This is a genomic window from Lutimonas halocynthiae (genome assembly GCF_030409835.1).
Taxonomy (GTDB): Bacteria; Bacteroidota; Bacteroidia; order Flavobacteriales; family Flavobacteriaceae; genus Lutimonas; species Lutimonas halocynthiae.
Genome location: NZ_JAUFQO010000005.1, coordinates 1 through 115343, shown reverse-complemented (window position 1 = coordinate 115343; position 115343 = coordinate 1). Strand labels below are relative to the sequence as shown.

120 protein-coding genes (1 of these 120 running past the window's edge) are annotated in these 115343 nt (G+C 33.7%); 7 read left to right on the top strand and 113 right to left on the bottom strand.

The features are described from left to right. The 36 genes from QWY87_RS11155 to QWY87_RS10980 form a co-directional block, all read right to left on the bottom strand. Window positions 1–272: the 5' portion of a GNAT family N-acetyltransferase gene (locus QWY87_RS11155; RefSeq protein ID WP_290291172.1), read on the bottom strand. It extends 265 nt beyond the left edge of the window; 272 of the gene's 537 nt are visible here — the first part of the coding sequence; the start codon lies at window positions 270–272; the stop codon falls past the left edge of the window. A 57-nt stretch (window positions 273–329) separates the two neighbouring features. Further along, complete coding sequence (locus QWY87_RS11150; protein ID WP_290291170.1) at window positions 330–752, bottom strand: GNAT family N-acetyltransferase; 423 nt, start codon at window positions 750–752, stop codon at window positions 330–332. 25 nt (window positions 753–777) lie between these two features. Beyond that, window positions 778–1899 (bottom strand): serine hydrolase domain-containing protein, encoded by a 1122-nt coding sequence (locus tag QWY87_RS11145; protein WP_290291168.1) that lies wholly within the window; start codon window positions 1897–1899, stop codon window positions 778–780. Window positions 1900–2168: 269 nt separating this feature from the next. Beyond that, window positions 2169–3986 carry a long-chain-acyl-CoA synthetase gene (locus QWY87_RS11140; protein ID WP_290291167.1) on the bottom strand — a complete coding sequence of 606 codons (1818 nt, stop codon included), beginning with the start codon at window positions 3984–3986 and terminating at the stop codon, window positions 2169–2171. 79 nt (window positions 3987–4065) lie between these two features. Next, the gene (locus tag QWY87_RS11135; protein WP_290291166.1) at window positions 4066–4890 is read right to left on the bottom strand and encodes a cupin domain-containing protein; all 825 of its coding nucleotides are present in this window, start codon (window positions 4888–4890) and stop codon (window positions 4066–4068) included. 227 nt (window positions 4891–5117) lie between these two features. Then, on the bottom strand, window positions 5118–5945 hold the full coding sequence (locus QWY87_RS11130) for an alpha/beta hydrolase (protein ID WP_290291164.1): 828 nt from the start codon (window positions 5943–5945) through the stop codon (window positions 5118–5120). A gap of 47 nt (window positions 5946–5992) precedes the next feature. Beyond that, window positions 5993–7477 (bottom strand): serine hydrolase, encoded by a 1485-nt coding sequence (locus tag QWY87_RS11125; protein WP_290291163.1) that lies wholly within the window; start codon window positions 7475–7477, stop codon window positions 5993–5995. A 58-nt stretch (window positions 7478–7535) separates the two neighbouring features. Further along, window positions 7536–8717 carry a serine hydrolase domain-containing protein gene (locus tag QWY87_RS11120; protein ID WP_290291162.1) on the bottom strand — a complete coding sequence of 394 codons (1182 nt, stop codon included), beginning with the start codon at window positions 8715–8717 and terminating at the stop codon, window positions 7536–7538. A gap of 117 nt (window positions 8718–8834) precedes the next feature. Continuing rightward, the gene (locus QWY87_RS11115) at window positions 8835–9800 is read right to left on the bottom strand and encodes an NAD(P)-dependent alcohol dehydrogenase (RefSeq protein ID WP_290291160.1); all 966 of its coding nucleotides are present in this window, start codon (window positions 9798–9800) and stop codon (window positions 8835–8837) included. 120 nt (window positions 9801–9920) lie between these two features. Further along, window positions 9921–11867, bottom strand: coding sequence for a glycoside hydrolase family 3 protein (locus QWY87_RS11110; protein WP_290291159.1), 1947 nt, complete (start codon window positions 11865–11867; stop codon window positions 9921–9923). Window positions 11868–12061: 194 nt separating this feature from the next. Next, window positions 12062–12850 carry a PhzF family phenazine biosynthesis protein gene (locus QWY87_RS11105; RefSeq protein ID WP_290291158.1) on the bottom strand — a complete coding sequence of 263 codons (789 nt, stop codon included), beginning with the start codon at window positions 12848–12850 and terminating at the stop codon, window positions 12062–12064. Between the two features lie 44 nt (window positions 12851–12894). Beyond that, window positions 12895–13290, bottom strand: a complete 396-nt coding sequence (locus QWY87_RS11100; RefSeq protein ID WP_290291157.1) for a hypothetical protein — start codon at window positions 13288–13290, stop codon at window positions 12895–12897. Between the two features lie 90 nt (window positions 13291–13380). Continuing rightward, entirely contained in the window at window positions 13381–13827 is a 447-nt protein-coding gene (locus QWY87_RS11095; RefSeq protein WP_290291155.1) for a GNAT family N-acetyltransferase, read from the bottom strand. Window positions 13828–13847: 20 nt separating this feature from the next. Continuing rightward, entirely contained in the window at window positions 13848–14702 is an 855-nt protein-coding gene (locus QWY87_RS11090) for a CPBP family intramembrane glutamic endopeptidase (protein ID WP_290291152.1), read from the bottom strand. 148 nt (window positions 14703–14850) lie between these two features. After that, complete coding sequence (locus QWY87_RS11085) at window positions 14851–16059, bottom strand: threonine aldolase family protein (RefSeq protein ID WP_290291151.1); 1209 nt, start codon at window positions 16057–16059, stop codon at window positions 14851–14853. 102 nt (window positions 16060–16161) lie between these two features. After that, entirely contained in the window at window positions 16162–17685 is a 1524-nt protein-coding gene (locus tag QWY87_RS11080) for an ArnT family glycosyltransferase (RefSeq protein WP_290291150.1), read from the bottom strand. A 61-nt stretch (window positions 17686–17746) separates the two neighbouring features. Continuing rightward, a complete protein-coding gene (locus QWY87_RS11075) occupies window positions 17747–18178 on the bottom strand; it encodes a GNAT family N-acetyltransferase (protein ID WP_290291148.1) in 432 nt (143 codons plus the stop codon). A 36-nt stretch (window positions 18179–18214) separates the two neighbouring features. Next, complete coding sequence (locus tag QWY87_RS11070) at window positions 18215–18643, bottom strand: DoxX family protein (RefSeq protein ID WP_290291147.1); 429 nt, start codon at window positions 18641–18643, stop codon at window positions 18215–18217. A 40-nt stretch (window positions 18644–18683) separates the two neighbouring features. Continuing rightward, window positions 18684–20894 (bottom strand): S9 family peptidase, encoded by a 2211-nt coding sequence (locus QWY87_RS11065; protein WP_290291145.1) that lies wholly within the window; start codon window positions 20892–20894, stop codon window positions 18684–18686. 439 nt (window positions 20895–21333) lie between these two features. After that, window positions 21334–22053 (bottom strand): 3-ketoacyl-ACP reductase, encoded by a 720-nt coding sequence (locus QWY87_RS11060; RefSeq protein ID WP_290291143.1) that lies wholly within the window; start codon window positions 22051–22053, stop codon window positions 21334–21336. A gap of 99 nt (window positions 22054–22152) precedes the next feature. After that, a complete protein-coding gene (locus QWY87_RS11055) occupies window positions 22153–22530 on the bottom strand; it encodes a VOC family protein (protein WP_290291142.1) in 378 nt (125 codons plus the stop codon). Between the two features lie 38 nt (window positions 22531–22568). Further along, window positions 22569–23060 (bottom strand): nuclear transport factor 2 family protein, encoded by a 492-nt coding sequence (locus QWY87_RS11050; protein WP_290291140.1) that lies wholly within the window; start codon window positions 23058–23060, stop codon window positions 22569–22571. Continuing rightward, window positions 23057–24106 (bottom strand): proline iminopeptidase-family hydrolase, encoded by a 1050-nt coding sequence (locus QWY87_RS11045; protein WP_290291139.1) that lies wholly within the window; start codon window positions 24104–24106, stop codon window positions 23057–23059. Before QWY87_RS11045 ends, QWY87_RS11050 begins: the two co-directional genes overlap by 4 nt. A gap of 67 nt (window positions 24107–24173) precedes the next feature. Beyond that, on the bottom strand, window positions 24174–24701 hold the full coding sequence (locus tag QWY87_RS11040) for a hypothetical protein (protein WP_290291138.1): 528 nt from the start codon (window positions 24699–24701) through the stop codon (window positions 24174–24176). Next, a complete protein-coding gene (locus tag QWY87_RS11035; protein WP_290291137.1) occupies window positions 24698–25294 on the bottom strand; it encodes a DUF6624 domain-containing protein in 597 nt (198 codons plus the stop codon). Before QWY87_RS11035 ends, QWY87_RS11040 begins: the two co-directional genes overlap by 4 nt. 52 nt (window positions 25295–25346) lie before the next feature. Beyond that, window positions 25347–26102, bottom strand: coding sequence for a DUF6090 family protein (locus QWY87_RS11030; protein ID WP_290291135.1), 756 nt, complete (start codon window positions 26100–26102; stop codon window positions 25347–25349). Between the two features lie 93 nt (window positions 26103–26195). Beyond that, a complete protein-coding gene (locus QWY87_RS11025) occupies window positions 26196–26720 on the bottom strand; it encodes a GNAT family N-acetyltransferase (RefSeq protein ID WP_290291133.1) in 525 nt (174 codons plus the stop codon). A gap of 151 nt (window positions 26721–26871) precedes the next feature. Then, window positions 26872–28521: a hypothetical protein gene (locus tag QWY87_RS11020; RefSeq protein WP_290291132.1), complete on the bottom strand. Its 1650-nt coding sequence runs from the start codon at window positions 28519–28521 to the stop codon at window positions 26872–26874. 48 nt (window positions 28522–28569) lie between these two features. Continuing rightward, window positions 28570–29388, bottom strand: a complete 819-nt coding sequence (locus tag QWY87_RS11015; RefSeq protein ID WP_290291131.1) for a CDP-alcohol phosphatidyltransferase family protein — start codon at window positions 29386–29388, stop codon at window positions 28570–28572. A 113-nt stretch (window positions 29389–29501) separates the two neighbouring features. Then, window positions 29502–30026: a GNAT family N-acetyltransferase gene (locus QWY87_RS11010; RefSeq protein ID WP_290291130.1), complete on the bottom strand. Its 525-nt coding sequence runs from the start codon at window positions 30024–30026 to the stop codon at window positions 29502–29504. A gap of 54 nt (window positions 30027–30080) precedes the next feature. Beyond that, on the bottom strand, window positions 30081–31154 hold the full coding sequence (locus QWY87_RS11005) for an NADH:flavin oxidoreductase (RefSeq protein WP_290291129.1): 1074 nt from the start codon (window positions 31152–31154) through the stop codon (window positions 30081–30083). A 194-nt stretch (window positions 31155–31348) separates the two neighbouring features. Beyond that, window positions 31349–31711, bottom strand: coding sequence for a bleomycin resistance protein (locus tag QWY87_RS11000; protein WP_290291128.1), 363 nt, complete (start codon window positions 31709–31711; stop codon window positions 31349–31351). A 226-nt stretch (window positions 31712–31937) separates the two neighbouring features. Continuing rightward, the gene (locus tag QWY87_RS10995) at window positions 31938–32261 is read right to left on the bottom strand and encodes a DUF3817 domain-containing protein (protein ID WP_290291127.1); all 324 of its coding nucleotides are present in this window, start codon (window positions 32259–32261) and stop codon (window positions 31938–31940) included. 83 nt (window positions 32262–32344) lie between these two features. Next, on the bottom strand, window positions 32345–32875 hold the full coding sequence (locus tag QWY87_RS10990; protein ID WP_290291126.1) for a hypothetical protein: 531 nt from the start codon (window positions 32873–32875) through the stop codon (window positions 32345–32347). Window positions 32876–33038: 163 nt separating this feature from the next. Beyond that, on the bottom strand, window positions 33039–34355 hold the full coding sequence (locus QWY87_RS10985) for a hypothetical protein (protein WP_290291124.1): 1317 nt from the start codon (window positions 34353–34355) through the stop codon (window positions 33039–33041). 243 nt (window positions 34356–34598) lie between these two features. Beyond that, window positions 34599–34784: a hypothetical protein gene (locus QWY87_RS10980; RefSeq protein ID WP_290291122.1), complete on the bottom strand. Its 186-nt coding sequence runs from the start codon at window positions 34782–34784 to the stop codon at window positions 34599–34601. 331 nt (window positions 34785–35115) lie between these two features. Here QWY87_RS10980 and QWY87_RS10975 point away from each other — a divergent pair, with 331 nt between their 5' ends. Further along, the gene (locus QWY87_RS10975) at window positions 35116–35535 is read left to right on the top strand and encodes a VOC family protein (RefSeq protein ID WP_290291121.1); all 420 of its coding nucleotides are present in this window, start codon (window positions 35116–35118) and stop codon (window positions 35533–35535) included. Between the two features lie 37 nt (window positions 35536–35572). Here the strand turns inward: QWY87_RS10975 and QWY87_RS10970 are convergent, their stop codons facing one another. The 12 genes from QWY87_RS10970 to QWY87_RS10915 all read right to left on the bottom strand — a co-directional run bounded on the left by QWY87_RS10970 (window position 35573) and on the right by QWY87_RS10915 (window position 49375). Further along, window positions 35573–36430, bottom strand: a complete 858-nt coding sequence (locus QWY87_RS10970; RefSeq protein WP_290291120.1) for an alpha/beta hydrolase — start codon at window positions 36428–36430, stop codon at window positions 35573–35575. A 71-nt stretch (window positions 36431–36501) separates the two neighbouring features. Continuing rightward, window positions 36502–37932, bottom strand: coding sequence for a sulfatase family protein (locus QWY87_RS10965; RefSeq protein WP_290291118.1), 1431 nt, complete (start codon window positions 37930–37932; stop codon window positions 36502–36504). 84 nt (window positions 37933–38016) lie between these two features. Then, a complete protein-coding gene (locus tag QWY87_RS10960; RefSeq protein ID WP_290291117.1) occupies window positions 38017–38601 on the bottom strand; it encodes a DUF2268 domain-containing putative Zn-dependent protease in 585 nt (194 codons plus the stop codon). 521 nt (window positions 38602–39122) lie between these two features. Next, window positions 39123–39977 (bottom strand): glyoxalase III HchA, encoded by an 855-nt coding sequence (gene hchA, locus QWY87_RS10955; protein WP_290291115.1) that lies wholly within the window; start codon window positions 39975–39977, stop codon window positions 39123–39125. A 63-nt stretch (window positions 39978–40040) separates the two neighbouring features. Then, on the bottom strand, window positions 40041–41024 hold the full coding sequence (locus tag QWY87_RS10950; protein WP_290291113.1) for an NADP-dependent oxidoreductase: 984 nt from the start codon (window positions 41022–41024) through the stop codon (window positions 40041–40043). A gap of 84 nt (window positions 41025–41108) precedes the next feature. Further along, window positions 41109–41684: a Crp/Fnr family transcriptional regulator gene (locus QWY87_RS10945; RefSeq protein ID WP_290291111.1), complete on the bottom strand. Its 576-nt coding sequence runs from the start codon at window positions 41682–41684 to the stop codon at window positions 41109–41111. 367 nt (window positions 41685–42051) lie between these two features. Further along, complete coding sequence (locus QWY87_RS10940; RefSeq protein ID WP_290291109.1) at window positions 42052–42822, bottom strand: SDR family NAD(P)-dependent oxidoreductase; 771 nt, start codon at window positions 42820–42822, stop codon at window positions 42052–42054. A 233-nt stretch (window positions 42823–43055) separates the two neighbouring features. Next, complete coding sequence (locus QWY87_RS10935; RefSeq protein WP_290291107.1) at window positions 43056–44711, bottom strand: N-acyl-D-amino-acid deacylase family protein; 1656 nt, start codon at window positions 44709–44711, stop codon at window positions 43056–43058. A gap of 51 nt (window positions 44712–44762) precedes the next feature. After that, entirely contained in the window at window positions 44763–45494 is a 732-nt protein-coding gene (locus tag QWY87_RS10930) for a DUF3667 domain-containing protein (protein WP_290291105.1), read from the bottom strand. Window positions 45495–45553: 59 nt separating this feature from the next. After that, window positions 45554–47083, bottom strand: coding sequence for a prolyl oligopeptidase family serine peptidase (locus tag QWY87_RS10925; protein WP_290291104.1), 1530 nt, complete (start codon window positions 47081–47083; stop codon window positions 45554–45556). Window positions 47084–47506: 423 nt separating this feature from the next. Further along, on the bottom strand, window positions 47507–48187 hold the full coding sequence (locus QWY87_RS10920; protein WP_290291102.1) for a CPBP family intramembrane glutamic endopeptidase: 681 nt from the start codon (window positions 48185–48187) through the stop codon (window positions 47507–47509). Window positions 48188–48202: 15 nt separating this feature from the next. Further along, window positions 48203–49375 (bottom strand): metallophosphoesterase, encoded by a 1173-nt coding sequence (locus QWY87_RS10915; RefSeq protein WP_290291100.1) that lies wholly within the window; start codon window positions 49373–49375, stop codon window positions 48203–48205. Between the two features lie 209 nt (window positions 49376–49584). On the opposite strand from QWY87_RS10915, the gene QWY87_RS10910 reads away from it, so the two are divergent. Further along, on the top strand, window positions 49585–50406 hold the full coding sequence (locus tag QWY87_RS10910) for a sensor histidine kinase (RefSeq protein ID WP_290291098.1): 822 nt from the start codon (window positions 49585–49587) through the stop codon (window positions 50404–50406). Then, the gene (locus QWY87_RS10905) at window positions 50403–51098 is read left to right on the top strand and encodes a LytR/AlgR family response regulator transcription factor (RefSeq protein ID WP_290291096.1); all 696 of its coding nucleotides are present in this window, start codon (window positions 50403–50405) and stop codon (window positions 51096–51098) included. The genes QWY87_RS10910 and QWY87_RS10905 overlap by 4 nt, the downstream gene beginning before the upstream one ends. Window positions 51099–51288: 190 nt before the next feature. On the opposite strand, the gene QWY87_RS10900 is transcribed toward QWY87_RS10905, so the two are convergent. From QWY87_RS10900 to QWY87_RS10870, 7 genes are all read right to left on the bottom strand, one after another. Further along, the gene (locus QWY87_RS10900) at window positions 51289–52068 is read right to left on the bottom strand and encodes an alpha/beta fold hydrolase (protein WP_290291094.1); all 780 of its coding nucleotides are present in this window, start codon (window positions 52066–52068) and stop codon (window positions 51289–51291) included. Window positions 52069–52242: 174 nt separating this feature from the next. After that, window positions 52243–52398 carry a hypothetical protein gene (locus tag QWY87_RS10895; protein WP_290291093.1) on the bottom strand — a complete coding sequence of 52 codons (156 nt, stop codon included), beginning with the start codon at window positions 52396–52398 and terminating at the stop codon, window positions 52243–52245. Between the two features lie 42 nt (window positions 52399–52440). Then, complete coding sequence (locus tag QWY87_RS10890) at window positions 52441–53016, bottom strand: YdeI/OmpD-associated family protein (protein ID WP_290291091.1); 576 nt, start codon at window positions 53014–53016, stop codon at window positions 52441–52443. A 167-nt stretch (window positions 53017–53183) separates the two neighbouring features. After that, the gene (locus tag QWY87_RS10885) at window positions 53184–53408 is read right to left on the bottom strand and encodes a hypothetical protein (RefSeq protein WP_290291089.1); all 225 of its coding nucleotides are present in this window, start codon (window positions 53406–53408) and stop codon (window positions 53184–53186) included. Between the two features lie 115 nt (window positions 53409–53523). Next, window positions 53524–54498, bottom strand: coding sequence for a hypothetical protein (locus tag QWY87_RS10880; RefSeq protein WP_290291087.1), 975 nt, complete (start codon window positions 54496–54498; stop codon window positions 53524–53526). A 227-nt stretch (window positions 54499–54725) separates the two neighbouring features. Next, the gene (locus QWY87_RS10875; RefSeq protein ID WP_290291085.1) at window positions 54726–55205 is read right to left on the bottom strand and encodes a DUF2306 domain-containing protein; all 480 of its coding nucleotides are present in this window, start codon (window positions 55203–55205) and stop codon (window positions 54726–54728) included. A gap of 154 nt (window positions 55206–55359) precedes the next feature. Next, on the bottom strand, window positions 55360–55959 hold the full coding sequence (locus QWY87_RS10870; protein ID WP_290291083.1) for an SOUL family heme-binding protein: 600 nt from the start codon (window positions 55957–55959) through the stop codon (window positions 55360–55362). A 594-nt stretch (window positions 55960–56553) separates the two neighbouring features. Here QWY87_RS10870 and QWY87_RS10865 point away from each other — a divergent pair. After that, on the top strand, window positions 56554–57417 hold the full coding sequence (locus QWY87_RS10865) for a sigma-70 family RNA polymerase sigma factor (protein ID WP_290291081.1): 864 nt from the start codon (window positions 56554–56556) through the stop codon (window positions 57415–57417). Between the two features lie 360 nt (window positions 57418–57777). Here the strand turns inward: QWY87_RS10865 and QWY87_RS10860 are convergent, their stop codons facing one another. The 22 genes from QWY87_RS10860 to QWY87_RS10755 all read right to left on the bottom strand — a co-directional run bounded on the left by QWY87_RS10860 (window position 57778) and on the right by QWY87_RS10755 (window position 77535). Further along, a complete protein-coding gene (locus tag QWY87_RS10860; protein ID WP_290291080.1) occupies window positions 57778–58605 on the bottom strand; it encodes a 3'(2'),5'-bisphosphate nucleotidase CysQ family protein in 828 nt (275 codons plus the stop codon). 2 nt (window positions 58606–58607) lie between these two features. Beyond that, entirely contained in the window at window positions 58608–59555 is a 948-nt protein-coding gene (locus QWY87_RS10855) for a phosphotransferase (protein ID WP_290291078.1), read from the bottom strand. Window positions 59556–59730: 175 nt separating this feature from the next. Then, window positions 59731–60540 carry a class I SAM-dependent methyltransferase gene (locus QWY87_RS10850; RefSeq protein WP_290291077.1) on the bottom strand — a complete coding sequence of 270 codons (810 nt, stop codon included), beginning with the start codon at window positions 60538–60540 and terminating at the stop codon, window positions 59731–59733. A gap of 144 nt (window positions 60541–60684) precedes the next feature. Then, window positions 60685–61404, bottom strand: a complete 720-nt coding sequence (locus tag QWY87_RS10845; RefSeq protein WP_290291075.1) for a methyltransferase family protein — start codon at window positions 61402–61404, stop codon at window positions 60685–60687. Window positions 61405–61877: 473 nt separating this feature from the next. After that, complete coding sequence (locus tag QWY87_RS10840) at window positions 61878–62654, bottom strand: DUF1295 domain-containing protein (RefSeq protein ID WP_290291072.1); 777 nt, start codon at window positions 62652–62654, stop codon at window positions 61878–61880. Between the two features lie 175 nt (window positions 62655–62829). Beyond that, a complete protein-coding gene (locus tag QWY87_RS10835; RefSeq protein ID WP_290291070.1) occupies window positions 62830–63567 on the bottom strand; it encodes a DUF4369 domain-containing protein in 738 nt (245 codons plus the stop codon). Window positions 63568–63667: 100 nt separating this feature from the next. Then, on the bottom strand, window positions 63668–64606 hold the full coding sequence (locus tag QWY87_RS10830) for a TolB-like translocation protein (protein WP_290291068.1): 939 nt from the start codon (window positions 64604–64606) through the stop codon (window positions 63668–63670). Between the two features lie 54 nt (window positions 64607–64660). Continuing rightward, window positions 64661–65125 carry a GNAT family N-acetyltransferase gene (locus tag QWY87_RS10825; RefSeq protein ID WP_290291067.1) on the bottom strand — a complete coding sequence of 155 codons (465 nt, stop codon included), beginning with the start codon at window positions 65123–65125 and terminating at the stop codon, window positions 64661–64663. 223 nt (window positions 65126–65348) lie between these two features. Next, a complete protein-coding gene (locus QWY87_RS17900; RefSeq protein ID WP_290291065.1) occupies window positions 65349–66185 on the bottom strand; it encodes a hypothetical protein in 837 nt (278 codons plus the stop codon). 222 nt (window positions 66186–66407) lie between these two features. Beyond that, complete coding sequence (locus QWY87_RS10815) at window positions 66408–66785, bottom strand: DUF2200 domain-containing protein (protein WP_290291063.1); 378 nt, start codon at window positions 66783–66785, stop codon at window positions 66408–66410. Between the two features lie 736 nt (window positions 66786–67521). Further along, window positions 67522–68763: an alginate lyase family protein gene (locus QWY87_RS10810; protein WP_290291061.1), complete on the bottom strand. Its 1242-nt coding sequence runs from the start codon at window positions 68761–68763 to the stop codon at window positions 67522–67524. A gap of 126 nt (window positions 68764–68889) precedes the next feature. Next, window positions 68890–69372: a GNAT family N-acetyltransferase gene (locus QWY87_RS10805; protein WP_290291059.1), complete on the bottom strand. Its 483-nt coding sequence runs from the start codon at window positions 69370–69372 to the stop codon at window positions 68890–68892. Between the two features lie 182 nt (window positions 69373–69554). Beyond that, window positions 69555–70373, bottom strand: coding sequence for a formylglycine-generating enzyme family protein (locus QWY87_RS10800; protein ID WP_290291058.1), 819 nt, complete (start codon window positions 70371–70373; stop codon window positions 69555–69557). A 199-nt stretch (window positions 70374–70572) separates the two neighbouring features. Further along, on the bottom strand, window positions 70573–71304 hold the full coding sequence (locus QWY87_RS10795) for a DUF6090 family protein (RefSeq protein ID WP_290291056.1): 732 nt from the start codon (window positions 71302–71304) through the stop codon (window positions 70573–70575). A 311-nt stretch (window positions 71305–71615) separates the two neighbouring features. Beyond that, window positions 71616–72425, bottom strand: coding sequence for a tetratricopeptide repeat protein (locus QWY87_RS10790; RefSeq protein WP_290291055.1), 810 nt, complete (start codon window positions 72423–72425; stop codon window positions 71616–71618). Window positions 72426–72547: 122 nt separating this feature from the next. Continuing rightward, window positions 72548–73060 carry a hypothetical protein gene (locus QWY87_RS10785; RefSeq protein ID WP_290291054.1) on the bottom strand — a complete coding sequence of 171 codons (513 nt, stop codon included), beginning with the start codon at window positions 73058–73060 and terminating at the stop codon, window positions 72548–72550. A 160-nt stretch (window positions 73061–73220) separates the two neighbouring features. Then, entirely contained in the window at window positions 73221–73928 is a 708-nt protein-coding gene (locus tag QWY87_RS10780; RefSeq protein ID WP_290291051.1) for a hypothetical protein, read from the bottom strand. 152 nt (window positions 73929–74080) lie between these two features. Continuing rightward, complete coding sequence (locus tag QWY87_RS10775) at window positions 74081–74557, bottom strand: DinB family protein (protein ID WP_290291049.1); 477 nt, start codon at window positions 74555–74557, stop codon at window positions 74081–74083. A 146-nt stretch (window positions 74558–74703) separates the two neighbouring features. Next, on the bottom strand, window positions 74704–75300 hold the full coding sequence (locus QWY87_RS10770) for a mobile mystery protein B (protein WP_290291048.1): 597 nt from the start codon (window positions 75298–75300) through the stop codon (window positions 74704–74706). Further along, window positions 75291–75752, bottom strand: coding sequence for a mobile mystery protein A (locus QWY87_RS10765; protein ID WP_290291047.1), 462 nt, complete (start codon window positions 75750–75752; stop codon window positions 75291–75293). Before QWY87_RS10765 ends, QWY87_RS10770 begins: the two co-directional genes overlap by 10 nt. Window positions 75753–76031: 279 nt before the next feature. Further along, the gene (locus tag QWY87_RS10760) at window positions 76032–76829 is read right to left on the bottom strand and encodes a hypothetical protein (protein WP_290291045.1); all 798 of its coding nucleotides are present in this window, start codon (window positions 76827–76829) and stop codon (window positions 76032–76034) included. A gap of 4 nt (window positions 76830–76833) precedes the next feature. Further along, the gene (locus tag QWY87_RS10755; protein ID WP_290291043.1) at window positions 76834–77535 is read right to left on the bottom strand and encodes a hypothetical protein; all 702 of its coding nucleotides are present in this window, start codon (window positions 77533–77535) and stop codon (window positions 76834–76836) included. Between the two features lie 88 nt (window positions 77536–77623). Here QWY87_RS10755 and QWY87_RS10750 point away from each other — a divergent pair, with 88 nt between their 5' ends. After that, entirely contained in the window at window positions 77624–78043 is a 420-nt protein-coding gene (locus QWY87_RS10750) for a winged helix-turn-helix transcriptional regulator (protein WP_290291041.1), read from the top strand. A 148-nt stretch (window positions 78044–78191) separates the two neighbouring features. Here the strand turns inward: QWY87_RS10750 and QWY87_RS10745 are convergent, their stop codons facing one another. From QWY87_RS10745 to QWY87_RS10705, 9 genes are all read right to left on the bottom strand, one after another. Next, a complete protein-coding gene (locus QWY87_RS10745) occupies window positions 78192–78494 on the bottom strand; it encodes a type II toxin-antitoxin system RelE/ParE family toxin (protein WP_290291039.1) in 303 nt (100 codons plus the stop codon). Continuing rightward, on the bottom strand, window positions 78491–78733 hold the full coding sequence (locus QWY87_RS10740; RefSeq protein ID WP_290291037.1) for a type II toxin-antitoxin system ParD family antitoxin: 243 nt from the start codon (window positions 78731–78733) through the stop codon (window positions 78491–78493). The genes QWY87_RS10745 and QWY87_RS10740 overlap by 4 nt, the downstream gene beginning before the upstream one ends. A 122-nt stretch (window positions 78734–78855) precedes the next feature. Next, window positions 78856–79923 (bottom strand): ribosome small subunit-dependent GTPase A, encoded by a 1068-nt coding sequence (gene rsgA, locus QWY87_RS10735; RefSeq protein ID WP_290291035.1) that lies wholly within the window; start codon window positions 79921–79923, stop codon window positions 78856–78858. A 149-nt stretch (window positions 79924–80072) separates the two neighbouring features. Beyond that, window positions 80073–80363: a type II toxin-antitoxin system RelE/ParE family toxin gene (locus QWY87_RS10730; RefSeq protein ID WP_290291033.1), complete on the bottom strand. Its 291-nt coding sequence runs from the start codon at window positions 80361–80363 to the stop codon at window positions 80073–80075. Beyond that, a complete protein-coding gene (locus QWY87_RS10725) occupies window positions 80356–80595 on the bottom strand; it encodes a ribbon-helix-helix domain-containing protein (RefSeq protein WP_290291032.1) in 240 nt (79 codons plus the stop codon). The genes QWY87_RS10730 and QWY87_RS10725 overlap by 8 nt, the downstream gene beginning before the upstream one ends. A 227-nt stretch (window positions 80596–80822) precedes the next feature. Further along, window positions 80823–81719, bottom strand: coding sequence for a hypothetical protein (locus QWY87_RS10720; protein WP_290291030.1), 897 nt, complete (start codon window positions 81717–81719; stop codon window positions 80823–80825). 381 nt (window positions 81720–82100) lie between these two features. After that, window positions 82101–82691: an START domain-containing protein gene (locus tag QWY87_RS10715; RefSeq protein WP_290291028.1), complete on the bottom strand. Its 591-nt coding sequence runs from the start codon at window positions 82689–82691 to the stop codon at window positions 82101–82103. Window positions 82692–82846: 155 nt separating this feature from the next. Beyond that, window positions 82847–83800: a Fic family protein gene (locus QWY87_RS10710; protein WP_290291026.1), complete on the bottom strand. Its 954-nt coding sequence runs from the start codon at window positions 83798–83800 to the stop codon at window positions 82847–82849. Between the two features lie 299 nt (window positions 83801–84099). After that, a complete protein-coding gene (locus QWY87_RS10705; protein ID WP_290291025.1) occupies window positions 84100–86169 on the bottom strand; it encodes a serine hydrolase domain-containing protein in 2070 nt (689 codons plus the stop codon). Window positions 86170–86748: 579 nt separating this feature from the next. Here QWY87_RS10705 and QWY87_RS10700 point away from each other — a divergent pair. Further along, on the top strand, window positions 86749–86904 hold the full coding sequence (locus QWY87_RS10700) for a hypothetical protein (RefSeq protein ID WP_290291024.1): 156 nt from the start codon (window positions 86749–86751) through the stop codon (window positions 86902–86904). Window positions 86905–87182: 278 nt separating this feature from the next. Here QWY87_RS10700 and QWY87_RS10695 read toward each other — a convergent pair whose 3' ends face one another. The 6 genes from QWY87_RS10695 to QWY87_RS10670 all read right to left on the bottom strand — a co-directional run bounded on the left by QWY87_RS10695 (window position 87183) and on the right by QWY87_RS10670 (window position 92537). Next, window positions 87183–87920, bottom strand: coding sequence for a DUF6090 family protein (locus QWY87_RS10695; RefSeq protein WP_290291023.1), 738 nt, complete (start codon window positions 87918–87920; stop codon window positions 87183–87185). Window positions 87921–88075: 155 nt separating this feature from the next. Next, a complete protein-coding gene (locus QWY87_RS10690) occupies window positions 88076–88615 on the bottom strand; it encodes a DinB family protein (RefSeq protein ID WP_290291021.1) in 540 nt (179 codons plus the stop codon). Window positions 88616–88731: 116 nt separating this feature from the next. After that, entirely contained in the window at window positions 88732–89289 is a 558-nt protein-coding gene (locus QWY87_RS10685) for a hypothetical protein (RefSeq protein ID WP_290291019.1), read from the bottom strand. Window positions 89290–89419: 130 nt separating this feature from the next. Further along, window positions 89420–90538, bottom strand: coding sequence for an ATP-binding protein (locus QWY87_RS10680; RefSeq protein ID WP_290291018.1), 1119 nt, complete (start codon window positions 90536–90538; stop codon window positions 89420–89422). Window positions 90539–90831: 293 nt separating this feature from the next. Continuing rightward, window positions 90832–91311, bottom strand: a complete 480-nt coding sequence (locus tag QWY87_RS10675; protein ID WP_290291017.1) for a cupin domain-containing protein — start codon at window positions 91309–91311, stop codon at window positions 90832–90834. Window positions 91312–91541: 230 nt separating this feature from the next. Continuing rightward, complete coding sequence (locus tag QWY87_RS10670; RefSeq protein ID WP_290291015.1) at window positions 91542–92537, bottom strand: GlxA family transcriptional regulator; 996 nt, start codon at window positions 92535–92537, stop codon at window positions 91542–91544. A 147-nt stretch (window positions 92538–92684) separates the two neighbouring features. On the opposite strand from QWY87_RS10670, the gene QWY87_RS10665 reads away from it, so the two are divergent. Then, a complete protein-coding gene (locus tag QWY87_RS10665; RefSeq protein WP_290291013.1) occupies window positions 92685–93038 on the top strand; it encodes a hypothetical protein in 354 nt (117 codons plus the stop codon). Between the two features lie 232 nt (window positions 93039–93270). Here the strand turns inward: QWY87_RS10665 and QWY87_RS10660 are convergent, their stop codons facing one another. The 21 genes from QWY87_RS10660 to QWY87_RS10560 all read right to left on the bottom strand — a co-directional run bounded on the left by QWY87_RS10660 (window position 93271) and on the right by QWY87_RS10560 (window position 115230). Continuing rightward, complete coding sequence (locus QWY87_RS10660; protein ID WP_290291012.1) at window positions 93271–93570, bottom strand: type II toxin-antitoxin system RelE/ParE family toxin; 300 nt, start codon at window positions 93568–93570, stop codon at window positions 93271–93273. Continuing rightward, the gene (locus tag QWY87_RS10655) at window positions 93563–93811 is read right to left on the bottom strand and encodes a type II toxin-antitoxin system ParD family antitoxin (protein ID WP_290291010.1); all 249 of its coding nucleotides are present in this window, start codon (window positions 93809–93811) and stop codon (window positions 93563–93565) included. Before QWY87_RS10655 ends, QWY87_RS10660 begins: the two co-directional genes overlap by 8 nt. A gap of 224 nt (window positions 93812–94035) precedes the next feature. Then, the gene (locus tag QWY87_RS10650; protein ID WP_290291009.1) at window positions 94036–94632 is read right to left on the bottom strand and encodes a YhgN family NAAT transporter; all 597 of its coding nucleotides are present in this window, start codon (window positions 94630–94632) and stop codon (window positions 94036–94038) included. 226 nt (window positions 94633–94858) lie between these two features. Continuing rightward, window positions 94859–95845: a fumarylacetoacetate hydrolase family protein gene (locus QWY87_RS10645; protein WP_290291007.1), complete on the bottom strand. Its 987-nt coding sequence runs from the start codon at window positions 95843–95845 to the stop codon at window positions 94859–94861. A 142-nt stretch (window positions 95846–95987) separates the two neighbouring features. Further along, entirely contained in the window at window positions 95988–97064 is a 1077-nt protein-coding gene (locus tag QWY87_RS10640; protein ID WP_290291004.1) for a hypothetical protein, read from the bottom strand. Between the two features lie 174 nt (window positions 97065–97238). Then, window positions 97239–98027: a DUF6090 family protein gene (locus tag QWY87_RS10635; RefSeq protein WP_290291002.1), complete on the bottom strand. Its 789-nt coding sequence runs from the start codon at window positions 98025–98027 to the stop codon at window positions 97239–97241. 167 nt (window positions 98028–98194) lie between these two features. Then, on the bottom strand, window positions 98195–99346 hold the full coding sequence (locus tag QWY87_RS10630; RefSeq protein WP_290291000.1) for a hypothetical protein: 1152 nt from the start codon (window positions 99344–99346) through the stop codon (window positions 98195–98197). 241 nt (window positions 99347–99587) lie between these two features. Then, entirely contained in the window at window positions 99588–100076 is a 489-nt protein-coding gene (locus QWY87_RS10625) for a nuclear transport factor 2 family protein (RefSeq protein ID WP_290290999.1), read from the bottom strand. 258 nt (window positions 100077–100334) lie between these two features. Further along, window positions 100335–101087 carry a type 1 glutamine amidotransferase domain-containing protein gene (locus QWY87_RS10620; protein ID WP_290290998.1) on the bottom strand — a complete coding sequence of 251 codons (753 nt, stop codon included), beginning with the start codon at window positions 101085–101087 and terminating at the stop codon, window positions 100335–100337. A gap of 298 nt (window positions 101088–101385) precedes the next feature. Further along, a complete protein-coding gene (locus QWY87_RS10615) occupies window positions 101386–103029 on the bottom strand; it encodes an AMP-binding protein (RefSeq protein WP_290290997.1) in 1644 nt (547 codons plus the stop codon). Between the two features lie 342 nt (window positions 103030–103371). Continuing rightward, the gene (locus QWY87_RS10610) at window positions 103372–104478 is read right to left on the bottom strand and encodes a serine hydrolase domain-containing protein (protein ID WP_290290995.1); all 1107 of its coding nucleotides are present in this window, start codon (window positions 104476–104478) and stop codon (window positions 103372–103374) included. Between the two features lie 45 nt (window positions 104479–104523). Then, complete coding sequence (locus QWY87_RS10605; RefSeq protein ID WP_290290993.1) at window positions 104524–105210, bottom strand: LytR/AlgR family response regulator transcription factor; 687 nt, start codon at window positions 105208–105210, stop codon at window positions 104524–104526. Beyond that, entirely contained in the window at window positions 105207–106940 is a 1734-nt protein-coding gene (locus QWY87_RS10600) for a histidine kinase (RefSeq protein WP_290290991.1), read from the bottom strand. The genes QWY87_RS10605 and QWY87_RS10600 overlap by 4 nt, the downstream gene beginning before the upstream one ends. Before the next feature lie 156 nt (window positions 106941–107096). Beyond that, complete coding sequence (locus QWY87_RS10595; protein WP_290290989.1) at window positions 107097–108530, bottom strand: SBBP repeat-containing protein; 1434 nt, start codon at window positions 108528–108530, stop codon at window positions 107097–107099. A gap of 378 nt (window positions 108531–108908) precedes the next feature. Then, window positions 108909–110405 (bottom strand): serine hydrolase domain-containing protein, encoded by a 1497-nt coding sequence (locus tag QWY87_RS10590; RefSeq protein WP_290290987.1) that lies wholly within the window; start codon window positions 110403–110405, stop codon window positions 108909–108911. Between the two features lie 171 nt (window positions 110406–110576). Next, entirely contained in the window at window positions 110577–111143 is a 567-nt protein-coding gene (locus QWY87_RS10585; protein WP_290290985.1) for a hypothetical protein, read from the bottom strand. Window positions 111144–111287: 144 nt separating this feature from the next. Continuing rightward, window positions 111288–112103, bottom strand: a complete 816-nt coding sequence (locus QWY87_RS10580) for a hypothetical protein (protein ID WP_290290983.1) — start codon at window positions 112101–112103, stop codon at window positions 111288–111290. Window positions 112104–112268: 165 nt separating this feature from the next. Beyond that, window positions 112269–113174 (bottom strand): DUF4349 domain-containing protein, encoded by a 906-nt coding sequence (locus tag QWY87_RS10575; protein ID WP_290290981.1) that lies wholly within the window; start codon window positions 113172–113174, stop codon window positions 112269–112271. 177 nt (window positions 113175–113351) lie between these two features. Next, on the bottom strand, window positions 113352–113906 hold the full coding sequence (locus QWY87_RS10570) for a hypothetical protein (protein WP_290290979.1): 555 nt from the start codon (window positions 113904–113906) through the stop codon (window positions 113352–113354). A gap of 38 nt (window positions 113907–113944) precedes the next feature. Further along, window positions 113945–114475, bottom strand: coding sequence for a hypothetical protein (locus tag QWY87_RS10565; protein WP_290290977.1), 531 nt, complete (start codon window positions 114473–114475; stop codon window positions 113945–113947). A gap of 149 nt (window positions 114476–114624) precedes the next feature. Beyond that, window positions 114625–115230: a hypothetical protein gene (locus QWY87_RS10560; RefSeq protein WP_290290976.1), complete on the bottom strand. Its 606-nt coding sequence runs from the start codon at window positions 115228–115230 to the stop codon at window positions 114625–114627. Window positions 115231–115343: the final 113 nt, after the last annotated feature.

The window sequence follows — 115343 nt, the reverse complement described above, 5'->3', positions numbered from 1 at the left end:
TTATTGATTTCATCTGTGACTAATTTAAGCCCGGTCCAACCAACAAACTCATTGGAGTTTTTATCAATTATAGCCCAACGTCCAATACCATTATCCACATATTGTTGTCTGATAAACTTAATCACATCAACTACCTGTTCCTTTGTGCTTAACGTTTGATTTCCTAAATACCTGTGAACATCCGGGTCAGCATCCAGTTCAAACATTCCGTCGATATCAGTTGGAAGTATTTCTCTTAAGATAAATCTTTCTGTCTCTGCAAAAATTTTCATTTTTTAAACTAGTTAATTTTACGTGTCCCTCTTTTAGGCGCTTCTACAAATTTTAATCTATTTCTTTAATCGTAAAACCACTTCCCCACTATCTTTATGAACGAATTCTTTGACTTGAATGAATCCATATTTATTATAAAATGACCTTCCGATTTTATTCAATTTAAACACCTCAACCTCCAGTTTATCGTTAAACTCAGTCACAAAATTCACCAATTTTGATCCAATACCTCTTGAATGGTATTCTGGCAAAACAAACAAACCAGCTATTTCGTTATCCATCATGCTAATAAACCCTACCACAGTCGAATCAATTTCATAAACCCAAGTCTCAGAATTTGGAATGTACATATTTCTCATATCCGATTTTACTTTTTCTACGAATTCTAGATTCAAAAATGGATGCGCTAAAGTTGAAGATGTATACCATACCTTCATTATTTGTTCAAGATCATTTTCATTATGTTTTCTTATCATCATGATGTTTCTTTCTTATCTCATTTTTCTAATTTGCTTCTACTATTCCTGGCATAAAATAATCAGCGATTCCCATATTCACTTCATCTGGTGACTTCACCCAATTCCTCGCTCCATTTGTCAATAAAACAATTGTAACTGTTTCTTGAGAATCCTCTTCCCAATAATGCCTTATAGCTGATATCCCAGCTCCACCATGCCCCGTCATCCAAATCCCATTTTCCAAATCGTAGGTTTCCCAACCCAATCCAAAATAACCAGGTTTCCCATTGTTTAACAGCACTGGGTTCCAAATATTTGACAATCCTTCTTTGCTTACAATTTTTCCTTCTAAAACAGCTTGAGTCCATACGATTAATTCATCCATATTGATATTCAATCCTGCAGCTGCATACATTGGTGGGCCGTAATTTAGCGGAAACATTTCAAGATTATCACCCACCATTCTATAGCTTTTTACTCTTTTGGGTACCACTTTTTTGAATCCACCATAGTTGGCTTTACTTAATCCATATCGATCAAAATATTCTTTCTGCATATGTGTTTCAAAGTCTTGCTCTGCCAGCTCTTCAATAACCAAACAAACAAGCATAAAACCAGTAGCGTTGTATTTGGTTGTTTCGCCTGGTGCAGAACTAAATGGTTTGTCTTTTAATGCCTCAATAACAAATTCTGCACTTTCGGGCGCTAAATATATATCGTAATCGATCTGATCAGGTATACCTGAACTATGGCTTAACAATTCTTTTAAAGTCAACATTCTCCAAGACTCTGGCAAGTCTTTTCTATCAGGAAGAAATTCGCCCACCGTTTCATCCACACTTCGATTTGTGTCTTTTAATAATTTGTGTAAAGCAGTTGAGCTAAATAATTTAGACATAGATGCCACAGCAAACAAATTGTCTTCAGTCATTGGAACCTGGTGTTCAAAATTAGCAAAGCCCATTGCCTTTTTGTGCATCACCTTTCCATTGATCAGCACAGCATAATGAAGCCCTATAATTTCAAGACTGTCCATCATCTGTTTAACATAAGCATCTGATCTTTCGAAAATGAGTTCTTCATCATTTTTCTCTGTCTGCCCTTCGCATCCTGTTATAAAAAAGAAACAACATAATGCTATGGTCAACTGCTTGATATAATTCTTCATTTATTCTTGATTTTATTTTATGCTAGAATAGACGCTACAACTAATTTCTTGTTACAGTTTGATTCAGATGTCTGGCAAAGAAGGCAAATAGCGTCGTCTTTATCGTATGTGCTGGTACATTTGAATCTTGTCTATGTAGGCATCTCCTTCTCTAAAGAAACCTTTAATAATCCTACTAACTTGGAAACCCATTTTTTTATACAGGCTATACCCTATTTCATTTGTTGCATAAACATCAAGCCAAATAATTTGGATTCAGGCCTATTTCTTCAGAATATATAGACTCCTTTGTTAATATCATTCAGGAGGTTCTTATCCATTTCAACATATGTCATACTTTTTGGAAGCATCACATATATTTTGCCATCGCAATTGAAACCTTCTTTTTTTAAATCGATTTTTTTAATTTTATGCGTATGTGTTACATTGATTCTATCCCTTAACCTGATAAAAATTGGCATTGCAAATTTTGGTAGCGCTTTATGAAGGTGTTCCGCAACAATATCAATGTCAAAAATTTCTTCACTATGCTTCACAATAGTAACCATGCCTGCGCGCCCGTCATTGTTTGGAATTTGCACCCCGTACACTGCACAAATCTCCACACATTTTAAATCACCAACAACACCTTCTACTTCTGCGGTAGCAACATTCTCTCCTTTCCATCGAAAGGTATCGCCAATTCTGTCGACAAACCTAGCGTGCTTATAACCAATGTTTTGTAGCAGGTCACCACTATTGAACCAATGATCACCTGACTTAAATACATTGCGAAGAATTTTATCTTCATTCCTTTCTGTATTGACATATCCATCAAAAACAGATTCCTCACTTATTTCAGAAATCAATAAGCCTGTCTCACCTTTACCCACAGGAATGAGAAAGCCATTCGTATCCTTTATAGGTGAATCGTTTTCAACATCATATTTTACTATTCTAAAATTTTGAGGAGAAAATCCGATGGTACAATCAAAATTGAGGATATTGGCAAAACCTACATTTCCATCTGCGGCACCATAAAATTCATAGATGTTCTTGATTTGAAAACGATCTTTGAATTGATGCCAGATATCTGGTCTTAACCCATTACCCATTATTTTTTTAATGCTATGGCTTCTATCCAAATCTGATGTTGGGGCATTCAATAAATAACGACACAATTCACCGATATAAATGAAACCCGTAACCTTGTACTTTTGAACATCCGTCCAAAATTCAGTTACAGAAAATTTCCTTCTCATGACCATTGTACATGGCCCTGCAAGGGCCGTTGGCCAACCAACAATAAGCGCATTGGTATGGTAAAAAGGAAGTGGAACATACATCACATCATTAAGGCCAAGGTTCATATTTACTTTGCCAAACCAATAATAAGTCAACAACCATTTTCTATGGGTTTGTCTTGATGCTTTAGGTAATCCCGTAGTACCAGAAGTAAAAACATATGCATAAGGCTGACCTGCCATAATTTGCTGAGTAGTAGTTGGGTTCTCCGATACGACTTTCTCCAATTTCGTTTTTAGTGCCACATAATGTTTTGGGCAATCCGTCGTTTTTTGATCACTAATCCAGTAGTGCTTTTGACCTGTAGCATCTGAAATTGAACCTTTAATATCTTCAAAATATGGAAGTAATTCTTCTCCTATCATGAAATATTTTGATTTGGTAAGCTCCATGGAATGAATCAAGACCTTGCCCCGCTGGTTCGGATTGATCAGTGAAATAATGGCACCTATTTTTGCGCAGGCAGTTATTAAAAATAAAAGTTCAGGTCTGTTTTCTATAAAAGAGATCACAGTTTCACCATTTTTTACACCTTCTCCAAGAAGGTAATTCGCATACCTGTTAACAATTTGATTAAATTCATCATACGTATAGCTTTGGTCTTCAAACTTAAGCGCAGAGATACTTCCGTGATTTAATGCATTGGCCTCAATTATTTTCCCAATAGATGCATGAGTATCGTCTTTGATTACCTTGGTTTTCTTGATATTCTTTAATATCCTTGGAAGCTGAGGAACTAGCTTACTTGCTTTAGCAAGCAAATCAAAGAAGCTTATATTATTATACTGAGGCGTTTTATCCATCTCTATATTTCTTCCAGGTCTTTAATGAAAACCATTTGTGTCTTTAAGCAGCGTATAGCAATATTTTATTTTATGATGACTAATTATCATCATTTACCTTATGCGTTTTTAACCATTCTTCACCCTTTTTATCCAAAAAGAAATCCATCCAAACATAATACATCACCTCATCTTTTTCAACAGAAACAGAGTGACTTGAGCCTAATGGAATATGAAGTACCGAATATTGGGGAAAATCAATTTGGGCCTCATCTGCATAAACCACACAATTGTTTTTTGACAGACCTAAAAACAATTGTTCCAACATAGGATGTTCATGGGCGCCAACTTTATCAGGTCCTTTTGTTTGAACCGTCCCCATCGCAATTCTTGGAATGTATTTATTAGGAAGTATGGTTCGACTTACTGTATTCGGGCTTTTAATTGGCTCTGTATAAGATTCGCAATCAGTGAATTTTGCATAATATATATTTTCAGTATGATCAACTGGAAATTCTTTTAAATCCAAAAGGTCTTGCGCTGTTAATTTACTGGATATTTTGAGGTAATGCAGGGTGTCATTTTTAGCTGCATTAATCGAAATACTTTTTATTGTATTTGGTAAAAAGATCGTTTCTGGAACGATCTCATAATTTGTATTCGCTGCCGTAACATTGCCTGCACCACTTATAAACAAGTATATGGTTTTGTACCCCTCTTTGGATGCATCAAGCCTAGACATGTCACCTGTAACGGCCATATGCATCAAATGAATACCGTTAATTTCATTCCCCAAAATTGATTTTGAATATTCCTGTTTGTTTTCAGGAAGTTGCATCTGAAGGTTTTCATTTGGAATTTCCTGGCCATACATAGGTGCTAGAAGTGATAACAGAAACAAAACAGTTGTTAAATACTTTTTCATTTTAATCAGATTCAGTTTTAAACACTGATAAATATAAGGCTATAAATTTGTTTTTTGGCGACAAGGGTTTTGGTTTATACCTCCTTAATCAGAATCGTTGTTTTTATTATAATTGAGTATCTATTCACACATAGTTTTCAAATAAAAAGCGAGAACAAAGATTTACATGCACCTCCTCGCCTCAAGACACATTCATTGTTCGCAATCTAACAAACCGCACTCAAAACCTAATCCTCCTGATTAAGGTATTGTAAGCCTTTATACAAAGCTATCATAGGAACAGAGCGATGGTCTTCATTTTCAAAATATTCTATTTCGACATTTACTTGCCCTTCCGATTTCTCTTTTACTAAGGCATAAAAAGCGTCATGTCTTTTTTTATTTCGTCCATTACTGGCCTCTCCCTGGTTTGCTGTAGCGATATAAAGTTTTTTATTCAATGATACTGGAGTGATCGCATCAACTTTCTGCTGCCTCATTTCATCATCCCACCATAAACTAGGGTCGATAGCAATATAAGCATCAAACAGACTATTTTCATCGATGTATGCATTCAAAGCAAGCAGACCACCTAAAGAATGTCCAACAAGCGTTCTAAAAGGATCTGTTCTATAATTTTTGTCAACATATGGTATGAGTTCCTTTTCAATAAAATTCAAGAAATTTCTTCCTCCACCCATCGTATTGACACGTTTGGTCTTTATTTTTGTCACCGTAAAATCTCGTTCGCGGTCAACATTTTCGATGGCTATAATAATTGTTTCCGGCATCATATAATTTCGAACCCTACCCGCACTCATAAAATGTACTACGCCAGATGCTGTTTTAAAATGAGTCATCCCATCCAATAATATTATAATTGGATATGTATTCTCCACATCAGATGATTCATTATACGAATCAGGAAGGCTTATAAAACAAGTCCTTGCTTCATTAAGGATGTTAGAATTTATTGTAAACTCAGTTCCTAATATGATAGCGCTATCCTGCTGAGCAAATGAAGTTTGTAAGCCAAAAAGGAAGACCGTAAAGAAAGTAATTATTAAGTTTTTCATTATTTGGTTTGTATTTAATTAAGGTTCGATAGCAACAGTTTCAATACTTATTTTTCTTCCAATATTTTTTTCAATACTGGTTCTGAAGATTCACTACCCAAATCTACTGCTTTTGAATAGCTTTTTATCGCTTCATCTTTTTGTCCATATTTCAAATAAGCCTCACCAAGCGAATCCCATAAGTTTCCATCTTCAGGGAAGTATTGAACATTCAACTTAAACAATTCCAATCCCCAACCAGGTGCTGCTTCTTTCTTTAATTTACGGTACCCTATCTGGTTCAGAATGGAATGGTCATTAAATTCAGCTTTAAGTTCTTGTTTAAGAAAAGCAGGTAATTTATCGGCATCATTTGACTCATGTGTATTTGTAAAACCATGAATCAATTCATAAATATTTTCAGAAAGGGGTGTTGCACTATAATTAGGATCAAATACCATTTTACTTATTTCCCATGCTACTGATTCAGATTCGTTTCCTAAAAATGCGTTGGTTAGGTAAATAATAACCACCTCATCATCTATAAATCGAATAAAATCTGCGAAATAAATTCCATTACTTCCATTGTGTGTTACAATTTTAGTGCCTCGTTCACTATTAGAGATGGCCCAACCATAGGCATAGTGTGATGTCATATTTTCATTTTCAGCGACATAGGCAGTCTCTTGAGTTTCCTTAGTTTCTGCGGATAAAACATTATTATTTTTTAAGGCAACATGCCATTTGTAAAGATCTTCAACAGATGAATGAATGTCACCTTTACCTATACTGTACCAGTGCTTATTAGAATACGGAAGATGTTCTTGGGTTGTTCCCCAATCTAACCATTGCTCATCTCCTATATGGTAATAGTAGCCATGGGCAAGTTTTTCAGTGCTAAACGATACACTTTTATATCCCGAATAATCCATCCCTGCAGGTTCAAATAGATTTTCATGTAGAAAAGCAGCATAGCTTTGTTTTGAAACGGATTCCAAAATGGCTGTAAGCATAATATAATTGGCATTGGCATATTCGTGTTTTGTACCAGGTTTAGATTGTAATACTGATGCAAAGAATTCCTTTAAGAACTGTTCTTTATCAGCCTCATCGTATCTAAAGCCACCGGTTCTGGGAGAAATTCCTGAGCTATGCGTTAATAATTGATGAACCGTTATATCTTTCTTGTCTGTGGGTGCTTGCTTATAAAATATGCTGATTTTATCTGATGTTTTAATCTTTCCTTGTTCAACAAGTTTTAGAATTGCTGATGCCGTAAATTGTTTTGTTACCGAACCAATATTATAAACAGTCGAGGCTGTACTGGGTATCTTATTTTTTCTGTCTGCCCAACCATACCCTTTAGATAAAATAATATTCCCTTTTTGTGATACCAGAACAGATCCCGAAAATCCATTCAACACGCTTGCCTCTAAATAAGAGTCAATTTTAGCTCTAAGATCCTTATTGCTTTCTAATATTTGTGCATTTAATGAGAGGGTACCCAAAACAAATTGAGTAAAAAAGAGTAAGCTTAAAAAGGTGATTTTCATAATTTTTTGGCTGTGATTATTAATTATAGCTGAAGTTTAACTTAAGACTTGTAGCTACTTATTTTTCCAAACCTAAGTTTGCCAATTCTCTGGAAAGAGTAAAGGCATCCTGCCGGGTTCCAAAACTATTTGACAAAACAACAGAGACAATTTTTTGGTCTAAAAAAATAGAGAAAAAAGAGCTGGCTCCAGGCTGAGAACCCCCATGCTGAATAATTTTTCCATATGCTGGGTCATCATAAACCGCCCATCCAAAACCATAAGGATCATCTCCTATTGCCGGGGCGAGTTCATCTGTTGAATTGATCATCATTTCCAAAGTACTACTTTCAATGAGCTTGTTATTGAGAACAGCCTCTCCGAATTTGAGCAAATCTTTGACTGTGGATTGTACACCTCCAGCTGAATATATGACGCTTAAATCAGTATTTGGGCTCTTTATAAACATAGAACTGACTTTAAGATAGAGAAGTGATTTGTTCTTATATTTTTGCTTGTCTTCTTCCAGACTTGTATCAGGCATGCCTGCTTTATCCCAAATGTTCTTTCTCATATACTCCCCAAAACTCATTTGAGATACATTTTCAATGATTGCGCCTAAGACAGTATATCCGTAAGAAGAGTACATGTATTGCGTACCGGGTTTAAAGTCAAGCTCTTTATCCTTAAAGGCATCCAGCGCCTTGACTAAAGTTGGATAATGAGTGAATGAAAGCGCATCCCACTTTGATGCGTAATGAGGAATTCCAGAAGTGTGTTTAAGCAGCTGCCTTATGGTGATGTCGCCTTTGACTTTTTTTGGAAATTCTTTCAAATAAGTTTGAATTGGTTTATCTAAATCAAGTATACCTTTTTCGTAGAGCTGCATAATTGCAATGGCTGTCATTGGTTTGGAAACAGAGGCTATCCTTCCCAGCATATTGCTATCTGTTCTTTTTTGATCAGCTTTATTAGTAAATCCTGCTCCACTTACATAAGTCACACAATTATCTATATGAAGACCACTAGTAACTCCCAAAAAGTTATTAGACGCCATATGCTCATTGACAATTTCATTGGCCTTACTTTCCAATTCATCCTCTATGGCAAGCGAAGCGATTTCACAATTAAAATCAATTTTGCTTTTAGCTTCAGGAATTATGGCTTGGCTGAACGGATTGAATGACAGCGGTTCAATAACCCAAGTCACACCACCCGTTAGAATTAGAATAATAACAAAGAATACACTTCTTTTTTTCATTAATTGCATTTATAGATAATTGAAATCAGACGTCACAATTTCCTTTTTGTTACAAGCATATTTTACATTGAAACTTTCTATTTGAGTTTAAGCGCTTAGGGGTCCTAGCAACAAATTTTATTTTAGACTTATAACAACGTTTCCTTGTTTAAGCCCCTGTTCAAGATATCGGTGGGCATCTGCAACATCCTGCAGATCAAATGTACTGTCGAGAATTGTTTTAAGCTGCCGATCTTCTATCAAGTTTTTGAGAAAATCTAAGTCCTCAATATGCGGGTTTGTTAATCCTGTCATCATTTTCTTATTACTCGTCAAGGAGACCCAAAGGTTTGGTAATAGTCTTGTTATTAATGGAATAGCAGAGATATACCTCCCCTTGTTATTTAGTAATCGCAAGCTTCGTTTATGTGAAAGAGAGCCAACAACGTCAAATACAATATCGTATGTCATTCCCTTCTTGGTAAAATCACCTTCCTTATAGTCGATAACCATATCTGCTCCTATTGAGCGCAACATTTCGAGTTTGTTTTTGCTGTCTACTGCGGTTACTTTTGCTCCAAAGTGTTTTGCTAGCTGCACAGCATAAGTTCCTATACCTCCACCAGCTCCATTGATCAGCACGTGTTCACCCTTTTTAATCTTTGCCTTTTTCAAAAAATGCAATGAGTCCAAGCCTAAGCCAACCGGAGCAGCTTCCTCAAAGCTCATATTTGAAGGTAACTTTGTCAAGGCATAGGCGTCTGAAAGACATACAAATTCGGCATGCGCGCCAAAAGTTGGGCTAATCCCAAAAAGCACATCCCCCACATTGAATGATTTTACTTCAGAACCGACTGATTCGATTTCTCCGGCAAAATAACTGCCAAGTGTTTTTATTCTGGGTTTTCTAAGGCCAAAATATAGTCGCGCCAAAAACCAGGTCAAACTGGTAATCTCAGGTCTTCGCATTTCACAGTCTCCCATCGTAACAGCAGCGGCTTTGATTTTAAGCAAGATTTCCTTGGCTTTTGGAACCGGTTTTTCGACTTCTTTAAATTGAAGTACCTCCGGGGGGCCATATTTATAAAAAAGGACAGCTTTCATTTTTGATTTCATCGGTGATTGATTCGAGTTCACTCCATTCTAATTAAAGGTATTGGCAAGTATGTTCATAAGCCCACAATTTAGAGTGCATTATTACCCATTCACTTTAACTATCATTTTTTACTTATTTTGGTATGTGAGCCCAAAGCCAAATTCAAACAATGGATTTTCACTATCATAAGGAACATCTGTTTTTTGTTTATAAACAGCTTCCATAGATGAAGGCAATTCAAAAGGTAATTTCCCCTTCGGTGATGCGTTACCAAAAAGTACTTCACAAACCGATTGATCACTAGCTCCATAATCGGCAATTACAGCCTGTGCTGCCTCTGAAATTTCAGGAATCACCGCTGGCCTGTCTAAATATAGATTTACAACTGTAGGAACAGTTTTTAATAGTTTTAAAATTCTTGCCTTTTCTTCCCCCTTAAAATCTAAATCACCATGATGAAACCCTTTAGCCATAGGAACCTTAGTATCAACCGGGTACCAAGGTGTATTTAATCTGATAATAGCTAGATCTGCCTCCTGAGGCGTTTTGACTACCATGGCATAGCCGGCAACTGTTATACTGTCTATGTTTTCAATATAGACCTTGAGCATGTTTTTTGAAATTGGTAAAGTTTCTCCTTTATTTTTAAGCAAGGTCATCGACTCCTTCTGCGTTCTTTCTCCTAATTCTTTTGATGACTTTTTATTAATTACAGCAGCTACCTTACCCTCATCCACAAATGGATTGTCGAATAAACCCAACTGAAATTTTTGTCGGAGTAAACGTGTAATTGATTCATCAATTCTTTCTTCTGATAATTTACCTTCTTTAACCAATTGAACTACTAACTCCGGTCGATTCTCTCCACCAAATTGATCACAGCCCGCATCTATTATTTTTAAAGCTCTTTCTGCAGCATTTAAATCCTCTACCCCCCAGGCTCTGGCCTTCCATACCACATCAGGCCCCATAGGCAGGTCAGAAATCAAACCCCAGTCAGTACAAACTACACCATCGTATTTATACTTCTCTCTTAGCAGCGTTGTTATAATTGCTTTATTATAGGCCATGGCAACATTCTCATCAGTTTGGTCAGTTGGAATACCATAGTATGGCATTATAGCAGCAGTATTCGCCTCAAAAGCTGCCTCAAAAGGAATTAAATGATAATCAAAATTGTCTCCAGGATATATTTGTCCTTTTTGAAAAGAAAAATGAGGATCTAGACCTTCTTTCTGAGGGCCACCTCCCGGAAAATGCTTTGTCATGCAAGCAATACTATTTTCGTTCAACGTTTCACCTTGCATGCCTTCAATATATGCTGTAACCATTCTTGCAGTCAGTTGTGCATCTTCTCCAAATGCGCCATTTATTCTAGCCCATCTTGGTTCAGTTGCCAAATCTATCTGTGGATGAAGAGATTCTCTGATCCCCACCGCTAAATATTCTTCCCTTACAATATTTGCAAACTCCTTTACAAGTGCTGCATCACCAATTGCAGCAAGTCCAAGGGTCTCACAAAATTGGGAAAAACCCTTAGCCTCAAGTGAAAAAATACTATTACTAAAATGATGACGAGGGTCAGAAGCAATCGTGACAGGAATACCGAGTCTGGTTTTTTCTGCAACTTGTTGCGTAGCGTTATACCATTTCGCAAAAATATTTAAATCAGCAGGAATACTCCAAATATTAAAATGGTTCATTTTAAGCGTATCCATATTGAATACCACCGATTTCATTCTAGATGAAGAGCCCTTAAGCCCCTGCTTGCCATCCGGCAAACCATCCTCACTAATGGGCGCACCATTAATGAACATCATTCCGGCTTTTTCTTCCAGTGTCATTTGACTCAATAAGTCTTCTACTCTTGCCTCAATTGCCTGATTGGCATCTTCGTAGACATCCAATTTTTCATTTTTATTTAAATCTCTAAAACGTACACCTTCTTTTTCAAGAATGACTTGAGATTTGTCAGTCACCATTTCTAATAATTGATTTTCTTTTACTTCCTTTTTAGCTGGCTTGCAACTTGCTAAAAGAATAAGCCCTAAAAACACTAATATCGCTTTGTTCATTGTTCCTCTTTTTTCCTTTAATTAAAAAACATATTACAAATATACCAATTCAACTGAGTGTTAATTGGTTTCCAACAGATTGTGTTACTTTTAAATCTTATAAAGGCATGAACACCTGCCCCCTTCAAAAGCTGATTTAGATTTACTTATGTTACATATTGAAAATCTGTGCAATACCTTTTGTTGGCTCTCGTTTATTCAGTCCATATATTAGCCATTAAATAGGTCTTCGCCTTTCCGCTAATAATTACCCTGTCGTTTTTGTTTTGACAATGTAATCTCCCTACTCTATCAGAAATTTGAATCGCATTTAGTTCCTTTTTTTTAAGTCTTAATGACCAAAATGGAATAAGTGAACAATGTGAAGAACCTGTTACCGGGTCTTCCAAAATTGTTGCTTGCGGCGTAAAAAATCTCGATACAAAATCACATTCCCTTCCTTTTGCTGTGATAACGACTCCACCTGGATCAAGATTTATCTGGTCAAATATTTGTCTGTCAATTTTGATATTTTCGATTTCTTCTTCAGTGTCATAGACTAATAAATAATCTCTTGATTTATAGATTTCCTTCGGTTGTTGATTCAATGAATTTTTAATTATTTTGGGGAGCTCACAAGCGATAGGCATTCGCGATGGAAAGTCTAGATCATACGAATCATTTTTTACCGTAACGGTCAAATCTCCACTCAGCGTTTCAAATATGATTAGATCCTTGGGATAGTTTAAAATCGTCTTTAAGCAATGCGCCGTTGCAAGTGTTGCGTGTCCGCACAAATCCATTTCAATTTCTGGCGTAAACCATCGCAAATGTATTTTATCCCCATTATCTACAAAAAACGCAGTTTCAGCTACGGCATTCTCTTTGGTGATTTTAAATAATAAGTCATCGGTTAACCAATATGTTAAAGGAACCACACAAGCTGGATTTCCACCAAAGGTTTTATCCGTAAATGCATCAATTTGATATAGTTCAAGTTTCATTTAACTTCGTTTTTCAATAACAGCTGTTGCGGGTTATTTCTAATTTACTTCTTTTCTAATTCTTTGTTTCCTGAAAATGCATAGACGAGAAAAGCTCCAAATCCAATACTAAGCAGACCACTTAAAGGAGCAAAGGGTTTGGCATCAGGAACAATCGACGCCATAAAGCCGTGAAAACTTTCTTTACCAATGAACACAAAGATAACGGCAGCTATAATAAATAAGTAACCGAATACTTTCATTACGCCAGGGTGTTTTGAATCTCTGGCAGCAGCAATAAATAAAATACCAAAAACCAACCTGCCTGCTATAGCAAAGATATATAGCGAGGTGCTTTCCATATCATTTTCTATCCAACCTATAATGATTTCAGGATAAGCTAGCAGAGATACGCCCACAAGAATTATCAGAACTCCAATTAACTTGACGATTATTTTCATGACTAGGTATATGATCAATTCAGTATTTTTATAATAACCACCATGGTTCAGTTATGAACAGCTCACCAGCACTATTGATTGTGCATGTAGTTATTGAATACTCCACTCGTAAAAGTTAGCGCCTTTATTTAATTCAAACCCTGTTTTTGGATATAAATTATTTCCAATCAAATTTGATTTTTCAGTTTCCAAAAACATGCCACAAGCATCTGACGTCTTAACAAGCTCTTTAGCCTTATTGATCAATCCAATTGAAATTCCTTTACCTCTATTGTCAGGATCTACAAAAAGATCGTTTAGAAGCCACAATTTCTCCATTCGCGTAGAAGAGAAAAGTGGGTATAATTGAACAAAGCCTACTAACTGACTCTCAGTATTTTCAGCCACAAATATTTCAGAATCATTACTAGAAATTCTTTCGGCTATAAAGTCTTTGGCTCCGTCAATATCTGCTTCTTTGCGATAGAAAACTCTGTACTTATCAAACAACGCAGCTAAATTATCTAAATCTTTATTTTGGGCTTTTCTATAATTCATTTTATTGTTTTTTTACTTAATTATAATTTTTCCTTAAGCGCTTTTCTCCAAAAATACAGCCCAAAAACGAATGTTACAATCGCAAACATGATACCGTATTCACCAAGCCAATGTTCTGTTCCTTCAATTTCAATAGTTAAGGGAGGGAATACTTTCTGAATGTATACATTACTTACTGCATGGAAGATTACTGCAGGCCATAAACTTTTAGATTTAAATGTATAATAAGTCATTATAAATGACATAGAAATAACAACAACAAAAAAAGTTATCAATTCCATCGAGACATTTTTGCCATAATATACAATTAAAGGCCAGTGCCAGGAAGCCCAAATAAATCCGCTAAAAAGTGATACACCTGTAAAAGAAAGTACCTTTCTTAATTCATAGATAAAAAAACCTCGCCACCCAATTTCTTCTCCTAAAGTAGTTGCCATTGCTCTAATAACACCAACTGTTCCTAATAAGAAAACACCTATAACTGCGGCAATTGTTGGCTTTAATGTTCCTATTCCTATTAACCCGAGTTCTTTAGCCCATTCCAAAACTATCTCCTCATTCGGAAATCCTCCTAATCCAAAAATCCAGATAAGCGCATAGGTAGTTAAAACGTATAATGCCGGAACAAAATAGGATAAGCGAATATATTTCCAGCTTCCCCAATCCCAATGTAGAGAAGATATAGGCCGTCCTTTCAATTTTATTGTAATCATGGCGGCTATGGCAGGGCACCACATCAATCCACCAATATAAATCCGTGAAGGATATAAATTAACTATTGCATAATGAAATAGTGAACTTAGTATGGTAACAATTCCAAGGAAAGTGAATATAGTTTTCCAAGCTTCCTTTTGTATTGTTAATTTTTCTTGCATATGACTTTGCTGATTGATTAGTTTACAGAAGACGAAAGGGCAGTATTTTTGTTACCTTCTTACTTAAGATTTAGATTAAGGCCGTTTTAATGTCAGCTATAAATAAAACTGTAGTATCAATTATTATATGTTGTCTTGCAATGTGCTTTTATTTGCGTATTTGATTCATAACGTTTTTCCAAGCATTAATAATTTCCTGTACATCTCTTCTAAGCAAACTTTCATTCACTGCAAATCGCATTGTGTCATTTTCACCAGAACGCAAGCGAATGTTGTATTCTTCATATAGTTTTTTCGCCAATTCCGCTGAACTAATATTAGTTGCTAATTTAAGCATATAGATATTAGTTCCATTGTCTATACTGCTTATGCTAATTCCATCTATTTTGTTGAGCTCATCAATTAATCTTTTTGCAGTAACCACAACCTGGTCTAAGCGTTCAGTAAGCCCTTCCAAGTAATGTAAAGCAATGGCAGTGTTATTCCAGTTTTGAAAGGTGGTTCCTCCCAGAATTTTTATCTGATGAGAAAGTTGATCAATAACCGCTGCATCGCCGCAAAGCATTGCGCCTCCATTTGCGTTCAGGTATTTGTATAGTGACACATATACCGTGTCAAAATAAGAAGCGTATTCCTTTAGCGAAACGTTTGTAAATGCCGATGCTAAATGGATACGCGCTCCGTCTAAATGCATCTTAAAACCATTTTTTTTACAATAAGCACTCACCTCTTTAATCGTCTCAATAGGCACTGCTGTGCCATTAGCGCGTCTAATAGGGTTTTCGATAACAACAGTCCCTAAGCCACTTCTGAACACTTCATTTTTATCGATATATTTTACGGTATTTTTTAAATCCTCCAATTGAAAATAAGGCTTGTCTTTTCCCGTAGGAACTAATCTAAGTCTATGAACACTTTGTGAAGCGTCAGCCTCATCTCTGAAAACATGCGAGTTATCAGGTACAATTACTTTTGTATTGTTTCCATTCAACAGCTTTATAGCCAACTGGTTCGCCATGGTTCCGGTAGGTAAATACATGGCTTTTTCTTTACCAGTTAGTTTTGCAAATTCTTCTTCAAGTTGTTTGGTACTTCCACCATTTCCATAGAAGTCATGTTCAAGGGGCTTTCTTTGATCAATATCAGTTAGTACTTCTAAATACTGTCTAGGTGATAGCTCAAGACCATCATAAATAAAGTTGACAGCTGTTTCAGCATTTTTCGCAGTATCAGTGTTATTATTCTCTGACCAAGGCATCGCATGCATAGCAGCTGTTGGAAGTAAAAACGGAACAGTTGATATACCACATTTTTTCAGAAAGTTCCTTCTATTATTTTCCTCTATTGTATTTTTCATTTTTTATATTATAAATGTTGCCTTATTTCCTAACCCATTGTATGTGTTGTTGTAGAATACCTTTAGTTAAAAGCGATAAATGCCTGTTTTTTACACAGCCTACTAATTGTAATTTTTAACTTCTTCAATTTCACTTTTTATTATTTTATTAATATCAACTTTAGTTTTTGTAAAAAGAAATATTGTTGTTTTGAATTCCCTCGCATATTGATTTGTGATTGAATCAACTACAACTGCAGATTCAAAATACCGGCTGGTTTCCTTATACTCATGATCTTTTTCTTCATAATTTATAACCCTTATAACATTGATATACTCTGTGTCAAGATTAAACCAGTTGACATAATCTGCATTAAAAGAAACTGCTTTGATGCCTTCTTTGGTATAATAATTTATCGCTCCTGCTTGTCCATAATTATCACAAAGTATAAGTGTTTGACCAGCGTTGGGTACCTTGATATAAATGGAGTCGACTTTTCTTGCTAGTTCTTGCCAGCCAAGCATATCTGCATAATCTTGAGGCAGTAAATGATCTTTACCATCCTCCCAACGGAGCATTCCCAAAGCTTCATATTTATCGGAATGTTCAATGATATATTCCGGACTTTTATTTGGGAAAGCGATATTAAAAATTGGAATAAAAATGATTACTGGAATTGCGACAGCTATTGGTTGTAAATATTTTTTCCATCCATCTTGTAAAACATTGGCAAGAAAAACGGAACCAAAAGAAATATAAATAGGATAAAGACCTATCGCGTAATAATCCTTCGCTTTGAAATACATAAAAATGATGAGTGTAAATAGAAATGCCCAAAAGAATGTTCTGTACTTTTTGAAAGGCTGATAGAAAAGTAGCGCATATAAGGCTGAAATAATCACGAATAAAGAACCAATGAAAAACAGTAGTTGAGATTTTAAGAAATCAAACCTGTCAACATTTACCAATTGCGTATCTGCCAACTCATTTAAATGATGAACAATAGGAAAATCATTATTGTATTGCCACAAAAGGTTAGGCGCAATGAACAATAATCCTAAGAGTGCAGCAATGTATAATTCCTTTTGAGCGAAAACCTTGCGTTGTTGGGTTAGAAAAATAGCAGGTATCAATCCTAAAAGTAAAAAAGCAATATTGTACTTGTTCAGAAATCCTAAAGCAAAGATGATTGCTGCCGCAAAAAGCCATTTTAGATTTTCAGTGTTGAAATATTTAATAATTATAAAGTACAAAATTGTCCAGCTTAATACATCAAAAGAATTGGGCTGATATAGGGTATTCAGTCTTAAAAGAGCAGAAAACAATACGCATGTTGCTCCCAAGATCAAAGCAAATAGGTTCCCTTTTAGTTCCTCAATAGCTTTCCAAACAACAAAAATGGTCAAAGCTCCAAACAAGGCAGGAAAGAACTTAATCCAGAAAACTGTATTTCCTAAAAGATAAATAATTCTCGAAATCCAGGAAGTAAATGGTGGAACAGATAAATATCCCCAAGCCAAATGATGTCCTAAGTCAAGATGAAGGTATTCATCTCGCTGTAAATCGTATTCAGAGCTTATTAAAATGTATTGAAGAAGAAATTTCAATACAATAAAACCTGCTAAAATAAACGCCTTTTTAGTCATTCAAATCGGGATCTTTCTTTATAATTATCTTTAATCTGTTCTTGTTAGCATTGGCACTGAGTTAGCAAAAAGAAACAAACGTTTTTTCCATGATTACAAATTCAATTCCGCCTTTCTCATATGTTTTATCTGTAAGTTTAAAGCCAAACCGCTCATAGAAATTTGATTTTTCTACGCGAGCATTACACCATAACATTTTAATTCCATCGTTCTTAACTACATCTATAATACTTTCTAATAGCATTGTTCCATATCCTAATCCTTGGAATTTAATTATTGTTGCAAATTTTCTGAATTGCACCTCATTATGTTCTACAAATAAGGATATTATTGATGTTAGTTCACCATTCACGAATAAGCCAAAATGTTTCCCGTTTGCATCATTTGGCAATTCAACATAGGCTCTCGGTTTATCCGGCCACATCACTTTATGCCTAATATCAAGCGTCTCAGATGCTTTGATCTGTTTAATTTCGGGAATACTACTTTTCACTTATTTTAAAAATTACACAACATGATTAAACCCGTTTCAATCCTTTTTATCAAATAATAAATCCAGTTCCAAATATTTATCCTTCATCATACTTAATGCGAAAGCCCCGGCCGAGGCGGCAAAAACAGAATAATCAAAGGCGCCTTTTATGCCACTTGAAAAAGTAATCGCTAAGGCAAAAATCAACATAAGATACCCACTTAGTTTTGCTACCAGTTCTGTTTTAAATCCTAGAATTAAGCAAATGCCAAATATTAATTCTGCAGCAGTTGCTATGACTCCCATTGCAGGAATTAATAATTTTGGAATAAAGGGATTAATGAGCCCGGTATAAGCCAAAAAACTATCCCAATTGCCCCAAGCCGAAATTTCGGCAGGCCATAGTCCTAACCTATCTGCCACTGCAGATAAAAAACCAAGTCCTATTCCAAATCTTAAAAAGAGTTTAATTATTATCGCATTCATATCTTGTCTTTTATTTTACACACATGTTTTAAACTAGTAGCTACCTACCTCCTGGAGGACAGTGTTGTTTTAAGTAATTGGTATATAAAGTTGTCATATGTTTCCAAGTTCCTTCTCCTTCTCTAAATCCATGAGATCTGTTTGGATAAGGCATAAATTGAAATTGTTTATTGTGTTTTATCAATTCATTGAGCAACAGTTCAGCATTTTGATAATGAACATTATCATCTCCGGTTCCGTGAATATAAAGTAAATTTCCTTCTAAATTTTTAGCGTAAGTAATGGGAGAGCCAGACATAAAATCTTCCATATTTTCCTGAGGTAAGCCCATATAACGTTCTTGATAGATGTTATCATAAGTTAACTGATTTGCCACTGCAGAAAGTGAAATTCCCGTTTTGTAAATTTCAGGATATCGAAACATTAAATTCAATGTAGCAGATCCACCTCCACTATGGCCCCAAACTGCTATTCGTTCAGGATCTACAAAATCCCATTTCAAAATTTCTTTAGCCGCCATAGCCTGATCATTAATATTAACCACACCAATTTTTCTGTAAATTGATTTTCTCCATACCCTTCCTTTTGGAGCAGGTGTACCTCTGTTATCTAATGAAATATAGATGTAGCCATCGTCTGCCATATCTCCACTATATAATCTATTATTACTAACACCATATCTGTCATTTACAGTAGTGCCAGCAGGTTCAGAATAAAGATAAAACACCACAGGATACTTTTTATTTGGATCGAAATTTGTCGGCTTCACCATCCATCCGTCCATTTCAATATTATCTACCGTTGTTATAGTAAAGAACTCTGTGGTAGGTTTTTCTTCTATTTTTTTAAGATTAAGAACAATGCTTTCTTCTTCGCTTAAAGCTTTGTGATTGGCGACGCTAATAAATTCTTTAGTGCTTGGAGTATAGTGGTTTGAGAAACTATGCTCAGCATAACTGCCATTCGAAGAAAATGAATAATCATGACTTCCTTTTAAGCTTTCAGGGCTTAACAATTGGTTTTCCCCTTTTCCGTTTAGTTTAGATTTATACAAATACTTTTGCGTGGCATTATCCGGAGAAGCCATATAGTAAACATAACCATCTTTCGAATTGATGTGTTTTAAATCAATAACATCAAATTCACCTTTTGTAATAAGAATCTCTGGTTTTCCTTCGAGGGATATCTGGTATAAGTGCCTCCATCCATCTTTTTCAGACGCCCAAAGAATACTATTTGTTTCCTTTAAAAAGCTAAAATCATTTATATAATCAATTTTATACTTGCTTCCTATTCGAAATATATCCACCCAGGCTTCGTCAGATTCTTCCTGTATCATTTTTGTACTTCCTTTTAAAGCATCTGCAATGTATAATTTGCTTTTATTTTGTTTTCTGTTTAGTTGCTGTATTAACAGTTTATTGCTTGATGGAACAAACTCCATTCTAACCAAGTAATTTTGCGACGGATCACCAGGAACATCTATCCAAGTTGTTTTGGCATCAGAAAGATTTATAACACCAACCTTGCATGCAGAAGGTGTTTCGCCAACTTTAGGGTATTCTAAAGGAACTAATTGCGAATAAATGGAATCTGTATTGTTAATCATATAAAATTTCTTGATAGCGCTTGCATCGATCTGCCAATAGGCAATAGATTTACTATCAGGGCTCCATCGAAAACCATCTCTACAAGCAAATTCTTCTTCATAGGCCCAATCAAAAGTTCCATTTATTAATGAAACTGTGCCATCTGTAGTTAAGGCTTGAATCTTAGCACTGGCATAATCTTCACTATAAATATTATTCCCTGAAACATACCCTATCGTATTCCCATTTGGTGAGAATTTTGCAAACATAAGAGACGAAGGCGGCAGGGTTTTGCCAATTTGGCGCAACGTATTTGTTTTAAAATTAAAGACCCAATAATCTCCTTTGGTATTTAGTCTCCAAACTTTTTTAGTATTGGTAAATAATAGCACTTTTTCCTGGTCTAATGAGAATGAAAAATGAGCTACCTCAATGGGTTCCGACGCTCCTACCGGTGTAAGTTGCTCTTTTGAAATGACTGTTTTTACACCCTGATTAGGAAGGGTATACGTAACAAGTTGGTTTTGTTCCAATTTAAAATAAGAATCCCCATCGTTGGTCCAGTTTATTTGTGCTTCTAAGTTAAAATTAAGAGAGAAAAAACAAATAAACGCGAGAAGTTTGAAGGAATTTAAGGATAAGGTTTTTTTGAAATCTAGCATTTATTGAAGTTTATATTATTGTTCTAGCGTATACGAAAGGTACTAAAAAAGCGCAAACCAAATGATTTGCGCTAATCTTGTTATTTTCTATAAAGGTGTGTTCGAGCAATATAACTGCATGATTTTTTTCATTGCGGTTTCCTACTCTTAATTTCGTTGTGTTGAAAATTGACGCTATTGCTTATAACCGCCAATGATCATTAGCAATCTATTAAATTCTCTTGTGTAATTCTTATTGAGATTTCTTTAGCCTCTTTGCCGCTTTTTTTTCTTTTGCTGTTTTAACAGGCTCCTTTTTAACGTTCTTTTTTGAATCTTTACCTTTTGACATGATCTTTTATTTTAAATGTTTATTAGTTTAAATATAAGCAAAAATCTATTGAGCTGTTGCTCTTGCTGTTTTATAGTTGTGATTTCACAAATCATCGCAGACTGCTCATTAAGGATTTGTAGACCATAAAGAGGCGCTTGTAAGCATCGCCCTTCTTGATAGTTTTAATCCAGCCACTATTAATTCTGCAAAATCCTCAGGCTGTAAAACGCTATCTTCAGAATCTCTTTTTGCAATACCCAGATCAATTGACATGTCAGACGCAATAGTACTTGGTGTTAAGGTACACACTCTAATATTATGCTTACGAACTTCTTTCATCAATGATTGAGACATGCCAATAACGGCAAATTTTGACGCCGAATAGGCCGATGTGTTTGCATTTCCGTTTAATCCAGCTGTAGAAGAAACATTAATAATGTCACCTTCATTGTTACTAATCAAATAGGGTAAAACTTCTTTAGTCACATAGTACATGCCCATAAGATTGGTCTGAATAATTTGACTCCATTGACTAACTTCCATATCATTCAAAGTGCCAAAAGCTGCAATGCCTGCGTTGTTGACTAAAATATCAACAGTGCCTAATGACTTTAAAATACGATCAATACCTATTTTGACATCCTCATAGTTACCTATATCAAATACTGAATAAACAGCCTTTATTCCAAAGGCCTCTAATTCTGAAACGGTCTCTTTTAAAACGGCTTCATTTCTACCTGTAATCGCTACGTCAATTCCTTCTTTCGCAAATGCAATAGCAGTAGCTTTTCCCAGCCCTCTGCCACCTCCGGTGATGATTGCTTTTTTATTTTTTAAATTTATCATATTCGTTTAATTATGTGTATTTATATTTGGTTTAATCATGTCAGTTTATTTGTAATGAGCTTGATTAAAAGCCTTGGCGTTGTCATTGTTACGAATCGTTTACTTTATCTTTAAGTTACTCACTATTACCCCAAAGCCATCAGGGTCTTGAATCATAATTCCGTTGTCATTCCAAAAAGGGTTTCTTGACTTTATTTTTTCAATATTATTTGTCTCAATTTGCCCAACAATTTTATCGTATTCATCCCTTTCAGTAGGATAAAAAACCAAAACATCCTCGATATCAAATTTATGTTCAGCTTTGATGTTAGAAGCTGTAAACTCCAGATGCCAATTGTGGCCCTCCTTGCCAATAAAGACTCCATTATAATTATTGTGGTTTTCAAAAGAAAACAGAACTTTCAAGCCGATAATATTTGTATAAAATTCTTCAATAAGCTTTAAGTTGTCAGTATGTCGTGCATTTCTAAACTCCATTTATACTCGTTTTTTTTTTATAAATAATCATCCTTTAATTAATGAAGACTAATCACTTTTGAAATTTTCCATTTGTCACCTTCCTTTTTCCAAACCATAATAAACTTACTCGGTTTAGACTTAGCTGTAGGCTCTTGATTGTTATAAAATTTATGGTATCCGATTTCAATCGCACCATAGCCCTTTATTGGATATACTTCGATGCTGTCTTCGATTAAGGTTCTTGTTACTTTTCCGCAAATATTTTTTTCGATTGACGTTAAGACTTCTTGTTTTGAAGTGGATAAACCCCCTTTGTCGTGAAAGAATTCAAGATCTTCAGAATAGAGTGAGGCTTGTTTTTCCATATCGCAATTATTATACGCATCAAAATACGTTTTATCCATGGCTACAATGTCATCGTAGACTTCTTTGTCAATAGCTACATACGCCGTTTCCAAAATATCCTTATAGGTTTCTTGTGCATACCCTATTGATGCTATGAGCATGAGTATTATGATAGAAACTGCTTTTATTTTTTTTACCTTCATTTGAAATCTCCGTTGTCTACATCCTTAATAAATTTTATCAATCCGGCAAAGTAAGTTTCCGCATCGTCAAATTGAGATAGATGGCTTCCGTTTGTAGTAACACTTCTTCCATTTTGAACCTCCGCAGCCATCCATTCCATATATTTTGGATCCATCGTGTCATATTGACCGCCAAGCATTAAGGTTGGTACTTTAATCTCCTTGAGTCTGTCAGACACATCCCAGTTTTTCAGAGAAGCATTACCTGTCATTCCAAATTCACTATGACCTTGCATAAAAACATAAATATTTGGATTGAGATGCTCAAAAAGTAAGTTTACTGATTTTGGCCATTTTTCTACAGGCATCCTCAAAATATGTTCTGTATAATAGTGATTCATTAAAAGTTCGCTATACCTCGGATTGTCAAAATCATTATTCGCCTCCATGTCCATAATTTCTTTTAGAACCTTAGGATCCATTTTCGGTCCTAAAACCTCATTGGCATATTTGGTGTATTCAGGAGCAGTTGCCATCATATTTGAAATAATAAGTCCTTTTAAATTATCCTGATATTTTAGAGCGTATTCCATAGCCAAAATGCCTCCCCAGGATTGGCCGAGAAGGTAAAAATTATCTTTATTGAGCTGCAATGCCTTTCGGACTTGTTCTACTTCTTCGACAAAATGTTCGGTGGTCCAAAGTGTGGAATCGTTGGGTTTGTCACTATAATAAGAATCGAGCTGATCGTAGTAAATGTATTCAATTTCTTCATTGAGCAGATAGCCGTCAAAATTTCCAAATTCCTCATGTGTTCCGCCAGGGCCTCCATGAAGCAGCAGTACCCGCATAGTAGGATTGTTACCCATACGTTTTGTGTAGACATTGAATTTACCCTTTGGTGTTTCGATAGGGATCATTTTAATGCCGCCCGTAAGCTGGTCATCGCTGTCTGAGTAATCTAAATAACTGCTCTTTTCAGTATTTGTGACGTTCTTTTTCTGATTTTCTGTGCAACTCATCATTATGAGCAGTATAATCAGTACAGGTGTGGTTAGATGTTTCATGATTCTCTGTTTTAGTTAATTTAAGTATTTACAAAACGATTCTTTATATCCGTGATTAGGCCATACCTTAATCAGTGTTCTTCAAAAGAACAACTTCCTCTTTACTAAACTTGAACTTCTTTATGTCTTCGTTCCATTCCCAGTATTTACGGCTTTCTTCAACTTCTCCAGATAGAGATTGAGCCACAGCAACTGTTAACAGAATTTTACTTTCTTTTTTTGAATCAATATACGTTCCGTTGCCTCCCCATTCCTTGTCTTCAGGCATAGCATGCACAAATCCATCTCGAATGTCAACCATAGCCCCACTGACGCAGCCAGAGCCGCAACCCCAGGTTATAATTACATAATAGGATGCAAAATTCACATCAAGTTCATTATACTTATCTGAGATAACAGTTCTATAGCGTTCAGCAATTGGGTTGCTCTTAAAATCTATTTCTGCCTTATCAGTATTTACAGAATTCAAAGGTGAGCTGCTTTCTGCTTCGGTATTCTTTTTAGCTCTTTCTTGGCAAGCCACTGCAGAGATTGCCAATAAAGTAATCAATACAATTTTTTTCATCACATCTTTAATTTCTACATTTTTTATCATAACCAACCTACTGTTTTTCTCCATTCATCATATTTCTGTTTACTTTTTTCAAAGTCTTTAGGTGGTTTTTGGTTCTCGCTTTTAACTTGTTCTCTCATAATTTGAGTCTGCGCTTCAAGAGTGTTAAGCCCTACAGATCTCCTTCGATCATTCACTTTAGTCAAATTATCAAAAAGTTTAGGGCTCAACTCTCCGTTTTGGTCCCAATCAAACTGAGTTGCATAAAGTTGTGGTTTTCCTTCAAAAACAGCTATTCGGTCTGAAAGATATGCCAAATTAATGGGGGCTACTTTATGCTGTTCCACTGCCTTTTCTAATAGCGTAACACATTTTTTCATGAAGCTGGGTTGTGCTATAGAATGTTGTATCACCAACCACGCTGCTTCACTGGCTTCTTTGCCTACTTTATCTGATGTTGGATATCCTACCCTATCAATTATTTCGTTTAATATCTTTGCATTATTGTTGTGCAAGGCTTCCATTTCTTTGTTATAACCTTCGCTGAGTTGCCCATTTTTGATAAGCCTGGCTCTCAGTTTTAAATCCGCATTTTTTAGCTCAATTATTTTTTCAGCAATGTTTTTAAGGTCCATTCTGATATAGGTGTTGATGCAATTTACCAAAAGAAATATCCATTAATTTGAGTTATTTCTTTTTTTTAATGAGTTCTGTATCTATTAATTTAAGAATCAATGCATTATTCTTTTTTACATTATTTAATTCAAACAAAGCTTCGTGCATAGATATGTAGCGTTCTCCTAAAAAATCTTCGAATAAAGGGTCTTGCAATAAAGATTGATAATTTGTTGGAAATCTACTTTTTCCTAGTTCTGGTACATGAACACTTTTATAATCTAGCTTTCTAACATGCTTCTCGATTACAGGTTGTGAAGCGATTACAGCCGCAACGCATCGTTCTTCTTCTTCTTTTGCATCAGCTACTACATCTTGCCACCCAAAGAGCAAATCAACCAATGAATCGCTTTTTACTAAATGAATTTCTCCAGATGAAATAGCAGACCTCAATGCTCCATTAATGGGGTTAAAGGTCCATCGATATGATGAATATTGTAGCCAGAACCGTAAAGAGTCACTTGCCATTTCTAATGAGTTCTCAGGATTTAATTCCAGTAATTTTTTAGTAGATCTTAAAACCAAGTTGTCATAGTAAATTACCTGATTCAACTGACTAAGATTCGAAGCGAATTGAATTCGAAGTGCTTTGAGTTGCATTTCTTTTTTTTCAAGATTCTTTCTGTTCCCAGTCCAATTATTGATCGATAAGGCAATCAAAATTCCAATTACCACAAGAACAATTTCTCCAATAGCATATCTTATATATTTTAACGGTTTGTTATCATCAGCCATTTTCTTTCGTGTCTTTCTAAAGAAGTTTATCATTGTTGAATTGATAGGTTTCTTTAAAGGTAAAACATTAAGTTGAGTTTTGAATAATGAAGTTAATGGATATAGCTATGGTTGTAAACTGGTTTTTTATTGGTTCCAGTTTTCCTTGTCAATTCGAAAAATATTAAAAGAATTTAATTTTTTTTCAAAAATCATTCCGTTTTTTAACGCTACTTTTTCAGAGCTTATATTATCGATATGAACCATAGAGATTAATGAATTGGTAAAATTGTTCTCAAAAGCGTAATTTTTACATTTGGTTGCAGATTCAGAAGCAAAGCCTTGATTCCAGAACTCTGGAAGAATAGCATAACCGATTTCTAATCTCTTGATATTTTCAATAGTTTGAATTAAGAGGCCACATTGGCCTACAAGTCGGTTTGTTTTTTTTTCAATGAGAACGTTCATACCTCCTAATTCATTTTCGTATCTATGAAAAACTTTGTCGAACCATAACTTGCATAATTCAGATTCTGATAGTTTTGGATCAAGACTTAAATATTTAGCAACATTATTTGCTTTAAATAAATCAATCCAAGAATCGAAGTCATCTGATTTGAGCAGTCTAAATTTCAATCTCTCGGTTTCTTGTCCTGTAAGTAGGTATTTCATTTTATTAACTTGTATACAGCGCGTTTGTAAGGTTCAGTTGTGAGAAAATCCGTGAGATTTCACAATTTAAGAATCCAAGATAGTAATAGTGTAAGGAATTTCCGATATAAAATTTAGGAGCAATGAACTACGCTCCTTTCACTGTACCGCCTTATTTCCGACCAACTTCTTTTGCCCAATCACCTCTATAAACTATTTTCTGGTCGTGAATTTTAAAAATAAACTTACCATACTGAACTGAAATTCCTGCAGAAGCATTAACTATCCAACAATTATCAGGGATGTCAAAGGAATTTTCAGAAGTAATAGTCTTTTTATCCAGTTGGTCAATAATAGAAACTGATGCATGTGGTCCTATTGCCCAGCCAAGGTGTGTGTTATAACTTACTTTCAAATCTCCAACCAATTTAAAATTTTCATTGGTCTCTATTTTAGTTTTGATCTTCGCTATTTTTCCTTCATTTAAATCTTTTCCAGGCGTCACTTCAATGGTTAATACAGGTAATTCGAAAGCTGTTTTTGAGGCCAGTATATTGATAGATTCGTTTTTAATGATTTGATCATCTTTATCGTAAAATTCGAAAGCAAGTTCCATATCTTCTATGCCAACCGGGTCAATTGTCAATTGGTCGGCAAAATATCCTTCCTTTGTTATATTTTTTGAATAGATAATTTTATCACGATATCTTACAACAACTTTTTTTACATCCTTATCATTATATAGCTCTATAGGTAGTATCGTATTGGTGTGCATCGATTTGTTTTTTGGGCTTATAATCAACCCTTTCATATAATCTCGCATTGCAAACCAAACCGGACGAGGAGAACCGTATTTGTCGTTCAAATCACTATAGCCCCAGAAACCAAACCATTCCTCTGGTTGCTCTAAACTATGATCACTTTTTTCGCCACCTTTCCACCAGCCATCGGCATAATAAAACGGGCACATACCTACGGCGCCGGCATCAATAAGGTCTCGGTAATTCGAGATAAGCCCGTCGCTTTGTTGTTTAAGCGTATTTGAACCATAGCGGCCATTTCCGCCACTAGGTGAAACTGAATACCCAAATTCAGTAGTTATAAAAGGTTTGTCCAGTCCGTTTAATTCACTCAAGCCCTTGATATAATCTTTAAAACCCATGGTAGCAGTCTGACCCTCGTTATGGTCATAACAATTGTAAGCATACACGTCAAATATACTTTCATCCATATAATCGCTAATCATAGCATTGGCTGAAAGCGTTACCGGAATTCCAGGGTGCCCGTCATGGATTATATTTATCAGAGTTTCCATCAGATCAACAAACGCCTTACCTGTAACACTATGGATATGATCGGTTTGAGGTTCATTGATAACCAGATAAGTAATAATACAATCATATTTTTTTGCATAATTCAAAACTCTTTTCAGCTCTATCTCGCTTTCTTTTATAAACTGAGGGTCTCCATAATCTTCGTCAGGTTTAATGTCAATACCCATGATAAGTTTTAAACCCGATTCCTGAACAAGTTTCAATTGAGCTTCAGAATACTGACTCCAGGTTCTAATAGTATTGTAACCACCTTTTTTAATGTTTTCCAGATCAAATTTCATTAATTCAAGGTCATCTTTCTTTGCATCTTCATAAGGATGTTGTCCAGGACGAGCGCCTATTTCATATCCGATTGCTTTAATGAAGAACTTTTGTCCATTAAGATGATACCAATTGTCTTTTAGTTCTATTTTCGTTTTCGATTGTGAATATCCGAAGAAAACTAAAACGTGAAATAGAATGATTGTTAATGCTAAATTTCGTTTCATATACTTTTTTTTAGGGTGGTACATTAGGGTTGGGTATAAGCAGTCGTTTTAATTCCGTTTATAGAGTGTTGTGGTTTGTTTAGGACCATCCTCTTTAAGTTCTTGATAGAAAAACTTTCTAATACCAATAAAAACAAAAACCATGACTGTATAAACTAAAAAGAAAGGTAGAATAAAGGCTTTTAAGCCTAATACAAGCATCACTGCAATAATGAGCAATTGGAAACCCAGACCAAAGGTAGAAACACATGTCATCAACCAATTTGGCATTACTTGGCCTTTATCTGCATTCCTATCAAGGGCATAAATGATCTTGTCAAAAGGGCCATAAAACAGTTTATACAACCCAAAAAGGATATTCACATGCTTTTGTTTTTCTCCTTCTAAGGCAATTGGTGTTTTGTCTTCGAACACACGACTAGTCGTATCGCCATCAAATTTATTTCTTAAAATAACATAGTAGTAATTGTAAAGGGTGCCTTGTAGTTGCAAGCCGAAGAATGCTAAAAGGCATATCCAAATACTTGTATCGGTAATATACCATATGGAAATAAAAATTGAAGCATTTAATAAAATGTCTGCTACAGAATCTAAATAACGCCCAGTATAAGATGGTTTTTGTTTTACACGAGCCAATTCACCATCTGCAGCGTCTAAAATAGACTTAAAAATCAAAAAGAATGCAGCCAGCCAATAATGACCATGAACAATAAAATAAATAGCAACGAGGCCAGATATTATAAATCCAATTGTAACGTGAACAGGAGTGAAAGAAGTATTCTTAAGTGAGTTCGCAATAACCTTAGCTATTGGTCTTCCATAATCCGAAAGATCAACAAATTTATGCTCTTTTGGTAATTTGGACATGTAATATAATAGTAAATCGTAAAGCGGAATATACCTAATTAGAATGCTACAAAGGTACAATTAATTCATAATCTATGAATTGCGAATGGAAAGTAATTATGTCGAAATATCATTTAATCTTTAAAAATGATAGGATGACATTTTTCAACAAAATTTCTGACATCCCTTTCAGAAATAGCATAGGGAAAAGACATGATTAGGAATTCTAAAGCCGAAAAACCTTCATGTACAGGTTGAATTTCATAAAAATGCGGATTTAAATAAAAACCCAATCTCTTGTAAAATTCAATCCTGCGCTTTCTTATACTTGAATCTGGCAGCTCTACTTCTAGTATGATTGGCTTCTGACTTCTTATTAAAAAATCTTCTATAATAAGTTTTCCAAAGCCCTTGTTTCTTATGCTTTCAGCTGTGGCAAAATATTCTATAAATATCAATTTATCAAACTCCCACCATAATAAAAAACCAATAAATTTTCCGTCTTCAATTATGACATCAAAATGATAGTTTGAATTCTTAAATACATTTACCTGAGCATCTATTAACCTCCTCTCCTCAAGAGGAAATGCGTTTTCATATAAGTCCCATGCTTCAGTAAAATACTTGTCTAAAGTATTTTTTATCCTAATATAATCCATTCTAAAATTTAATAAAAAATAGCAAAATTCAGTTAACAATGTTTTGTGAAACTGTTATTTTACAAATTCCGGCCATCTTTTTAAATACGCTACAAAGTTTTTTCCTAAGCCTTCTTTTTTAAGATGCGCTTCTGAAACCGGAATTGCAATTGGACTAAAATCAGGATTTTCTATAACCAGTTTTGGAAAATCGTGGTGTAATATTGCTGAAGTTCCGATTGACACAAAATCTACTCCAGCATCCAAGATATTTTGCACATCAACAGCGTTACTTATTTTTCCGGCAACGGTCCACTTCACCTTTTTAAAATCTAGATTACTAAAGTGTTCTAATAAAGTCATATTTTGATATTTCTCTTCGTTCGGAATTTTAAAGCTATCCCATAAGGATATGTCCAAAAAGTCAATATTTCCTGCATTAATTAAGCGCTGACAAACCGATCTCACCTCTTCAATATCCATTCCAAATCTTTCGGGAGACAATCGAACTCCAAGTAAAAATTCCTCACCACATTTTTCTCTAATTCCATCAACTATTTCAAATAGCAGTCGAGACCTGTTTACTAATGAACCTCCATAATGATCTGTTCTTTTATTTATTTCTGAGCTTAAAAATTGAGTTAAAATATAACCGTGAGCACCATGAACTTCAACACCATTATAACCACATTTTTTCGCGCGAATAGCTGCTGTAATAAAATCTTCTCTAAGCTGCACAACTTCTTCTAAGGTAAGACCACGTGCATTGGTTTTCTCATTATCAGAAGGGCAAACTGGCTTTTCATTTATCAATTCAGACGGACTGCGCATTCCTGCATGGTGTAACTGAATAACCGCCAAACTTCCCTGATCTTTAATATTGTTTGTTAATTTTATATGCCCATCAATTAAGCGATCACTAAAAATACCTAATTGACCAGCGAATCCCTTTCCAATTTCCTGAACATGAGAGGCACAAGTCATTACCAAACCAAACCCGCCCTCTGCTCTCATAGTGAGCCATTTTAGTTCATCATTAGAAAGTTGACCGTTGTCATGGCTCTGTTGATTCGTTAATGGAGCCAACATAAACCTGTTTTTCATCATCGCCCCACAATCGAAAGTTATTTTTGAATTTGCATTGGTCATCGTTAAATATTAAAAAGGTTTAATTGGAAATTTAAGATGTGATTTTTAATGATTTGAAAATAAGGATTTTTGGACTAATAGATAAAAGTTTTAATACAAAACAAATTGATTTATTTTTCATCAATTTATTTAGTGTAGTCCACTTTATCAAATTGCTTAAACAGCTTGCGTGAAAAGTAGCCTGCAACAACTACTTAATCAGCAATACTTTGTCCAAATGTCAACAGATTATTATCCGGGTCGAGTATAGAAAATTCTTTTTGTCCCCAAGATTTAATTTCAAGTGGTCCGTTAGGGTGTATTCGTGTTTTCTTATCTAATAATGATTGGTAAAAATCGTCAATATTATCCGTTCGAATATAAACCTGTCCGTAGTTTTCCTTAGGGTCAAGCTCTTTATATTCAAAGAAATGAATTTGAATTCTATCTTTTTCTATCATCAAATAGCCATCATAGTCGGTACTTCCTAATTGATTGAAACCCAACTTTTTTATGTAAAATTCTCTCGTAACCTTTTTGTCACGCATTGGTAATTTCGGATTGATGTCTGTTAGCATAATGCCACTTTTAGTTTTGTAAAATGATTCTTTTGATAAAGGTTTAATTTTGCTTTCATATTGTGAATATACGCCTTCTCGTCTTCAACAAAATATAGCTGACGTATCAAACTGTTCTTATTCTTCTAAAGAATTTTTCTTCATATATAAACATCTCATCTGAGGAAGCAGCGCTATGATCATAATTAAAACAGCATAAAATACAAGAGCGAGAAAAAGAAATCAACTATTTGCTCGGGGCAGCCACTAATTCATTCTCCTCTTCAATTTTAAGAATTCTATGGTCCACCACGAATGTTGCAAAAGGCAATAAAGATGCTGCCAGACAGATCAGTGTTTTTATGAGTGGCCATTTCTTTTTCACGGCATAATAGATCACCCAAATACTATATAAGATGAACAACAAACCGTGAATACTTCCTACGATCTTATTCGGCAGGCCCATCTCAAATTTGTATTTAAGTATTACGGTTGGGAGTAATAAAAGATATGAGATTCCTTCTAATATAGCAAGAATACGTAACTGACCAAGAACAGTGTTTAATTTCATTTTATTTGAGTATGTGTTGTGAATTGAAGCTATTGCTCGCAACGGTTGCTGCAGGTAGTTTATTGATTTTTTATTTTATCTATTCAATCATTGGGAGCATATTTCTCATCCTTCGTGATTTCCATTTTTCCTTCTAAATACCACTCTCCTTTATATCTCACTGCACCGAAATAAAAGTGATTATAATCTGAGTTGCTCAATTTTGTATGAATAAAAAAGGGAATATATTCCTCCTCTTTTGATGAATCCTTATATAAAATTATAAAATTCAAATTACTCCAATCTATTTTATTGACTTCATTCAGGTTTACAATTTCCCAAAAGTTTTTTTCGTATCGAGGGATAATCATATTATCATATGCACTGTCATATTGGGCCATTAATGAATCTCGCTCTTCTATATCAATATTTTCCAAATCAATACTTTCCTTCAATTTCAAAACTTCATTCTTAGGCAACAAAAGAGCTTTATAACTGTCTAAGTTATTGCTTAAAATACTTTGTACGAGTGAGTTTCCTAATTCTTCTTTGCTCTTGCTTTGACCGTAGATATCACTATTGATTAAAAATAAAGATAATATGATGCTTAGAAGAAGCGTTTTTCTGTATCCCATAATGTTCTTAATTATTAAGTAGCATTTTAATCTAGTTGGCCACAATGGTTTGTTCATGTTTGGTTGTATGGCTTTAGCTGCGAAAATACTAAAAGAAAACAAAACAGAGGAAAATCTGTAGGTTTTTCAATCTAGACCTTTATTTAAACGCTGTTAGCCTCAGTTATTCTTTCCAAAAAGGCATAATGACTGATTCTCTAAAAAACAAACTGTCTTTGCCCTTATTGCTTTCGAGGACTTTTACATTTATTTTAATTGCGTGTTCTCCGCGAGGCAGATATCCTACATCCAGAACAGTCAGTAATCCAAGATTTTTGCGAGTAGGGTGCTCATGGAACCGATATTTAAGATCGTTTATTAGTGAATCATTAACATAAATTTTAAATCGTTGGGCGTGGCAATCTAAAGCCAAATCTGCATTCATGTTGTCTCGTAACGGATCATTATTGCCAAAGAAAAAGATACCTGTTTTAGCTGGTTTTAAGTCAGGGCAAATAGCCTCAATAACTTGATCATCATTACGGGCCACATAAGGTAAGAAAAGCTGAACAAAGCCGTTTTTGATAAACTTCGAAGAAATACTTGCTGAATAAGAAGACCTGCCTTCTGACGTATCATCATAAAAATCGTTGCTTATCGATTGTAAGGTTCTATTTCTCGGTAGAAAAGCATATGTATTAACGTTTAATGAAGCAATTAAAGTAAAAACGATCAGGTAAGGAATTAAAAATAAAACAATATTACGGCCGTATTTATTGTCCAACAAATTATAATATATCGGACGATAGATAAAAGACAAAGTAATAACGCTAAAAAAGCGATAAATAGGATAATAGACTCTCGCAATTCCTTTTTGTCTTTTTATCCAACCAAGGGTAATAAAATCAAGGAAATAAATAAAACCTCCAAGCAGATATAATAATAAAAAAGGTACGATTACCAAGACCCACAGATCTCCAAATGTCGTGCTTATCCCTTCCATAGCCATTGCCATTATAAAGATTCCAACAACATAAAGACCTCCCGAAATTAGAATAAAAATGATAAGAAAAGTAAAACCAAATACAGCGCTGCACAATTTTTCCAGTTGCTGGATATATAAATCGAAACTCACAATCTTGCTTCTAAGAAAACGGTCAAATTTAGGACTGATATTTAGCTTGTTAAAATCAATATCACCCGACACATAGCGTAATCCTATAGTGCTGATCCACAGCCCACGTAACAGAACATGTAGTATAAGATTGATAATCAAAACATACCACGCGCCCAAAATCACTTGATAAGGTATATACAGTAATGCATAATAAGCACTTCCTGATAACAATAGGTTAATTTGATTATCCAGGTTACGCACTGGATCATATGATTCAGCCAGTAAAAAAATAGCAAAACCAGAAATCAATAGTTCAAGTTGCCAGCTTTCTTGTTGAAGTATCTCCAACCATTTAGTGAACGAATTTTTCTTGTTCTTTTCCATTTGATTTTTTATACTAGTACTTCTAATTTACCAAACCTACTTTATTTTTTAATTGCACTAGTTGAAAACAATGACATCTCAACAGTAGAAAGTTGGTTCCTTTTTTGAAAGGTATTACAATTAATTAACTCGAATATAGAGTGATGAAATTCAATGACTTATATGTTATCGCAGGAGTAGAATTTATATACTTTCCTTTAAAGAAATATTTGAACCCACTCCTGAATTTGCAAACGGTTATCTTTACTTATTTTCTTTAAAATTCTTAACCAGAAAGAAAACAGACATTAGAAAGGTTAAAATATATACAATAGCCAAGGCTGGTTTTTCGAATTTAAAATTTTCAAAGTCGAATTCCTTATAAATACCCATTCCTAAAACGATTACTATTATTACGAATGGAAACAAGTTTCCTTTTTTATTGCTCATAAGTTTTATGGTTTAATTATTATGTCTATTACTATCCTAATTGTAATTGCTTCTATTGTAAAAGTAAGCATACCAAAACCAAAGCAAAAATGTTTTACTACAATTTAGCCTGTTATCCTTAAGTATAGTTAATAGAACAGTTGTCAATGCATACAACTAACTTACTAAAAATGGATCGAACAATAGGTACACACGTAAGTTGTTCCGAACAAATGCAAACTGAGCCATTAAGACAACACGATATTGAGTTTATATTTTTTTTATTACGCTCATTTTTTGCTCATAGGGTAAATTGCTTTATATTAGGTAAATACAACAAAGCAAACATATAATGACAAGAATTGAACATGCAAATATCACCGTACCGGATATTGATGCCGCGATTAGTTTTCTCAAAATCGTAGCCCCTGACTTTGAGGTGCGAAAAGATGAAAAGCCATCAAATAGTTATCGCTGGGCACATATCGGAAATGAAGATTATTATTTTGCTTTGCAAGAACCACACCTAGATGCAGATCCAAAGAAACGGCTTCAACCTTATAAGAATTATGGCATAAATCATATGGCTTTAGTTGTGTCTAAGCTCCAAGAAATTGAAGAGACACTGCTTGATCATGGCTACCGAAGAGGTATTGATACACCAATAGAAAAACATAGAAAACGGGCGTATTTTCTTGATAATGCAGATTTCGAGTGGGAGCTAGTAGAATACCTTTCTGAGAAACCAAGTGAAAAGTATTTATACGAGTAAATTTGATTTTCGCTGTATTAATAATTGAAGTTCTTTCTTATACCTTGTTAGCTACAGATTTATATTTGGATAAGTGTTCTGCAATAGCTGTTTCCACTTCAAGATAATTTGTTTGAATTAGCCAATGACCTGCATTTAATTCCAGAAAAGTATAATCTCCTTTCATATACCTATGATTATATTCAGCTGCTTTTGCACCAACTGCTAAATCATTTTTTCCCCAAATGAATAAAGTAGGTGTTGAAACATTTCCAATGGGCTTCCTTTTTCCTTTTCCAAAATTTGCTCTGTAATAATTTAAGGCAGCTGTTAAGGATTGTTTTCTTTTGAAAACAGAAAGATAATTTTTCAATTCTTCAGGTGAACTATGTTTCCATAATCTTCTGAATTTTTCAAAATCATTCTTCCGCAACATGATTTCAGGAATAATTGGAATTAAAAACCAGCCGATGTAACGACTCTTCTTTTTTTGTTCCTTATCAGTTTTAATAGCTTTTCCAAAGGCTCTTGAATGAGGGATTGATAAAGCAGTCCAGCTAATAATCCTGTCTGGATTATTATAGACAATATTCCAACCAATTCCAGCTCCCCAATCGTGGGCAACAAGGTGGAATTTATCAACATTGACTGCGTCTGCAATATTTAGAATATCTGCACTTAAATTCTCTATCGTGTAGTTCTTCACTCCTTTTGGACAAGCATTCTTGCTATAGCCACGCATATTTGGAGCAATACAATAAAATCCGAGAGAAGCTATTTTTTCCATTATTTTTGACCACATGAAGGAGGTTTCAGGAAATCCGTGAAGAAAAATTACCGCTTCATTTTTTTCTTCACCTGTTACGATGCAGTCAAATTCTAAATTCCCAACTTTAATTTGCTTTATCTGTTGCATTTTGTAATTGTATCTAACGGTTTGAATAAAAGTCAGCTTTATGGTGTTTATTCATTTTTATAAACCGGTTTTTATTCGGTTTCACCTATTGATCTGGTTCCTTTTCCAACTTTTTTTGTTAATTCATCGCCAAGTTCAGCTCTTATTTTATTTCCAAGTAATTGGATTTTCTCTACAATTTCGGGGTTTTCAGCAGCTACATCTGTTGTTTCACTAATGTCTTTTGATAAATCATAAAGTTCTATTTTGTCAATTGTATTGTATTCATATTCAACTGGAAGACCATTTTCACCTCCTTTTCGTCCATTCAATGTTCTGTATCTGTGTGGGAAATACAACTTCCATTTACCATATCTTATACCCTGTAGTTCATTCACATGATAATAAAAGTAGTATGCTTCATGTGGGGATTGATTAGAATTACCAGTCCAAATATCCCATACACTTTTGCCATCAATTTTATTATCTGGTAACTTTGCACCTGTTATTTCGGCGATGGTTGGAAGGATGTCTATTGCCATCATTGGCACATCTATAACTCTTTTTGATTTAATTTTTTTAGGATATCTAATAATGCAAGGCTCTCTTTGTCCTCCTTCTAAAGCAGTTCCTTTTCCTTCTCTTAAAGGGTATGCGCTTCCGGCATGATCACCATAGCTTAGCCAAGGGCCATTATCTGAGGTAAAAATAACGATCGTATTATCATCCAGATTATTTTCTTTTAATGCAGCTAATACCTGCCCTACAGACCAATCAATCTCCATAATAACATCACCATACAACCCTCGATTTGATTTTCCCTTGAATTTATCTGAAACATATAATGGGACATGAGGTTGTGGATGCGCTATATATAAGAAAAAAGGAACATTCTTGTTTTTTTTAATAAATTCGACACTTCTTTCTGTAATTTGTGTGGTTAGTGAAGATTGATTCGTTAAGGTATCAATAATTCTTTCATTTTCAAATAATGGAAGCGGACCAAAATCAAATATGGGTCCTTGTTGAGGGTGTAAAGGCCACATATCATTTGAATAAGGAATACCGAAATATTCATCAAATCCCTGATTGTTAGGCATGAAGTCAGGGTGATCTCCTAAATGCCATTTCCCGAAAATCCCAGTTTTATAATTGATTTCTTTTAACATTTCTGCAATGGTAGTCTCAGATAAACTCAAGCCTTGATAACTGTTCGGCGTAAATGCTCCATGTATTCCTAAACGATTTGGATAACAGCCTGTAAGAAGTCCTGCTCTAGATGCTGAACAAACTGCTTGAGCTGCATAGAAATCAGTAAGTTTTATACCTTCTTGAGCCATTTTGTCCAAATTTGGTGTTTCTATATCAGGAGAACCATAGCAGCCAATGTCCTGATAACCTTGATCATCGGTAAAAATGATAACTACATTAGGCTTTTCATCTTTTACAGACTCAGATTTTTTATTTGTACACGAGATGATAGTAATTAATAATACTAGAAGTTGTGCGGTGTTTTTAATCATATTATTTGCATGTACTGAACAACGTTTGGTATTTGGTGCCTTTCAATGCGCTATATACCCTGTTGTATGCAGTTTTTGCCAGCATTAGTAGCCAGCTAGTTTAATTATTTCATTCGGCATCAGTTTGCTTAACTCTAAAATACTTTTTCCTGAATTTTTCATTGCTTGTCTCACCAAAAAATTTCCGGTTCGATATCCTATATATGTTCTTCCATCAGGATGCTCACCCATTACCCACTGAGCATAATCTGCATCCAGAGGAAGTGCCAATATCTCTTTCACCCAACTATCAGCCTCTTTAGGGTAGGAGTTTACATCATTTATGTTTCCTGTATATATTTCTGTAAACGCAACTGCCAAACCTTCATTAACCATTGCATTAGGGATTCCATAACTAAATTTGTTGTCTTGAATCGCCCAGCCACGTGACAAATGATGGAATTCGTGAAAAATTGTGGTTTTAATTCCTTGATATACCGAATCAATTACGCCTTCCTGATAATTATTTGATATTTGAACTAGCACCAGAGGCGGATGATTAGTTTCTGTTCTTCCCGTTACGCCATTCACAATATCAAGATTCCAATCTACATTTTCAACAATAACTTTTATACTATCCGGTAGATTCGGTAAAAGATTGCGAACCTCCTCTTCTGAATTGCTTATCACTTCACGGATGAAAATTTTTTGTGATTCCGTAAATTTGAGCGAGTCTTCTTGAAAGACAACATCTACTTTCGCTATTGGGGATTTCTTCGTATTAGAATTGCAGGAAATAATACATATTACCGCGATAACTAAAATAAGGCTTCTAAGTATATTCATTTTATTTTTTAATATGAAGACGACACAAAAGTTTTAATGTTACAACAGTTGCTCTTTGCGCTTTAATTCAACACAATAAGTTCGTATGTTTTATTGCATTGGCTAGAACTAAGTTAGTAAAAGAAAATGAGCCCTAGTAAAGTTTATATTCTTTTAGATTCATTTTTTTGATGCCTGGAAAAGGTTTGACTATGACTTATATTTTTTTATGACAACGTCTCATGCCTAATCCGTTTTAAATAGCTGACACTTTGTTAGAAAACGTTTTCATTATTTCATAAACCAAGATACTTATTTCAAAAATAAAAGCGGTTTGAGTAAGAACCCAAACCGCTAATGCTTTTGTAAAATGTTGAAAGCTGTTTTTATTTCAGTTCTTTCAATAAGGTTTCAGCCGCTAGTTTGCCCAATTCGTTAGAGGCTAAAGGGCTTGCACCCGTTATGAGTTTTCTGTCTAAACAAACAGTTTTGTCTGATTTTGTGTTTACAATATTGGCTCCCAGACTCTTCAGTTTTTCACTTAAGCCCCATGGCATATGACCAGGTAAGTAACCGATCATTGGAGTCTGCTTGTCAACTGAATCAGGAAACACAGCCATGTCATATCCTTTATATAGAAAATCCTGATTATTGAGCGTTGTTGCTAAAAATGAACCTGGCCCATGACAAAGGCTTACCGTAAACAAATCGTTTTGGTGAGCCCAATTTAATATTTTTCCTACATTTTCGTCCTGAGGTATTCCGAGCATAGAGCCGTGTCCTCCAGGCACAAAAACCGCTGCATAAGACGCCGTATCACCGAATGAGTTTTCAATAAAATCAGTTAGTTTTTTAGGATTTTCAAAACTTGATTTATGTTCATTATAAATAGCCCTTACATATTCATCCTTTTCAGGAAAAGCCCACATTTCAAACACCACTGGTTTTCCTGTAGGAGTGGCTATTTCGAAATCAAAACCAGCATTTTTCAAATGCAGCATGGGTACTAAAGCTTCTATGGGATGGTTTCCGGTAGAAAACAGTTTGCCATTCTGCATCTGCATGTTTTTTTGTTCGGTGAAAATCACCAATATTTTCGATTTATCCCCCTGGTATTTCGTGTATGAAATATTTTCAAAATCAGATGTGGCAACAGTTCCCAACTTTAAAGCTAATTTTGAGGGGCTATAAGAGCCGTCTGACTCTAACTTTGGAGCAATTCCTAATAATTTTTTAAGCATATCATTATCTTTTTAAAATGTTATCTATTGAAATGTATTTCTCGGTTTCGATATTTTGTTAGTTTAACTTATCTCAATGACAATTTTACCTTTTGCCCTGCCCGATGCAAGGTGCAAGAACGCTTCAATACTGTTAGCGAATGGATAAACTTTATCAATGACTGGCTTGATTTTATCATCTTCAATCATCGCTTTAATCTCCCCTAAATGCGCACCGTTCGGGTGCATAAAAACATATTTGTAAGCAGCTCCTTTCTCTTTCACTAACTTGGTTAGTTCTACAGGTAGTCTGTAATCGACCATTCCAAACATTTTTGCACTCGCTTCATCTAAAGGTCCTATAACGCTAACTACTATTCCACCTTTCTTAACCACTTCGAAGGCCTCAGCAGTATAGTTTTGTCCAAGTGTGTCAAACACGATATCCGCGTCTTTTACAATGGTTTTATAATCTTCGGTTTTGTAATCAATTACCCTGTCTGCTCCAAGTTCTTTAACCCAACTTACGTTAGTAGTACTTGTGGTGGTGTACACATAAGCTCCTTTAGCTTTGGCATACTGAATAGCGAAACTACCAACACCACCAGAGCCTGCATGAATCAAAACTCTGTCGTTTTCTTTTATCCCGGCATTCTCTAAGGATTGCAAAGCCGTTAGCCCGGCCAAAGGAATACTTGCCGCTTCTTGGAAAGAAATATTTCCGGGTTTCTTTGAAACTGCATCGCTGGTTACAGCAACATATTCTGCAATTGTCCCCATCTGTTCTTGTGGGACTCGAGAATATACCAAGTCTCCAATTTCAAAATCGGTTACTTCATTTCCTTTTTCAACTATAACTCCACTGACATCGTAAGCACTAGTGCTAGGCAACGGAATAGGAAGCAAACCTTGTAAGTTCCCCAGGATAATACTTTTATCGATCGGGTTAATCGCGGCAGCCTTAACTTCAATAAGTACATCTTTGGCTTGCACCACTGGTTTAGCTACTTCGTTGAAGGCTAAACTGTCTTTAAATTCACCGTATTTTAATATTTGTAAAGCTTTCATATTTGTATCTGTTATGCTGTTAGAATTATTTGATACAAAATTAAGGCGAAGGTTTCAAGTAGAAATTACCCTATGGTAAGAAATCTATTTTTTTACTTTTTCTACTCTAATGCGGCTCAAGCTTTGTTGGGTGATTCCTAAGTATGATGCAATGTGATAATTTCGAGTGTACTGTTCTATGTCTGGATATTGTTTTAGAAACAAATCATACCGCTCTGGAGCACTTAATTGTAATTGATTCAAAATTCGCTTATGTAAACTCACTACGTGACGTTCTAAATTATGTCTTTGATAAGATTCGAATTCTGGGAAACGGGCATGAATTCCATCCAGTTCTTTGGCGTTGAATTCAATAATGTTCGATTCGGTAAGACATTCTACAGTTAGCGTTGCGAGCTCATCAGTGTGAATAGCTATATAATCGCTAATCCACCAGTTTTTAATGGCAAATAGTAAGGTGTGTTCTCTTCCGTTTTTATCAATACAGTAAGATCTTAAGCAGCCTGATGTAACAAAGAATGTTCTCTTAACAACCTGCCCTTGGCGAATTAAGACTTCTCCTTTGGGAAGTGTTTTTACTTTTGAAATGGAATAAAGAAATTCTTCCGCTTCTGAACTTAATGCTAACCTGCTTTTTATTTTATTGATTAATTCTTCCAATTTATGATTTGAATTTAATTACTTCCAGCCCTTGTTATTGGCGGCACATCATTCATTATACTAATCAATTTCCAGCAAAGGGCGTTCCAAATATGCCAACTGCCAACTCTATCCAAATCAGTATTATGATAATTAAAATAGCTACTAAAAGAACCACTTTGAACTTAATATTCTTCATCGTTAAAAATTTAATTATGTACCGCGTTTTGTTAACGAAACCCAGTAAGTTTAAATCTACTGAATTTTGGATTAAACAATAAACTTAAAAAAAAGTCATCTCTTCTTGTTACAAAACCTAGCCTCTCAACTTTCAATAAATGAAATCAAGTTTGCTAAAAGTTGTTTTCTTCTTCTATCTAAAAAGGAACTACATATTGTACACACCACCATTGATATCGAGCGTAGCACCAGTAATAAATCCATCGTATTCCGAAGCCAGATATAAAACCGCTCGTGCTACGTCATCTGCATTACCAGCTCGTTGGATCGGAATGCCAGCCGTCGTTGCAGCCGCTGATTCTTTTGTTGTATGGGTATTGTGAAATGAGGTTCCAAGGATAAGACCAGGAGCAACAGCATTTACTCTTGTGCCCTGAGGGCCTAATTCGGCAGAGAGGGCTCGTGTAAACGTTAAAATAGCACCTTTACTAGTAGAATAAGCTAGCGAGCCTGGGTGCCCGCCTTTACGACCTGCAAGTGATGCCAAATTAACAATACTGCTGTTGTCATTTTTCGCTAGATAAGGAGCTGCAGCTCGCGTCACAAACATCATGGATGTGAGATTGATGTCCATTACCTTATGCCAGAACTCGGCCTCCATGTCATCCAGCATTTTACGTGCAACAAGTGAGCCTGCATTGTTGATCAGTATGTCCAATCCACCAAATGCTTCCAATGTTTTTTCGACTAATGCCTTCGCATCGGCTTCCTTTGTTAGATCACCACTTACAGCAATCGCTTTTTGCTTTTTACCAATTGCGTATTCCGTCAATTGGTTTGCAATATCAGCGCTAGAAAAATAGTGGATAGCAACATTAGCTCCGCTATCAATAAAGTGTTTGGTAATTGATTCTCCAATTCCTTGAGCGCCGGCAGTGATGAGAACGTTTTTTCCTGTTAATTTACTATTGTCTTTCATGTTATTATTAGATAAATAGAATTGTTCTTTAATGCTAACTAATGTCTCGGCTATCAGTAGTTGCTTGTCTCGAGCAACTAAAATAATAAAAGGAAACCTAACCTTAGCAAAATTAGCTAGATATTGCTTCGCAGTTCGCTGTATCCGTGTCTGCCTGCGCAGAACCGGTAATTTGGCATAAATTTTAGTAAAAACGATCTTTTTCCTACACGTTCGACAAGTAGGATTACCCTCTATTCTTTGTCGGCATTCGTTTTTCTATTCAAATACTTACCCGGTGCATTCCCGGTCATTTCTTCATTTAATAATACTGGAATGCCATTTACAAAGACATGTACTACGCCACTTGCATATAAATTCGGCTGCTCGAAAGTAGAATTATCAATAATTGTCTCCGGATTAAAAATGGTTATATCTGCGGGTAATCCATTTTGAATTCTTCCTCTGTTTTTGAAGCCAATTACATCAGCTGGTAAAGATGTCATTTTGCGCACTGCTTCTTCTAATGAAAGTAATTTTAGATCACGCGCATAATGTCCTAAGACTCTCGGAAATGTGCCTGTACTTCTTGGATGACCACCAGATTCAGTTGAATGCTTCACATACCTACCATCACTAACAATCATATTCCAAGGTTGCAATAAAAGAGCTTGTACATCATTCTCATTAATTCCTCCCAAAGTTATTGTTGTTGGTCCCTTACCGTTAATTATCAATTGACAAACCAAATCAAAACCACTCATTTTTCTTTCTTTCGCTATTTCTGAGAGATACTTGCCAACTAGTTCAGGATAATCTTCACTATTGGTAATTCTCATGCTTGAGTAGCCAGTAGCCTTTAACCAGGCGAAACCTTCATTTTCTCCATTTTCGCTAGTTTCCTTTATTTGAGATCTAATTAGCTTATCATTCAAAACTGGTTTCAATAAGCTTTTGGCATCATCTAGTTTGCCATTGTTCAAAAGATTCTCGAGGATTCGACTTTCTTTCATTGCAGAAGGAATTACAATAATGCCTTCCAAAACTTCTGTTTGAGCTCCATCATAGGGATATTGATCTGAAACAATTTCATAACCTTTCCCTCTATACTCTTCTACCATTTCTATTATTTCCGAGATGGCTCCTTCATTATGCAAACCCACCGCTTTGAGGTGACCTAATTTTCCTGTAATATTTGCTTTAGTAGAGATTTCTATGACTTCTCTATGTGATTTGACAAAAGCGTGTACTGGATTTCGAACATGAGAATCGTAAATGCCATTATATGGAGCAACTTCCCTGGCTAATGCAATAACCTCTTCAGTATCACTATAGCTTCCTGGTTCGTACATTAGACCTGTTGATAAGCCAACTGCTCCCATTTCCATTCCCTCTCTCACTAAAGCCTTCATTTCTTCTAATTCTTCATCCGTTGGTGGGCGCTTCTGGTCATTCTTCATCACTTCTTTACGAATCCCATTATGACCAACATAAAAAGCTGCATTTGTACCAATACCATTTTTATTAAAAGCATTAATCAACCGTTGTATAGTACTCGGAGAATGATAACCATCAGGCCCTCCAACTATGGTTGTGACACCTTGTTTAATATAAGTCTCATTTAATCTGTTCTTAGGATTGTTTATGCTCCAATCTGAATGATTGTGAATATCAAGAAATCCGGGAGCAACAACCAATCCGGTTGCATCGATAGTTATTAAAGCGTCAACTTTATCTCCTGGCTTTACCAATTCCATTTTACCATTTCGAATCAATACATCTCCTTTAATAGCTGGATTTCCAAGGCCATCAATAATAGTTCCGTTTTGAATCAAGTACTCAGCAGGTAGGTTTTGATTGCTCGAAAACAGAATTGCAAGGCCAATAATTAAGAAAAAATATGTTTTCATAGTTTAAATTTATTTGAGCCAATTGTTTCGGCTACGAGTAATTACTTGGTATTATTTAATCGTGTCAATTGCAAATCCCAAAAGTGTTGCTAGAAAATAAAAAGTCATCATACCTAGCAAATAGGCAGCTAATGCTTTTATATAATTCAATATTTTATTTTTATCAAAAAACTGTCCTATTGCCCAAGGAGTATATATAAACCCTATAATGCCACCAACTTGTAATATTTTCACCTTAGCAATACTTTCTATGATTCCAAATGTTGTATAAATCAACATTCCGATGCCCATTACAAAACATAATAAGATTATTATTTCAAAAAAATTATAATTTTGTTTTCTAAAGAAAAGTTTAATCCAAAGCGTGATGAAAATTGACATTAAAATATTTGCATAGCCATAGTTTCTTTGTATCCACTCATAAATATCTGTTACCGTTGAATCTCCAAAGCCACCGGCATTAACATAGCCATCTTCAAATTTCAAAAATTGTTGAGCAATGGTGTAAATCAATGAACAAACTATAACAAAAATGATAGGTTTTACAAGTCTGTTTCTATCGCTATGAATGAATTTGTGAATGTTTTCTCCAGGCCTTATAAGTAGCTCTTTTATGGTATAGAAAATCCCTTTATCAAAGTTAAATACACTTATTATTTCCGATAAAATATAACTTCCGTTAATTCTTTTTAATGTTTTGGGGTTTCCGCATTTAGAGCAAAAATCACCACTCAATTCAGCTCCACATCTTTTGCATTGTTCAAAATCAATGTCTTTTTCCATTTTTTATTTCTCGTTGGTTGGTCCTAGTAATGTATTGATTTTTAGATCTATCACAAACCCTATTTTAATTGTTTTAATCTGTCAATCGCATTTTGATTTTGAGCATTCAATTCCAATGATTTTTCAAAATTTTCGATCGCTTTACTTTTATTACCAATATGTAAATACCCTTCCGCTAAACTATCAAATAGATTTGCAGAGTTTGGATACAATTTTGTTGCCAACAAAAAGACATTTATTCCTTGTTCTGAAGTACTCGGGTTAAAAACAAGTTGCAGACCAAGTGTGTTTAGATTGCCTTCAGGGATTTTAAATGAAGGATGTTTTTTTACAATCGAATCATATAACTGAAAAAGGTTCTGATAGTTCTGGCTTGATGCTACATCATTAAAATCTTGAAAAGAGAATGCTACACTTTCTGCTTGTTTGGTTCTTTGGCTTATCAAACCATTTCTTACTCCATTATCAGATGGGTTATTTTCGACAAAACATAATGCGCTGACGTCATTTATTAGAAAGGCATTTAAAAAATTTAAAGTATAAGTGGAAACCCATTTGTAGGATTCCATTATTTCAGCATCACTTTTATCTTGTCTTTGATCTCTATCTCCGAATAGAATTCCTAAAGTACTAAAATAGGAATGTGTCAGGTGATGGAACTTCAATCTGTAAACTGTGCTATAAGAGATACTGTCATACAAATCAAATTTTGTATTAAGTTCAGCTTCTATATTGTCTTCTTCGAGAACATTATCAGGTATTTCTTTTTGAGACATATGAATGTATGGTACCTCCATTTTGTTTATATCGAAGAATGGTGATTTTTTTAATAGCGCATATTGATATCTTTCTGTACCATCAAGACTGACAATCGCCTTTATTCTTTCATTCTTATTTTGGGCAATCATGTTAGACAATCCACCAAAACTGAAACCCATAACTGCAATTTTATCATAGTTGGCCATCTCATATTTTCCAACTTCCTTTATCAAAAACGCTACATCACTAGCTTGATTCTCCATCTCTTTTGCATTGTTATTGCTGAACCAACGTGTTTCTGTACCCCGACTAGGGCTTGCTATAACAATATATCCATGACTTGCTAAATATTCACAAAGCGCAAAGTTCTCTATTGAAGAAGACTGGTAGCTGGGTGTGTAAATAATGACGGGGAACTTACCTTTGGCAAATTCTGTTTTAGGATAGGCATTTGCTATCTCTTTCAAATGATTTTGATTTGCAGGTGTATTCGCATAATAGAACCAATTCAATATTTGTTCATTAGGAAGGTTTTCCCATTCCTCTTCTTCTTTTAAGATTTCTAAATAATCTAAAACGTGTAGCTTTTCCTTGCCTTTTGTATCTTGAATTGAAGGATACCAAATGCTTACTGGAATTGGTCTTGCAATCGTTTGATTCGTATAATCGTAGATTCTACTGTAAGTTCTAGTACTATCAGATCTAATATAATGACGAAATCCAACTTTATGTTTTCCGTTCTCCAAGTCAATCTTGTTTAATGAAGTCTGTCCAATAATTAGATTGACTTGAAAAAACATGAGAAATATTAATACTGATAGTCGCTTCATTTTATAATTGTTATCGTTTATGTAGCCTGAAACATGAGTACTTGCGCATAGTTGGTTTTGCTTTAGATAATTTTGAAGTCCTCGTTTCAATTAGTGCAACATTCTTGTTTATGCCTAGTTGCCTGCTCAAGTAACGAATTTAGTAAACAATAGCTTAGCAAAGAAAATTCCGTGAGAATTTCCCAAATGAACAACACCAAAGCTATTAACCCGCGGCAGACAGGTCATAGCCCTTTGTTATTTTCAGGCTTACTTCTATCTCATTGAGATCAAGTGTGTACAACCAATATGTAAGTCCGAGCCTTGGTTCAATTTCTTTCTTCTTACCGCTAACAAAAACGCTATAGTTTTTATTTCCTTCAATCAGTAGTTCTTCCGGTTCTCCTTTTGGTCAGTTTTTTAAGAAAGAAACTATAATACTTATTAAAATAATTGCTGTACCCATTCTGAAATTCCATGATCCATATTCAAAAATATCAAAGTTATTCCTATTGAATCATAAATCCCATGAATCAAAACAAGTAGCAGCAAATTATTTCTATTTTTAATAAAGATCAATGAAATAATGAAAGACCATAAAAAAGCAGACACTGCTCCAATGAGACCTTGATAGACATGAGATACTCCAAAATAGAGTGACGTAATAATTGCTGAGACTAACCAAGCCTTATTGTTATTACCTAATAACTCAGCTAATGCTTTCATATAATAACCACGAAACAGGAATTCTTCTCCAAACGCTGCAAACAACCACATGATGAGCATTAAAACTATATAACCAACTAAATTTCCTCTGATATCTTCTATAGATGACAAATCATATTCACCCAGGAATGACTCAAGTACAGGGTCTATAAAAATGCCAAAAACAAAAAAAAGGACTAGCGATATTATTAAACTCTTTAAAACGGTTTTCCAAGTAATTTTCATCCCTATTCCGAATTTTGCCCAATTAAATTTGCTACCTCGCAAAATTAGGAATGCAACCCCAAGGCCAAAGAAAAAGACGAAATTGCGATCAATAAGCCCAAATATTGGTGCAATGAGCATTATCAAAACCACTGCATAGGGCTTGTTTAAATAATTGTATATTTTGGTTTTCATTTTTTATCAATTTGGTTATAATTTTTTCATTTTCCCATCAGCTGATATTCGGTAGTATTTACCTTCTTTTATCAGTAAACCTTCTGACTTTTTATTAGGCCAGTTTTTATTGTAATCTTTTGGATGTTTTACGTCAATGGCAAATACCTTTCCCTTGTATAATTTCTTAACTGACCATTGTAAGGTATGTCCAACCACAACGGCTTTAGCATTAAATTGATCAATTCCTTTCTCCACCTCTTCTTGAGATAAATCATCATTGAAATAACCTCTGTACCAGCAAATTCCATTCTTGTTAGAAAGAATTAATTGCGCAACCGATTCTTTAGGTTTAGGAAAGTAAGACTGATCATAATGGTCTCTATTGATTTGGTTGACTTGTTCGATTGTAATGTCATAATTTGCAATGTCGGGATGTATTCCGCCATGCGTAAAAAGATATCCATTAATAAGTTCCAGCGTGTTTTTAGACGCCATCCACTTTCCTATAAATGAATTCTTATTATATAGATCGTGATGTTGTTTCCCTAGTATCGATGCAACGCCATAATACTTATAGGAAGCGGACTTGAATTTTCCTTGCATATTGTACAATTCATGATTTCCTATAATAAAATGCACATGTCCGCCTTGCTTATTAGCTTCTTGCTCTAGCTTATAGATAAACCATAGAACTTGAGTTGTTGAAAAGCCTCTATCAACAAAATCACCGACCAAAACAAGATGTCCTTTACCAAAAATCCAATCTAAATTTTGGTCTATAACCATATTGGCGATCAGAAAATCGCGAAATGTTTTATAGCCACTTTCAATATCCGAAATGGCTAAAATGACCTCCTCATCATCATAAGTTGACTGTGGACTCTTTATATCCGATCGTATGTTGAAATCAAAGCCGGAACCATCAAGTGGAAAATAGCAGTTCGCGAATATTTCATCATTTGTATGATGTTCGGTTTTATCAAGATAAAAACCATCTGTCTTGTTGCCTCTTATATAATTAACATTTAAAGTACTATCCGTTTCATAAAACACATAAGGGCCTTCTCTTTCCAGGTTTATTGCTTGCGGATCTTCTCCATATTCAAAACTCCCATTTAGCGATATTACAACCGTGGCACCCACTAATAACAAGCTTATGATCGTTCCGAAAATATGCTTTAGATATCTTGCTATTCTTTTCTTCATTTCAGTTATGTTTGAATTAATTTCCAGCAAAACTAAAATCAACTTCGCCCTTCATAAAATAATAGTGACGAACACATCTTAACAAGGGATGCAAAAACAGTATCGATGTATCAAGTGATTTCATCCCACTTTGCACTACTTTGAATGCGTTTACTAGGTTGTTTGTCAACTTCTTTTGTTATGACGTTCAATCCTCTTAATTTAGCCCAATGGCATTCAACATAAATAAAAAGAAATGGTACGTAATTATTAGTTTTGCTGCAGCAATAGCACTTCTTCCAATACTAATAACTGCTTTTGACTTAATTAAAACAGATAAAGAATCTGTCGTTTTTTTAGAAGGGTATCCTGACTTATTCATCATATTTATCCTGTTATACTATATTCTCTTAATTGTTTTAGCCCTTTCATGGTTTATAAAACAAGTAATTTCCTTTTTCAGGTTAAAAAATGAAAGAGAAAAAACAGAATTACTTCATTTAAAAAGTCAGGTAAATCCGCATTTCTTTTTTAATACACTTAATAATTTATATGGCCTTGTTGGGACAGACGCGAAAAAAGCACAAGAATTAATTCTTAAGCTTTCAGATTTGATGCGATATAGCATTTATGAAGGTGAAAAAGAGGTCGTGTCACTAAAAACAGAAGTTGATTATTTAAACAACTATATTACGCTTCATAAAATGCGATATCACAAAGAAATTGATATTAAGTTTGAAGTTGAAATTGAAGATGAAGATGATTACAAAGTAATGCCTTTGCTATTTATAATTCTATTAGAAAATGCCTTTAAACATGGTGTGGAGAACTTGAGCAAAGATGCTTATGCCTATTTTAAAATTAATGCAACGGACAACAAGATTTTATTTGAAACAGAAAATAATTTTGACGTGGAGCAAACTAAAGGAGACAATGGAATTGGCTTGAAAAATTTAAAAAGAAGATTAGAATTGGTCTATCCAAAAAAACATAGTCTAACTTTTTCTACAAAAGAAAATGTGTACAAAGCACAATTAACACTGCAACTATGATTACATATTTAATTATTGATGACGAATATATAGCCCATGATATTATAAAAGGTTATTGTGATTTGTTGCCTAATATGCAGTTAATGAAAAATTGTTATGATGGTTTAGAAGCATTTGAGTATTTGAGTAAAAATGAAGTTGATCTGATTTTCTTAGACTTGAATATGCCAAAATTAAAGGGTTTCGATTTTTTAAAAACATTAAAGAATCCACCAAAAGTAATTGTGACTACTGCCTATCAGGAATATGCACTTGAAGGCTATGAGCTTAATGTTTCAGACTATTTATTAAAACCATTTGGTTTTGACCGTTTTTTAAAAGCAATTAATAAAACGTTCAGTTCACCTGCCACTAAACATGTCGTTCCATCTCAAAGCAATAAAATCTCTAAGCGTATTTTTCTAAGGAGCAATAAAAAATATACCCAAGTAGAAATTGATTCTATTTTATTTATTGAAGCGTCAGGAAATTATACTAAAGTGATCACAACACTTGAAACAATTACTATTCGAGAAAAAATATCAATCGTTTTAGAGTTGTTGCCAAAAGACGATTTTTTACAAGTTCATAAGTCATTTGCTGTTGCACCCAAACATATTAAAAGTATTGAAGGAAACAGAATATTAATTGCTGACCACATTGTTCCTGTTGGGAAAATATATAAAACAAATATTCTTCAATTATTGAAGTAGGGTGCTTGGGTTAATAATTGCTAAATCATTGCATATGAAGCGCATTGTGTAAAAAGACGCAGAATTTTCTGACCAGCCTACCTGACGCAATTTGCAGCGTAGACCAGAAAAAGTAATTACTTATGGCTATCGTTCTGTTCCGTTTTTACTTTTTAACTTCTCAATTTAATTAAGTAGGAAGCCTTTATGCTCAAATGGATTTGTAAATACCAACTAAAATTTTTGAAATTTCCGACATTGAAGGATCTTGTTCTTGAAGTGTATGCGGCCCTTCAATTGTGATTATGTCCCAATTCCTTGCTTTGGCCTTCGCTGGTGCGCTTGTTGTTCTCATATATCCAAAAATTGACATCGCTTCAGTGGCAAGGATAATAGTACCGTCTGTTTTAACGTCATTCACAATTTCTACTCGTTCCAAATATGATTTTAACGGATGTTTCGACATTGTTGCGATGGGTTCTCTCAATGCATCTGCTGTTATAAGCCATCCATCTCCATTTTCTTTTGCAGATTCCATTGAGATACGCGCAACCTCAGGTCCAAAAACATCTAATGTATTTTCTCCATGGTCAGCTGGTGCGCAATCAATATATACCTGATGTTTTATCTTATTTCCAATTTTGTCAACAACGCCCGAAATTACTGGCCCACCATATGAGTGAGCCACCAAAATGATATGATCTAAATTATTCCATTCTATTAAATTCACAATGTCATTTATGTGGGTAGATATGCCTGTCTCTTTTGATAATAAATGATTCTTTTCACCTAGACCAGTCAGCGTGGGGTTATATACTGTATAACCTTTAGAAACAAGGTCAGATTTGAGTAAATTCCACTGTCCTCCCCATTGAAAGGTGCCATGTACCAAAACAAAAATAGGTTTGTCAGTCTTCTCCTGTGCATAAATGTTAGACGAACAAAAACAAATAGTCATGAGAAAGAGTAAAAGGGTTTTGATTGGTTTCATATTAAATGTATTTATTTGTTTTAGTTTTTCAAAGGTACAACGTTAAATGTATGATTTCATAACGGATTTCGGGCTTCAAGCCTATCAAATTATTATCCAAAATTTATGCGAATGAATATACTAAAAACCTCTGAAACCCTTTTGAATTATGTCCACTATTGTATACTGTCAGTTTTAATCGTCAATTGGCTTTATATCAAAAGTTCTCATATTTCGTGCTTGAAAATCAGGAATTGGAATATCATTAGGAGCAGGTTTATTTATCATTGTTGAATCAAAACCAAGTACTCCCTTAAATTCAATTTTTAAATCATCACGTTGATAAGCCATATCAAGATATTTATCAAAGTAATAGGTAGTGTCGTTTTTATTCTATCTAAATTGTTTTGGTTTCAAATTTTCACTTGCATTTTCTACGATTTCTAAAATTCTCTTTTTTCTTGTATCAATTCTTTTAGCAGAAACCACCCAGTACAATAAACCCTTTTTAACGGATTTACTTAGGGTATCAAAGTATTCAATTGAGCCCTTATGATTTGCAAATTCTTCTTTTAAATCTTCTGGAATTATAAGTGATTCAACTCCATCCAAAATTATCCAAGAACCATTTTCTTTTGCAATTTCAATGCTTTTGAAGCCTTCTTCTTCCATGAGCCCTTGGTCAATTAAGGTTTTCACTTTATCCTTATTTATCTTAGACCAATTACTTTTTGCTTTTCGTTTGCTAAAATACTGTTTGTATTTCTCACTGTCTATTGCCCTTTTGGTGCTATCAATCCAACCAAAACAAAGGGCTTCATCAACTGATTCACTCCAATCTAGGTTATGGTTCGGAGATTTTTTCTTATAAAAAATGAGCCAAACTGCATCTGTTTTTTTATGGTTCAATTTGAGCCATTTTCTCCAATCTTTTTTATCATGAGGACAATAGTCTTCAACATCTTTCATACGCTAACTTTGACTTTTTCGAATGGCTTGCGGATTGTGAATGAGTAGTGCAATAAAATAATATCACTTTTTTGGTAAGTTCAAAAATACAATAAAAGCACAAAATATATGGTATGTGCTTTCTTAGCCATTACTTATAAGCATTGTTCGCAACAGTTTTTTAGTTGTTAAAACAATAATATCCCTCCCCATTTTAAGAGAAACATTGTTATTATTGTAAATCCAACACTATAGAATACTGCGCCTTGCCAATATGATAATCTCGCTGGCCAATGTTTCCACATTTTTATTCCATATTCTTTTTTGACATCACCACTAGTCAGCATCCAAAAAAGAAAAACGAATGCTAAGAAAATTAAAAATGCTATTAATAATACCCAAATTTTTTCCATTTATTAAACTTTTAGTATTGTTCTTAATTGTAACCAACGGTAAGTATAAACTGACGTTTCAATGCCGTTTATATTGTTGACATCAATAGTTTTATCCTTATGGAAGCATGTTAAATTAATTTGCCAATATTTTTCCGTTTTCTGCGGGGCGAACTGGTAAATAGAAATCCATTTGAGTCTCGCTTTGCAAATCAATTAATTGATTCCGGGTTTCGACTTTTCTCAATCCAATTTGTTCTCTAATCTCATTTGACTTTGAGACTTCATTTTTCTTTAACTGCTTGACATAACCATAAGACCCTGTAGACCATCCACTTTCAACCGTAATAAACCAATCGTCTATCCAGGCAAAACTTGCTGGAGACAAGTTACCCTTATTAATGGAAGACAGGAGGATTGGCCTCAGAAATGGATACAAAGTATCTGATTTACAGTAGGCTTGAGAAATTGAATTATGTCGGCTCAGAATACCCTGCCCCCATGGCTCATAACCAACTAGTTTTTCCCCAGGGAAACCTTCATTCTCGATAATTTCCATTAATCTTGACAGATGCTTTTCATTTAGTGGAGCAAACTTATTTTCACCAAATTGATCCTGGGATTTTGATCCTATACGAAATACGGATCCCAGTGCTTTTCTTTGATCACGGAGGCTCATTTCACGTACTTCAGCCCTAATCTCCTGATTGATGTTCTGATTAAAAACATTTCGAAGAGAATCATATTGACTTTTAATGACAGTCCATTCATTTTGCTGAAGCAGCTCTTTAAGGAACTTGTTTCCTTTAATGGATTTCATTTCCCAACCACCGGCAATTCCCAACCTAAGGTATTGATAGGCTTCATCCTCAAGGTTCAGGTGCCAGGCAATTTGCGTAGCAACTTTATAATCTCGAACAAAAATAAAGTTGTAATTCTCAAAAAGCCTGCGATAAATATTCAGGGCTTCGACAAATGACTCTTGCACAATGAGTTCTTCAGCCTGATACACTTCAGAATGATATGCGGAATAATCATTTCTAACAGAAAATGCTGTTGATAGTGTAGATAGAATTAACACAAAACTGAGTATTACTATATATTGTTTCATAGTTGATGAAGCCCTGGTTTTCTTACCTGAACAATGTCAAATTGACCTAGTAAGTGTGATGCTGTTTTTGAGACATAAGTTAATTCTGCTTACCAAGGTATTGTGCATGGTTTCGTAGCGTTTCGTAGCAAGTTAATAAAAAGAAAGAAACCCACTGTTCAGCAACGTGAGTTTTCCGAAAGGAAAATCAAATATAATAGACTATAGACATTATTGGTAAGAGTTTTTTATTCTTTAAAATATTTTCTCCAAATATTCTCTTTCCAAAAAATAAAAATAGAACCAACAATAAAAACGATAGCTGTAGCTATTCCCACTGCGCTATAAGATGGTTTTTCTGGTATCCTTAAACTCAATTCAGAAACAAATGCCGCATAAAGTCCTAAAACAGAATAATACATAAACCACATATGAAGCACTCTATGTTTTCTATTAATTCTTTTTAAGAATAGCGGTAACAAACCAATAATCAGCGTTACTAATCCAGCAATGGCCAAAACATGAAATACCCCAAAATCACCAGTAATATTGTAAACTCCTAAAGCTGAACCACACACCAAGAACATTGATAAAACATATAAGTACCCAACTTGTTTGTGCAGTTTTGTTCCTTTTGGCTTACATAAAATATAGGTTCCAGCAAGTATTGAAAGCATAGCTGTAATAAAGTGAAACCAGCCAAGTTGGGTATTGACAAAATCATGCATTATTAAGATTTTTTAATTCAAATAAAAAACCAAAAATCGGATTATAATTTTGTTTTCGAAATGTTAAGTTACTGAACTGTTGAATTTATCAGATGAATTGTTCAAATTGACACCAACGTGTTCGTTTAGGTTAGTTGTGCAGGTGAGAACTAAATTAGTCAAGAGTATCTCTTTGCAATTCAACTATAATTTCATTTTTTCGATTAAAAACTTCATAAGGCGCATTATAACCCAAAAAGTAAAATCGATCAGAATAAGTTATACCCTCAGCATCTAAAGCTGATTTTAATTCTAGTTTAAACTTTTCTATTTTTTTATCATTAGCCCAACCGTTAAAATTTATTGCAGCAACAGTTTTTGCAGGCTCTTCCTTAAATTCTATAAGTGATTGATCAGGTTTAGGAAGCATTTCTTTTTTTAATTCCTTTGGAACCATAAACATCATAGTCATAGAATCTTCTAATGACATAGTTACTGGAGAGGTCATGGCTATTTTTTCATTCCTTTCATTACCCCCAAAAATATACCCTGCTAAAATAGAGAACCCTTTACCTGAAGAATTCTTAAATCCTTTAGTTGCCAGTTTGACGGAGGTAAATAAAGTAGCTTCATAACTTCTTATTTCAAATGTGTCATATTTTTTAATCACTGTATAAGGGTAAGTTTCAATATTCCTTTGGCTATTAAAAGCAAATAACTGTATAACCACAAAAGCTATTAGTATTACCCCAAGTAAGATTAATAATATCTTCATTTTTGTTTTAAATTGCCTTCGTCCTATCTGGTCCATCAATATCAAAGGTGCACAAGGCATTGCTGTCCGTTTGGTCCTCGATCATTGGTTAGCGGTTTGTCATAATAAAGTACAAAGGCTTAGAATATCAAAAGTTGCAGGTTTGAAAATGCAATTTTCTGATGTTTAAAATTAATGATTTTTGTTTTAGAAACATTCCATTTTACTGAATTAAGCAATTTTTCATATGCATTGTTAGCAACCGTAATTTATTTTCTAAGTTATCATTATTACTTTTTTGAATAATTTTTTAACAACAAATTGATTGTTTGAGTTATCGCATAATCATTATGTGAATTCATCATAAATACTATACCTAACTCATTCTCTGGCGATATTCCGGCAAATGAATGAAACATCATATTGCTACCTCTATGATTATATCTTAAATTTTCTGCTGGTTCATATCCAAGTGTAGCCATTGGTCTTGTTAACTTTAAGTTACTGTTTGGAATAATTTATTAAAATACTTGTGTAAAATTGTAACATTTAGGCCTCCTTTCACGTATAAGTATTGACACGCCTTCACTATTTAACTAAAATTTCAATTTTTTAATGAGACAACTAAAAATAACTAAGCAGGTTACGAATCGTGAAACTGCTTCATTAGACAAGTATTTGCAAGAGATTGGTAAGGTTGATTTGATTACAGCCGAGATGGAAGTTGAATTGGCACAAAAAATAAAACAAGGAGATCAGGTCGCCTTAGAGAAATTGACTAAAGCGAATTTAAGGTTCGTAGTTTCTGTTTCGAAACAATATCAAAATCAAGGATTAACGCTACCTGACCTTATCAATGAAGGTAATTTGGGATTGATAAAGGCAGCCAAAAGGTTTGACGAAACAAGGGGTTTTAAGTTTATCTCTTACGCTGTTTGGTGGATTAGACAATCTATTCTGCAGGCTTTGGCTGAGCAGTCGAGGATTGTAAGATTACCCTTGAATAAGATTGGATCGATCAATAAGATCAATAAGGCCTTCGCACGATTAGAACAAGAAAATGAAAGACCTCCTTCTGCAGAAGAAATCGCATTGGATTTGGATATGACTGTTAGTGATGTAAAGGGATCTATGAAAATTTCAGGTCGCCATGTATCAATGGATGCTCCGCTAATTGAAGGAGAGAACTCTAATCTTTATGACGTTTTAAACTCAGGAGAGTCACCAAATCCTGATAAGAGTTTGTTGCATGAATCATTAAAAATAGAGATCTTAAGGGCTCTGGAAACTTTGACCCCTAGAGAAGCGGATGTTTTAAAACTTTACTTTGGCTTAGGAGATGCACTCCCAATGACGCTTGAGGAAATTGGTGAAACCTTTGATCTTACCCGTGAAAGAGTAAGACAAATTAAGGAAAAGGCAATCAGAAGGTTGAAACACACTTCAAGAAGCAAGATATTGAGAACATATCTTGGTTAGACAGATAAATATATATTTCCTTTAAATCTATAATTGATATTTATTGGGTTTTTGATTCCCTTTATATCTTCATATACAATACCTATAGGAATTGTCTTATCCCATCGAAGGGAATGAATTTGTTTGTGCTGAGAAAAGAAATGTTCCATTGGATTGTCTTGTATTTCAAAACCTGTTGTAGAAACAATCGCAACACAAATTAGCCAAATGCAAATGAAATTATTATAAATCTGAATATTATCCTTTTCAGTCTTTTCATGATTAAACTAATTTTGATTAAAGCTCACGTTTATCCGGCGTGACTGGCTTTTTCTGACCATGAAGCGTCATTTAGAAAAGGATAATAGTGAATACCTCCTTTTATCTATTAATTAAATTAGCATAAAAGACACCTTCTTGATTCATGAAAGTGCCATCCTTTCTGTTCAAGTCTAATCGTCCTCCTTCAAAATTCGTTGCGAGTAAGTCCAATTCCTGATACATACACGCCGTAGCAGCAAAGTCCCATAGGCACCCTCCACCGTTTTCTTTTTTTGGAAACTTTAACATACATGCAGGGCCATTTTCCAGTACAAGGATGCCATTCAAAACTGAACCTGCTCCAGCAATTTCTGTCAGCCCATTCAAACCCAACTTCTTTACATTTTCATGTAGCAAGCTTTCTATTTCGGCTGCACGAGGTGTATCCTTCAGCTTTCGATCTGTCACATAGCTCAAATGGTCATTTGAATGCTTAATTTTCCAAGGACTACCATTCTTAAAGGCGCCATTTCCTTTGATAGCATGGTACAAGGTATCCGTGCTGGGATCAAACACTACTCCAATGTGCGGTGTCCCGTCTTTTGCGACTAAAGCAATTGATACAGAAAAACCAGGTTGTTTATTGATAAAAGCAAGGGTTCCGTCCATCGGGTCAATGCACCAAAAAAAATCTTCTTCGAATCGACTCCCATCATCTTCGGTCTCTTCCGATAAAATTGCTATATCAAACGCGTCGCAGGTAGGAAGTAGATGAGAAAGAATTACTTTTTCGCATTCTATGTCTACTGCAGTTACAACTTGTGAGGCATAACTTGCCCCTCCCTCCTTTTGCTCTACTTTAACGTCATCATTCATATACTTCTGAATAACTTTTCCTGCGGCAAGAGCTGCCTTGATTGCTATATTGTTAAGTTGTGATAGGTTCATTTCTATAGATTATTGATCACTTCTTTTGTTATACGTTCACTATAACTATTTATCTTCCAGTGACCGGGACTCCACCCTTTTAAAAAGCGATGAAAGTCTGCCCAGGCTACTCTATATAAAGAGCGCCATTCAGTTTCCAGCGCTTCATTTCTTTCGTTCATTTCACTTTGCAAATGCTCAAAATAGGTATCCAGGATTTGTGCTTCCAAACGTTCACAGTCATTTTCATTCAGACAACTTCCTATAAAATACGCTACATCTTTCATTCCACACCCGCCACCTACATACTGAAAATCTAAGGCTGCAACCTGTCCATCTTTGGCAAAACAGAAGTTTGCCAGTTTCGCATCGCCGTGAACAAAGGTTTTGTATTCACATGTGTTTAGTTTTTCATCGATGATAGGAGCTGCCTCTTTCAACCTCTGATCATCCAATACTGCTAATTCCTGAGGTCTGGTCTCCAAATGCCAATAAGTTCCTACTTCCCAAAGCCCATCTGGTATTTTTCCCAGGTAACTTGCGTGAAATTGTGCCAACCATGCCAAACACGCAGCTATTTCTTCCCATGTGACAACACTCTTACGTAAAGGATAGCCAGCTTCATCCAAATCCTCCATCACCATCAGCACCTCATCATCTTTGGTCTCAATGGTTAAACATTGCGGCAAACGGGCAGTGCTGCTTTTACTGTATCTGTCATACCATGTAGTTTCTACTTTGTATGACTTAACTTTTCGTTGATGACCGATATCAGTGTTCCATCCGCGGGGGTGATTTTTATATATGGGGATCTGAACGTGCTTTATAACTACACTTTCGACTGAGGCATTCTCCAATCCGATTCGCATGATTTTCCCATACCCACTCCACAATTCCTGGATGGTCTCTTTTTCAAATAAAGAAGAAGCTCCCGTACACTGCAGAATGATCGATTTAAAATATTCATTCATAGGCCTCAAATATAACAAAATGCTAGAGCATGTTTAACATTTATGTTTTCATGCGAAGCTACTCAGTTCATGGTTCTCACGAAGGAAGAAAATTTTGTAATTCTCCCAAGGAAGCTAATAGCGTGATTTAGGCGGTCAGGAACTTTGATGTATATAATAAGAGCTAACGATAAGTCTAAACGGTCTTGGTAACTGGCATTTTACCTCTTACTTCATTCAGCTTCATTGTCATTGAAATAGCTTTGTTTTCAACCCAGTCATTATATTCCTCAATAGCTTTTAATCTCAAATCGTTGTCTAAATATTCTTCTTCAACCATTTGAATAGAACCAGCAACTTTAGACCAAATCCCAACTTTTGAGTTAAAATCAGCTCTATGTTTTTCGTAATGTTCGTCTGAATTTATCTTTTCAATTTCAACCATTCCAATTTCTTTCATAAGGTCAGGTAAATCATCTGCAATTCCATTATTCATTCCAGCATCACTTCTCCATTTCAAAAAAGTTTTATAAAACTCTTTCATACTTTTTGGAGGTTCTGGATTCCATTCTAAATTATTGTGATTATAATCTAAAATTGAAATTCTACCATTTGGTTTTAACAATGATTTCATTTTTAATAAAGCTTCTTTCGGATTATTTAACCATTGTAAAGTTCTTGCCGAAGTAATTAGGTCAAATTTCTCGCTAGATTGAAAGTCAAATAAGTCAGAATGTAAAAGATTTAAATTTTGGATGTTTTTATATGTTTCATTTCCACTTTCTATAAACTTTGCTGTATTATCTATTCCTGTAACTTTTCCCAATTTACCAACAATGTTAGCAATGTCTTTAGAAATAGAACCAGTTCCGCAACCAACATCTAAAACAGAGATTCCTTCTTTCAAAATCGGTTCAAGAGTTCTATAATCAACTTTTAAACTTCTATTATCAAATATTTTTGTGGCTGTTTCTCCGTCTCTTTTTATATGCTTATTGTCTTTCATTTAACCATTTTTTTTGCTTCTTATCAACGATTTGGATATGAGCAGCAGCTCCTCCATGATCGTTGATTTATTATTAGGCGCTGTGTTATTTCCATCAATGGAATATAACAACCACCGCCAAATTGCATCGCAGAATTATGTTCCTCAGAAAATACCTGGAATCAACCGATAACGCACACGACGTGCATAATCCCGATAACCTGGTAATTCTTCTTGTAAAGTTTTATCCTCCAGCGTGGTCCTTATCACGGCAATGATCAATGCTATTATCGCTGGAATAATTGTCCATACAGATCCTAAGGCTAAAACGACTCCCGCCAGTGGCGGAATGTTTCCGGCATAGCCAGGATGTCTTACAATCCTATAAGGGCCGCTGTCACATACCACATGCCCGCGCTCCTTCTGAATACGCGTCACAGATGAAAAGAAGCGGTTCTCTATTATTGCCCATGAAGCAAAAGCAAATCCAGGTATGATCAGTATGAAGCCAAGTATGTTGAGCCATATCGGAAATTCGGGTGACCATCCAAAGTGGTGATCGAGTCCGGCCACAATAAATAATGGAAAGGATAAGCTAAATGCCATTAAGGGAGCAAGTACCTTATCCCAAGGCTTTGCGTTTTGATCTTTTCCAAATTTGCTCCGTTCTACCATTAATCCCGGGTGCCTTTTTTCGGCTAAAACCCGTGACCCTATTCCTATTCCTACAAACAATACTGAATACAACCATCCCTGCCACCAACCTAAGTCCCACCCCATTGTTAGAAGAACCACTGGCATCAGTAAATACATAAAAATTAGTCTTATCCAAAAACGTGCCCCTGCTTTTTCATACCCATGTTGATCAACATTCTTCGGTACCATATTTTTTCCTTCTTTTAAAATTGTATTTCTTTCTGAGAACTTTTAGAAACAATATTGAACCTAACGTATTGGTTATGAGCAGTATCCTCCCCAGCAGTTGATTCTATTTTATTTGTTTGTTCTTACTGTTATTTTCGTTGTGTTAAGAAATTAAGCTATTTGTCATACCCACTGTTACGCTCTCATTATTCATTGAAATTTGTATCAAAAATCAGATAAGCTATAAACAACAAAAAATAAATAGTCAGATAGAACAAATAGAAGTTTCTAAACTTTTTATATTTGAGATTGTCGGGATAAATATTGCCAAAAAGGCCCTTAATTTCTTTCCAAAAAACAGGTTTAATGTTTATTAACCAACTATCTGTTTGATAGACAATTTTGCGAAATTTACTTCTGTAATAACTTAGTGGTAATCCCCAAGCCACAAAAAGTATAAACCAAATATTTTTAGTAATAAAATCCATTGTCATTTATTTTTTGGGAAACCATGGAAAAAAGGAATTTGTTTTTTCAATGTAATCTCTGTATTGAGGTTTTGTCTCTTTTAAAGTTGTTTCAAGTAAGCTCACACCTGATATTTTAATAATCAATAACGTCATTATAATAGAACCTATTATTTGCCAATAACTTCCCGCTGCTATACTAAAAATGGCATATGCCCACCAAACTGCGGAGTCTCCAAAATAATTTGGATGCCTGGTGTATTTCCAAAACCCTGTATTTAATACTTTTCCTTTATTTTTAAAATTACTTTTAAAACGGGCCAATTGAAAATCGCCACCAGCTTCAAAAGTAAATCCAATTAGCCACACTAAAATTCCTACATAATCCAGTACATTAAGGGTTCCATTACTAGCACTTGCACTAATACCCAAAAGGGGTAAAGAAACAATCATAATCAAGGCTCCTTGTAATAAAAAAACTTGAAAAAAACTAAACCACCAATAACGTTTAGGACCATAATTTCTTCGGAATTCCTGATATCTGAAATCCTCTCCTTTGCCAATATTTCTATATGCCAGATAAATTAAAAGCCTAAGTCCCCAAATACTAACCAAAGTTAGAATCAATATTTTCCTAGCATTTAGTTCTCCTGACATAAATACGTAAAATGCATTAACAACCACAAACCCGAAGCCCCAAAAAATATCTACAATACTTACATTTTTTATAAAAACACTCCATATCCATAACAGCGTTACAAGAGCTAAAATGATTAAGGTTGCTTGAAAAAATAGAGTTATCATTGGTTAACGGTTTTTTTATTATAAAGCACAACGTGATGATTATGAGCAGTATTTATCCCCAATATTGATTATGTTTTATTGTTTATTTTAACTTTGATCTTCGTTTTATTACGAATTAAAGCTAGTACTTATACCTGTTATTGTAAAGAGTTTATCTATAAATTTTCATCTTGTCTCAATTGACGGGAAACGGACTTCCAGTTTGTGATATCTTTGACATTAATATTTTTTGTTCAAATAATTTTGCAACATCTGAATTCTTTATCTCTGGTGACAGATTTTCATAGGCGTTTTCAATTGCTATATCATACCCATAGCGCATTTGACTCATGGCAAGATACCAGAATGAAACATATGATTTGGGATACTCCTTTGAGAAATCTTTTATAATCAATAATGTCTTCCTTTTGAATTTTTCTTGGGCGGTATCGGAAAGTTTTTGAATTGAATCATTTGAAAATTTCGAGTTATTAAGACTGCCCATTGCAATGAATAATTCTTCTCTTGAAGGTTGCCTCCTTTCTGCCAGATTAACATCTTCGCTATGTACTGTCGAATTCTCACAAAATATATTTGGTTTTATAATTGGGCTCATTTCGTCAATTTTTATCAATTGGTCTTTTGATTCCATGATAAACTGATTAGTTATTGAGTTGTCAGTTCTTATGCGAAATGGTAAAGGTGTTGTAAATTTTGTACTCAATCTAAATTTGAATTTTCCATCCACTACCATAGCAGTATCTTCTCTGAAATTATTTGAATAGTATAGTGTATCAATGGCTGGGATCAAATATATTTCACCGTCAAAATTTTTAATTTCTCCATTTATTATATAGAATTCGGGAGATTCAATCTTGTTACACGAAACTAAGACTGCTAAACCGATAATTAATAGAAGAGAATTTTTATTCATATTTTGGATTTTGATTTAATTGTGTAAAGCGTTTAATATACGAATAGTAAGGGATTGAAATACTCTTACTTTTCGGTTCAGCACTTAGCCGAATTTATTTTTACTTCTTAAAATTAGCTGGCCTTACCTTATTAATAACTTCTGTACTCACCCAATAAAAGTTTGATAATCCGCCTTCTTCGTTATATCTACTAAAAAATAAATATTTGCCATCTGGAGTAATACTAGGGCATGTTTCAGCAAAATTAGAATTGACTGTATTTCCAAGGTTAATTGGTTCTGTCCATGTTCCATCATTTCCTTTAAAATAGACATAAATATCGCTTTTTCTTTGATCATTTTCTTTGTTTCGTGCATTCACTACTAAATAATCTTGAGATGGAGAGATAAAACCGTGATAACCATATTCAATTCCAACTTCTTGTACTTGAGGGAATTTGCCATTTACATTAGGTGCATAATACATTTTTCGTTTTGACACATTGGTATAAAAAAGATCACCGTTTTTTGCTTGATTAGGATAAAAAGTAAAATCTTCATTTACGGGGGAATCAAGTTGAATTGCCTTACTCCAGGAATTCTCAAGACGATTTACATACCAAGTTTTAACTGATTCTTTATGGTGAGGCAATGTAAATGCGTCATGGGCTGTAAAATAAATTTTATCACCATTAGGATTCACAAACGGATGCATTTCTCCAACTTTTTTGCCTTTTGTGAAATTTGCTTTTTTAAGATTTATCCATTTTTTGCCTTCTAGTTTTGAAAAATAGATGCTTGGGTCTTCGTCCTTTTTACTAGCTGAAAAATAAACTTCATCTAAATCAGGAGAAAACGAAATAGCATGTTCATATCTTCCGTTTAATGAAATAATACCAGGAGCAAAAATTTCAGGAATTAAACTTGGAGGCTTTTGTCCAAAATATGCGTTTTTTGTAGTTGGCAAACCACTTTCTTTTGATTTCTGTTTGTTAGTATTGCAGGCATTAAAAAATAGTGCGAATACAAGAATTAAAAATAGAAAGCTGTTATTTCTCATTGTTTAAGTTTTTATAATGTTTGGTAACGTATAACCAATGTTGTAACCAGTTTTTTATTTCCTCCATTTTATCCGTACCGCAGATATTTTTTCAAGTTCTAGTCTGTTTTTATCTAACCTTTTAAATCCGTTTTTTAAATAAAAATCAATAGGCGATATGTAAATTTCTCCATTTCTCCTTCTATCGCTGTTATGGTCAATTACCCAACCACTTAAATCAATCTCTTTTTCTTTTGCAATTTTAAGAATTTTTGTACCATGTCCTTTTCCTTGAAGTTTGGAATCTATAACTATTGCAAACCATTTTTCACCCTCTCGTATAAAGTCAAAATACCAACCTTTAATTTCTTCAGTTTCATTAATCATTAAAATATGAGATTGCTCAGTCAAGTTTTCAAGATAATTTTCAAAATCCTCAAGAGTATTATAATTCAATTTTTCAGGGTATTCGTTATTCCAAAGATTAAGAACTTCTTGTTTATTAGTTTTTGATAGTTCTTTCAGTTTTATAAATTCCACTTTTCAGTTTTGACTGGTTAAATTGGCTACAATGGTTTGGATATGATTAGTTGTGGATTGATTTAAATTTTCTTTTTCATTTCTGCCAACGTTCTCTGTAAGGAAAGCTACGTGTTTTAAGCGCTGAAATTAGAAAGCAAATCACAGATAGAAAGTCTGCATGGCTTTCGTAAATTAGCTTTTACCAACATTTTTTTTACACGGTGTCTTGTGTTGTTTTTATTTATTTTTCAATTTTATCATAATTTTTCAAGGTCTTTAACGCCCATAGTGTTTGAATACCAGCCCACTCTAATTTTGTTCCTTCACTAATGCCATACCAAGTATCCCATTGTCCATCTTCTTTTTGTCTATTGATTAGTTCATTTAAGTCAGATTGGATTGTCTCTTTGGTGAATAACGAATATAGAATGCTTTCGGAAGATGTGGCATAATTTAAACTATGTGGTTTTCCATAAAGACCCCAACCGTCATCAGATTTATCTTCACAAATTATTCCGTTATTCGATATCCAGTTTTTTAAGTCATTTATTGTTTTTATTGCTTTCTCTTGACTCTTAGTGTACTTCAAAAAAGTTAACCATCTTGGTACACATAAATAGCAAAAAACGTGTTTATCCTTTATTCTCTCAAATTCACCCCAAACAAACTGTTCCGCTTTTTTCATCCAAGGAATATCAATCTCATATTTTTCCAAAATTCCAAGTAGTGGTGCAGTCGTGCTTAAAGCACTCCATTCTTTAACTGTTTTAAAATGCGCTTCACAGGGATAGGTGCTTGTGGGTTTAAACATCCACGGAATTCCACCATTTTCTGTTGTTATGCTTTCAAAATAGGGCATAAAGTCATTTAGAATAATTTCTTTGGTCAGATAACCAACTTCATCTAACGTTTCAAGTGCCATAATGCTAAAGAGGGGTTGACTCTCTGGTGATGCAGTATCTGGTTCCATTCCATGCCCAAATCCACCATCAGGATTTCGGTAAGCATAAACGGCGTGAAAAACACCATTCATATTTCCGTTTACAAAATGAAATTCAAATAAACGCCTTTCAATCATTCTTGCATTTGTCAAAATGAAGTCCCTCGCTTTAAGATAGTTAACTTTTGATAGTTTCATTGGTTATTCCTACTGGATTCTAATTATACACGACGGTCTCGTGAATCAATAGTCGTGGTTTTATACTCACTAAGCTTCAGATTAGCACTGACCTATGTTTTATGCTTATATTTTCGTTTTGTCGATTAAACCGCTATTAATGATACTTTGTTGACAACAGTTTTATCTCTTTTCTTCCCTTAAAATTTTCTCCATTTTACGACCTCTGGCCAATTCATCAATCAGCTTTTCCATTTGTCTACATTGTTTATACAATTCAAACTCATCCTCTATTTCTTCAATTCGATAACCACAAACCACTCCTTTAATCATATGTGCGTTTGGATTTATTTTGGCTTTTTGAAAAAATGTTCTAAAGGTTGCTTTTTCATCAATAAGTGCTTGTAAAGCATCCTGATCAAAACCAGTAAACCATTTAATTACTTGATTGAGTTCTTCTTTTGTTCTTCCATTTTTCTCTAATCTATTGAGGTAAAGTGGATAAATGGATGCAAATATCATATTGGCAACCTTTTCATTTTTTTCGGCTGTAACTTTCATATTGATTGATTTAAATGGTGCCAACAGAGGAGGTATGAGCTTAACTCATCCAGACTATTGATTATGTTTTATTGTTTATTCTTACTTTGATTTCCGTTTTGTTATGAATAGAAGCTATTGCTTATACCCGTTGTTGGCAAATTAACTCCATTTCAATCTGAAATTTTCATTCCATGACTAACATTACCTGTATCAATTGAAATAAAGTCAATTTTTTGTTTGGTATCCAAACTATCTTTCACTCTAAAACTCAAAGGTTTTGGGGATAAATCTCCTACTATTTTCACTGTGAGTTTCAAAATCAGATTCTCCCTTTAAATCTGAACCAGCAGGAATTGCATCTTTGATATCAGAATTATTATCATTTTGACTAAATCCAACTATAGATAATAATGTAAAAAAATAGAATCAGTATTATATTCTTCATTTGTTGTTTTAGCTTTTTGCTAACGATTTGTGTATGGTTCGTTGCCATAAATCGGTTATATTTTTCGACGAACAACGAAGTTAATTAATTCAAGTGAATTTCCGCGAGGGAATTCCGCAGCAATTAACCTGCCTGCAGGTAGGATATATAAGATGTTAGTCATTGTGATTTTCCTACTAAATTTATGTACCAATTTATCTGCTGGCTCGTCAACCTCATTATCCCAATTCACTTTTTATTGTCATGGCATTTCGTCATCTGTACTTACCCGAAAATGGACTCGGCCAAGATTTTTAGATCAAGCAGGGTTTACCAGCCTTCCGGAAGTGGATCGAGTAATTGCACAATAGAAGATGGAAGAGGCGATTCTGGCAGTTTGCGCAGCAGCTTAGCGTATTCGGGATCCTGAAAACCTTTTGCCGCATTCCAATATAGCTGTGCAGCGCTTCCATTACTGTGGGTCCGAAGTTGCATAATAGGCCATTCTTTCTCACCGAGAATAAATGGCGTCATATAGTCTACAGCGAGTCTTATGCTCCGGCCTTCTAAACTGCGATAAGCAAAGAGGTCGTAGTCGAGATGCCGACCAAGACGGGCCACAGTAATTAGAGCCCGGGCATTGTAAATGCTGTAGCTTAGCGACCGAGTGCGGATGAGCTCCTGCGGTTGCCGTCCATCAATGAAGACTTGTGAAAATATACGTGCAGGCATGCCGTCAAGTTGTTTGCGCGCTAGGTCGAAATTTTCGCCATAGAGTGCGTAAAGAATGAGTTGGGCATTATACCAAGAACCATGGTTGTTCGGTTGCATGGACTCTTCGATACCTGTAGGGCTTTCCACCATCCAAGTTGCGAATTGGCTAAACCAACTGCGCAATGCGTTTGCGTCTTCTTCTGTCCACCCTGGAAAGGATTCCAGTAGAATCGCACAATCGATCACCCAGCGCATACGCCATGCCTCTAAGACTCCCGATGGGCTATTATAATTGTGACCACGGCGTTTCTGGCCGAACTGCACATTAGGATTCATATTCGTTGCAGGATCGAGGAACCAAGCGCGAATTTGCTCAACAGCACTTTCCGCATAGCGCTCGTCGCCGGTAAAATACCAAGCAGGTACCAGCGACGTGACTCTATCAACCATAGCTTTAATCCTCACGATGTCGGAAGTATTACGATCAGGATTTACTTCTCCGTCGCGCCAAATGTAAGGGCCATCTGGGTTCTCAGGATTCGGCCACCAATAAGGGCTATAACTGTAATAGTCGTGTGGGTCACCGCTTGGCGGAAGGGCTCCCTCGTCAACTACGTTGGCGACAGGTTGCTCAAGCGCGGCATCGGCGTCTTTTACAATTTCTTTCAAGGCTGTAACTAAATGTGGATTGCCTGTTGCAAGTCCTACTTTTACTCGCGGAAGTTGATCGCCTTGACCAAGCAGCAAGGATGGCGTGGCATTGGCTTCACTGTCCTGGGCGAAAACTAATGACGTACCTAGCAACAATGAGAATGACAGAGAAAGATAATGGAAACGTAGCTTAAGAAGTGTATTCATGATGTGAAATTTTAAAAACAAATTTTGAGTTGAAAATTTAGGTTAATTGTGGCTAACGTTTTGTGTATGATGCGTATCCCAATTGGTATGCACTATACACTTTGTTGTAAACAGTAATTATTTCATTTATTTCCATTGTTCCCAACTTATCTCCCTTCCAGGATAGGCAACTTTTTGAAATGGCCAATCTTCCGAAATCCATTTTTTAACAGATTCAAATAAGATCGAATCAAGTCGATTGCCTACTTCACTTGCCCTTACCCACATGGTGATACTTGCATCATAATCTCCTTTAGTTGTTGGATTAATATATAGACAACCAAGAACTTGGTTTTCATCTATACTAACAACAGTATAGGCAAATGAACTTCTCATTTGAAATTCCTTTTGATGCCATCCCAAATCAATTAAATTCTGTTCGAAGGTAAAATCCTTTGAAGGCCAATTAGATGTCGGATACATTGCCTTTAAATGCTGAACACTAGACATTACAGCATCGTAATCTTTTACAACATCGTTAACGGAGAGCATTCTAATTCTAAAGTGTTCATTTTGCAATGTGTCAGGCACTTTAAAATCAGTCGGGATAAAAGGTTTGCTTTGAGTCATAATTATATGTTACAATCCAATTGAGAAGATTGATGTCAGAATGATTAGTGTTTTTTTCATGATGTCTATTTTTTGGCTACTACTTATGGTATCTGTTTTGTTGTGTGTTTCAACAACTAAATTAGCAAATACAAACCGAAACTGCGGGCAGGCAGGTTATAGCCGTTGTTGGCCATCGTTTTTTATTTATCTTTTGCAATTCTAAATCCGAATCCATCATTTCGTGTGTTTATCGGTGATTGATACCTTACTTCTGGCATATGAATTCCATATTCTAAAGGTTTTCCGTCAGCTCCTTGTGTGTCATAAAACCAACTTACACCCTTTGAAATCTTGCCGTTACCATCCGGTGGTCCTCGTGGATTGACTTTACTGACTAAACTATCTTTTTCAGGATTGTACCAATCAAAAACCCATTCTCCAACATTTCCTGTCATATCATAAATGCCAAGTTCATTAGGTTTGAGAAGTCCTACTTTGTGAAAAGTGCTATCAGAATTTTCTCTAACCCAACCAATCTCAATTGGATTGTTACTTCCACTATATTTAAATCCTTTGCTCTTTTGGCCTCCTTTTGCCGCATATTCCCATTCCGCTTCGGTTGGTAATCTTCCTCCTGCCCATTTAGCAAATTCATTCGCTTCGTCCCAGGTTGCGAGCATAGGTTTTTCACTTTCCCACTTATAGTATACTTTCTTTCCATAAGCATTTTCGATTGGTGGTTCTGGCATTTTTTTTCCTGTGCTCTTGCTAAACTCTTTAAATTGTTCAACTGTGATTTCATATTTGCTAATGTAGAAGTCACTAATTTCTATAAATCGATGAGGACTTGTAAAACCCTTTATAGAATCTCCTTTTGGACTGATTAAAATTTGATTTTTGCCTTGTTCAAATGTTCCGCCTTTTACAAAAACCCAATCGATTTCTGTAGTTTCTTGTTTTTGTTTACAGGAAATAAATACGAAAAATCCAATTAATATGAATTTTAGTTTTTTAATCATTTTGAGTTCGTTTAAATTAACGCCAACGGTGTGGATATGAGGAGTAGCGGATTTTTACACACTAATTTTTCGGTTTTACAATGACCTCTATTTTATTAATTCCTTGTTGTTTATGCACTTAAACCACTATTTTTTATATACGTTGTTGGCTTTCGTTATTTGTTAAAATAGATAGCATTCAATTTACTTCCAATTTATATTATATAGTTAATAATTGAATTAAGTTTTCTGTCTTATTCAAATGCAGTTTTAAATAATTATTTAAATAGTTTGCAGATATCGCTTTTAGTATAGCTAATTCATTAAATAATTCTCGAGTTGTGTTATCTGTATAGTAACCCTTTGGTAACATTTTACCTGTATAATTTCCTTTTTTAAAATATGTAGAATCTAAAAATACAGAATAATCCAATATTTTCTTCGAAATAGTTCTATTGCTTTTATAAGCACTTCTATAGAATTCACCTTGTTTGATTAATTCTGAAATAGACATTTCAAAGGATATAATGCTGTCTTTCACAGCTTCATTAAATAAAACTAGTTCACCCGCACTTTTCAATTGACTTAAGGTGTTTTCATTATTTTTAAATGTTCCAATATTCATACAATACTTCCTGAATAGAACGTGCAGAGAGTCATTAATACTAGATTGATATAAATCTTTATTTTTAAAAGTAATTAAGGTGTCTAAACCATTAGATGTTTCATTCTGAAATTTGATTAACTGGTTTAACGCTAGTGTATCTTGAATTAAGTCTCGAACCAAGTCTTTGGCGTATTGTTTGGCCATATGTTTTCCTTTTCTTTCCTCATTCCAATTGTTAATCTGCAACGCTATTAAAATTCCAATGACCACCAAGACAATTTCTCCAAGTGCATATTTGAAATACCTGCCTGCCGGCAAGGCAGACTTTCCAGTTTTGTTTTCCATCAGAAGGTTTTGTCTAATTTGTCTAAATAATTTAATCATCTTTTTCACCTTTAATTCCAGCGCTGCAGGCTGGCTCGTTCGTTAAAAATGTCTACTAGACGTTTTCTTCACACTCCGTCCTCTAAAGAATTTTATCATTAGTTAGTGGTTGGTTATAATGAAGCACAACAGTGAGCATATGAAAAGTTGCCGACTTTGAAGCACTGATTTTCCAATTTACTATAAATCTAAATTGGATTACAATGCTCTATTTTCGAACTGTTTTGGCAATTTTTTATATACACTGTTATAGCCTTTACATTCTTTTTCTATTACTCATTATTCCAATATTCAGCACATTTTTCCTGTTCCGCAATTTTCAATATTGAAAATCCCAATTCAATGGCTTTACTAAAACTCTCACAAGCCTGTTCTTTCTCTCCCAGTTCATATAAAGCTAATCCGCGCATGAAATATGCATTCTTTTGATTTGAATCTAATTCGATAGCTTTATTGCAATCAAACACAACTCCTTTCATATCATTTGGAAATCTTGTCCCTGCTCTGTTTATATAAACTCGTGCATTAGTTGAATCACTCTTTATATAATTATCAAAATCTGGCCTTGCCTTTTTTGGCTCGCCAATTGCCATATATAATCTTGCTCGATTTAGGTGCAAATTTGCATTTGGATTATTAGATAATTTTTTATCAAGTTCACCCAGTAATTCCTTGAAATTTGGTTTTGTCCAAAATCCCAATGTTGTTTTAATTCTTCCGTTACAATTATCATCTATTAAATCAAAAGCTATATAATAATTATTTTCATAAATTTTATAAATTCCTTTTTCTGGACACATTTTACCTTCCTTATCTTGGAAAATGATCGTATCATTTCTTATTTCATATTCTGAAATGATATCAATTGTTCGGTCGTTTCCAAAATCGCCTTCAATTATTCCATTTTCTTTAAAATCAAAACTTATTGGTCCCGAGTGTCCAATCCTTACCCATTTACCAAGAATAGAATTTTCAGTCTTTGTGCTTTCTTGGTCATTTTGATTAATCTTCTTTGTACCTTGATTGCAACTGGTTAAAAGTCCAATTGTAATAATTGTTAGAAAAATGAATGCTTTCTGCATGTCAACCTTATTTATGTTAATTATTCGTTTCTTTGAATTGGCTACGGCGGTCTCGTATAACCGTCAGTTACGGGTTAATATGCGTTAGTTTACGGCTTGGCACAGACCTTAGCAAAAGTTTTTTATTCTTCATTTAAAAAGTCAGTCACAATAGTATTTTTATCAGATTCCATTTCACAAGTCCAACTGTCAATAAACCATCTTCCATTTTCATTATGTAGTTGGATACTATTCAGTCCTCTAATATTAGATTCCGTTTTTGGGTTAGTTCGGATTTCAAAAGCACTCCAAACTTGAGCTATATTTCCATATTTGCTGACTTTTCTTTTAAGTTCCTTTTCGTAAAAATCCTCTTTTGGTGATAATCCGATTGGTATATATTCTGCTTCAAGAGTATGTGATTCAGCTTTTCCATTTTCGTCCAGTCTTGTGATTACAGCATTTTCTGAATGAATATATTTATCTCTTTCAAATTCCCATGGTTCACTACTTGAGCCTGAAACAACATCGTAATATGCATTTATTATTGCATCTATTGATTTAACATCTTTCACGTATTTTTCATCGTTAGATTGTCCAAAAACTGAACTGCAGGCAAAAAATATGATAATTGATGTGAGTATTATTTTATTCATCTCGGTTGGTTTTTAAATTGTTGCTAACGTATTGGTTATGAGCTTAAATCTCCCTAAATGTTGATTTTATTTATTCAGTTTGATCCTTAGTTTGATTTTCGTTTCGGAGAATGAATAAGCTATTGGTTAAAACCGTTGTTGGGCAAAGCTACATAAATCTTCATTTTATAATAAAACCTTCAGTAGGTGTTTGATCTATTAATAAATCTAAATCATTAAAATGATATATTCCGTTATTATTACAGTGAAATGTACCCTTAACAATCGAGTTTTCTCCGTCGATAACAAAACCTGACGAAGCAATTATTTCAAACTCCCCCAATATCTTATCTGCTCTGCTATAATTGAATTTATTAAGTTTTAATACAAACTTATCTAGATCCACTTGTACTTTATTTTTTCCTTGGAATTGATACTCTGTTGACAACTTAAAAAGTTGAACATTTTGAATAATTGAATCTTGGACAGAAAAAGTAATTAATCTATACTGAATATCATATCCCTTTTCCGATATAAATGGAGGTGGATGACTATTTTTTAATCCTAACTCTTTCAGTTTAGTTTTTGGTGGGAATGAAGTTCTTATTTGAATTTTTAATGTATTGCTTATAATATTTTTCTCACAAGCACATAAACTCATTAATGAAACCGTTTTATCCGATTCATTAATTTGAATAAAATCTAGATTTCGTTTTGATAAAGCGCTATCCAAAACAACTCTGGACTTATAGCTAGATTTTATAAATGATTCTTTATCAATAGTGTCTTTATAACTAGTCACCTTTATTCTTTCATGATTAGATGTTTCTTTACACGACCAAAAAACTGAAAAAGTTAAAATTATAAATATGTTTATTAAGATTCTCATTTAATTTTGCCCAACGTTTTGTGCATGAGCAGTAGCTCTCCCCAAATGTTCATTTTATTTTATTTGTTTGTTCTTACTTTCTTTTTTTTTCGGAGAATGAATAAGCTATTGGTTAAAACCGTTGTTGGCAGTAGTTATTTCTCCATTGTTCATCATAAGATTTTGTATTTGACAACCATTTTTTCAATTTGAAGCCTGTGCCTCAAAATATGAACTATTCCGTGTTCAATAATCGCTTCTAGATCGTAGGTCGTCCAAGAAGTTTTGATGATAGTATTCATTAATTCGTCAAATGTCAAATGCCATTTGTCTTCAAAAGTTTCAACTGTATATTCAAACATTTTTTCAAGTTCAGCTATTCCTTGTTCAGTTTTATCAATTTCTATTTTCGGAACAACATAATTATTCCCAAACCTAATTCTAATATGATTCGCATAAACATATCCTGAATTAATCATATGCAAAACTATATTCCTTACTGACTGAAAGTCGGTATCAACTTCTTTATTATATGCTTTTTTGAATTCAGCATCAGGAATCTTGATGAGGAAAGTTTTTAATTCCTCAAGAGCTTTTTCATATTCGTCAGTTAAAGCTCCAATAGCACCTTTTCTGTATGTTTTATTCATTTTAGTTCTGGTTTTCTTAATTACTACCAACGGATTGGATATGAGCTTAACTCTCCCCAAATGTTCATTTTATTTTATTTGTTTGTTCTTACTTTGATTTTAGTTATGTGGAGAATTGAAGCTATTGGTCATACCCGTTGTTGGCTTTAGTTTTTTGCAAATTCAATTAATGGTTTAATAATTCCATTATCAGCTTCTTTTAAGGCTTCTATATACTGCTTTCTTGTTTGGTTAGCTTTGACCATATTTGATTGATGCCATGAAAATATTTCCCCTCCAAATATTGATTCCATAATAATATCTGCCATCATTCTTGAGTGCCTTCCGTTTCCATTGGGAAAACAATGAATTGATACTATTCGATGTTTAAATCTTATAGCAATTTCTTCATATGAATAAGTTTTGTTTTCAATCCAATACTTTGTGTCGTCCAGTAAATTCTTTAACTCAATTCCAATTTTTGTCCATAAAATTCCGATGTTTTTTTCAGTTCTTCTAAATTGACCTGCCCACTTCCATACATCACCATACATTTTTTTATGTAAGTTTTTAATAAATTTCTCTGTCAAAATATTTTCAGGTTTCAATTTTGTATGAATAGTCCATTCGACTGCCTTTTCAATGTTTAATTGCTCAAATTCATCCAGTTCTCCTTGAGTAGTAATTGACTTTATTTTAAGGCCTTCCTTTTCTTCCTCGTCTAATGGTGTTTGTCCATCTTTATAATCGAATTCTAATCCCATAATGACCTTCTCATTTCTCGCTTTATTTCAACTGCAAGTTCCTTTATGGTTTTGTTTATCTTTTCATCTCCAATTCCTTGGTCCTCTAATTTCATATTTTGATTGGTCCGCAACACTATTTTTTGGGCCAGCTTTTCTGCTTTTAATTGTATCAAATCGTTGATGGTCCCATTTTTTGGGACCAGTGCATATACCAATTTTAAATCCATTACCTTGGCTACATCTTGTAAGGAATTGAGTGTTATCGTACCATTAGCTTCACTTTCCTCAATTCTTTTTACACCTTGTCTTGTAATATTTAGTTTGGCGCCAAGTTGGGCCATTGTCATATTTAGTGTTGTTCGAATTGTGTTTATCCATCCGCGTTCTGGGACCAGGGCCTTTCTAGCTTCAGAGAATGGCTGTAGCTTTTGGTCCAGTTGTTCAATTAAAAGTTTTCGCTTGTTTCTCATTTTTTGTAAATCTTTAAGTTTATATAACATAAATAATGTAAACCCATATGCTTACAAATGTACATAAAAGTAAACATATGTGTTGACAAAAAATAATATAAGTAAACACAACTGTTTACTTTAAGATGATTTTTTTCAAATTAAGCCAACGGTTGGTATAAGAATAGTAGCGGGTTTTCAAACACGAAACATTCGGATTAAACACTGACGTTAAATATAAAAAAGCGATTTCGATTAAGCACCGAAACCGCTATTTTTTTTATATATTGTATACAGTTTTTATTCCGATTCTTTTAGTTTGTTTTGAGTAATGATAGGTTTTCCGTTTAATGCCTGAACTAATGTTGATGTTGCAAGAAGTCCATAAAAAATTGAAATAATTATAGTAATTTTTGTGTTTTTAAAAACATAGAATGATAGCAACGGTAAAAGTTGTAAAGCGTGCATTCCAATGAAGTGCGAGACTCTTAAATCACCTACAGTTTTGCTCCAACCTACAATCCACCAATTCGAATTATCATTGATAGCTCCAACACTATGATTCATCCGAGAACCCATTAAACCACCTTCAAATGAAAAAATAACAAAAATCAAGATTCCCAAACGAATTGACCAAACGTAATATCTAGGTAAATTTGGAAAAGACTGTGTGAAAAATAACAAGCCAATATAAGCAGTATATAGTGTAACTAGTGTTGCTACTAACCCCATTAACGAATATAGAAGTGAATATGTTGGTGTGCTAATATTGAAGTGAGACAATTGTCCTTTTGATGCTTGAAAAATAATATATATAAGTTCAAAACCGAACAATGTAATTACTGTCCAATTAAAAGGTGTTACATTAAAATCGGATAGATAATGGCAGTACCAAGCCATAGTCCAAGAAAATAAGCCTATTGATACTGCAAATTTGAAAGGCTTGAACCAAGCGTTTACTCCGTGAACCTGGGTAGTTGTAAGTTTGGTTAAAACGATAAATATTATTGAAAGAGATAAGCAGAACAAACCAAAATAAAATAAGTATTCATTCCGAATTTTTAATTCCTTAATAAAATTTAATACTCCTTCAATCATTACCTTATTGTTTTTGATCAAGCGTAAACTTCGGCACAAAATAATTCAAGCAATACAGCATTGCTCCGTATGTAAAAATGAGCGTAGGCATATTGGTATTAAATCCTACATCAAATTCTGGAATACCAAATAACTCTCTAAAAGATTTTGTGGCAATGAGTAGCATAAAAATAATGCCATAAGCAAATACAGACATAATGCTTATTTTATTCTTTTTGGTACGTTTAATTCCCTTTTTAGTTTCTTCTTTAAAGAAATACCAAAGTGCTACAATGCTGAATAAGGCTTCAATAACAATTGCTAAATAAGGATTAGAGGCATATAAACCAAAACCTAACTCCATGGTTTCTGCACCAAATACGTGATGCATATGTCCTGAAAAGAAATCCAAAACAAAGTGAATTGACACCAAAGCCACACTTACTAAGCCTATTTGTGTGCTTTTGAAAAATATTTTTCCTAGGGTAAAAGCTACGATAAGCCAAATTAAAAGTGGAAGTAGATCGTGACTATAAACCATATCAACTACCATATTGCTTAAAGTAGCATCAAAGGCATCACTCGGATTGGTTGGTTCAAGACCTAAATAGTGAAAGGTAAACCACAAAAAATCTTGCAATTGCGATATCATTAAAAAATACAAAAGAGTTCCTTTAGGGAATTTTTGTTTGGCAATTAATGCTGTAGTAAAGTGACCTGCTAACATAATTCTTGATTTATTTTTATATTTTTGCTATCGAAATGAAAGCAAAAATAATAATTACTATCGAATTAATAGTAATAATCGAATAAAAATGAAAAATAAATTTCGCTCTGGTTGTCCAATCGCTTCTACGTTAGATATTGTTGGCGATAAGTGGTCTTTGTTAATTATTAGAGATATGCTAATTAAGCATAAAAAGACTTTCAAGGAAATTTCAGATTCGGATGAAAAGATTGCACCAAGCATTTTATCTGCACGATTAAAATTGTTAGAATCGTATAAACTGATTTTCAAAACGAAAGTGCCAGATAACAAAAAAGAAAATATTTATTTGTTAACGGAAAAAGGGATTCGTTTAACTCCAATAATTATTGAATTCAGTTTATGGGGCGACTCTAATATGAGAGAATTTAATGAAATAGATATTATTGATGGTTTAAAGGCTGATAAATCAATGATTATTGGCACGGTTCAGAATAATTATAACTCAATGTTACTTCAATTCGCATAGCTGCTCTCAAATGGCATACAACGGTGTGGATATGAGCAGTAGCTCTCCCCCATTGTTGATTTATTTCTATTTGTTTGTTCTTATTTTGGTTTTCGTTTTGTTACGAATTAAAGCTATTGCTTATACCCTTTGTGGTGTGCAGATTTTTTTATTTCAGCCGTTTTTTAATATCCATTCTCTGGTGCAGAATTCTAACGACTTCAACAATTTCATTTTCGACTTTTCTGTAAAAAATCAGATCCGATTTGATTTTCGTTACTCGATAGTTTTTTCGAGTTTGTTCAGCGGACTTACCAATTAGATAATTGTCCGCAATAAATTCAATCTCTCCTATTATTAAGTCGTAATATCTATCCGCTTGCTCTTTAGACCATTTATTAAAAGTATAGGCCCAAATATCATTTAAATCGTTAATCGCTTGTTTACTTATTCCGTATTTGATTTTACTCATAAGTGTCTGCGATGTAATTCAGTCAGATTTTGTTTTGGGTCGAAATTCTCAACAAATCCGCTTTTCTCTCCAATATCAAGAGCTTTAATAAGCTCTCTTTCCTTTTTTTCTTCACGCTCTAAAAGTCTCAAAGCAGACCGAATAACTTCGCTAACTGAACCATATCTACCAGAATTAACCTCTTCTCTGATAAAATCTTCAAAATGATTTCCGAGTGATATTGATGTGTTTTTTCCCATTTTGACTAAAATTATACTCAAATGTACCAAATCTTGGTAACGTAGCCAATTTGTACACAACGTTCAGTGTAAGAAGCGATGCCATCCCGCAGTGTGGCAATCATTTTTACACATTGTTGTGCTTAGTATTTATTTGATTTTTTAGTATTCTTAAAGTACTTAATCATTTTCCCAAAATCTTTATCCTTTTTACGTCTTTCTGCAACTGACGATTCAAAATGTTCTTTTTCACGTTCAATCTTTAGATAGTTATCATAAAAACTTTTTTTAATTTCTCCCCTGTCAACTGCTGCTAAAACAGCACAGTCAATTTCTGAAGTATGTGTACAGTCCTTGAATTTACAGCCTCTGGATAGATCAGTTATTGCTTCAAATGTCGTCTCCAATCCTTCTGTTGAATCCGCAATTCCAACTTCTCTCATTCCTGGATTGTCAATTAGAATTCCGCCATTCTCAAGAACTAACAATTCCCTATGGCTTGTAATATGTCGCCCTTTGTTTGTACTTACACTAATTGTATTAGTTTTCATTAATTGTTTACCTGAAAGATTGTTCAAAAGAGTTGATTTTCCCACTCCCGATGAACCTAACAAGCAATAAGTTTTTCCTTTTTTGATATTCTCTTTGAGTTTTTCAATACCATTTAAGGTTTCATTACTTATTGTAATTACAGGTACTTGCTTTATTCGTTCTTGAACTTTAGAAACCAACTCTGTTAATTCTGTATCATCTATTAAGTCTATCTTATTGAGAATGATAATCGGTACTACATTTGATGTATAGCAAATTGTCAGGTATCTTTCTATTCGGTTAATGTTAAAATCCCGGTCAACCGCTTGCACAATAAAGGCATAATCAATATTTGTTGCTATAATTTGTTTCTCGCTCTGTTTCCCAACCGCTTGTCTTTCAATAATAGTTTCTCTTGGAAAGACAGAATGAATAAGTGCTTTATTGTCATCATATTCAGAAATCGAAACCCAGTCACCAACAGCAGGAAAATCAGACCTATTATGAGCCGAAAATCGTAAATTCCCGATTATCTCTGCCTCATATTCTTTTTCGGTAGTTTTTACAACATACCTTTCCTTGTGTTCGGAAATGACTCGTCCAACTCCAAATGAACTAAGATTCTGTTCTTTTCGGTAGTCTTCAAAACCTATGTTATACCCTAAATCTGCAAGCGTCATTTCTTTTGTCTTGTATTAAGAACAACGTATTGGGCATGAGCAGTAGCTCTTACACGAGCGTTGATTTACTTCTATTTGTTTATTCTTACTTTGATTTTCGTTGTGTTACGAATTGAAGCTATTGCTTATATACGTTGTTGTCAGTAGTTTTAATATAATATTCCATTCAAATCTTGTCTTCCAACAATTGCAATAATATCTATGCTTTTTCCATTGACTTTGAAGTAAATACTATCCACGCCGCAAGCGCATCGTCTATAATCCTTCCTTATATGATCTACTGTTTTAAACGAAAAGGGTTGTTGAGCTATTAATTCAAAATGTTCAAAAAAAGAATCAAAGTATTTGTCGGCTTGAATCATTCCAAACTTTTTAACTCCGTAATGATGAATTCGAATCAAGTCTTCTTTGGCCTGATTACTTAATCTGTATTTAGCCATTTAGTAGTGACTTTGATTGAGCTAATATTTCTTCTTTAGTATCCTTAGAAAACCCACTATTCTCTGCTTTTTCAAGCTTAGCTCGAATCCAGTCAATCTGAACCTGTTGTTTTCTAGCTTGCCTAATTAGGTCATTTACAAGCTCACTTTTACTTGAGTATTCATTGTTTTCAACTTGGTTCTTTAACCAATCATCGTTAGGTTTAGAGAATGATATACTTTGACGTGCCATAATTTTTAATTTAATGGTGTAAATATACACCAATTATGAATCAAACACAAATACTTGTTAATTGTTGCCAACGGATTGGTTATGATTAGTTGAGGATTGATTTAACTTTACTTTTTCTTTTTCGCTCTTACTTATTGACAACCTCAAACTCTGAGAAAGCCATTATAAAACAATTAACCTGCCTGCCGGCAGGCAGCTTATAACCGTTGTTGTAGTGCGTTCGGATATTAATTAGAATATTTACTTAATATTTCATCTAGCAGATCCTTTCTTTCACAAAATTTATAAAGTTGTTGGTGAGACAATATTGAATTTTCTACTATGCTTGAAATATCACCTTGCGGAATCAGATTTTTTTCTTTGCATTCAATATACATAAATAGGATTTTAAATGTTTCATCTATGTAGTAATGTTTGTAGCTACCATCTAAATTAGCCAATCTCGAGGGAAAATCTTTAAAATCAAAATCCGTATAGTAATAAAACTCTTTACCATTAATTGTAGGAAACTTTTTAAACTCAGAGCATGATGTGTTATTGACATCACCATTAGCTAAAATTGGGAATAGGGCATTTTTAGATATCATATTCATATACTTAAAATAGAATATTGACTTTTCAGTATCATTAGTCAGATTATAATCTTCCAAATCAAGGTCAGAGATAGAACGATGAGCTTCTCGATTCCTATTAATAAGAGCATTAAAAAGAGCGCTATAATAAGTGTCCACTAAATCATAATAAGATGGGTATAACTCAGAATTGAACTCAACATTTTTTTTTAGTTGTTCTCCAGAATAAATGAGAGAAAATCCCATTGTAATGCTGATAGTGAATATTTGTTTGAGATTTTCTTTTGACGGTTTTGTCAAATACTTTTTGTCTAATAAATCATTAGAGTCTTTTAAAGATTCAAGTGTAAAATCAATGGCAAATTGACAATCTTCGTTTTTAAGTTCAGACAATTCTTGTAATAAAGCATCAGGAGCATTTTTTTGGAGATAATTATTGTTATATTTTCCAGCTTCTGAACCCAAGTAAATCAATAAATCTAGATTATCAGTTTTTTGGCTATAACTAAGATTATAAAGCAGAAGGGCAGATAATAGATAAATTCGTATCATGTAAATATTAATTTAATATATTGATATAGGATGATCATATCAAGGCTTTTATTGATCTAATGTCATAAAATGCACTACAACGGTTTGTGTATGAAACGTAGCGTGTAAAAAAACGCTAACTTTTCGGATAAACACAGAGCCAATTTTTATATTTTGTTTTTAACTTATCATTCTTAAAAGCCCACCGAAGGACTACGACTACCAAAATATATAATAAAAACAAAGTCGTAAATTTAAAAATTTGGCGGTCTTTATAAACAAGCACAAACCTTTCGCTTTATCACTTATTAGCTATGTTTTATACATAGTGTTACGCTTAGTTTTCAAATAGTTATGTTAAAGATAAAATTTATTACTTTCTTCTAATTTAGGTTCTTAATTTTAGTGGTTTTTCATATAGTTATTAAGTGCCCGCATTGTTTTTAGTGACCAACCTTTTTGTATTATGTTTTTTATAAAACCGGGGATGCTTCCACCCGGATCAACTTGAACCATTACCTCTAGATGTGTTTCTTTTTCACTTACTTCATCAAGTGTAAAGACGCATGTCGGTAATTTACCCCTTACTCGATTCGTTTTTTCAGGGAAGTCAGGGTGTTCTATAGATGACACTTTAACTATTATTCTATTCTTTTCTTTATTTAAAGATTTTTCTAATGTCTGTTGAAATACATAGTCACGGTTGCTAACAGGCCATACCAAATCATAGGCTTCATAACTTAACCATTTTCCATCATCGGGATTTCCCTCGATGAGTATATTTTCAGTCATGCGCTCTACCCATTTTAATCGTGCTTTAGGTTCGCATACTGCTTTGGCAATTGGAACTATTCCATAGGCAATTGTTGTCGTGCCACGAAACATTCTTATTTCTCCAGGGATATCTTTACTTTCTGTAATAGCTTTTGGACTATTATGAACTCCAGGTTCTAAAGGATTCTCATCGATTTTTATCCAATTGGTTGTTTTCATATAAAAATAATTATTGTGTTTTATTAAGCATAACGTATTGGGTATGAGCAGCAGGTCTTGAACGACCGTTGATTTATAGGTTTGGTTTTCTTTCTTCTTTAATTTTCCTTGTGACGACAATCTGAGCCATTGCTTATACACTTTGTTGTGCCCAGTTATTTTAGGTGATAAATAGTTTTATTTTTTTCTCCTATTTTCTCAAACAAATTTAATTCCGCACCTTTTTTTAAATCTCTACTCGCTGTCGCTGAAGAAATATCTTTAAAAATATCCATATAATCTTTTCTAGTAAATTCAGATTTGTTTAATGAAACGAAATATTCTAATCTGTCTTTTTCATTTAAAGTTCTATTATTAAACTTCAATAGTTCGCTAATTGAAATATCAATAACGTTTAACATGTATTCAATGAACTTTGTTGATTGTCCGGATTTATCACTTTCTGCTAAAGCTTTATAGTATTTGTCTTGGTCGTTACTAATCAAAGTTTCAAAAGGTAGAAACTCAAAGACAGGATATTTTTCCATTAATATTAACGTTTGCCATAATCTTCCCATTCGGCCATTTCCATCCGAAAAGGGATGGATAAATTCCATCTCATAATGAAAAACACAACTTTTAATTAATTGAATTTCGTCTGATTTTTTTAAGTATTCAAAAAGATCTTTCATTAAGAACGGAACGTTCTCAAATGGAGGAGCGAGATGTTCAACTTTTGAGCCTTTTACAATACCAACACTTTGTCTTCTATATTTTCCAGCATCATTTATTAGGCCCTTCATTAAGCTTTGATGTGCTTTCCAAAATGACTTTTCGTTAGTTGGATTGTATTGCTCTAAATGTTCATAGATTTCGATTGCATTTAATACTTCAGCAACATCTTTTTTTGGACCAATAACTCTTTTGTTTTCGAGAAGAGCAGTTATTTGCTCTTCGGTAAGTATGTTCCCCTCTATTTTTAATGAAGAATGAATAGTTTTAATTCTATTCTGTTTTCTCAATTTAGGAGAAGGTCTGTTTAAAAAGTTAGCGTTTACTTCTCCAATTTTTTCTGATATTAAAGTTATTAACTTTAATATTTTAGGAGTTATTTCGTAAGGTGGCTTCATTCTTGATACTATCATTTGACACTATCAAAGATACGGTCATTTAATTCTAATATTGTCATGAATCGAAATTTTTTAATTGGGCACAACCTTTAATATAAGAATAGTAGCGGGTTTTCAAACACGAAACATTCGGATTAAACACTGACGTTAAATATAAAAAAAGCGATTTCGATTAAGCGCCGAAACCGCTATTATTTTTATACATTGTTGGCAAATATTTTCACTCTTTCAATTTTAATTTTTTTCTTGAAATTAAAATATCTATCGTTATTTTGAGAACACTACCCCTGCTAGATTGATTATTCATTTCCTATAAATTTCAAAGCCATTTCGTCATCAGGTTTGATTTCTAAAGCTTTTTGAGCATAATATCCAGACTTTTCTTTCATTCCCATTTTACTGGCTAAATTTGCTAGGCCAATCTGAAATACATACGATTTTGGATTATACGTAGCCATAATTTCGCCTAAACTAAATGCCATTACAGGGTCGGCTTGTGCTAATTGTAAAATCAATGAGCCAATCCAATTCGGATTTTCTAAATGATTTTCGATTTCATTGGCTTTTACAAAACAAGTTTTCGCATTGTTCAAATCATTTTGACTCAATGCTACGAATCCCTTTAAAAACTCCGTAAAAAATCGCCCAAAAAAATACGTATCCGCAAGGCTAGTAATATGAGAAATTTCGTCATATTTTTTCTTAAAAAGTAAATTCGAATACGTATAATCAATCAGATCACCATAAAAATCCGGATATACGCTATACTTTTTCAATTCATTGTCCAATTGTATTGACACTTGATTCCAATCTGTGTTTTTGTCAAAATGTGTCAAACTTGGGTTTAGCGCTTTGGTAACTTGCCAATCCTGATAATATTTCTGCACAGCATTTTCAAAATCTTTTGTAAAACGGTACGAAATGGATTTATCTTTTTGGTACAAATCAATATACGCCTTGAAAAAAGCTAATGCGCCTTCTTGGGAGTAATTTTGATTTAGCTGGCTTGCCATGTATCCGCCTACTCTATCCCAAATTAAAGATTTTTCAGGTTGGATTTGATGCCCTGCTTCGATTTTTTCCCGAGCTTCTTTAGAATTATTTTTGATGTATTTTGGATTAATATACCGATTGAAATACTTAAAGTTCGAAGCTAAATTTTTATCATTTTCAATTTTGGATTTACCTATTTTCTGGTAATAACCTTGCCCAAAATTAAAAACTTCGTTTATGGCATCCAACATCAACTTATCTTCGGTTTTTTTTGCTGTGACGGTTTTAGTGTCAATTCCTGATAGGATTTGAACCAAACTAATCCCTAAACTTTCTACATCTTGCCGTCCCAAATTAGACCCGATTGACAATGATAAATTATCCGCAGGCGCAGCGAGAAACAAAAAACTGGTTTGAGGCATTCCTCCACTATGCATAATGATGTGTTGCCCCAAAAATGGACGCACCGAAATTCCTAATGCATACTCATTCCAACCTTGCTCACCCCAAGGTTCAAGCATCAATTCAACGGTTTCAGGTTTTAGAATTTTTCCATTACTCAAGGCAATTCCCATTTTAACAATATCCTGAACAGTCGAACGAACCCCACCAGCTCCAAATCGACTACTGATGTCCAGATATTCACCATTTTCTATTTTACTTCCATTTTTGAAATAGCCTCTAACTCGATTCGGAACAATCGTAATCGGGTCATCCATCATGGTATTTTCCATGTTTGCAGGCACCCAAATGTGCTCTTTTAAAAATTCTTCGTACGATTTTCCACTTACTTCTTCAATCACCGCACCCAAAAGATTGTAACCATAACTCGAATACCCCCAATCAGTGCTTGGCTCAAAAATTAACTCCCAATCTTTAAAAATATCAATCGCCATTTTTGTAGAGTAAGGATCTTTGATGTGTTTTTCCTCTTTACTGTCGCTTCGATAATGGGAAATCCCTGCTGTGTGAGATAATATTTGGCGAATCGTAATAGGATATTTTTTCTTCGGAAAAGACGGATAATACGTTTGTACTTCGGCATCCAAATCGATTTTTCCCATTTCCCAAAGTTTCAAAATTGCCATGGCGGTCATCGGCTTTGTCGTTGAAGCAATTTGATACGAAGATGTGGATTTTGCTTTGACTTGATTTTCAATATCCGCCAAACCCCAAGCATTTTCATGATAAAAATCGCCGTGTTGGAACGCTACAGAAACAGCAGGGGCGTTGTTTTGCTTTTGCCAAGCCTGAATTTCGGCTTCGATTTGGGCAATTTTTTCTTCAATAACAGTATCACTCGTTTCCTGAGAAAACATGTTTTGAGCGCAAAGCATTGTTAATATAATTAATAGATATAGTTTTTTTAGTTGCATTTTTTCTGTTTTAATGTTTGCCAACCTTGAGTATGTGCAAAGTAGGCGATTAGGAGATATTTACTATCGAGTTATACTAAAGTTGAAGCGGACTGCTCCCTTTGAGTGTACTACTATTTTGTATATACATTGTTGGCATTCGTTATTATTTTCTTTAAATCAAAATGTGTCAATTATTATCCAACCAATCCTGCTTAGACTTAGTGTCATTTTTAAGAAATGCATTAATAAAGCCTAAAGTTAATTGACTCATTTTCACATATGAATTATTTATTGTGGTATTGTTTTGTTCAGGTACGATAGCGGGAATCAAGCCTTCCAGCTTTTTTAATTGATTTCATATTTTGATAGATTATTTGATTGATTACAGATAGGTAGCTGTAAACTCGTGAATGTTACAAAAGAGTATCTTTTTTAAAATAACTTGTGACGATTTAAGGATGAGTAGTAGCTGTTTTGGAGTACACTTAAAACTTAATCCTTATATGTTATCTAGCAACAATCAATATAACGATTCCCTTCTTCAGAAAAATCCGTAAAAAATGGCAGATGATAATAGACCTTTGAAGTATATGAGATATGCTTTATATCGGTGAATATTATAAGGATGGAGTCATTGATACCCTTGCCTTAATTGAATTTGGACTGAAAGGTAATATCCGTCCTTTAGGAATGACTATGGTGCCCAATGATTATGAAAAATTGAAGAAAGGTGACGAATATTTGTACTTTTAAGGTCCTTTAAAAATGAATTATTTTGGCATATGAAAGTGCCTTTAATAAATCGAAAAATGGTTTTAACAATACTGATTCAATCTGTTGTGGACGACTTGAGAAGTCATCAAAAAATCAATTGAGGATCATTCGATTTTAATTCTCTTTGATTTTATTAGGAACCTTTTTCAAGTGCCGCATTATATTTTGACAATTTGAACATCATCGATCCATAAAATAGCACTGAACTCTTGCAAACCACCGAACGCCCTATTTGCTGTTTACAGTGTTGGGCGATGTTATTTATTAAGTTCATCATCGAGCATATTGATTATCAAAATCATTTGGTGTCTAAGTTCCTTGCCTTCTTCTAAAGTAATGAGCAGATAACTCGAGTAAAATATCAATTCATTTCTGGTTCTATTTGATTTGATGACTTCTCTGTAAATTTTGTTGTCATAATCAAATTGATCCTTAGTTCTATTTTTAAATGGGAATCTGTAATTTAATTGTGATCTGATGTAAGGTGTCATAAAGTTGGTTCCGTAAAAATTTGCACCATCTTCTTCTTCTTCAAAATCAACCAAAAAGTTGTTAAATTTCGAAATAGATTTTTTTAATGAATCGTTGGAAATAAGATCAATTTTACCTGAATTAATAACAGAATTGTAAATTCCAGTAGAAGGGTTAAACTTATAATTCCATCCATGATAATAAATTAAAGAGTCGATTATTTCAAAAGGAGCATCAACTAATTTAGGATCTAACAAGTCCTTAATTATTCGATCTCTTCTTAATTGATTTTTGTAATGAGAATCAAACTTTACCAAGTTTTCTGAAAACTCTACAAATAGACCTTGAAGAATTTTGGTTTCTTCTTTTTTTAATTTTTGTATTTGATTCCAATTATTTATTTGTAACGCGATTAGTATTCCAATAACGACAAGAATAATCTCCCCAAGGGCATAAATCAGATATTTGCTGAATTTGTTTTCAGCCAGAAATTTTTGTCTAATTTTTCTAAAGAATTTTATCATCACTTGGTTTTAATGACGCCCAACCCTTAGGCTATTATTTCGTTGTGGATGATTCCGTTAGGACTTTCCGCTATGGAAATCAGCCATCATAAATATACTAAACTTTAATGTGGCACAAAACCACAATGGACTATAGCCATTGTTAGCCGCTGTCTTTATTTCCTCAACTTTTTTAAATACAAATCTTCAATTATTTTAATATGATGCAAGTCGTGTCCGAGAATATGATAACCCAATGCTCTTGGGCTTGCTTTATTTCCATTCGCAATTCCCATACGTTTTAGCGATTTATCAGAAAGTCCATTAAATAAAGTAATAGTTGACAATCTTAAAGCTTCATATTCTTCCATTATATTCTCAATTGTTCTATCTGATGTGTCAGAATTGAGATTATAATCTTCCTGTTCAAATCCTGGGAGATTTGTCTTATCATTTCTAGCAAAGGAAAGAGCTCTATATCCATATATTCTTTCATCATCAATTATATGAACCAAAACTTCTTTTATTGACCATTTGTCCTTGCGGTATCTATAGTCTAATTCTTCATTAGATAAGTTATTTATTAAAGCCTTTGTTTTCTGCAAACTAGATTTCAATTGTTCTAAAAGACTTCCATCTTTTTTTACTAATTCCATATACATTTCTGCATAGATGGGATATTCATTTTTTGATGGAAATTCTATATGTTTTATCATTTAGTTTCTTTTTTTGCTTGCAGCTAACGTTTAGTATAAGGGGCGTTTTAATGCCGTTTATATAGTGTTAGCGGTTCGGCTTTTTCTTTATAAGAAGTTTTAGCTGAATTTCACTATCAACATTCTATACATAATTCTTTAGTTTCTAAATATCTTTTTATTTTTGCTTTTTGTTTATCATGCAGCCAAATGTGAAGTTCAATTAATGAAAACCATTCTCTCGTATTGATATCACCAAACATAAAATGATATTGCTTATGCTCTTTGCCACTCTTTTCTAAAATATCTTGCAGCTCATTAACTTCTTTGATGAAGGATAAGAAATCTTTGACTAAATCTCTTTTATCCCTTATGGTAGGTGTGAAAGCTTCAACTAATGGCTTTGGAAATTCTTCCATTTTTATATGTACGTCTTTCCTATATCCTAAGTCGAAAATGGCTATTCCGTATTTGTTTTTGCGTTTCTTTCTTTTAGCCAATTGTGTAACACTCTTTTTTAGATTTGGAATTTGATAACTTCTTGCTACCCTCATTACATGGTCATATACCTCTGAAAGAGACCATGATGTTTCAGAGGGCTTAATTTGAATTACCTCTTCATCCATCATTCTTAAGTCAACTAACCATTCATTTGCTTTCCTATTAAATCGACTAACTATTTTATTTGAATCCATCTTATTTTATTTAAAAAGTAAATAATTTGAGTCATGAAATTTTAATTGACATTTCTACAGGTATTTTGGGTTTTATTTTTTGCTGACTACCAAAGCTATTGGTTATACCCGTTGCTGTAAACTGCCGGCTTTATTCGGAAACAAATTTTCTAAAATTATTTCTGTTAATTAGTTCTTCATTTGCATTGTATTCATTTACAAATGTTTTTGGTAATCTAATTTTCTTCTTAGCGTTCCATTTAAATTCAAATCCTGTAATTATACCATCTACTTCTTCTACTAGGTCAACTTCTTGTTGCTGTTTAGTTCTCCAGAAGTACATTTTAGTGAATTTATTCTTATAGGTATTCTGCTTAAGCCTTTCCGATATTAAGAAGTTTTCCCAAAGTGCACCAGTATCACTACGCAGATCCAATGAATTAAAATTTCCTAGAACCATATTTCTAATACCATTATCATAAAAATAAATTTTTTTATTTTTCTTTATCTCAGTTCTTAGATTTCTGCTAAAGCTATCTAACTTAAAAATTACATATCCCTTTTGCAGAATGTCAATATAGCTTGAGACGGTGTTTTTGTCAACTCCCACAATTTGAGCAAGTTCGTTATAGTTAACTTCACTCCCAATCTGCAATGCTAAGGCCTGTACTAATTTTTCAAGAACCTCTGGTTTACGAATATTTGAATATGCTAATATATCTCGATATAAATAACTACTTACGAGTTGTTTTAAGATTTCTTTTTCTTCTCCAGGATTATTCAAAACGTCAGGATATAACCCATATAACAATCTGTTTTCTAATTGTTGTTCAGATATTAAATATCCGTGATAATCTTCAAATTCTTTCCAACTAATAGGATATAATTCATACTCCCATTTTCTTCCAGTTAAAGGTTCGTTAAGTTCTCTGGATAAATCAAATGAAGAAGAACCACTCACTAATAATTGAACATCTTTAAATTGATCGGTAATTATTTTGAGCGTTAATCCAATACCACTTATTCTTTGGGCCTGATCTATAAAAACAATTTTATTTGAACCAATGATACTTCTTATTTGTTCTGTATTTGGGTTGTTTAAGATACTTCTAACTGTCGGATCATCTGCATCTAAAAAAAGATGTTTCTTATCTTCGATTAAATTTCTAATTAATGTCGTTTTTCCTACTTGCCTTGGTCCAATTAGAATAATAGCTTTTCCAGACCCAATTTTAGTATTAATTGTATTAAATAATGTCCTAGTGTACATGGGTTATATTTTTACACAAATATACTCATATGTACATGTAATCACTAATAGTTATATTATTTAGTGAATAAATATCTTATTTAGTCTGTTTTTTTAGCTTGTTTACAACGGTCTAGTGTATGGTTTGTTGCGTGTTTAAAGCAACGAATTGAATAAATACAAACCGAACCTGCCTACCGGCAGGTAGGCAGAAAATCCGAGAGGATTTTCGTCAGTAGGCTAGAACCAGCAATAATTTATATATATTGTTGTCAGTAGTTGTTTTATTAATGATATTGATTTTACAAACTATCTTATTCTTTTTTTGTAACAGGAACTGCATCAAAAGGGTCGACCATAGCGACAAATAGCACACAAGGGCCATTATCTAGACATTTTGCTTTATGTGGTTTTCCTGCAGGACCATAAGCATAAGAACCAGCTTTTAATACTATAGGTTTTTCTCCTTGGTATTGCACTTCCAAATCTCCTGAAATTAAAATCATACGTTCAGGTGAATTATGTGTATGATTCACAACTTCGGTATTAGGTTCTATTTTAAAGAAAAAATCTAAATTAGGTTTAGATATATCGCCATGAAGTATTGTAAAGGAACAATCTGGAAAGAAATCTGGAGCAGGTAACCATTTCAAATCTTTGTTATCAATAGTTGTGGCAATAGAAGATTCTTTGTCAGAGAGGCCATTGCTTTGAGCGTTCAAGCCAATTGCTAAAAAAACAAAGGCAAGGGTAATCATGTTTCTTTTAAACTCTTTAAAATTTGTGTTTTTCATTGTGTTGATTTTTAAGGTATTAAGTTAAGTGAAATAATTAAAATCTCAAAATATATTAATCCGTCTATTATGGGTGCAATTACTTACAACGTGTTCGTGTATGGTTTAGTTGCGTTAGTACTAAGATAGGGAATAGGATAGAAACCATTGTTCAGCAGCAAAGAAATTCCGAGTAGGAATTTCAGCGCAATGAACTATGCACGTTGTTAGGTTTAGTTATTTCTCAATTACTAAGATGCAAAAGCAATTTCTCGGTTGTACTTTTTTTGATATTCTTTTGGGGAAAGCCCTGAGTACCTTCTAAAAGTAGTTCTAAAAGCTTTTTCATCATTATACCCAATAAAATACATCACTTCGAGTATTGATTTTGCTGTACTTTCGAGTTGCTTTTTTGCAGCTTCAACCTTGACTCTACGTATATATTCTAACGGTGTGTTAAATGTCGCCTTTTTGAATCTCCTTAAAAAGCTGCGAGAACCTAAATTAACAACATCTGCAATTTGCTCTACACTCAATTTGTTTTTAAAATTATTTTCAATGTATTCTTGAGCTTTATGAATTGCTGGATCAGAATGATCCTTCTGCCCATTAAAAATAATGAACTCACTCTGGCTTTTTCTATCAAAATCAATTTCAGCAATTTTAGAACACCAAATCGCAGTTTCTCTTCCAAAATATCGTTCAATCATGTATAGAGTAAAATTTAGTATGGAATATGCGCCACCGCTTGAATAAATTCCATTATCCTCACAAATTATTTTTTCTGATATAAGGTTTACTTTGGGATACCTTTGTTTAAATAGGTCGTGAGCAGTCCAATGCGTTGTGCAGGACTTTCCATTTAACAATCCTGTTTCAGCTAATAAAAATGTTCCTTTGCATAGGCTGGCAAGTTCTGTTCCGTTCTTAATTCGTTGTTCTTTGATCCATTGAACAAACTCAATGTTTTGTTGGATTTCCAAAACTAAATCTCCACTAATCGGTGAAATAACAACTAAGTCTGTTTTATCTATATCACTAATAGTCGCTGTTGGTTGAATACTGAATAGACCTTGATACAAGACAGGTTCTAATGTTAAACCCACTAAATCAATTTTGAATGGTTTTTCGTGAGATTTACTTAACTGCATTGAATAGGAATTTGCCATATTTAACAAATTATATGGAGCTATGATTGTATCAACAATACTCTTTCCAGATGGAACTATTACACTTATGTGTTTCATTTTTATTCTTTTGACAAATGTAATTAAAATACGTGTCGGAAACAACCCTTTAAAATGTCGTAAAAGACACATCTAAAAATTATCAATACGACATATATTTGTATTATTATAAATTTAAAATTAGTAATTATGACAAATCAAGAAGTAATGGTAGTATATAAGTGGACTGCCAAAGAGGGACAATCTGAAACACTTAAGGGAATATATAGAGAAGTTTCACAGCAAATGGAAGACAATGAACCTGATGCAAAACACGTCGAATGTTATTTTGATGAAACATCTTCAACGTTAGTTGTTATGGATTTATTTGCAAATGCAAGTGCAGTTGGATTTCATCTTGGAACAACCGCTGCTGGACACTTTGAAAACTTACTTTCAATTGCTAACCCAGGTGAGTTCTTGTTTTGTGGTGAAATTCCTGAAGAAATGAAACAAGCCGCCTTGGGTATGGGTCTTAAAGCAACTTTCGCTCCACGAGTATTTGGATTCCAGAGAGGATAATCTAAAAGTGAACGGAATGGGTCTTTCATTCCGTTTTTTTAATTACACCCAACGGTATCGGCTATGAGTAGTTGCGTGGGTTAGCACTTAACTTTGCAAGCCTGCCTTGCCGGCTGGCAGGTACACACCAAAATGACAATCCGAGAGACACGAGCGAAGAGAACTGGCGCAAGCAATTTTCAGAAGTAGACCAGAACAAGCAATTACTTATAGCCAATGTTGGGTGTAGTTTTTATTCGGTTATCCTATTTTTCAAATCCATTCGCTCGTGTAAAATTCTTATGATTTCAATTCTATCACTGGATATTTGCTGATAAAATATTATATGCTTTCCAGATTTTAGTCCGAGTAAGTTTTTGCTTATTCCGTCATATTCTTTTCCAATATCAGGACTTTCTCTAATTCCATTACAAGCCATTTTAACTGTTGTATAATATTTGTCGGCTTGCTTTTCAGACCATTTTTTGAAAGTATAGTCCCATATTCTATTTAAGTCGTTAATGGCTTCTTGTCTCAGTATAACTTTAGCCATTCTTTCTTTTTTCTGCTTTTAATCTTTTCAGATTTTCATCAAAATCAAAGTCTTCAACTAAAGGACTGTTCAATCCTTCTTGTATAGCATTTCTCAATGCGATCACTTTATTTTCTTCATTCTCAAGCATTCTAAGTCCAGCTCTTATAACTTCGCTAACGTTTTTGTATCGACCAGCAGAAACTTGAGTTTGTACAAACTGATCAAAATAATTTCCGAGTGATATAGATGTATTTTTCATTATTTTTCTTTTAATCAAATTTACCAAAAATTGGTAAAAACTCCAAATTTAGCTCGATTATCAAATTACACCTAACGGTATCGGCTATGAGTAGTAGCGGATTTCTACTCACAAACTTTTCCGTATAACGCTGACATTGAATTATGTTGATACTTTCGTTTTATCACTTAAACCGCAATTACTTATACATGTTGTTGGCAATACGTGCATTTGGTTTTAACTGATTAGAATAGAATTTTAACTCCATTGATTAACATTTGTACTGCCATCATTACTAGTATCATTCCCATTAAACGTTCAATAGCTTTCAGTCCACGTTCACCTAAAATTCTATAGAGGAATGGTGCGGACAATAATAAAATGGCCGAAATTGCCCAAGCAACTAGAAGCGCAAAGAACCAATTGTTCAATTGCTCAGGTTCATTTTTAGTCATAAGTATTAACATAGCTAATACAGATGGTCCAGCAATCATAGGAATAGCAATAGGTACTATAAAAGGCTCACCATCAGCTTGTTCCCCCATAATACCTTCTGGGCGGGGAAATATCAATCGAAGCCCAATAATTAACAAGATTATTCCTCCTGCAATTGTCACCGACTCTTGCTGCAAATGAAGAAAGTCTAAAAGGCTTTGTCCAGCAAAAAGAAAAATAACGAGAATTACGAGCGCAATTAGTAATTCACGAATAATAATAAATCGTTGCCTTTTAGGGCTTACTCCTTTTAATACAGACAGCAACACAGGTATATTACCTAATGGGTCCATTAAAAAAAACAGCAATACGGCTGCTGACAAAATTGATCCACCTAAATCATCCATTTTCTTAAGTTTTTGTTATCTAGCATTATTGCCAACGTTTTTGCTATGGTTAGTACCGGAATTAAAAGTAGTGAACTTTCGATTAAACACTTAGCCAAAACTTTTTATTTTGTTTTACCTTTTTTGTTCTAAAGCCAAATCAAAAGATTTGGCGGACTTAATTAAAAGTACTTCACTTTGATTATGCACTAAAACCCGTATTAACTAAAGCCATTGTTGGCAACAGTTATTTTTTATATTCTTTAACTACTTGATTTATTTTTCCAAAAACCGACTTTCCACTTTTATCTTTCATTTCTACTTCTATTCTATCTCCGAAGCTCATAAATGGGGTAGTAGCTTTTCCATTATTTACAATTTCTAAACACCTAACTTCTGCTAAACAACTTGAGCCATTCGGACTTCCTTGGTTTGCAACTGTTCCCGAACCGATAACAGTTCCTGCCATTAATGAACGTGTTTTAGAAGCGTGTGCTACTAATTGACCAAAGTCAAATGTCATATCAATTCCTGCATTTGGTGAGCCAATCAGTCTTCCGTTTAAGGTAGAATTTAAGGGTAAATGAAGTTTTCCATCATTCCAACTCCCATCTAATTCGTCTGGAGTAACAACCACAGGAGCAAATGTTGTCCAAGGTTTTGATTGATAAAAACCAAATTGTTTTGATAGTTCGTTAGGAATTAAATTTCTTAAAGAAACATCATTGATAATGGTTATCAATTTAATATGATTTAAAGCGTCTTTTGAATTTATTCCTGCTGGCACATCATCTGTGATAACAGCTACTTCGGATTCAAAATCAATACCCCAATCTTCATTTTCGATTTCAATATCATCATTTGCTCCAATAAACGCATCAGAAGCGCCCATATACATCAAAGGGTCAGTCCAAAAAGACTCAGGTAATTCTGCGTTTCGAGCTTTACGTACAAGTTCAACGTGAGTAACGTAAGCACTTCCATCAGCCCAATGGTAAGCTCTTGGAATTGGTGCTAAAACTCTTACAGAAGAAAAATCAAACGTGTTAGACAATTTATTTGTGTTTAAGTCTTCATAAACACTTTGTAGTTTACTTTCGGTTTCTACCCAATTATCGATTGCAGTTTGCATAGTTTCTGCTATTTCAGGTACTTTAACTGCTCTTGTTAATTCTTTATTTACGACAACCAATTGTCCGTCTCTGGTCTTGTTGTCAATTGAAGCTAATTTCATTTAATATTTTAGTTTTTCGTTTTTTTTAATTGTTGCCAACGGTCTAGTGTATGAGTAGTTGCATAGTTGAGCACTTAACTTTGCAAGTACACACTAAACTCAAAATCCGCAAGGATTTTCAGAAGTAGGCGAGAACAAGCACTTACTTATAGCCATTTTTGTGAGCTTTTAATTCTTTTAAATATGGGTTAAAACTATTATGCTCGGTATAGATTGTCTCCTTGTAATTCGGAAGGAATTTTTCTAAAATCATCGAAATATTATAGCCTAATTGGTAATAATATCTATCGTTATAAAGATCATAAAGACCTTTGTCTTTTTTTACACTGTATTCTTGGTAGATGTTACCAATAAAATCGAAATCTTCTTCATTCAGCATTGTAGTGCTCGGTTTATTTTTAGCCAAATGTCTTTTACATAAAGATTCAAAATATCGAGCATGACCTTCCATTAAGATTTCATAATCTTCAACCTCACGAATATCAATACCATAGTCATCCTTTATTCTATCAATGCGCATTGTTCTTAAGGAATCGTATTTCTTGAGATTAACAACGACATCTGCATCATCAATCCATATGGATTTCAAAAGCTCATTCTCTTTGTAGACACTTTCTTTGTACCATTTGAGGTCTTTATGGTAGCGCCCTAAAAATTCATTAGGTCCTCCTGGAATATCAAGTTGTGTGCAGTAAGCTTTAAATTGCGGAATTTTCCTTTGATATCCATGAAACAACTCATGGATTACCATAATAGACCAATCCTGTAAATCTGTTACACCAATCAATTTTTTTGTTAAATCAAAACTTTGGAAAAACAGTACATTTTCTTGATAGAAAAGCGCTGAGCTGTCATCGTCAGTGTAAGATGTACTAAAGTTTAGGTTCGTGGTATCTGTGTAGGTTTCAGCCAACTTAATTACTGAAAATCCTTTAAAGGGTTTCAATTTGTCGTGACGAGCAATGTTCAGGATGTGTTTATTTGGATTTACAGAAAAAGTTCCGTCAAAAGTGTAATAAACAATAGGTTGAAATAAATCTTTTTTTGAAAATGCATTCCAATGTTCTTTAGCAACATCATTTTTTATCTGAATCAAATAACTGAGATGTCTCCAGTAGTCCTTTTCATGTTTTTCCACTTCTTTTTGTTCGATTTTCTTCGGTGCATTCTGACAGGAAAACGCTAGAATTATAAGTAAGAAGTATATAAGTTTTTTCATGTTTTTTAATTGCTCCCAACGGTATCGGCTATGAGTAGTTGCGTGGGTTAGCACTTAACTTTGCAAGCCTGCCTTGCCGGCTGGCAGGTACACACCGAGTTGGAAATTCCTGCGGAATTTCCAAAGTAAGCGAGAACAAGTAATTACTTATAGCCATTGTTGTGCGTTCGTTATTTAATTGTTGTAATTTCTTATCGTTAATTCTTGTTTAATTTCGTTTACCAATGCATTGCTGCTAGTAAGTATTTCTTTAATATAGATTCTTTTATTTCCATTAACACCACCTATCACATGGTTATAATGTCTGGATAAAGCTAAATAGGTAGGTGAATTATAATTCCCTATCCAACTCGTGTCAATTTTATTTATATCGAATTCGGGATTTCTATAGTATTTTTTCAAAAATCGGAAGGTATTTAAATCGGGATTTTTCATATACTCTCGTCCATCCTCAGTTATTTCTCTCATGAATTGTTGATACTTTTCTATTAAAGCATAATGCTCGTTTAAATGAATTAGTAATTCTTTGTTCTTAATAATATAAATTCCGCTAGTATTGAGCATTTCATTATACGTCTTTCTATTTATCTCTATATTATTCCAACTGTAGTGCATTACCGATTCAATATTCGCAATATCTTTTACTGATGTTGCTTTAAGTAATAGTTCTGGTATTTTTTCTTGATTGGATAGATAACCTGCCAAAATGGAATCTTGCTTAGTTAAATGTCGAATATCGAAATTGATATCTTCTTGCAGTTTTTTAATAAAGGATAATTCCTTCTTGTGTTCTTTTCTATTTTCGTTTAAATCGTTAAGCTGAATGGCTATTAAAATCCCAATAACTACAAGTATAATTTCACCAATAGCATATTTAAAATACCTGCCTGCCGGCAAGGCAGGCTTTCCTGTTTTGTTTTTATCCATAAGGTCGTAGCGTATTTTTCGAAAGAATTTTATCATTAGTTAGGGGTTTCTTATAATAGAGCACAACGGTAATGGCTATGGCAAGTGCGGGATTTTGAAACCGCTTTATTGTCCGCCTACCGTAAATTTGTTTTATTGTATTATTTTCATTTTTAAATCAGTCAGGCCGCATTTGCTATAGCCGATGTTAACTGCATTTTTTTCTAATGGAACCTTGATTCATAATATTCTTTTTTTTTTAAAATTTCGTTGTTAGAAATTATTTTATGAGCCACCTCTTGGACAAATTGCTTGTTTTTCAGGTTGAGTTGATCATAAATCTCATCAAAAAAAAGTAGATAACCGGTATTCATTTCCCTTATTCTTGGCAGTAAAGTAGTAAACTCCAAGTCGGCTTTTAGATAATCTAGAATCAGCTCACGCTCAAATAGCTTTATATTACAGTCTGGTTGAGTTTTGAATGTTCTGGTTAAACCACCTACTTCTAAGTCATCTATAAAGGGTTGATACCATTTCTCGGATACTGTTAAACCAATATGAATTGGCCTGTCTCCCTTATAATGAAATAAAAAATGTTGCACTACATTTTCCCAATTGGTTTCGTATTCATTGACATCAATCTTTTCTAAAAGGAAAGGAGGGATATTCAATTGCTTAAAAATAGTGTCTCGGTACCCGTCAAATAACAGAAAGTCAATATTTATTACTAGTATATCCGTACGCATATTCTTTGCATCCTGAAGCATCCATACCGGATAAGTATCATTGTCGTGCTGGGTTAGTAAAACCCCGTTTTCGGCAACTGATTGTAAAGTATTGTACGCATAATTCATTAAGCTAATTGGAAACTCACGTTTTTTAAACCACTTTTTATTAGCTTCTTGTCTCAAAGCTAAATTATGGGTGCTAGTTGCATAAGTTGCTACAGTAGCCAATAAACCAGGAAAATCAGGATTCATTTGGTACGCTTTCAATAGATATTTACCCTCTCCAGGATACACAGCAGCCGTTGAACCCCTCACAAAATTATAAGTGAAAGAATCAGGTATTTGTTCACCCATTACCTTAACAATGTCTTTCCCAAGCATCAAGTTAGGCCCTTCCTTAACAAAATCTGTACTCCAGTTGGCAGTTCCCTGAGCATTACGGTTAGCTCGGTAATAGTTGTACCAACTTTTTTCGTTTTTTAAATCCTTTTGTAGTTCGTTCCACCATAAATCCGCTTGAGCTACATAATACTTTAGTGGTCTATCTTCTTTCGCAAAAGAGATTTGTTCCTCTGGCTCATATAGGGACTGAGAAAAACCTGAAAAGGCAGAAATGCAAAGTAGATGTAGGATGACTATTTTTTTCATTTAATTACAGTTAACGTATTGGCTATGCGTAGTACGGAAATAGATCAGCGATTATTTCCGAGGCTGCACGAGCCAAATTACAGTATTTTGTTTTTAAATTTTTCTTTATAATGACCAAATCTGTGATTTGGTGGTAACTTTAGTTGTCACTGACCTTTGGTTAAGCCCGAACCACCGTATTTCGAATAGCCGTTGTTGTTTGCAGTTTTAATAAATCACACCGCTACAGTCATTCTTTATTTTAAGGTTTATTCCCATGCTCATGAATAATTTTCCACCCATCACTGGTTTTTAAGAATACATATGTTTGACGAACATTAACATTTTTTTCTTCACCATCTTGTTCAAAAGAAACGAAACGGTAAAAAGTTGCTATTCCAATTTCTCCAAAAACATCAATCTTCAGATCTTTTACTTCCTCTTTGTAATTTGAAACTGAGCCAAAAAATGCTAACTCGGACTCGTTTGTACTCTCTACATCTTGTCTCTCAAAACTCCGGGGACCAAATTTTGTAAATTTATCACTTAACAAGTGTGTTGTTTTAAGTCCATCCAAATTGGCTGTTTCGCAGTCCTTGACTATTGAATGAATGACTTCCCTCAATTCATTTTGAACCTCAGGGAATAGGTCATTTACAATATCTGGCTTATCTGATTTTTTTTCTGAACATGATGAAAGAATTACAAATAGAAGAGCAATTATAATAGATAGACTGTTATACTTTTTCATTTTGTATTTTTTTAATGATTTATAGAAACTAAATTAATCCAAACTAATGATTCAAAGTAATCTGAGTACACTTATTAAAGACAATGGTGCTAATATTTGACCTATATTTCTTGAAACATCTAATTGCATACAACGTGATTGTGTATGGTTAGTAGCGGATTTTTACTCACAAACCTTTCGGTTTTGCACTGATCTTTATTTTCTGTTCTTGCTTTTATTTCCCACTTAAACCGTTATTACTTATAAACATTGTTGGCATTAGTTTTCTATTTGTTTAATCATTTCTTTGGCAACTATGGCTGAAGAGGGAAGAAACATGGTCGTCACAATTCTCTTATCAATTACTATATCGTGTTTATCATTCAAATCACTTTTAGTTTGAAATATTCCTCCATTATCTTTTAATTGGTCCTCCAGCATTACAGGTAATAAAGTTCCTTCTTTAGCCCAACTTTTAGTAATCTCAGTCGAATTTGGGAAACCTGTCACTTTTTTACCTTTAACCATATAGTCACCATTGCTAAGTTTGACATTTGCTAAAGCACCAGGTCCATGTCCACAACCTCCTACTATTCCACCATTTTCGTAAATGTTAGCTATAATTGATAATAATTTTTTGTTATTGGCTACATCAAACAATGGTCCATATCCACCACCAATAAAAACGGCTTTATAGTTTTTATAATCTACTTGGTCAGGTGTAAGTGAATTTTCAACATTACCATTAAAATTTTCATACTTTATAGTATAACTACTGATTCCAACAGGATCCATTGAAAATGGGACTTTTCCACCAGTTGGTGAAACAAAATCAACTTCATATCCATGAGAAACAAAAATATGATATGGAGGTGCTACTTCCCAAAGATTGTTACCGGCAAAGTGTTTTTCTGGGTCTCCCATATCCTCGGTGTTTGAGACGATAATTAATATTCTTTCCTTTTCAGTTATCTCATTTTTACAAGAAATAAAGATTAGTAATACCAACACTGCTAAAAGTATTTTTTTCATTTTTTAATTGATTGAATTTTGTATAAGACAATAAATAGAGAAGAGTGTTACGGTCTTTCAATTAATGCCAACGTGATTGTGTATGGTTAGTTGCAAGTCTAGCGCAACTAATTTAGTAAAAGGAAACCAGATGTTGAGAAAATGTGTAGGGTTTTCGCAAGTAGGCAGAAATCAAGCAATTAATTATACACCGTGTTGGCTATAGTTTTTTATTTCTACATTTTTGTTTTAGTGCGATCCATTATAAATGCATATTCATAAAGTACACTAAACTCATGTTTAAGTACTATAAGCTTATCTATTCAAAAATCACAGGTTCAGTCATCTCAAACCATGATTTGTAATACTCTTGGTGAATCTTTTCAATACTATTGCGTTTCAATTTCAAGGTTGGGGTAGTTAAGCCATTATCAACATTCCAATCTTCTTTCATAATCACCACTTTTTCAATTTTTTCATGCTTTTCTAAACTGGGATTCACTTGTTCTATAGTATGAATTAAACTTTTAGATAATTCTTTTTTTGATTTGGCTTTGCCTAATTCTGAAATCGTGATTAATGCAATAGGTTGTGGAATTCCAGTACCTACTATACAAATTTGCTCAATGTCGGTATTTTTAGATAGTTCTAACTCAATTGGAGATGGTGAAATATACTTGCCTTTATCTGTTTTAAATTGATCTTTAACACGTCCAATAATAGTTAGAAATCCATCGTGATCGTATTCACCACAATCACCCGTCTTGAAATAACCATCGTCGTCAAAAACAGATGCTGTAATTTCTGGAGCTCTAAAATACCCTAAAAATAAACAGTTGTTTTTAATAAGTATTTCACCTTCAGGAGATAACTTTGTTTTAACACCAGAAACAGCTTTTCCTACTGAACCTATTTTATTGGAGTCTGGCAAATTTGCATGAGAAATTATACAATCTTCGGTCATGCCATATCCTTGCAAAATAGTAATACCTATTTTTTGATACCACTTAATTAAACTTAGTGATAATGGTGCTGCTCCAGAAACAATAATTTTAGCATTACTTAATCCTAATTTTTGCTTCAATTTCTTTTTAATGATAGTGTTTACCAAAGGAATTTTTAATAACAGATTCAGCTTTTTCTGTGGAATACTACTTAATATCTTTTCTTGAAATTTAGTCCAAATTCGTGGTACTGCAAAAAATAGATACGGCTGACATTTTTCTAAATCTAACGCAAATGTATCTAATGATTCCGGAAAGCTAAATTCTGCGCCAGAGACAATGCCCGATATACCAGTCAATAATCGTTCTGCTACATGAGCTAATGGCAAATACGAAAATAATTTGCTGTGATTTGGAATTGAAAACATTGTGATTCCGGTATAAGTAGTGACAATAAAATTATTAACCGAATGCATCACACCTTTGGGGGTTCCTGTAGTACCTGAAGTATAAATAATTGTAATTAGATCGTCTGGTTTTTGAATATAAACCTTCTCTAATTTTTTTTCTTTTAAAACAATATCCTCCCACAGATCACCTTCATTTTCACCATAAAGACCAACAGAAATTTTGTGAATATCTGGTATCCCTGTTTTTTGAGATTCAAACTTATCCAGCTTCCCAACAATAATGGCTTTAGATTCGCTATGAACCAGTATCTGATTCACACTGTCTGCATTAAGTGTTGGATAAATAGGAATCGACACACAGCCTGCCATCATAATAGCAAGGTCAGACAAAATCCAATGGGCACAATTTTTAGATAGTAATGCCACATGGCTATGTTCAGGGAGATTATAGCCTTTTAAAGCAGAAGCAATTTTACGAGCTTCTTCGCCTGCTCTGGCAAATGTGTAGGAAATGTTTTTCCCATTAACAGGTTGGTTTAAAAAAATCTGATTAGGAATCTGCTTTTCCCATTTAAGAAATGCGTCTAAGGGTGTTTGAAATTCAGGCATAATAAAAACGTTATTCAATAAATATAGGAAAGTTTTTTTTAAATGTTTTTTGAGTTACACTTGTCGTACTTTGCTTACTTCTGAAGTTCTCTTTATTCGAAATTTTGAAAACTCAATGTCTTTCAAAATTTTCTACCTGCCTACCGTCAGGTAGGTTTGATTAATTCGGACTTTTGTTCAAATAGCTATTTTATTCTAATTACAGCCAATGTTTGGTATAAGATTAGTAGCGTTGATTAACGCACCTAATTTAGTAAATACAAAACCAACTAGAAAATCCGCAAGGATTTTCGTAAGTAAGCTTGTACTAGCAATTAATTTTATACAGTGTTAGAAGCCGTTTTATTCTTCAGTTATAGTCAAGGGGTAAGAAGGATCTAAAATTTTAAACCCTAGATCACTATACCAACGATGCCCACTTGCAAGTACTACAACACCAATTTGATCTTCAAGATTAAAACCAGCAAAACTTACAAACCCGTTGGTTCCTCCCTTATGATAATGGATTGTTTTAACCGATTCTTTTCTTTCCATTATATCCCATGCCAATCCTAATTTCCCTTCATATTCCAATCCGTATTCCCCATCAATATTTGAAAACCGTTCTTCATGTGTTAATTTGAGAGCTGGGTCTAAAGTTGTTGGGTGCATACCAAGTTGAGCTGAAATAAAACTAAGCATTTCTTTTGCAGTTGTTTTTATACCACCACCAGCTGGGAACTCCCCTTCATCTAATTCCTCTACATGTTCTCCACTTCTATAAGGTGTAACTAAGCGGTCTCTCTTAGCATTAGGAACAACAAAATAGGAGTCATTCATGCCCAAGGTTCCGAAAATTCTTTCGTTCATTAGGGATTCATAGCTTTTTTCCATTTTTGCTTCAACTGCATATTCAAGAGCTACATAGGCTAAATTGGAATATAAATATTCTTTTGTATCACTATCTACAGTATAACTAGATAAAAACTCTATTAAATCAGCTTTTGAATAATCACTTAATCGATTGGAATCATCCCTATTTACATTGGTAGGATTGCGTGGAAGTCCAGATGTGTGATTTATCAAGTCTTCCAAAGTTATGTCTCTGTTGCTGTTTGCCAATACTTGTTCAAACACTGGCATGTAATGTTTAATTGAATTGCTGATTTCAATTTCTTTATCAAGTTCTAAATCTGCAAGAAGTGCTGTTGTGAATACTTTTGCGATAGAACCAATCTCAAAAATTGAATTTTCATTCGGTTTTAAACTATCGGTTAAGGACATTTGACCATAGTTATAAAACCGTGTTCCATTCTTGTCTATAATTCCAATCACTGTGTTTAAATGATATCCCGTATCTATCCGATTTTGTACTTCTTTTTCTATGTCAGCCGGTAATTTTTGCTGAACATTGTTACTACAACTTAGTAGTGTTGCTGTATATAGAGTTATTAAAAAAGTGTTTTTCATATTATCTTTTCAGTTTAACCTGATATTTTTTATTGATATTATATTTTACTTTAAAAAATATTGTTTATAAATTTCTCGACTAAGTGGAATATGAAATCCGCTTTTCAATTCGATATCGTATTTACCACCTCCATGTTTTATTACTTTAAGGATACCTTCTTTAGGAATAATATATGAACGGTGAACTCTAATAAAATTTTTTGGTAAAATCCTCAATAGTTTATCAAGATTTTTGTCATGCAAATACTGTTTTTTACTCAGGGTATAGATTTCAGAATAGTTGCCAGAAGCCTTAATATATTCAATTTCATCAATTTGAATTAATTCAATAACCCCTTTTGATTTGATAGACAAACTTTTTAAGTTTTCACGATTCATATTGTCGTTACTTAAAAAACGATCTATGGCTATTTTAAATCGCTTTTCTGAAATTGGTTTACTTATAAAATCGAGGATTCCGTGATCAAATGCCTGTGAGGCTTGATCTTTATTAGCAGTAATTACGATAGTTTGAAAAGAAGCTGCAACAGCAAATTTAAGTAGCTCAAAACCATCTTTGCCGTTTAAATTCAAATCTAATAATAATAAATCATAAACTTCTTCATTAATACAGAACTTGGCATCGTATAGTGAGTGCGCAATTTTTGTAGTACAATCTGGTAAATAAGTTTTAACCAAATCGGCAATACGTTCTGCTACCAAAGTTACATCTTCTACAATTAGTGTTTTCATTTTGTTTGAATTTCTATTATAACTTCCCAGCCATTTTCAACTCTTCTGGAATGCATTTTCCATTTATTATGATAACATGCATCCAAACGCGCTTCAACATATTTTAATCCAGTTCCTGTTGTTTGTTTTTCCAATTGGTTAGTAAAGTTGCTATCATTAAAAAGAGTATAAATTACAACATCATCTAATTCAACTTTATTCAATTCAAAAATCGCATCTTGGCTTCCAGAATATCCATGTGTAACTCCATTTTCTACAAGTGTATGAATAACAGCTGGCGGTATCAATTCATTACCATTAAAACCATGAGTAATCATTTTATAGTTGGATTTTTGCTGTATACTCATTATTTGCAAATGCGCTTTACACATTTCTATTTCGTCGGACATCAGTACCATTTTCTGTTTACTCATCGTAGTTAATAAATGAAATTCTTCAGAAAGGGCTTCAATCATAATTTTAGCATTTTCAGTATTTGTAGAAATTAATTGCTGTAATGACATTAACGAATTCATTAGAAAATGTGGTTGTATATGCTTCTGTAAAAACTGATATTCTAAGAGTTCTAACTTTATTTCTGTTTCATTTAAATCCTTTGTTTTTTGTAGTATTCCTTTGGCAGAAGTAAAAATCATAACAACTGCGAAAATTACTACTCCAAAATTGTTTATCTTAAAAATAAGAGATGTTACAAATAGATTACCGTAATCAAAATTTTCGATTAGGTCATATTCATCGATTAAATTGAGAAGAAACACAAGAAATAATGATGCTGTTATTAAGTAAGTGTTTTTATTTTTTAGGGTTGAAAAGTAAAGGGAAAATGAAAATGGTACTAAGCTTAAAATAAGTACTGTTGAAAATGGTGTAAAGTTCGAAAGTATTGCAACAGCTACGAAAATAAGTATAGAAAAAAACAGTTGTTTTCTCTTCAAATTGTATTCATAGTACAAAACAAAAAGCAGCATAAAATAAATAAAGAATCCAAGCCCTCTATGTAGGCTGCTACTGTTTATAAATGATGATGTCGGAACTAATCCGTTCCAATATAGAGCATCATGTATTACTAAAAAAAAGTTGGTCAAGAACAAAATTCCTAAGGCTAGAAATACTTTTTGCTTATTTAAAGAAAAATAGAGTGCAATATTGATGAGAACTGCAAAAATAAAAATCCCTGAAAAAAGTATTGGAGCCATGGACATAACAAACGAGTGTGCCTGAAACCCTTCAAAAGTTCCAATAGATACATCTCTAAGCGCTGCGGCATCCTGATTATTGTAATTTGAAAAAACAAGTTCTATATGGTTGTCACCATTATTCAAATAGCCTCGAGGAATTCTTTTTCGTACAAGATTTTTACCACTAGTTTCTGTTTCAGTCGAATTCCCTACAATTCCGTTTGTTAACAGAAGTTTATTATTTATATAAATATGAGTGGCACTTATACTAGACCTATATTGAAGCCAAATATCCTGTTCGTCTTTTATTTTACCTGAAAGGATAAATGGAATTTCAAGATGCCAAATATTCTTTTCTTTACTAACTATGGAATAAACTTCACTTCCGTCTAAATTATCATTTACAAATGATTTATTAACGCCCTTATATAATTTGGAAATTTTAAAATTGCGTAAGTCAATTTCTGTACCGTCATAAAGGTTTTTCTCTTGAGCTTGTAAACCAAGACTTAATAAGATTATCGATAATAAAAACAAAAATTTTGACATCATTTAAAACTTATCTTTATTGTATTTCCTGTATATTCAGGATTGTCAGAGGTTTGATAACCAATAACAGCAAACTTATTATTGTGAGTATGAATTTCAATTTTACCTAAAAGTTTAAATTGAGTTTAAAAATACTTTTTCTTTTTTATTAATAGCGGGTTATTCCTGTTTAGGAATAATCAAGCGGGTAGTAACCATATCGAACCGACCACCAAGAAATGAATCTTGAATTGGATTCACCGTTGGGTAATCTAAAGAACTTGATAAGCCAGAAACAGTCAGTGAACCATCGTTACCCAAAGCAACACCTTCAAAGGTTTCCATACCTTGTCCACCGAAAATAGTGGAATAAATTAGAAATGATCCGCTAGAATCGAGCAAAGTAATAAATGCATCAGTACGACCACGTAGCATTGAATGAGAATTATTTACAATTGGAAAATTAGTGGAAGTCGTTTTACCTACAATAAATGCATTGCCTTCATCATCAATGATAAGATCCCTTGAACTATCATCACCTTCTCCACCTAAAAAAGTTGAATATGTCATTCTTTTTTCTTGTATATTAAATTTGGAAACAAAGACATCGCTCTCTCCTGAATGTATTGGTTGATATCCATTCGGTGTTGTTGGAAAATCTGATGAATTTGTAATTCCAGTCAAGAAAATATTCTCATTAGGCCCAAGAGCGAGACCATAAAGTTGTTCGTTTTCATCACCTCCTAAATAACTGGAATATTCCAAAGTTGATCCAGTAGCGTCTATAACAGCGAAGAATATGTCATCTTTGCCATGTTTTGTTTCTTGGATAGAATTGTATAAAGGAAAATCGGAAGAATTGGTCGTGCCAGCGATGTAGCGTCTTCCTTTGTTGTCTATATCGATTGAGAACCCAATGTCATTCCCTGATCCACCTAAATAGGACGTTGTCATCATTTTCCCCTCAGAGTTAAGGGTAGCAAAAAATGTATCTATCTTTCCAGCTGACTTTGGCTGTAGCGCACCTGGTAAAATAGGAAAGTCATTAGACTCAGTGCGTCCAACTATATGAACATTTCCTTGTTGGTCAAGAGCAATCCCTCTACCGTCTTCATTTTTACTGCCACCGATAAAGGTTGACCACATTATCTCACCTTTAGTATTGAGTTTAAGAACAAAAGCATCGCTCATTCCTCCAAATTTCGATTGAAACTCATTGATGTTAATTGGGAAGTCAGCAGAGTAAGTCGTTCCTACAGCATAGATATTACCTTCAGAATCCGAAATAAGACCTTGAACGGCATCCCATTGAGACCCTCCAAGTTGAGTTATATAATCCATCTTTGTACCATTGCCATTCAATTTTACAACAAATGCATCTATGCCATTCTTTAAGTTGTATTGTTTCTCTTCAGGGAGGTTTAAGCTTGCAGAGTTTGAATGACATCCTAAATATGTGTTTCCTTTGGCATCTACTGTAACAACATCAGCATCATCGTCACCTATATTGCCTAAGTAAGTTGAGAATACAATTTCTGAATCGGTGGCTTGACTATGCAATTTATTGAAAGTAAATAGTATTGTGATTAATAAAGTAATTGGTAGATATTTCATAATTTATATTAAGATTAAGGTTTTTTTAAAAATCAAAATTGATTAAAAACCAACTAAACTATTATATGAATATGATGAAACGCACGAGGATCTTTCAAAAATCACTTTTGCATGCTATTAGGAGTGTTTTAATGCTAGTAGTAATACTTTAATTATTGTCTAATAAAAGTAATTTATATTGATAACGGAATATTTTTGTTAAAATGGCTGCCAACGGTGTGGATATGAGCAGTGGCGGATAAAACGCATTTACTTTTCAGTTAGCAATATACTTATTTAAATAAAACGGTTTGAGAATAAACCCAAACCGCTATTGTTTTTATACATTGTTGAAGCTAGTTTTATTATGCATAAATGCAATAGAACAGAAGTAAACTATTAATGATTTGGCTCTATTAGATCTTTAATATGGGCAGCAACTGCACTACCAGCCATTGACCCGTAATTACTTAATACAATAACATAGTAATTTTCTTTTGGATAATACTCAAAACGACTTCCAACACCAGGATATGTACCTCCATGCCCAATAGTTATTGCTTCTCCAACTTGATTTAGCTGAAAACCATACCCATAATGTCTACTTTCATCTTTATCTACAAAGAATTTAGCGTGTTTTTTGTGCAATAGTTCTTGGGTTCCTTTGCTTACAATGGTATGAGTATTGATTGCTTTAAAATAAGTATACAAATCTGTAGTAGTAGAATAAATGCCTCCGTCTGGGGCCAAATAAAGACCAACTCCTCCATTTTCGCATCTTGTACCTCCAATAAAATTAGATTCAGTGTCTTTATACGTATAGCCAATGGCTTTATTTTGGTGAGTAGTTAATTTATGAATATCTGCAAAAGAGTTTTTCATATTAAGGGGCTTAAAAATACTTTGTTCGATGCATTCTCCATAAGACATGCCACTCACTCGTTCTATAATTATACCTAATAAAACAAATTCTTCATTTGAATAATCATATTTATTTAACACTTTAAAATTTTTTCTTCGACCCTCATTTAATGAGTCTAAATGTGTTACTTGAGCTTTTAAAGCCTCATTGAGGTTTTTAGCTTTGTCATTGTCTAGATTGAATGGTTCATAATCATCCAGTTCTATGCCAGAAGTGTGAGTTAATAAATGATGAATCGTAACTTGGTTGGAAATATCTTTAGGGTATTCTGGGATAAACTTACTAATAGGATCGGTAAATTTGAGCTTTCCTTGTTCTGCAAGTTTCGCTATAGCAACACCAGTAAACGTTTTTGTAGTTGAAGCAATATTAAAAGAGGTATTTGCGTTGTTTTTTGTATTTCTTTTTTTGTTGCGCTCACCATAGGACTCTTCAAATAAAATAGTATTCCCTTTAGCTACCAATACAGACCCCGAAAAATGATCTAGCTTGTGCAACTTCTTTAGGTATTTTTTTAAATAGGGTTTCATTTCTTTTGAAGAAACACGACTGTAAGGAGGAAGATTTCCTGAAGGACGAGAGCCTCTACTAACTGATTTTCCAATAATTTTGGTGTTCTCTGGATTCATTCGCAACATGATTATTACCCAATTTTTAGTGTGCTTCCCATGAAACCAAATAGCCAGTCTGTTTTTATCAGACCAACTTGTTTCTTCTGAAAAGGCTTCTATTTGTCCATAATCAGCAAAAACACTTGGCCAATACGCGGCAGCTTTTTTAAAGTCTTTTTCGTAATGTTTCGATGTAAAAGCTTCCAATTTTTTTAGATCATTTGTATTATACGCTTTTACAAATTCTTTGAATATTGGCGTTATTTCATTTTCTGGCCATTCAAAATCTGTTGTGTTTTGACCAGTTAGGGTTAAAGTTATTATGTTAAATAGTAGAATAAATGTCAAGTTTCTTATTTTCATTGCTAGATACGTTTTGGTATAAATTAAAACGGAAAGACGAGCAAGAAGAATGAATGTGACAATTAGCAACGGTTTGGTTATGATTAGTTGTGGATTGATTTAAATTTACTTTCTCTTTTCACTCTTACTTTTTTGACAATCTCAAACTCTGATAAAGCGATTACAAAACAATTAATTATAACCGTTGTTGCCTAACGTTTTTACTATTTTTTTATCAATTAAGATATCATAATTAAAGAACCCTTTTTTGGTAGTGATTTCTATTTTTTTACTTTCATCTAGGTCTTCAAAATCTCTTTCTGTAAATACAAATTCCTTACTCTTTCCTTTATAATTTACCACGAAATAAGGCTTTTTTCCAGAACTGTCTTTAACATTATAGGAGCCTTTATCTAAGATATCATATTGAGTTTTTGTTTCAAATTTGTTCGACAAATAATAATTCGAAGCAAAAAATAAAAATATTATTATTCCTCCATAACTTACCGAAAAGTGCATAAAAGGATTTAAATATCTTTGCTTTCCTCTATAACTATATACTCCGACGTGGTTCTCATATCCATATAAATCGCTATAATTTTTATAATCTATCAAGCATGAAATAAAACCAACAGATAGGACTATTCCAATCGGAATGTAAAAGTCAATTATTGTTTTAAGAATTAGAGGTAACTGGACAAAAAGCAGAATCAAACCAATAACGAATGTTATTTCGTAAAATAATTTTCCTCTTTTCATCTATGTCTTAATGTTTGGCAACGGTGGGGATATGAGCAGTAGCTCTCCCCAACAGTTGATTATATTTTAATTGTTTATTCTTACTTTGATCTTCCTTGTATTACGAATTGAAGCTATTGCTTATATGCGTTGTTGGCGGATGTATTAATTTCCCAAAATTTTCCATTCACTAATATCTTCGTTATAAATTAAAACAGGACTTAGATAATATTTAACTGGCACATTTGTTTTCTTATGGGATAATATATTCCAGGTTTTCAATAAAGATATTGATTCAATTAAATTGAGCTCAATTTCTTTTAAAGAATCTCTTTTCTTAGGGCTATAGTCTCTTATAAGCCCATAAATTGAATCAAATTTCATATCCTTATAAATATTATATGGGGGGCGGAAATAAGCATTTACTTTTTCTAACTCACCTTGTTCATCAATAATCATTACTAACTGCAAAGACTCTGGTTCACCCATTAGCTTTTTTCTAATTTTCCCAACTAATGAATCTAATTTTACATTACTTATTGAATTAAATTGAATTTCGGTGGGATTGAAAATGTAATCATGAATATTGAAAGAGTTTGCCTTAACAAGAAGGTCTCGCATCTGTTTTGAAATACCGTCCTTAATCAACTGAGAATTTGAACACATAGGGTTAAATGTTAATCTACTGTTCCGAATCTCTGTGAAAACAAGCCAGTTTTCATTTTTTTCTACAAACCAATCACATGAAGTAATCACTCCTGTAAATCTCCCTTCTGATGAGAACGTAAAATCCATATATTTTGGATTGTTCCCTACCTTATAATGTTTCAAAGCTTCTAATCTAACTGTAAAATGCAAGGAATCTTTGGTATAAGTTTTTGAAATCACCTTTCCTTCAAATACATGTTCAGCAGAATAAAATTCCATTATCGGTTTTGGGTATTCACAATCACAAGCTAACAACTGGTTTAATCCAGTCATAAAAAATAATATGAATAATGATTTTGTCATATATGCGCCAACGTATTGGGTATGAGCAGTAGCTCACCCACGTTGGTTGGTTTTAATTAATTGGTTTGTTTTTCAGTTTCATTTTCGTTTCGAAGGATGATTAGAGCTATTGGTCATACCCGTTGTTGCAGCCAGTTACTCTTTTACCTTTCGATTTTTTCTATATTTTCTAAATATGTATATCATTAATGGTAATAACAACCATAGTGGCCATAAACCAAAAATTATCAGAATAAAATTGACTACAGTTTTCCATCCATTTGAAAATGATTCCTTCAATCTCTCCACAAAACTATCTTCGGCTTCTGGAGTATATTTGAAATCTTTCTTTTTGGTCAAAACTAGATCTAAAGTGCTATAGCCTACTAAATCTTTTAAATACTTTAATCGACCAACAGTACTCTCGATTTCTTCCTCTAATCCTCTTATTTCATTTTCTATTTCCAGAATATCCTTAACAGTTTTAGCTTTTGAAAGTAAGTCTCTATATTTCTCTAAATATTTCCTTTTATTGGTCAGACGAGTTTCTAAATCTAAAAATTCTGATGTAACATCTCTTGATTTAATCTCTTTGTAAATAACTTTGCCATTGTAAGATCCAAATTCAGAAACAAAGCTTTCAAATTCAACACTTGGTATTCTTATCTTCAAAAAGTAAGAGGACTCATATTCTGAATCATCGAATCGATCCTTGGAGTAATAAGCCCCTTTCAATTTTACTAATTGATCAATCTTAATTTTGGACCCTTCTAAATCATCAACTTCAACTCCAATCCTACCATCTTTTATTATTTTCTTTTCTATTTGATTTGAATGATCTGTTTGATCCTCAATTTCCTCTTCTTCAATTATCTCAACTATTTCAGATTCATCTATTTCAAATCTCTCTGATGCTGGGGGTGGAGGTTTTACCTCTAGAATTCTTTGAGTAATTGGAATTTCTATGTCATCAATGTCTCTCAAATCACTATTGATTGTTTCTTTTTCAGTACAGGACATTATTGATATACTAAAGATGATAAGTAATAATTTTCTTTTCATTTGTTCAGATTTTTCTTGAAATAATATGTGTTTGTTTAATTGGCTACAACGTATTGGGTATGGTTAGTTGTGGATAGATTTAACTTTACTTTCTCTTTTCACTCTTACTTTTAGATTACGACTAACTTCGGTATAGCTCTGAACCACAATTAATTATACCCGTTGTTAGCTGTAGTTTCATCTTCTTTTTCTGGATCTGAATCTTGGATTGTATGCTTCGAAATTCAGACCAATTTCCTTTGAAATTTTATTAACGGCTTCTTGCGCCATTTCCTCATTATTCACTTCAAACAATAGTTTTTTTGTTGTATGTTTTTCATTTAGAACATATGCTTTTTGAAGTTCAACTGAATACGCCTTATCTGGACTGCCAGCAGTAACAAACATAAATTTTTGTTTTCCATTGAATTTTAGAATACTGATGTCCGTCATTCCAGTCATGTCTACCTTCCTCTTGTACCAAGGCTTTTTAAAAATGAACTTCGATGTGAATAATTGATTGTTATCGATAACAATACCATTTTTACTCAAAAGATTCAGCATTATGAAAATTGATAACGGGAAGAACATTAGAACAATGAAATCACCAACTCTCCACTCTGATAGACTTGACTCCCCAACGAAGAATGCTAAGAGCACTAATGACCCAATAATAAATGTGACAACAAAAAGTAGAATTAAAACTAATTTTTGATGGGACTGAAAGTTTGATTTTAATATAATATTTGTCATAAATATATAATTGATGTATTTTAAAATTTACATTGATTTCAGTATAAATAAAGCATATAGATTAAAACAAGAAGCATTAAAGAATTGAAGCCAATGATATTCAACAATACATTATGGGATATTGGCTTTCCCCTGGCAAATGTGACAATCCCCATAATCATTGAGAATAGAAAAAGTAAATGGAAATATTTCATAAATCCATTTAGATCCGAGGATAATGTATGAGAATAATCTTTCCCCTCCGATTCTACATAAGTTATCGATTTGAACAGTATTGTGTGCTCCACATTTATTTCGCTCTCATATATACGAATATTTGGCAGGGAGAAATTGTACCCTTTTTTAGTTTCATAATGAAAAGCCCTAATTGAGCCTCTATTTGATTTACTCACGTAAAATGAATCAATTTCATCAGAATCATAAACCGTTGGAAGAAGAAAGAAGTCAATAAAATTTATAATGAAAAGGAACACTATTGGTGAAAACACAGCAATAAACATTCTAGTTGGGCGACCTTTGAAATACCGAATAACCGATAAAACTATTTCTTCTAATTTTTTTTCAGGCAAGGTTGTTTGGAATTACAGCTAACGGTGTGGATATGAGCAGTAGCTCTCCCCAAATTGCTGTTTATACTTTATTGTTTGTTTCTACTTTAATTTTCCTTGTATTACGAATTGAAGCTATTGCTTATATGCGTTGTTGCCTAGCGTTTATTCTACTTTGTTTGTTCTAGATATCTTAGTGGTGGTGGTGGTTTCACCTCTTTAATGTTATAAAAATAGATGTGCAATTCAATTGTATCATTTATCTCCTTTTTTACTTCGTCAAAAGAACGAGTAATTTTTGTTAAAACTTTTTTTATATCAACTCCATTCATATTTGTGTCAACTAACATTTCAACAAATGCATTTTTAGGAGATGAAGAATGATGTGGTATTTTTCCTTTATTGAGATAATGTCTTTTCAAAATCCACTTTAAATCTGATATCGGATAACCGTCATCGATATAGATTGAGTCATCTGTTACAGTGAGACCGTTTTTTTCTCTTATCAAACCCGCTCCATAAACGAATGGAGTTATCCTCTTTTTTATCTGACCATCATCAAATTCTACAAAAAGATTTCCGTATCCATTATCAAATGAATATGTCTCAACCTCGTTAGTAATTTGGCGAAAATTTAATTTGACAGTATCCAATCCAATTACTAAGACACTATCCTTTGAAACCTGATAATAAGAAGGGTAATATCTTATTTCATTTGTTTGCTTGTCACAGCTTAGAATTAGCAAAACTGTCAATATGAGTACGATTTTCTTCAAATGCTTGGCAACGTATTGGTTATGATTAGTTGTGGATTGATATAATATTACTTTCTATTTTCACTCTTACTTTTTTGACAATCTCAAACTCTGAGAAAACACTTGCAAAACAA

Excerpts from the sequence above, each read along its gene's own strand:
- QWY87_RS11040 (WP_290291138.1), bottom strand. The coding sequence starts at position 24,701 with ATGATAAAAAATGTAGAAATTAAAGATGTGATGAAAAAAATTGTATTG.
- QWY87_RS10985 (WP_290291124.1), bottom strand. The coding sequence starts at position 34,355 with ATGGAAAAGAACAAGAAAAATTCGTTCACTAAATGGTTGGAGATACTT.
- QWY87_RS11010 (WP_290291130.1), bottom strand. The coding sequence starts at position 30,026 with ATGGATTATATTAGGATAAAAAATACTTTAGACAAGTATTTTACTGAA.
- QWY87_RS11130 (WP_290291164.1), bottom strand. The coding sequence starts at position 5,945 with ATGAAAAACTTAATAATTACTTTCTTTACGGTCTTCCTTTTTGGCTTA.
- QWY87_RS11070 (WP_290291147.1), bottom strand. The coding sequence starts at position 18,643 with ATGAATGCGATAATAATTAAACTCTTTTTAAGATTTGGAATAGGACTT.
- QWY87_RS10655 (WP_290291010.1), bottom strand. The coding sequence starts at position 93,811 with ATGAAAAATACATCTATATCACTCGGAAATTATTTTGATCAGTTTGTA.
- QWY87_RS10950 (WP_290291113.1), bottom strand. The coding sequence starts at position 41,024 with ATGAAAGCTTTACAAATATTAAAATACGGTGAATTTAAAGACAGTTTA.
- QWY87_RS10645 (WP_290291007.1), bottom strand. The coding sequence starts at position 95,845 with ATGAAATTAGCTTCAATTGACAACAAGACCAGAGACGGACAATTGGTT.
- QWY87_RS11065 (WP_290291145.1), bottom strand. The coding sequence starts at position 20,894 with ATGCTAGATTTCAAAAAAACCTTATCCTTAAATTCCTTCAAACTTCTC.
- QWY87_RS11005 (WP_290291129.1), bottom strand. The coding sequence starts at position 31,154 with ATGACCAATGCAAATTCAAAAATAACTTTCGATTGTGGGGCGATGATG.
- rsgA (WP_290291035.1), bottom strand. The coding sequence starts at position 79,923 with ATGACGCTTGCAGATTTAGGGTATAACATAGGTTTTGAAGACTACCGA.
- QWY87_RS10755 (WP_290291043.1), bottom strand. The coding sequence starts at position 77,535 with ATGTTAGCAGGTCACTTTACTACAGCATTAATTGCCAAACAAAAATTC.
- QWY87_RS10695 (WP_290291023.1), bottom strand. The coding sequence starts at position 87,920 with ATGATAAAATTCTTTAGAAAAATTAGACAAAAATTTCTGGCTGAAAAC.
- QWY87_RS10625 (WP_290290999.1), bottom strand. The coding sequence starts at position 100,076 with ATGAAAAAGTATAACAGTCTATCTATTATAATTGCTCTTCTATTTGTA.
- QWY87_RS10700 (WP_290291024.1), top strand. The coding sequence starts at position 86,749 with ATGCTTTATATCGGTGAATATTATAAGGATGGAGTCATTGATACCCTT.
- QWY87_RS10595 (WP_290290989.1), bottom strand. The coding sequence starts at position 108,530 with ATGAAATATCTACCAATTACTTTATTAATCACAATACTATTTACTTTC.
- QWY87_RS10980 (WP_290291122.1), bottom strand. The coding sequence starts at position 34,784 with ATGAGCAATAAAAAAGGAAACTTGTTTCCATTCGTAATAATAGTAATC.
- QWY87_RS10765 (WP_290291047.1), bottom strand. The coding sequence starts at position 75,752 with ATGAGAAACAAGCGAAAACTTTTAATTGAACAACTGGACCAAAAGCTA.
- QWY87_RS11015 (WP_290291131.1), bottom strand. The coding sequence starts at position 29,388 with ATGTCCAAATTACCAAAAGAGCATAAATTTGTTGATCTTTCGGATTAT.
- QWY87_RS10875 (WP_290291085.1), bottom strand. The coding sequence starts at position 55,205 with ATGCATGATTTTGTCAATACCCAACTTGGCTGGTTTCACTTTATTACA.
- QWY87_RS10895 (WP_290291093.1), bottom strand. The coding sequence starts at position 52,398 with ATGGCTTATCAACGTGATGATTTAAAAATTGAATTTAAGGGAGTACTT.
- QWY87_RS10620 (WP_290290998.1), bottom strand. The coding sequence starts at position 101,087 with ATGAAAAAAATACTTTTAGCAGTGTTGGTATTACTAATCTTTATTTCT.
- QWY87_RS10660 (WP_290291012.1), bottom strand. The coding sequence starts at position 93,570 with ATGGCTAAAGTTATACTGAGACAAGAAGCCATTAACGACTTAAATAGA.
- QWY87_RS10720 (WP_290291030.1), bottom strand. The coding sequence starts at position 81,719 with ATGATACGAATTTATCTATTATCTGCCCTTCTGCTTTATAATCTTAGT.
- QWY87_RS11150 (WP_290291170.1), bottom strand. The coding sequence starts at position 752 with ATGATGATAAGAAAACATAATGAAAATGATCTTGAACAAATAATGAAG.
- QWY87_RS11080 (WP_290291150.1), bottom strand. The coding sequence starts at position 17,685 with ATGACTAAAAAGGCGTTTATTTTAGCAGGTTTTATTGTATTGAAATTT.
- QWY87_RS10775 (WP_290291049.1), bottom strand. The coding sequence starts at position 74,557 with ATGAATAAAACATACAGAAAAGGTGCTATTGGAGCTTTAACTGACGAA.
- QWY87_RS10890 (WP_290291091.1), bottom strand. The coding sequence starts at position 53,016 with ATGAAAGATGTTGAAGACTATTGTCCTCATGATAAAAAAGATTGGAGA.
- QWY87_RS11140 (WP_290291167.1), bottom strand. The coding sequence starts at position 3,986 with ATGGATAAAACGCCTCAGTATAATAATATAAGCTTCTTTGATTTGCTT.
- QWY87_RS11120 (WP_290291162.1), bottom strand. The coding sequence starts at position 8,717 with ATGAAAAAAAGAAGTGTATTCTTTGTTATTATTCTAATTCTAACGGGT.
- QWY87_RS10760 (WP_290291045.1), bottom strand. The coding sequence starts at position 76,829 with ATGATTGAAGGAGTATTAAATTTTATTAAGGAATTAAAAATTCGGAAT.
- QWY87_RS10665 (WP_290291013.1), top strand. The coding sequence starts at position 92,685 with ATGGTAGTATATAAGTGGACTGCCAAAGAGGGACAATCTGAAACACTT.
- QWY87_RS11025 (WP_290291133.1), bottom strand. The coding sequence starts at position 26,720 with ATGAAATACCTACTTACAGGACAAGAAACCGAGAGATTGAAATTTAGA.
- QWY87_RS11090 (WP_290291152.1), bottom strand. The coding sequence starts at position 14,702 with ATGCAAGAAAAATTAACAATACAAAAGGAAGCTTGGAAAACTATATTC.
- QWY87_RS10925 (WP_290291104.1), bottom strand. The coding sequence starts at position 47,083 with ATGAAGCGACTATCAGTATTAATATTTCTCATGTTTTTTCAAGTCAAT.
- QWY87_RS10880 (WP_290291087.1), bottom strand. The coding sequence starts at position 54,498 with ATGAAACAATATATAGTAATACTCAGTTTTGTGTTAATTCTATCTACA.
- QWY87_RS10780 (WP_290291051.1), bottom strand. The coding sequence starts at position 73,928 with ATGAGAATCTTAATAAACATATTTATAATTTTAACTTTTTCAGTTTTT.
- QWY87_RS10680 (WP_290291018.1), bottom strand. The coding sequence starts at position 90,538 with ATGTACACTAGGACATTATTTAATACAATTAATACTAAAATTGGGTCT.
- QWY87_RS10585 (WP_290290985.1), bottom strand. The coding sequence starts at position 111,143 with ATGAAAAGAGGAAAATTATTTTACGAAATAACATTCGTTATTGGTTTG.
- QWY87_RS10795 (WP_290291056.1), bottom strand. The coding sequence starts at position 71,304 with ATGGAAAACAAAACTGGAAAGTCTGCCTTGCCGGCAGGCAGGTATTTC.
- QWY87_RS10905 (WP_290291096.1), top strand. The coding sequence starts at position 50,403 with ATGATTACATATTTAATTATTGATGACGAATATATAGCCCATGATATT.
- QWY87_RS10845 (WP_290291075.1), bottom strand. The coding sequence starts at position 61,404 with ATGGTACCGAAGAATGTTGATCAACATGGGTATGAAAAAGCAGGGGCA.
- QWY87_RS11085 (WP_290291151.1), bottom strand. The coding sequence starts at position 16,059 with ATGAAAAATACAATAGAGGAAAATAATAGAAGGAACTTTCTGAAAAAA.
- QWY87_RS11060 (WP_290291143.1), bottom strand. The coding sequence starts at position 22,053 with ATGATAAATTTAAAAAATAAAAAAGCAATCATCACCGGAGGTGGCAGA.
- QWY87_RS10805 (WP_290291059.1), bottom strand. The coding sequence starts at position 69,372 with ATGACTCAAAGCAAACCTTTTATCCCGACTGATTTTAAAGTGCCTGAC.
- QWY87_RS11135 (WP_290291166.1), bottom strand. The coding sequence starts at position 4,890 with ATGAAAAAGTATTTAACAACTGTTTTGTTTCTGTTATCACTTCTAGCA.
- QWY87_RS10640 (WP_290291004.1), bottom strand. The coding sequence starts at position 97,064 with ATGAAAAAACTTATATACTTCTTACTTATAATTCTAGCGTTTTCCTGT.
- QWY87_RS10610 (WP_290290995.1), bottom strand. The coding sequence starts at position 104,478 with ATGAAAAACACTTTTTTAATAACTCTATATACAGCAACACTACTAAGT.
- QWY87_RS10995 (WP_290291127.1), bottom strand. The coding sequence starts at position 32,261 with ATGAAATTAAACACTGTTCTTGGTCAGTTACGTATTCTTGCTATATTA.
- hchA (WP_290291115.1), bottom strand. The coding sequence starts at position 39,977 with ATGCTTAAAAAATTATTAGGAATTGCTCCAAAGTTAGAGTCAGACGGC.
- QWY87_RS10615 (WP_290290997.1), bottom strand. The coding sequence starts at position 103,029 with ATGCCTGAATTTCAAACACCCTTAGACGCATTTCTTAAATGGGAAAAG.
- QWY87_RS10730 (WP_290291033.1), bottom strand. The coding sequence starts at position 80,363 with ATGGCTAAATACAGATTAAGTAATCAGGCCAAAGAAGACTTGATTCGA.
- QWY87_RS10600 (WP_290290991.1), bottom strand. The coding sequence starts at position 106,940 with ATGATGTCAAAATTTTTGTTTTTATTATCGATAATCTTATTAAGTCTT.
- QWY87_RS10650 (WP_290291009.1), bottom strand. The coding sequence starts at position 94,632 with ATGGATGATTTAGGTGGATCAATTTTGTCAGCAGCCGTATTGCTGTTT.
- QWY87_RS10710 (WP_290291026.1), bottom strand. The coding sequence starts at position 83,800 with ATGAAGCCACCTTACGAAATAACTCCTAAAATATTAAAGTTAATAACT.
- QWY87_RS11045 (WP_290291139.1), bottom strand. The coding sequence starts at position 24,106 with ATGAAACATCTAACCACACCTGTACTGATTATACTGCTCATAATGATG.
- QWY87_RS11055 (WP_290291142.1), bottom strand. The coding sequence starts at position 22,530 with ATGGAGTTTAGAAATGCACGACATACTGACAACTTAAAGCTTATTGAA.
- QWY87_RS10590 (WP_290290987.1), bottom strand. The coding sequence starts at position 110,405 with ATGAAAATAAGAAACTTGACATTTATTCTACTATTTAACATAATAACT.
- QWY87_RS10790 (WP_290291055.1), bottom strand. The coding sequence starts at position 72,425 with ATGCAGAAAGCATTCATTTTTCTAACAATTATTACAATTGGACTTTTA.
- QWY87_RS10840 (WP_290291072.1), bottom strand. The coding sequence starts at position 62,654 with ATGATAACTCTATTTTTTCAAGCAACCTTAATCATTTTAGCTCTTGTA.
- QWY87_RS10715 (WP_290291028.1), bottom strand. The coding sequence starts at position 82,691 with ATGAAAACAACCAATTGGATAAAAATCGATGAGAATCCTTTAGAACCT.
- QWY87_RS11125 (WP_290291163.1), bottom strand. The coding sequence starts at position 7,477 with ATGAAAATCACCTTTTTAAGCTTACTCTTTTTTACTCAATTTGTTTTG.
- QWY87_RS10725 (WP_290291032.1), bottom strand. The coding sequence starts at position 80,595 with ATGGCACGTCAAAGTATATCATTCTCTAAACCTAACGATGATTGGTTA.
- QWY87_RS10900 (WP_290291094.1), bottom strand. The coding sequence starts at position 52,068 with ATGAAACCAATCAAAACCCTTTTACTCTTTCTCATGACTATTTGTTTT.
- QWY87_RS10675 (WP_290291017.1), bottom strand. The coding sequence starts at position 91,311 with ATGAAAAACACAAATTTTAAAGAGTTTAAAAGAAACATGATTACCCTT.
- QWY87_RS10810 (WP_290291061.1), bottom strand. The coding sequence starts at position 68,763 with ATGAATACACTTCTTAAGCTACGTTTCCATTATCTTTCTCTGTCATTC.
- QWY87_RS10855 (WP_290291078.1), bottom strand. The coding sequence starts at position 59,555 with ATGAATGAATATTTTAAATCGATCATTCTGCAGTGTACGGGAGCTTCT.
- QWY87_RS10920 (WP_290291102.1), bottom strand. The coding sequence starts at position 48,187 with ATGAAAACCAAAATATACAATTATTTAAACAAGCCCTATGCAGTGGTT.
- QWY87_RS10850 (WP_290291077.1), bottom strand. The coding sequence starts at position 60,540 with ATGAAAGACAATAAGCATATAAAAAGAGACGGAGAAACAGCCACAAAA.
- QWY87_RS10635 (WP_290291002.1), bottom strand. The coding sequence starts at position 98,027 with ATGATAAAATTCTTTCGAAAAATACGCTACGACCTTATGGATAAAAAC.
- QWY87_RS10580 (WP_290290983.1), bottom strand. The coding sequence starts at position 112,103 with ATGACTGGATTAAACCAGTTGTTAGCTTGTGATTGTGAATACCCAAAA.
- QWY87_RS10915 (WP_290291100.1), bottom strand. The coding sequence starts at position 49,375 with ATGAAGAAAAGAATAGCAAGATATCTAAAGCATATTTTCGGAACGATC.
- QWY87_RS11020 (WP_290291132.1), bottom strand. The coding sequence starts at position 28,521 with ATGAAACGAAATTTAGCATTAACAATCATTCTATTTCACGTTTTAGTT.
- QWY87_RS10745 (WP_290291039.1), bottom strand. The coding sequence starts at position 78,494 with ATGAGTAAAATCAAATACGGAATAAGTAAACAAGCGATTAACGATTTA.
- QWY87_RS10740 (WP_290291037.1), bottom strand. The coding sequence starts at position 78,733 with ATGGGAAAAAACACATCAATATCACTCGGAAATCATTTTGAAGATTTT.
- QWY87_RS10885 (WP_290291089.1), bottom strand. The coding sequence starts at position 53,408 with ATGGAAAAAATTTGGGTATTATTAATAGCATTTTTAATTTTCTTAGCA.
- QWY87_RS11110 (WP_290291159.1), bottom strand. The coding sequence starts at position 11,867 with ATGAACAAAGCGATATTAGTGTTTTTAGGGCTTATTCTTTTAGCAAGT.
- QWY87_RS11035 (WP_290291137.1), bottom strand. The coding sequence starts at position 25,294 with ATGGACCTTAAAAACATTGCTGAAAAAATAATTGAGCTAAAAAATGCG.
- QWY87_RS10965 (WP_290291118.1), bottom strand. The coding sequence starts at position 37,932 with ATGATTAAAAACACCGCACAACTTCTAGTATTATTAATTACTATCATC.
- QWY87_RS10690 (WP_290291021.1), bottom strand. The coding sequence starts at position 88,615 with ATGATAAAACATATAGAATTTCCATCAAAAAATGAATATCCCATCTAT.
- QWY87_RS10835 (WP_290291070.1), bottom strand. The coding sequence starts at position 63,567 with ATGAATAAAAATTCTCTTCTATTAATTATCGGTTTAGCAGTCTTAGTT.
- QWY87_RS17900 (WP_290291065.1), bottom strand. The coding sequence starts at position 66,185 with ATGATTGAAAGGCGTTTATTTGAATTTCATTTTGTAAACGGAAATATG.
- QWY87_RS10570 (WP_290290979.1), bottom strand. The coding sequence starts at position 113,906 with ATGACAAATATTATATTAAAATCAAACTTTCAGTCCCATCAAAAATTA.
- QWY87_RS11050 (WP_290291140.1), bottom strand. The coding sequence starts at position 23,060 with ATGAAGGTAAAAAAAATAAAAGCAGTTTCTATCATAATACTCATGCTC.
- QWY87_RS10930 (WP_290291105.1), bottom strand. The coding sequence starts at position 45,494 with ATGGAAAAAGACATTGATTTTGAACAATGCAAAAGATGTGGAGCTGAA.
- QWY87_RS10940 (WP_290291109.1), bottom strand. The coding sequence starts at position 42,822 with ATGAAAGACAATAGTAAATTAACAGGAAAAAACGTTCTCATCACTGCC.
- QWY87_RS10975 (WP_290291121.1), top strand. The coding sequence starts at position 35,116 with ATGACAAGAATTGAACATGCAAATATCACCGTACCGGATATTGATGCC.
- QWY87_RS10990 (WP_290291126.1), bottom strand. The coding sequence starts at position 32,875 with ATGGGATACAGAAAAACGCTTCTTCTAAGCATCATATTATCTTTATTT.
- QWY87_RS10970 (WP_290291120.1), bottom strand. The coding sequence starts at position 36,430 with ATGCAACAGATAAAGCAAATTAAAGTTGGGAATTTAGAATTTGACTGC.
- QWY87_RS10685 (WP_290291019.1), bottom strand. The coding sequence starts at position 89,289 with ATGGATTCAAATAAAATAGTTAGTCGATTTAATAGGAAAGCAAATGAA.
- QWY87_RS11095 (WP_290291155.1), bottom strand. The coding sequence starts at position 13,827 with ATGAATTATAGAAAAGCCCAAAATAAAGATTTAGATAATTTAGCTGCG.
- QWY87_RS11115 (WP_290291160.1), bottom strand. The coding sequence starts at position 9,800 with ATGAAAGCTGTCCTTTTTTATAAATATGGCCCCCCGGAGGTACTTCAA.
- QWY87_RS10750 (WP_290291041.1), top strand. The coding sequence starts at position 77,624 with ATGAAAAATAAATTTCGCTCTGGTTGTCCAATCGCTTCTACGTTAGAT.
- QWY87_RS10815 (WP_290291063.1), bottom strand. The coding sequence starts at position 66,785 with ATGAAAGTTACAGCCGAAAAAAATGAAAAGGTTGCCAATATGATATTT.
- QWY87_RS10705 (WP_290291025.1), bottom strand. The coding sequence starts at position 86,169 with ATGCAACTAAAAAAACTATATCTATTAATTATATTAACAATGCTTTGC.
- QWY87_RS10830 (WP_290291068.1), bottom strand. The coding sequence starts at position 64,606 with ATGAGAAATAACAGCTTTCTATTTTTAATTCTTGTATTCGCACTATTT.
- QWY87_RS10630 (WP_290291000.1), bottom strand. The coding sequence starts at position 99,346 with ATGAAAAAAATAGTCATCCTACATCTACTTTGCATTTCTGCCTTTTCA.
- QWY87_RS10860 (WP_290291080.1), bottom strand. The coding sequence starts at position 58,605 with ATGAACCTATCACAACTTAACAATATAGCAATCAAGGCAGCTCTTGCC.
- QWY87_RS10870 (WP_290291083.1), bottom strand. The coding sequence starts at position 55,959 with ATGAAGATATTATTAATCTTACTTGGGGTAATACTAATAGCTTTTGTG.
- QWY87_RS11100 (WP_290291157.1), bottom strand. The coding sequence starts at position 13,290 with ATGAAAATAATCGTCAAGTTAATTGGAGTTCTGATAATTCTTGTGGGC.
- QWY87_RS10910 (WP_290291098.1), top strand. The coding sequence starts at position 49,585 with ATGGCATTCAACATAAATAAAAAGAAATGGTACGTAATTATTAGTTTT.
- QWY87_RS10670 (WP_290291015.1), bottom strand. The coding sequence starts at position 92,537 with ATGAAACACATAAGTGTAATAGTTCCATCTGGAAAGAGTATTGTTGAT.
- QWY87_RS10605 (WP_290290993.1), bottom strand. The coding sequence starts at position 105,210 with ATGAAAACACTAATTGTAGAAGATGTAACTTTGGTAGCAGAACGTATT.
- QWY87_RS11145 (WP_290291168.1), bottom strand. The coding sequence starts at position 1,899 with ATGAAGAATTATATCAAGCAGTTGACCATAGCATTATGTTGTTTCTTT.
- QWY87_RS11030 (WP_290291135.1), bottom strand. The coding sequence starts at position 26,102 with ATGATAAACTTCTTTAGAAAGACACGAAAGAAAATGGCTGATGATAAC.
- QWY87_RS10785 (WP_290291054.1), bottom strand. The coding sequence starts at position 73,060 with ATGAATAAAATAATACTCACATCAATTATCATATTTTTTGCCTGCAGT.
- QWY87_RS10770 (WP_290291048.1), bottom strand. The coding sequence starts at position 75,300 with ATGGGATTAGAATTCGATTATAAAGATGGACAAACACCATTAGACGAG.
- QWY87_RS10575 (WP_290290981.1), bottom strand. The coding sequence starts at position 113,174 with ATGAAAAGAAAATTATTACTTATCATCTTTAGTATATCAATAATGTCC.
- QWY87_RS10935 (WP_290291107.1), bottom strand. The coding sequence starts at position 44,711 with ATGAAAACATATTTTTTCTTAATTATTGGCCTTGCAATTCTGTTTTCG.
- QWY87_RS11105 (WP_290291158.1), bottom strand. The coding sequence starts at position 12,850 with ATGAAACTTGAACTATATCAAATTGATGCATTTACGGATAAAACCTTT.
- QWY87_RS10865 (WP_290291081.1), top strand. The coding sequence starts at position 56,554 with ATGAGACAACTAAAAATAACTAAGCAGGTTACGAATCGTGAAACTGCT.
- QWY87_RS10800 (WP_290291058.1), bottom strand. The coding sequence starts at position 70,373 with ATGATTAAAAAACTAAAATTCATATTAATTGGATTTTTCGTATTTATT.
- QWY87_RS11000 (WP_290291128.1), bottom strand. The coding sequence starts at position 31,711 with ATGCTAACAGACATCAATCCGAAATTACCAATGCGTGACAAAAAGGTT.